The sequence below is a fragment of the Stenotrophomonas sp. YJH_SMC_135 genome, assembly GCF_059372355.1.
Map to the genome: position 1 here is coordinate 671,236 of NZ_JCAFVN010000001.1, position 109,570 is coordinate 780,805.

Here is a 109,570-nt window from a genome sequence, read left to right on the forward strand (position 1 = left end):
ACGGAAGGCAGGCCGGTGATCGTACCGGTCCCGGCCAGCCATCGCGAGCGCCCCAAGGCAATCAGGGCGGATGCCTGCGCGTGGTCGCTGGGTACCAGCGCAGCCTGACCGGATAGCCCAGTTGCACCTGCAGGTGATCGCGCACGGCCGCCGCCGTCGCGCGGTTGGCCGGGGTATCCCGCAGCTCAACCTCCAGTTCCCCGGTCGTGACATCCAGGCTATAGCCGAACAGGTCGGGCAGCTGGGCCAGCAGCCAGTCCCGCTGTGCGTGCAGGCGGCGCTGCATCTCCGCTTCGGTCATCGCGGCGCCGGTGATGTAGCGCACGCGTTGCGGGCCATCCGCCCCTGGATGTGTCTCATCGGCCGCGGGTGCTGGGCCAGTCAGTCGAACGACGACGTTCCAACCTGCCGCGTTGTCCACCCAGATTCCGGCGAGGCGTGCCGCGTGGCGCGCTTTCAAACGTTCCATCAATGCGTGCTGCTGCGCCTCGGCGACCGCCTGACGCGCCGTCTGTTGGCTGACGTCAAAGAACGCCTGCACCTCGGCGACCTTGGCGGCAATGTCGGCGGCGCTGTCGCTGGCCGGGAACGGCGACGGTCGTTCCCGGCCGGGGTCGATGCCCGGGGCAGTGGTCACCTGCAGAAGAGCGGCGATGAGTGCGGGCAGCAGCGCGATGGGCGCGTCCTCCGTGAAGATCCCGGTGTGCGTGGGCCTCAGCGCTCGCCGGCGTAGGGGTCGGCGATGCCGAGCTCGGCCAGGATCTCGCGCTCCAGCTGTTCCATGGCGTCGGCTTCCTTGTCGTCCTCGTGGTCCCAGCCGAGCAGGTGCAGCACGCCGTGCACGGTCAGGTGTGCGTAGTGGGCGTTGAGCGCCTTGCCCTGTTCATCGGCCTCGCGGGCCACCACCGGTGCGCAGATCACCAGGTCGCCCAGCAGCGGAAACTTCACGCCCTTGGGCAGCCCTTCGGGCACTTCGGCCGGGAAGCTGAGCACGTTGGTCGCGTAATCCTTGCCGCGATAATGGCGGTTCAGTGACTGCCCTTCCTTGGCATCGACCACGCGGATGGCCAGGTCGGCTTCGCGGATGCGGCCTTTCAGCGCAGCAGCCACCCACTTGCGGAAGCTGACCGCCGCCGGCAGGCCGGTGCGCGGCAGGGCATAACTGACAGCGACGTCCAGTCGCACGGGACCACGGGTCATGGAGTTGCTCCAGGTTGGATCTGATGCAGGTCACGGCGATCGTAGGCGCTGACGATGCGCGCCACCAGCGGGTGGCGGACTACGTCGCGCGACTCGAAGAAGGTGAAGCTGACGCCCTCGACCTCGCGCAGCACGTCGATGGCATCGCGCAGGCCGGACTTCACGTGCTTGGGGAGATCGGTCTGGGTCAGGTCGCCGGTGACCACGGCGGTGGAACCGTAGCCGAGGCGGGTCAGGAACATCTTCATCTGCTCGATGGTGGTGTTCTGTGCTTCGTCCAGGATCACGAAGGCATCGTTGAGCGTGCGGCCACGCATGTAGGCCAGCGGCGCGATTTCGATGACGTTCTTTTCCAGCAGCTTGACCACCTTCTCCACGCCCATCATCTCGTAGAGGGCGTCGTACAGCGGTCGCAGGTAGGGATCGACCTTCTGGCTCAGGTCACCGGGCAGGAAGCCCAGCTTCTCGCCGGCCTCCACCGCCGGGCGCACCAGGATCAAGCGCTGCACCCGTGATTCGTTCAGCGCTTCGACCGCGCTGGCCACGGCAAGGAAGGTCTTGCCGGTGCCGGCCGGGCCGATGCCGAAGTTGATGTCATGCGTGGCGATCTGGTGCAGGTAGCGGCCCTGGTTGGCACCGCGACCGCGCACCGTGCCGCGCTTGACCTTGATCGCCACCTCCTGCGCTTCGTAGGAGCGTTCGGCGATCTGCTCGACGTTGGCCTGCGCCAGGCGCAGGTGGATGGCGTGGTTGTCGAAGGTGGTTTCGCCGGCTTCGGCGTACAGCGCTTCAACCAGCTTCTGCGCCTCGACGATGGCTTCGTTGGGCCCGCTGATGCGGAACACGAAACCGCGGTTGGCGATCTCCACGCCGAGCTTCAGCTCGATCTGGCGCAGGTGCCCATCGAAGGGGCCGCACAGGTTGGCCAGCCGCTCGGTGTCTTCCGGCGACAGGGTGAAGTCTCGATGTTCGATGCTTTTCATTGCCTTGGGTGGGGCGGAAGCCTTCCACCGCAGTGTATTCAGGGAGGACAAGGGTAGCGCGCGCAGCGGGCGCGCGGCCAGCACGGGGTCGATACATGCTTTTCCACACCCGGTGTGGACGGGGGCTGCGGAAACCTGTGGATAGACCTCTACAGTGCTTGTGCCACAAGCGTCATGAGGGGGTGGTGAAAAAATCGTCACGGACCCGGGCGTGCCGGCACCCGCAGGACGGGCGGACCGGGAGGGAGGGCACGTCGCAGCGCGTGGCCGAGAACTTCCAGGGCACGCCGGCGTTCTTCGTGATCGCAGCGCAGGTTCCGCTGCCAGGCGAGCAACAGGATCCCGTGTTGCCGGTTTTCCACACCGGTTGTGGAATGATGCCGAATCAACCTGTGGATAGGTGGCGCGGAGCCTTGCAGCCAAAGGCTCGCCAACGCATGGTGAAAAAACCGTCAGGGCTGATCGGAATCATTGAGGGTGCACGGGGCGGATGGCACCGTGGCGCCGTCGCAGGAGGGGATGGCATGGGCATCGGCAACGGGATGCGTGGAATCGGATTGGTGGGTATCGGCCTGCTGGCAGGGTGTGGGCAGGCGCCGCCTGCAGCGCTCGGCACGCTGGAGTGGGACCGGATCACGGTGCCGGCGCCGGCGGCCGAAGTGATCGCCACGGTGGAGGTGCGCGAGGGCCAGCAGGTCAAGGCCGGAGCAGTGCTGATGCAGCTCGACCCCGCCCGCGGCGACGCGCAGTTCGCCGCGGCGCAGGCCGACACGGTGCGCGCGCAGGCCCAGCTGGAAGAACTGAAGATCGGTCCGCGCCAGGAACAGATCGCGCAGGCCCAGGCGCAGCTGGCCGCGTTGCGCGCGCAGTCTGCTGAAGCCACGGCCTACTACCGTCGGGTGCAACCGCTGGCACGCCAGCGCCTGATCGCCGCCGCCGAGCTGGACCGTGCACGGGCGGCTGCCGGCAATGCCGAGGCCAGCGTGCGGGCCGCCGAGCAGGTTTGGCTGGAGCGGGTGCACGGCAGTCGCGCGCAGGACATCACCCAGGGCCAGGCGGCCGCCGACGCCGCACAGGCGCAGCAGGTGGTGCAGGGCGTCAACCTGCAGAAGCTGCAGCTGCGCGCACCGCGCGATGGCGTGGTCGATGCCTTGCCCTACCGGCAGGGTGACCAGGCACCGATCGGGGCGCCGCTGGCGGTGATGCTGGTTGGCGAGCGCCCCTATGCACGCGTCTACCTGCCGCAGCCGCTGCGCCTGCAGGTCAAGGTCGGGCAGGCCGCGCAGATACAGCTGGAAGGCGGCAGCACCGTGCTGAAGGGGCACGTGCGCTCAATCCGCAGCGAGCCCTCGTTCACCCCGTACTACGCACTGACCGGTGATGACGTCGAGCGCCTGAGCTATCTGGCCGAGATCGAAGTGGACACGGCCACCGACATGCAGAAGCTTCCGGCCGGACTGCCGGTGCAGGTGCGCTTCTGAACACCGGCGACGACATCGCGGTGCATGCGCAGGGCTTGACCCGCCGCTTCGGCGATCTTCTGGCCGTGGACAATGTCGACCTGACTGTGCCGCGCGGGCGGGTGTACGGCTTCCTGGGGCCGAATGGATCCGGAAAGTCGACCACCATCCGCATGCTGTGCGGCCTGCTGGAACCGAGCGCTGGGCAGATCGAGGTGCTGGGGCTGCAGGTTCCCGAGCAGGCCGAAGCACTGCGCCGGCGCATCGGCTACATGACCCAGCGCTTCTCGTTGTATGAGGACCTGTCGGTGCGCGAGAACCTGGAATTCCTCGCCGCCATCCAGGATCTGCCACGCGCGCAGGCCCGGCAGCGGGTCGACGAACTGTTGCAGCAGTACCGTCTGCTGGACCGGCAGCCGCAGCTGGCCGGAACCCTCAGCGGTGGCCAGAAGCAGCGCCTCGCCCTGGCCGGCGCCGTCGTGCACGCGCCCGAGCTGCTGTTCCTGGACGAGCCGACCAGCGCGGTCGATCCGGAATCGCGCCGTGATTTCTGGGAAGCCCTGTTTGAACTTGCCGACGCCGGTACCACCGTGCTGGTGTCGACCCACTACATGGACGAGGCCGAGCGCTGCCACCGGCTGGCAATCCTGGACCGTGGTGCGCTGGTCGCCGATGGCACGCCGGCTGAGCTGTGCGCACGGCTGGACGGCCGCACGTTGCAGGTCACGTCGTCGCAGCCGCGGCAGGCCAGCCGCGCACTGTCTGAGCTGCCCGGTGTGCTGAGCGTGGCGCAGATCGGCACCCAGCTGCGCGTGCTGTGCAATGAGGGCGCAGCGGACGTCGCAGTGCTGGCCCGTGCACTTGCCAACGCTGACCCGCAGGCCCGCATCCAGACGGTGGCGCCGAACCTGGAAGATGTGTTCGTGGCCGCCACCCGTGGCCGCGGCCGGGAGCCGGCGGCATGAACCTGCGCCGGCTGTGGGCGATCATGCTCAAGGAGCTGCGGCAGCTGCGCCGCGACCGCATCACGCTGGCGATGATCGTTGGCATTCCGGTGATGCAGCTGTTGCTGTTCGGCTATGCGATCAACCTCAACCTGCGTCATCTCGATGCGGGTGTCGCCGATCAGGCCAACAGCGCCGCTTCGCGCGCGCTGGTGCAGGACATGGTGGCCACCGGCGTGATCACGCCGCGCAGCGAAGCCTACACGCCTGCCCAGCTGATGCAGGCGCTGCGCCGTGGCGAGATCAGTGTCGGCATCGTGGTGCCGGCCGACTTCGAGCGTCGCCGCTTCGATGGACGCGAGGCGGTGCAGGTGCTGGTCGATGGCAGTGACACCGTGGTGCAGAGCGCGGCGATCCAGCTGGCGCAGGTGCCGCTGGACACGCGCCCGACCAGCAACACCCGTCCCCTGCGCGAAGGCAGCATCGCCAGTGGTCCGGTCAGCGTGACCAGCTTCTACAACCCGCAGCGGCGCTCGGCGGTGAACATCGTACCGGGCCTGATCGGGGTGATCCTGACCATGACCCTGGTGATGTTCACGGCGGTAGCGGTGGTGCGCGAACGCGAGCGCGGCAACATGGAACTGCTGATCGCCACGCCGGTGTCGCGCAGCGAGCTGATGGTCGGCAAGGTGCTGCCCTATGCGGCCATCGGCCTGCTGCAGACCACGCTGGTGCTGGTGCTTGGCACGTGGCTGTTCGAGGTGCCGATCCGCGGCAGCCTGCTGGACATCTATCTTGCCGCGGTGCTGCTGGTGCTGGCCAACCTGGCGCTGGGCCTGCTGATCTCAACGCGTGCGCGCTCGCAGTTCCAGGCGATGCAGATGACGCTGTTCCTGTTCCTGCCCTCGATCCTGTTGTCGGGCTTCATGTTCCCATTCGCTGGCATGCCATCGCCGGTACAGTGGCTGGCCGAGGTGCTGCCACTGACCCATTTCCTGCGCCTGGTGCGCGGCATCATGCTGCGCGGTGCCTCGCTGTGGGAACTGTGGGCGGATGCGCTGGCGCTGCTGGCCTTCATCGTGGTGATGATGACGCTGGCGATCCTGCGCTTCCGCAAGCGCCTGGATTGAAGGCAGGGGGTCGGATCCCCGCAGGGGCTCCGAACCCAATTTATCGGGCCGGCGGGCCGGAGCCCCTTTGGGGCTCCGACCCGAAGATTCATTCCGCCACCACCCGCGCGCGCAGCGAATTGGTCAGCGCTTCGGTGATCACCACATCCACGAACTGGCCGATCAATCGCGCCGGCGCCGGGAAGTTCACCGAACGCATGTTCTCGGTCTTGCCGGTCAGCTCGTTCGGGTTCTTGCGCGAGGGCCCTTCCACCAGCACGGTCTGCACGGTGCCGACCATCTTTTCGGAGATGCGGGCGGCATGGGCGTTGATGCGTTCCTGCAGGCGCGACAGGCGCGCGTGCTTCTCGGCATCGCTGAGCGTGTCCTCCAGGTCCGCGGCAGGAGTGCCCGGGCGGCGCGAGTAGATGAAGGAGAAACTGTGGTCGAAGCCGATATCCTCGATCAGCTTCATGGTCTTCTCGAAGTCGGCCTCGGTCTCGCCGGGAAAACCCACGATGAAGTCCGAGCTGATCGAGATGTCCGGGCGGACTGCGCGCAGCTTGCGGATCTTCGACTTGAACTCCAGCGCGGTGTAGCCGCGTTTCATCGCCGACAGCACGCGGTCGCTGCCGGCCTGTACCGGCAGGTGCAGGAAGTTGGCCAGCTGTGGCACGTCACGGAACGCATCGATCAGCGAATCGCTGAACTCCAGCGGATGCGAGGTGGTGAAGCGGATGCGGCCAACGCCATCGATCTCGGCGATGGTGCGGATCAGCAGGCCGAGGTCGGCGAACTCACCGTCACCATAGGGCCCGCGATAGGCGTTGACGTTCTGCCCGAGCAGGTTGATCTCGCGCACGCCCTGTGCGGCCAGCTGCGCCACCTCCACCACCACATCCTCGAACGGGCGGCTGACTTCGGTGCCGCGGGTGTAGGGCACCACGCAGAACGAACAGTACTTGGAACAGCCTTCCATGATCGACACGAATGCCGAGGGACCTTCGGCGCGCGGCTCGGGCAGGCGATCGAACTTCTCGATCTCGGGGAAGCTGATGTCGACCTGCGGGCGCTTCTGCTCGCGGCGTGCACGGATCAGCTCCGGCAGGCGGTGCAGGGTCTGCGGGCCGAACACCAGGTCGACGAACGGCGCGCGCTTGATGATCGCTTCGCCTTCCTGCGAGGCGACGCAGCCGCCGACGCCGATGATGACTTCACGGCCCTTGTTCTTCAGGCCCTTCCACACGCCCAGCTGGCTGAACACCTTCTCCTGCGCCTTCTCGCGGATGGAGCAGGTGTTGACCAGGATGACGTCGGCGTCGTCCGGGCTGTCGGTCAGTTCCAGGCCATCGCTGGCGGCAAGCACGTCGGCCATCTTGGCCGAGTCGTACTCGTTCATCTGGCAACCGTGGGTCTTGATGTACAGCTTGCCTTTCACCTGGTCGGGCTTGCGCGGACCAGCGGGCAGGGCAACGAGCGGGGTACCGCCCGGTGTGGTGGGCGGAAAGACGTCTGGCGTCCCGGTCATGGCGCTTAATCCATTCGGGTGGCGGGAAAGCGGGCAATTCTACCCGCATCCCACGCCAGCCGCCGCGCCCGTGCAACCGCGCCCATGCCCAGCGTGGCCATCACTGTAGAGCCGAGCCCGTGCTCGGCTGCCTTTGCAAGGCGGAGGAGCAGCCGAGCGTGGGCTCGGCTCTACAAGGGGGCGCTGCTTACGCCGCCAGTTCCGCATCGATCTGCCGCGAACGGTCGAAGGCGGTCATCGCGCTCATCCGTGCAATGTAATCAGCCGTGGCCGGTGCAGGCTGCACCAGGCCGAAGGCCGTGGTCCAGGCCAGCGCATTGCCCCACAGCACGTCGGCGGCGCTCATCGTCTCGCCGAGCAGGTAGGGGCCCTGCGCCAGCTGGGCCTCGATCACCTGCAGCACGGTCTCGGCGTCGTTATACGGCGACATCAGGCGCGGCGGCGGCTCGCGGTGCATCGCCTTGTCGATCATCGCCGGCTCGAAACAGGCGCCATAGAAGGCCATCCAGCGCAGGTAGGGCCCGCGCAGGGCGTCGCCGATCGGCGGTGCCAGGCCGGCCTCCGGATACAGGTCGGCCAGGTACAGATAGATCGCCACCTGCTCGGTCACCAGCGCACCGTTGTGGACGATCGCCGGCACCTTGCCCATCGGGTTGATGGCCAGGTAGGCCGGGGCCAGGTTGGCGCCCGCCTTCAGGTCCAGCACCTGCATGCGGTAGTCGGCACCCAGTGCTTCGAGCAGGGCCACGGCGCCGCTCGAGCGGGAACGGGCGGCGTGGTACAGGGTGATCTGGCGTGAATTCATGGCATTGCTCCTTGCGGTGGGTGGTGAACTGGAGGCCATCCTGAGGCACTATTGCGGACGACTTCTGTCCTCGATCCTTCATGCGCCGCACCGCCCATCGACTGCTTCGCCTGATCGCCCTGCTGCAGGCCCGCCGCCAGTGGTCCGGGGCTGAACTCGCCGAGCGCATGGGCGTGGACCGGCGCAGCATCCGCCGTGACGTCGAGCGCCTGCGCGAGCTGGGTTATCCGGTCCGGGCCTCGTCCGGGGTTGGCGGCGGCTACCAGCTGGGGGCAGGGGCGCCGGTGCTGCCGATGCTGCTGGACGAGGAGGAGGCGACTACCCTGGCCATCGCCCTGCGCGCGGCCTCTGCGACCGTCGCCGGCATCGACGACACCGCGCGTGGCCTGTTGTCCAAGCTCGATCCGCTGGTGCCGACCCGTCGCCGCCAGCAGGCCGGCGAGGTGCATGCCGCCACCGCCACCCTGTCCGACCTTCCGTCCACCGACGCACGCCTGCTCGGGCGGCTGGCCCAGCACTGCCGGCAGGCGTCACGGCTGGCCTTCGAATACCGCAGTGCCCAGGAAGCGGTGACCCAGCGCGAGGTCGAGGCGCAGCACCTGGTCAACTACGGGCGGCGCTGGTACCTGCTGGCCTGGGACCTGGGCCGGCAGGACTGGCGCACCCTGCGCGTGGACCGGATGGGCGCGGTGCGCGAATGCGCCGAGCCGGGCATGCACCGCCGTACGCCCGCACCGCCAGATGTGATGGTGCGGCAGGCGGTCAGCCAGGCCCCGTTCGCCCTGCAGGCCATCGTCCGCCTGGCCGGCAGCCGCGCCGAGCTGGAATGCCGCATCCCGCCCTGGTGTGGTGTGCTGGAGGACGATGGGCCCGACCATTGCCTGCTGCGCATGGGCGCCGAGAGCCGCGGCATGATGCTGGCGCAGATCCTCAGCCTGGACCGGGTGCCGGTGGCGGTGTGGACCACGCCGCCGGGCCTGCGCGATGAACTGGCACAGCGCCTGGCCGGATTGGGGCAGGTGCTGGCTGTGCCGCCCGTCACAGGCTGAGCCGCGTCGCTTGGCAAGCCCCGGCGAAGCTGGGACACTCGCCGGCATGAAGGGGATACTGGGGACAACGGCGATCATCATCGCTGCGCTGACCGCTGCGCCGGCCAGCGCGGGCACCCTGTTCAAGTGCCAGGGCGCCGACGGGGTCACCAGCTATGTCAGCAAGCGCCTGGCCGGGGCCCGCTGCAGCGCCATCAGCTACAGCCGCGACCTCCGCCCGGCACCGCGCCCGGTGGTGGCCGCGCCGAAGCCGGCGCCGACCACCGTGGCCAGCATCGAGCGCAACCCGGTGGCGGTGGCGGCCAGCGCTGCGGCACCGGCGGCTGCGCCAGCCGCCGTGCCCGCGCCCCCGGTCGCCTCGCGCAGCGGGCGCATGGTCAGCGGCCAGGTCTATTCCTTCATGAAGGACGGCGTGCGCCACTACACCAGTGCGCGCCCGACCCAGGTCGCCAACCTCGGCCCGGTGCGCACCATCCGCTACAGTTTCATGGAGCGCTGCTATGCCTGTGGCGTCAACCCGCGCGTGGACTTCGGTTCGGTGCGGTTGAACACCACCGCGTTCCAGACCGAGATCAGCTCGGCCGCGCGCGAGTTCGGCGTCGACGAAGCCGTGGTGCGCGCCATCATCCACGCCGAGTCGGCCTACAACCCGACCGCGCTCAGCCGCGCCGGCGCGCAGGGCCTGATGCAGCTGATGCCGCCAACCGCGGCCCGTTTCGGAGTCAGCGATTCCTACGATGCCGGGCAGAACATCCGCGGTGGCGTGCAGTATCTTGCGTGGTTGTTGAAGCGTTTCAATGGCGACCTGACCCTGGCCGCGGCTGGCTACAACGCGGGCGAAGGCGCGGTTGACCGCCACGGTGGCGTGCCGCCCTACAGCGAGACCCAGTACTACGTGCGCCGGGTCGGGCAGCTGGCCGAGCGTTACCGCACCGCATTGACGCACCAGTAGTGCCGGCCGCTGGCCGGCAACCTTGGGCAATGGCCGGTACCGACCGGCCACTGGCTGGCAGCCCCGTAATCAATGTTGTTGCAATGCGTTGTGTGGCGCTCGACGGTTCCGCTACACTCGCCCATGATTCAATGCGGCTCTGGCCCCCACCGGATCCGCTGGCAGCCTTAAAGCTACCTAATCAATATCGGAGTGCCGGATGGCCAACGATGGGGTACACGATCCAGTCAACACCGGACGTCGGCGTTTTCTTTCTGCCACCACAGCCGTGGTGGGCGCCGTCGGCGTCGGATTCACCGCTGTTCCTTTCATCAAATCCTGGAACCCCAGTGCCCGTGCCAAGCTTGCCGGCGCACCGGTGGTGGCCGACATCAGCGCCCTGCAGGAAGGCCAACGCCTGATCGTGGAATGGCGTGGCCAGCCGATCTGGATCGTCAAGCGGTCCAAGGCGATCCTCGATGCACTGCACGGGCTCGATGGCCGCCTCAAGGACCCCGAGTCCGGCGAGAAGGACCAGCAGCCGGACTACGTGCTGAAGCAGAACCCCGAGCTGCGCTCGATCAAGCCGGACATTTCCGTGCTGGTCGGCCTGTGCACGCACCTGGGTTGCTCGCCGGAAATGGTCGCCGAGATCCGGCCTGAACCCTATGACCCGCAGTGGAAGGGCGGCTACTTCTGCCCCTGCCACAAGTCGCGCTTCGACATGTCCGGCCGCGTCTTCAAGGACGTGCCGGCGCCGATCAACCTGAAGGTGCCCGCGCACCATTACCAGGACGACAACACCATCATCATCGGTGTCGATCCGCAGGGGGCAGCCTGATGGCCAATATCCTCGCTCGTACCGCCAGCGGCGTGGCCGACTGGGTCAATGCCCGCGCGCCGGGCCTGATGCCGGTCTACCGCAAGCACGTCACCGAGTACTACGCGCCGAAGAACTTCAACATCTGGTACTACTTCGGTTCGCTGGCGCTGCTGGTGCTGGTCAACCAGATCGTCACCGGCATCTTCCTGACGATGCACTACAAGACCAACGCCGCCGAGGCGTTCGGCTCCATCGAATACATCATGCGTGATGTGGAGTGGGGCTGGCTGATCCGCTACATGCACTCCACCGGGGCCTCGCTGTTCTTCATCGTGGTCTACCTGCACATGTTCCGCGGCCTGCTGTACGGCAGTTACCAGAAGCCGCGCGAGCTGGTGTGGATCCTGGGCATGCTGATCTACCTGGTGCTGATGGCCGAAGCCTTCATGGGCTACGTGCTGCCGTGGGGCCAGATGTCGTTCTGGGGCGCCAAGGTGATCATTTCGCTGTTCGGCGCGATACCGGTGATCGGCAACGGCCTGACCGAGTGGATCATGGGCGACTACCTGCCCAGTGACGCCACGCTCAACCGCTTCTTCGCGCTGCACGTCATCGCACTGCCGCTGGTGCTGCTGTTGCTGGTGGTGCTGCACCTGGGCGCGCTGCACGAGGTGGGGTCGAACAACCCCGATGGCGTGGAGATCAAGAAGGGGCCCAAGGGCAACCGCTGGTCGCCGAACGCCCCGGCCGACGGCATTCCGTTCCATCCGTACTACACGCTCAAGGATGGCGTCGGTGCCGGCTTCCTGCTGATCATCGCCGCCTTCATCATCTTCTTCGCCCCCGGTTTCGGCGGCCTGTTCCTGGAGCACGACAACTTCACCGAAGCCAACCGCCTGGTGACCCCGGAACACATCAAGCCGGTCTGGTACTACACGCCGTACTACGCGATGTTGCGCGTGGTGCCGAACAAGCTGGGCGGCGTGCTGGTGATGTTCTCGGCCATCGCGATCCTGTTCCTGGTGCCGTGGCTGGACAAGGCGAAGGTGAAATCGGTGCGCTACCGCGGCTGGATCTCGAAGGTGATGCTGGGCGTGCTGGCGGTGTGCTTCGTGTGGCTGGGCGTGATTGGTTCCGGCCCGGGCACCGACGTGCACGAGACCTACATCGGGCGGGTGTTGACCTTCCTGTACTTCGCGTTCTTCATCACGATGCCGCTATGGACAAGGTTGGACAGGACCAAGCCGGTACCGGAGAGGGTGACCACGCATGACTGAGCGCTGGATGGTCCGGCTGGCCCTGGCGGCCACCCTGATGCTGGGCAGTTTCCTGGCCTCCGCCGCCGAAGGCGGCACCCCGCTGCTGCAGGCCGGCAACGACCTCGGTGACCGCGCCTCGCTGCAGCGCGGCGCGCAGTTGTACATGAACTACTGCTCCGGCTGCCATGCGCTGAAGTACCTGCGCTATTCGCGGATGGCGCAGGACCTGGGCCTGACCGAGGAAGAGGTGATGAACAACCTCAACTTCACCGGCTCGGCGATCGGCGACCCGATCCCGGTGGCGATGCCCAAGGAGAACGCGGAGAAGTGGTTCGGCAAGATGCCGCCCGATCTCAGCCTGATCTCGCGCGTGCGGGGCAGTGACTGGGTCTACACCTATCTCAAGTCGTTCTATCTGGACAGCAGCCGCCCGCTGGGCTGGAACAACGCGCTGTTCGCCAATGCCTCCATGCCCAACCCGCTGTGGGAGATGCAGGGCCTGCAGCATGCGGTGCACGGCAAGGCGGAAGCGCCCGGCATGGACCCGCCGGTGACCGGCCTGAAAATCGAAACGCCCGGGTCGGTCGATGCCGGCCAGTACGATCAGGCCGTTCGGGACATCACCAACTTCCTCGAATACGCCGGTGAACCGGCCGCGCTCAAGCGCCAGCAGCTGGGCGTATGGGTGATCCTGTTCCTGGCCCTGCTGACTTTCCTGCTGTACCTGCTGAAGAAGGAATACTGGAAGGACGTCCACTGATTCTGCCGCCGGCCATCGCCCGGGCCTATTGGCTTTTGTGATGGTCGGTTGCACACTCGGGGTGGAGTCGACCGCTGGCACGGTGCCGGCGGCGCCGATGCGGCAGGCGGTCTCCTGTCGTGGGAGAGCCTTTGATGGCGGCGAGCGTACGCATGCGCAATACACTGACGCTGTTTTCCTCGAACGACGACGTACTGTGCCACCGGGTACGCCTGGTGCTGGCGGCCAAGGGGGTCACCTTCGACTTTGTCCCGGTCGATCCGCAGAACCCGCCTGAAGACCTGATCGATCTCAATCCGTACCACTCGGTGCCGACCCTGGTCGAGCGCGAGCTGGTGCTGTACGCCGCGTCGGTGGTCAGCGAATACCTGGACGAACGCTACCCGCATCCTCCGCTGATGCCGGTCGATCCGCTCTCGCGTGCGCGTATCCGCCTGGCCATGCTGCGCATTGAGCACGACTGGGTACCGCAGGTGCAGGCCATCCAGCTGGGCAACAAGACCCAGGCCGAGGCCGGCCGCAAGCGCCTGAAGGAACTGCTGACCGCCTCGCTGCCGCTGTTCAAGGCCAGCAAGTTCTTCCTCAATCCGGAAATGAGCCTGGCCGACTGTGCAATGGCACCGATCATCTGGCGCCTGCAGTCGCTGGACGTGCCGCTGCCGAAGGACGGCAAGGCGATCGAGGACTATGGCAACCGCATCTTCCGTCACCCGGGTTTCGTCCGCAGCCTGACCGACCAGGAAAAGAAGCTGCGCGATCTGCCGGTCTGATCCAACCTTGCGTAACCCGTCTGCACGCCGACCGGCGTGCAGGCGATCCGCCCCGGCGGGGCGCCGGGCGCGTACACTTCACGCATGACCGAAGACTTCTTCCACATGACCAGCCACCGCCCGTACCTGCTGCGGGCGCTGGTGGAATGGATCAACGACAACCAGCTGACCCCGCACATCCTGGTCGACGCCGGCGTCCCCGGCGTGCAGGTGCCGCCTTCGGCGGTCAAGGATGGCCGGGTCGTGCTCAACATCGCCGAACGCGCTGTCGTGCGGCTGATGATCGACAACGAAATGGTGAGCTTCTCGGCCCGCTTCTCTGGCACCAGCTACCCGGTGCAGGTACCGATCAGCGCCGTGCTGGCGGTCTATGCCCGCGAGACCGGGCAGGGCATGGCGCTGCCGGATGACATTCCGGGCAGCGAGACCGCGCCGACCAGCGACGAGCTGCTGCATGAGGACGGCACGCCACCGGACGATACGCCGCCGGCCAGCCCGCCGCCGAAGGGCCGCCCGAACCTGCGCGTGGTCAAGTAACCATTCCGACGCCGCCCCGATGGGCGGCGTCTTCCTTTGCAGGTTTTACCGGTGGGTGCCGGAATTGTGTGGGTGCCGACCGTTGGTCGGCACACCTTCAGTTCTTACACATCCTCGGCATCCTCCACATCCGGCCGGATCTGGCTGATCCGCGCCGCGCCTGGGCCGGTGAACGAGATCAACTGGTCGCCACGCAGCACCATGCGTCCCACGTGGCGATCGATGCCATCGTAGGAATACTCGAACTTGAAGGTGCGCTCGAAACCGAGCCGTCCATCCTCGCCACGCGACAGTCGCAGGCCGGTGGCATGTACCGCCTGATCCAGCCATTGCACGTCGGCAGCGCGGCAGGCATTGCGGCCCAGCTCGACCGCGCGCTCGGCGGCCGAACGCGCCGCATTCCAGAAGAAATAGATGATTCCGCCGGCAATCAGCAACAACAGCAGGGTGGGCATGGCGTCAGCCGTCAGAGGTCGATCCCGCAAAGATGGCGGCGAACGCGCGCTGGATCAAGCGCTGCACTCACCGCCGTGGCTGCGGTTCGCTGGACATCGGTGATGCGGGCACGTTAGACGGCGCCGTCGCCGGCACCGTCTGCATCGGCGCGGCGGAGGGCGAAGGCATCACCAATGGAGCGGTCGCCGTCAGCTGCAGCAGCGCTGCCCAGTCCTGGCGGTTGAAGCTGCATTCGTCCTCGCGGCCCGGCGTGCAGCTGGGCTCGATGCCGGTGCTGTTGCGTTCGCGCGCCGGCGGCAGCTTGATCAACCCGGTGCGGTCCAGCGGCAGCAGTCGCATCGCCACCGTGTTCATCACGTTGCCGCCCACCAGGTACAGGGTCTGGTCGCCCCCCAGGTTGGCGGCCACCACTACTTCGCAATGTGATTTCCAGTGGCCCACCGAACCGTTGCCCAGTGCCTGCACCAGCCCACTGTAGCTGAGCGTGGTGCTGCGATCGCGCAGGAAGCACAGCAGGTCGCCCGGTGCGGGCTTTGCGGTCGCGGGATCGACCAGCCGGTACGGCACGCCCGAGGGTCCGCCCTGGTACGCGGCACGGATGTAGTCGATGTGGCGTGGCGACGCGTTGAAGCCGGGGACGCCGGACTGCACCATCACCCAGGAAATGAACGCGGCCGACCACGGGTTGTCGATCAGGAAGGTGCGGCAGTCGCTGTCGGTGTAGCGCGTGCCCAGTGGTGCCAGACAGCTGCTGGCGCCGACGATGCTGCCCATCGCGTTGAGCGTGCCGCTGTTGCGCCAGTAGCCGGCCACGCGCTGCCAGGCAATCAGCCCGTTGTCGGCCAGATGTTCGTTCTCGGCCTCGGTGACACTCAGGCTCGCCGCGCGGCCATCGCGATCGATGAAAGGCCGGAACCAGAGCCGGTGTTCATTGCAGGCAGTATTGCGGATGGCCACCGCCAATGGGCTCAGGCCGAAACGCGGTGGCACATCGCAGGCTTCGGCCGCCGCTGCGGATAGGGGTGCCGCGGCCAGCAGCAGACAGGCAGGCAAGAGCATCCGGCGCATGCGCGGCTCCTGTGGGGGATGCCGGCAGCGTCGCAGAGGCGGCCGTAGCCGAGCCGTGAAGGCGCCCCGGGTCGTGTATGAGAACGGGGTCGGATCCCTTTTCCCATGAAAAAGGGATCGGACCCCAAGCCAGGCCTCAGCCCGGCGGTGGGCCGAGCTTCAACGACAGATCGATGGCCTGCACGTGCTTGGTCAGGCCGCCGATGGAGATGCAGTCGACGCCATCCTCGGCGATCGAGCGCAGGCCACCCAGGCCGACGCTGCCGGACACTTCCAGCGGAATGCGGCCGGCCGTGATGCGTACCGCCTCGCGGCGCAGGTCGGGGCTGAAGTCGTCCAGCAGGATGCGTTCGCAACCAGCGTCGAGCGCCTGGCGCAGCTGCGCCAGATCCTCGACCTCGACCACCAGCGGCAGCGCAGGCCACTGCCGGCGTGCGCCCGCCACGGCGTCGGCCAGTGAACCGGCAGCGCGGATGTGGTTTTCCTTCAGCATCACCGTGTCGTACAGGCCGAAACGATGGTTCTCGCCACCGCCGCAGCGCACCGCGTACTTCTGCGCCAGGCGCAGGCCGGGCAGGGTCTTGCGGGTGTCGAGGATGCGCGTGCCGGTACCGGCCACCGCTGCCACGTAACGGGCGGTGGTCGTGGCGGTGCCGGACAACGTCTGCAGGAAATTGAGCGAGGTGCGCTCAGCGCTGACCAGGCTGCGGCTGCGCCCGTGCAGCAGCGCCAGCACGGTGCCTGCGGTGACCGCGTCGCCGTCGGAAACCTGCCATTCGATGCGTACGTCCGGGTCGAGCGCGCGGTGGGTGGCGTCGAACCAGGGGCGGCCGGCGATCACCCCGTCCTGCTTGCACAGCAGGTAGGCGCTGTCGGCCTGGTCGGGCAGCAGGGCGGCGGTGACATCACCGCTGCCCAGGTCCTCGGCCAGTGCACGCGCGACATCGGCGGCGACAACGGCCGCATCCGGCGTCGGCAGCGTGCTCATGCGGTCGGGAAATCGGCGATCTGGGCGGTCGGGATGGCTTCCTCGGCCAGCAGCACCGGGATGCCGTCGTCGACGCGGAAGACCTGCTTGCGGTCGCGGGTGACCAGCGCTTCGCGCAGCGGCTGCGCCAGCGGGTTGCCATCGGCCTTGTTCACCGCGCCGGCGGAAATGGCCTTGTTGAGGGCTTCCAGGCCCTTGCCATCCAGCAGGGACAGGGGCTGGCGGGTGTCCGGCGACACCAGCAGGTCGAGCAGCTTGCGATCCATGGTTCTTCGTCTTGCGTGGAAGATGGCTAGAATACGTCTTTAAGGCAGGTGACGGCCAATGACCCCCAACCCGATCGCGCCGCTTGTCGGCATCGTCATGGGTTCCCGTTCCGACTGGGAAACCATGCAGCACGCCGCCCAGAAGCTTGAAGCCCTGGGTGTTCCGTTCGAAGTGAAGGTGGTGTCCGCGCATCGGACGCCGGATGTGTTGTTCAGTTACGCCGAGCAGGCGGGCCCGCGTGGCCTGCGCGCGATCATCGCCGGTGCCGGCGGGGCCGCCCACCTGCCGGGCATGATCGCCGCTAAGACCGCCGTGCCGGTGCTGGGCGTGCCGGTGCAGTCCAAGGCCCTCAACGGCATGGATTCGCTGCTGTCGATCGTGCAGATGCCGGCCGGTATCCCGGTCGCCACCTTCGCCATCGGCAATGCCGGCGCGTCCAACGCGGCGCTGTTCGCCGCCGCGATGCTGGCCAGCGACCAGCCGGCGATCGGCCAGGCGCTCGACGCCTTCCGTGCACGCCAGACCGAAGACGTGATGGCCCACGACGATCCGCGCCAATGAGCCTGACCGTCGGCATCCTGGGCGGCGGCCAGCTCGCCCGCATGATGGTCCTGGCCGGTGCGCCGCTGGGGCTGCGCTTCGAACTGTATGACCCGGCGGCCGACGCCTGCAGCGGCCCGCTGGCGCCGCTCACCGTCGGTGCCTTCGACGACCGCCAGGCGCTGGCGGACTTCGCTGCCAAGGTCGATGTGGTCACCTTCGATTTCGAGAATGTGCCCGCCGACAGTGCACAGTTCCTGGCCGACCGCGTGCCGGTCTACCCGCCGCCGGCCGCGCTGGCGGTGGCCCAGGACCGGTTGAGCGAGAAGACCCTGTTCCAGCAGCTGGGTATTCCGCTGCCGGCCTTCGCTGATATCCGCAGCCGTGACGAGCTGGCGGCGAAAGCCGTCGAATTCGGCCTGCCGTGCATCCTCAAGACCCGCCGCCTGGGCTACGACGGCAAGGGCCAGTTCCGCCTGCGCAGCGAAGCCGACATTGATGCCGCCTGGGATGCGCTGGGTGCACAGGTCGAGCGCACCGGACTGATCCTGGAGGGCTTCGTGGCCTTCCAGCGCGAGGTCAGCGTGGTGGCCGTGCGTGGCCGCGATGGCAGTTTCGAAGCCTGGCCGATCACCGGCAACTGGCATGTCGACGGCGTGCTGTCGGCCAGCGTGGCCCCGGCCGTGCTGTCCGCCGCCGAGCAGCAGGCAGCCATCGGCTATGCGCGCCGTGTCGCCGAACACCTGCAGTACGTCGGCGTGTTCGCGCTGGAACTGTTCTGCCGCGATGGCGAACTGCTGGCCAACGAGATGGCGCCACGCGTGCACAACTCCGGGCACTGGACCATCGAAGGCAGCGAGACCTCGCAGTTCGAGAACCACCTGCGCGCCGTGCTGGGCCTGCCGCTGGGCAGCACCCGCATGCTCGGCCATGCCTGCATGCTGAACTGGCTGGGCCGGATGCCCGACCCGTTGCCGGTGCTGGCCCAGGCCAGTGGCCACTGGCATGACTATGGCAAGGAGTCGCGCGAAGGCCGCAAGGTCGGCCATGCCACGTTGCGCGATGACGATGCCGCAGCACTGGCCGACGCGTTGGACCAGGTGGGCCTGGAACTGGACCGCCAGGCCCAGGTGGCACCGGCGGTGCACGCGCTGCGCAACCGCTGAGTCCGGTAGTGCCGGCCGCAGGCCGGCAGTGCAACGGTGTGGCGCACCGGTGCAGCCATCGGCGCAACATTCCCGGTGGTAGCGTGGAGCTCCTTTCACAGGAGTCACGACCATGCTCGACTGGAATGCCTACCGCAAGGAACTGAAGGGCCGCATCGGCGAGATCGGCAAGCTCTCGCCGGATACGGTCAAGGGCTACGCCACCCTGGCCAATGCCGGTGCCCAGACCAACCACCTGGATGCCAAGACCCGGGAGCTGATCGCGCTGGCGGTGGCGGTGACCACCCGTTGTGACGGCTGCATCACCGTGCACGTGGACGCGGCGCTGAAGCATGGCGCCAGCCGCGAGGAAATCGCCGAGGCGCTGGGCGTGGCGGTCTCGCTCAACGCCGGCGCCGCGCTGGTGTACTCGGCGCGGGTGATGGATGCGGTGGCCGCGCATGAGAGCGCGTGAAGCCACGCTCTGCTGCCCGGTAGTGCCGGCCGCTGGCCGGCAACCCCGGCATCCTTGTACGTCCAGTGAGTTGCCGGCCAGCGGCCGGCACTACCCGGTGACAGAGCCGCTGCCTCAGCGCAGCTGGCTCTCGGCGAATTCCCAGTTGACCATCTGCCAGAACGCGTCCAGGTAACGCGCGCGGTCATTCTGGTAGTCGGTGTAGTACGCGTGCTCCCACACGTCGCAGCACAGCAGCGGGGTGCTGTCGCCGGTCAGGGGCGTGCCGGCGTTGCGGGTGGCCTGGATGCCCAGCTGGCCGCCCGGGTGCTGCACCAGCCACACCCAGCCCGAGCCGAACAGGCCCAGTGCAGCGCGGTTGAATTCCTCGCGCAGGCGCTGCGCGTCACCGAACTGGCGCTTGACCAGCTCGCCCAGCCGGCCCTGCGGTTCGCCGCCGCCGCGCGGGCGCAGGCACTGCCAGTAGAAGCCGTGGTTCCAGGCCTGGGCGGCCGCATCGAACAGCGTGCCCTGGGCATGGCGCACGATCTCTTCCAGCGACGCCTCCTCCCACTCGGTGCCGAGGGTGCCGGCGTTGACCGCGTCGACATAGGCGCGGTGGTGGCGGCCGTGATGCAGTTCCACGGTCTGCGCGGACAGGTGGGGCTGCAGGGAGCCGGAGAGGTAGGGCAGGGCGGGCAATTCGACGGGCATGTGCAGGTTCGTGGCCAGGGGACGGCGGCAGCCTGTTCCATCCGCTTACAATGGCGGCTACCGTGGGCAGTCTAGCCGACCATCACGGTCGGGTTGTCCGGCGAAGCAAGGAGTGTGGTTGTGGCGGTAATGCAGCAAATCCAGGCCGAGGTCGATCGTTACCCGCTCGTGCTGTTCATGAAGGGCACCCCGCAGTACCCGATGTGCGGCTTTTCCAGCCGCGCCGTGCAGGCGTTGATGGCTGCCGGCGCCGTCACCCTGCGCACCGTCAACGTGCTCGAAGAACCGGAGATCCGCGCCAACCTGCCGCGCTTCTCCAACCTGCCGACCTTCCCGCAGCTGTTCATCAACGGCGAGTTGATCGGCGGCTGCGACATCGTCATGGAACTGTTTGAATCCGGCGAGCTCAAGCGCATCGTCGAAGAGGCGACCCAGGGATGAGTGCCTGGCCGTCGACGTCACCGACTGACGGGGCGCTCGATGGCCGCCCGTTGCAGGACCGCGTGGTGCTGGTTGCCGGTGCCGGCGGCGGGCTGGGCAGTGCGGCGGCGATTGCCGCTGCGGCGGCCGGGGCTACGGTGGTCCTGCTGGGGCGCAAGCCGCGCCGGCTGGACCGGGTTTATGCCCAGGTCCAGGCGGTCGGCCCGGAACCCCTGCTGTACCCGATGGACCTGGAGGGTGCCGGCCCCGATGACTATGCCGAACTGGCCCAGGCCCTGCAGCGTGAGCTGGGGCGGCTGGATGGCCTGCTGGTCTGCGCCGCGCATTTCCCCGGCCTGACCCCGTTCGAGCTGGCCGACCCGGCCAGTTTCGCCCGCGCGGTCCATGTCACCCTGACCGCCCCGGCCTGGCTGGCCCAGGCCTGCCTGCCGCTGCTGCGGCAGCGCGAGGATGCTGCCCTGGTCTTCGCGGTCGATGCCCCCGAACGGGTGGGGCAGGCCTACTGGGGCGGGTATGGCGTGGCCCAGCACGGCCTGCGTGGCCTGATCGGCAGCCTGCACGATGAGCTGGGTCGCAGCCCGGTCCGGGTCAGTGGCCTGTACCCGGGGCCCCTGCGCACGGCACTGCGCGCCCGCGCCTATTCCGTCGATCAGGACCCGGCTGCGCAAGGGCCCGAAGCGGCCGCCGCTGCGGCCGTCATCCTGTTGTCCCCGGCCGGCCATGCCTGGCGGGGGACGATTCTCGATGCCAGCGAGGCAGTTCCCCGCGAGTGAGCCCCGGGGAAAGGCGGAGTGAAGAACCCGTCACGATTGCGTTGCGAACCGGTGCCGTTTGTCGCACAACCGTCACATTGATGGCGTAGCGTGTTAATCTAGTGTTAACCGTTATGGCTGCCTTCAGCCAAGCGGTAGGGAACCCCAGATAACTCTCCGACCAGCCACCCGCAGGGCTGTTTGGATGCGCTTTTTTTTCCGCCATCGCCAACTCGCATCGAGGCTACCGAAAAATGACCCACCCACTCCGGATTTCCAAGCTTACCCTTGGTCTCGTGGCTGCACTTGCTGCCGCTCCCGCCTTCGCCCAGAGCAGCACCTCCGCCGGTGTCGGCGGCCAGGTGATGTCCGCTGCAGGCCAGCCTGTCGCCGGCGCTGAAGTCACCATCACGCACACCGAGTCGGGCACTGTTTCGCGTGCCACCACCGATGCGTCGGGCCGGTACAACGCGCGCGGCCTGCGCGTGGGTGGTCCGTACACCATCACCATCACCAAGTCCGGTGAAGGCACCAAGACCGAGGAAGGTGTCTACCTGAACCTGAACCAGGTCAACACCGTCAACGCCAACCTCGGCGGTGATCTGGCTGCGACCAACCTGGACGCGGTGAACGTTGTTGCCACCGCCGGCGGCCTGGACCTGTTCAGTGCCAACAAGATGGGCACCGGCACCAACGTGACCCGCGAAACGATGGATGCGCTGCCGTCGGCCAGCCGCAACATCCAGGACTACGTCCGCCTGGATCCGCGCATCTCGCAGGTCAGCAAGGCTGACGGCGCGATCTCGGCCGGTGGCCAGAACACCCGTTACAACGCCATCCGCATCGACGGCATCAGCGCCTCCGATCCGTTCGGTCTGGGCTCCAACAACCTGCCGACCGAGCGTCAGCCGGTGTCGATGGACGCCATCCAGGAAATCAACATCGACCTGGCCAACTACGACACCACCATCGCCGGTGGCACCGGCGCGGTGATCAACGCCGTGACCAAGTCGGGTACCAATGAATTCCATGGCACCGTGTACGGTTCGTACCGCGACAAGGACATGGTCCGTTCGCGCCTGGAAGGCGACAAGCAGGACTTCAACGGCTTCGAGGACGAGAAGACCTACGGCATGACCTTCGGCGGCCCGATCGTCAAGGACAAGCTGTTCTTCTTCACCAACTATGAAAAGTACGAGCGCTCGGCTGCCGGCGTCGCCCTGAGCGACACGCCGATCGGCCGTGGCACCATCACCCAGCAGCAGATCACCGATGTCCAGAACTTCCTGGGCAAGCTGGGCTACGACCCGGGCAGCCTGACGGCGCCGAACAGCAAGACCGAGATCGAAGAGTATGCGGTCAAGCTGGACTGGAACATCAACGAGAACCACCGTGCGGCCCTGCGCTACAACAAGATGGAGCAGAACGTCGTTCGCTTCCCGCAGGTCAGCAGCAGCGCCATCTCGCTGAGCAACTTCTGGTACCAGCAGCCGACCCAGTACGAAACCTGGATGGGCGAACTGTTCAGTGACTGGTCCGAGAACTTCTCGACCGAGTTCAAGGTCTCGCACAAGGATTACTCGGCCAACCGCGTCCCGCTGGTCGATATGCCGCAGATCCGCATCAAGTCGGGCAACGATTCACTGTACGTCGGTACCGAACAGAACACCCACGTCAACATCGTCGAGTCGAAGGAACTGAGCGCCTTTGGTGCCGGTACCTGGTACATCGGTGACCACACCGTCAAGTTCGGCTTCGATTACTCGAAGAATGACCTGATGAACTTCTACGGCCGCAACCTCAACGGCGTGTACGAATTCAACAGCGTCAACGACTTCCTGGCGGGCAAGGCTTCGCGTTACCAGCTGCGTGCTCCGCGCGCCGATGGCAGCCGCAGCGACATCCCGGCCGACTTCACCCTGAAGAACACTGGCGTGTTCGTGCAGGACACCTGGGCGATCAACTACAACCTGAACCTGATGTTCGGCGTGCGCATCGACATGCCTGACTTCAGCACCCAGCGCCTGTACAACCCGCGCATCGAGCAGCTGTACGGCTTCAACAACACCAAGCTGGTCGACAAGAACCTGGTGCAGCCGCGCGTCGGCTTCAACTACACCTTCGACAGCGATCGCCCGACCCAGCTGCGTGGTGGCGTGGGCCTGTTCGGCGGCGCCGCCCCGAACGTGTGGCTGGCAGGTGCCTACCAGAACACCGGCCTGAACTACATCGAGTACGACGAGCGCAGCATCCCGGCCGGTGCCTTCACTCCGGACGGCAACAACCCGTACATCCCGGCCGGCGGCCCGGCTTCGGCCCGTCAGAACGTCGACATCATCGCGCCGGGCACCCGCCTGCCGTCGGTGTGGAAGGCCAACCTGGCGTTCGACCATGAGCTGCCGTGGTACGGCATCGTGGCATCGGCCGAAGTGCTGTTCACCAAGGTCAAGGACGGCATCTACTTCGACCGTCTGGATGTGTCGGCGCCGACCGCCTTCGGTCAGGACGGCCGCGCGATCTACTGGAACGATGCTGGACGCAACTCGGCGAACACTCGCATCGATAAGGGTGTCGACTACGGCATCTCCACCGGCACCAAAAATGCAGTTGATCGTTTCAACCGTCCGAAGGACATCGGCGACGTTCTGGTCCTGCGCAACACCGACAAGGGCCGCGGCACCCAGGCCACCTTCTCGCTGGCCAAGCCGCTGACCGAGAACTGGGGCTGGTCGCTGGGTTACACCTACACGAAGTCGACCGAAGTCAGCCCGCTGTCCAGCTCGCAGAACACCTCGAACTGGAACAACACGCTGATCTTCAATGCCAACGAGAACGTGGCCTACAACTCGCGTTATGCGATGAAGGACCGCGTCACCGGCACCCTGGAGTGGAAGCACAACTTCTTCGGTGACAACGCCACCCGCGTCGGCCTGTTCTACGAAGGCCGTTCGGGCCGTCCGTACAGCTACATCTTCTACAACGATGCCAACGGCGACGGTGCTGCCACCAACGACCTGTTCTATGTGCCGAAGGGTCCGGGCGACGTGCTGTTCACCGGCGGTGCCGCGATGGAGAAGCAGTTCTTCGATTGGCTGGCGCAGAACCCGGAACTCGATGCCTACCGTGGCAGCGTGGTCCCGGCCAACCGCCACCGCGCCTCGTGGGTCAACAGCTTCGACGTCCGCGTCAGCCAGGAATTCCCGGGCTTCATGAAGGGTCACAAGGGTGAAGTCGCCCTGGACATCATGAATGTCGGCAACCTGCTGAACAAGAAGTGGGGCCTGATCGACGACTACGGCTTCTACTCGACCCGTCGCGTTGCCAACTACGCAGGTATCGACCCGGCCACCGGCAAGTACGTGTACTCCTTCACCGGTTCGACCGACAACCCGTCGGTGCAGGAAAACAACAACGACAAGGGCAATACCGCCGTGTCGCGTTGGTCGATGCAGCTGACCCTGAAGTACAAGTTCTGATCCGTCAGAATCTGAAGCAGTAGGTGAAAGCGGCCGGGGAAACCCGGCCGTTTTTCTTTTGCGGTAGATAAGAAATTTTTGATGTGCTATAGCTGGAGTGAAGATGGCCATGGACGGTGAAGATGAAAGTCAGATATGGATTGCCTGAGTCGTCAATCATCGGACTGAAGGGCTGTGACTTCGTACTGCCGGATGGGTCGGATCACTCTTCGGGGCGGAGATTTAGAGAGATGTTCGCCCGTGTTCTCTCCTGCCGGTTGCGACACTGTCCCGAGTGCAGCTCGATCACTGGGTCGCATCTTGGATGCAGAAGAGGAGATGCTTACCTGAAGTCTGCCGGGAAGTGCAGCATTCAGGAAATGCATGCGCGTTCGTTGATCTCTATGCATTCCCGATTTGCTGCCGATAGCGCAGGTCGGAGTGACTTCAGAGTTAGGCGCGTATGGGTGGGCGCGGAGGGAGCGCCTCACAGCTTTGTCGCGGCGCAGATAGATGTCCAGTCACACCTTTCGAAGATCTGTGGGCCGATTGCGGAAATGAAACCCGCTCCACGTCTTTATGCACTCCTGCTGGCCATCGATATTCTCCATCCATTTGAAGATGGGAATGGGCGTCTGATGAGGGGGCTTGCTTGCGCTTTTGCTGTTCAGTATCGATGTGATTTTTTCGCATTCCTCGCTGTCTACATCAAGGTCGCGCAGGATGACTTCGTTCATGCCCTTGAAATGGCGGCGGATGACGTTCCATTGGAACTGCATGGTTTCCATGCTCGAGCGGTAGAGAAGTATCAGTGCCTTATGGCTGAGCCGGGTGGATTCGAACGTTGGCTCGATGAGTCCGTGAATAGAAAGGGTGAGTGGATGTGTGGCGATGTTTTTCGTCGTCATTTGGTTGATTGATTTGGACGAGTGCTGATTTCAACTAAGGAGGGTTTACGGTGAAATTGAGTGTAATGATTGCTTCCGTAGTGTTTGGTATGGGGCTGACCGCAGTCGCCGAGAAGGCTAATGCGCTGGATCCTTGGTGCAACCCTAGCTACTGCCCGCCGACTCCGGGTTATCCGGGATCTGGTGAAACATCCAGGGAGGAGGACTACGGTGATACGAACAGGCTTGTTGCTGGTGTGGTGAGCTGTGACTCGCCAGTACAGGAGCGCTACGCTGCGGTCCTGGCTGCATACTTGGCGGATCCGATTTACGCACGGGTTGCCTACTATGAGCAGAGTCCACGTGGAGAATTCCACGCGATGTACACCGGAATCGCGGAGTTGAATGGAAGGTTGGCCTATGAGTCTTGGACCATCACGGACCCATCTTCATCGGTTCCAATTGCCCCCAATCCTGTTCCTGGGTTTGAGTGCCGCAGATAGTTGACTTCGCGTGAGCGATGCGGTCCGCGAAAACGGCCGGGGAAACCCGGCCGTTTTCCGTTCAGGCGAAAGTCCTTGCAGGGCGTGGGGCAACGGCGTAGCATCTGGAAATGTGCGCGGCGTCAACGCCGCCCAGGCGGTCCCGGACAGGCGAACGCGGGCAGCACACATCCAACGGTCGGGCTTCCCGGCCGTTTTGCTTTTTAAGGGGGCGGCAGTACAGTCGGAAACCTTGAAGGAAGCGAAAAATTGGATATGACCACGAACGAAAAATCAGCCCGTGCACTGCCGGTGCAGGATGCGCGGATCTACCCGCGCGGTGGGCTGGATGTGCTGTCGCGGGCCGAGGTCGCACGCCTGCGCGATGCCTCCGCCGGCGGCATGCATGAGCTGCTGCGCCGCTGCGCGCTGGCTGTGCTGACCAGCGGCAGCGCTTCGGACGATCCGCGCGCGGCGCGCGACCTCTACCCTGATTTCGACATCCAGGTGGCGCAGCAGGATCGCGGCGTGCGCATCGACCTGGTCAACGCACCGGCGATGGCCTTCGTCGACGGCGAGATCATCCGCGGTGTCGCCGAACTGCTGTTCGCCGTCGTGCGCGACCTGGCCTACATGGCCATCGAGATGGGTCCGGCCTACGCGGCCGAACTGGAGTCGTCCGAGGGCATCACCAACGCGGTGTTCGGCCTGCTGCGCAACGCGCGCATCCTCAACCCGGGCGATCCGAACCTGGTGGTGTGCTGGGGCGGGCACTCAATCTCGCGCGACGAGTACCTGTACACCAAGCAGGTGGGTTACGAGCTGGGCCTGCGCGGCCTGGACATCTGCACCGGCTGCGGCCCGGGCGCGATGAAGGGCCCGATGAAGGGTGCGACCATCGCCCATGCCAAGCAGCGCCGCACCGTCACGCGCTACATCGGCCTCACCGAGCCGGGCATCATCGCCGCCGAGTCGCCGAACCCGATCGTCAACCACCTGGTGATCATGCCGGACATCGAGAAGCGCCTTGAGGCCTTCGTCCGCATCGGCCACGGCATCATCGTGTTCGCCGGTGGCGTCGGCACTGCCGAAGAGATCCTGTACCTGCTCGGCATCCTGCTGCGCGAGGAGAACAAGGACCTGCCGTTCCCGCTGATCCTTACGGGCCCGACCGTGGCGGCGCCGTACTTCGAGCAGATCGACCGCTTCATCCGCCTGACCCTGGGTGATGAGGCTGCCGAGCGCTACGAGATCATCATCGGTGACCCGGTCGCGGTGGCCAAGAAGATGGCCAACGGCATCAAGCGCGTGCGCGAGCACCGCCTGGCGCAGAAGGACTCGTTCTTCTTCAACTGGTCGATCGAGATCCCGTGGGAGTACCAGCAGCCGTTCGTGCCGACCCACGAGGCGATGGCCGCGCTGGACCTGCACCACGGGCGTGCGCCGCACGCGCTGGCGGCCGATCTGCGCCGGGCGTTCTCGGGCATCGTCGCCGGCAACGTGAAGGAGGACGGCATGCGCCGCATCGAGCAGTTCGGGCCGTTCCAGATCCACGGGGACCCGGACATGATGCAGGCGCTGGATGCGCTGCTGCGCGCCTTCGTCGAGCAGCGCCGGATGAAGATCTCCGGCGAATACCAGCCCTGCTACCAGGTGCTGGCCTGAACCCGGGCCGGCGCGATGGGGATCGCGCCGGCACGGGCAGGGGAGGGCGGGTCGTCAAGCCTTTGACGCCCGTCGCCCCGGATTGACCGTTCATCCTGCCGCCGCTTGCCGGTGGCGGGACGATGGCCCATCGTGGCCACCAACACGCTGGGGAGCGTCCAATGTCTTTGCGCCGGCAAAACGGTTTCACGCTGGTTGAACTGATGGTCACGCTGGCCGTCTTCGTGATCCTGGCGTCGATCGCCTATCCGAGCTTCCGCGGGATGATCCGCTCGAACCGGCTGGCGACCGCCAACAATGAACTGATCGCGCTGGCCAACCTGGCCCGCAGCGAAGGCATCCGCAACAGCAACGGTGGCGGTGTCTGTGGCAGCGCCGATGGCAAGGCCTGTGATGGCGACTGGTCCAAGGGTGTGCTGGCCTGGTCGGACCTGGATGGCGACGGCCAGATGGGCAGCAATGACGTCGCGCTGCGCTTTTCTCAGGGCAATCCGCAGCTGAGCGTAGTCGGCCCACCGGGCGCGGTCATCGCCTTCGACGGGCGCGGCCGGCGCAGGGCGGTCGCTGATCAGACCCTGGTGCTGTCGCCGGATGCGTGCAAGGCCGGTGAATCGAAAAGCACGTTGACGATCAACCAATCCGGCCAGGTCCGGGTGACCAAGGGAGCCTGCTCATGAGCCGCCGCAACCTGGCCCGCCCGCGCTCGTCGCAGGGTGGCTTCAGCCTGATCGAAGTGATGGTGGCGGTGCTGATCCTGGCGTTCGGGCTGCTGGGCTTTGCCTTGCTGCAGACCACCAACGTCCGCTTCGTGCAGAGCGCAAACTACCGCACCCAGGCGACCAACCTGGCCAACGACCTGATCGAGCTGATGCGCGCCCAGCGCACCGATACCCTGGCCGGTGGGGCCTATTCCTCGGCCTCGTTCTCGGCCGGCTCGGTGAAGCCCAGCGGCGTCTGCGCCTGGCCGACCGGCGCTGCCGTGACGCCGAAGACGAACGTGGCGCGATGGCAGTGCGAGGTCGCGCGCACGCTGGGCGAGAAGGCCAGCGCGCAGGTGACCTTCGTGCAGAGCACCGGCCAGGTCACCGTGGCCATCAGCTGGGGTGACCAGCGCTGGGATCCGAAGGATCCCGACAGCCTTACCACCTTCGGCCTGACGACCTTCCTGTGAACGCGCCCATGAGTCCAATTTCGCGAGCCCGAGGCCTGTCGCTGATCGAACTGATGATCGCCATGGTCATCGGCCTGGTCCTGATGCTGGGCGTCACCCAGATCTTCATCGCCTCGCGTGCGGCGTCGCGGCTGTCCGAAGGCGCGGCCCGTACCCAGGAGAACGCGCGCTTCGCGCTGGATTTCCTGCAGCGTGACCTGCGCATGGCCGGCCACTTCGGCTGCGTCAACGACCAGGCCCACGTGGTCAAGAACACCGGCGATGTCGGCTATCACCTGGGCATCAGCTCGGGCAGTGGCGACCCGCAGGATTTCTCGGTTCCGGTGCAGGGGTATGAGGCAGCAGGTACGGCGCCGGGCGCCACGCTGACGCTGGGCCGTGCGTGGAGCGCGGCGCAGTCGGTACCGAAGAGCATCACCAACCTCAAGCCGGCGCCGTTGCCTGGCAGCGACATCCTTGTGCTGCGCCTGATGAGTCCGGAAGGGGCCGTGGTGACCGGCATCTCCGTGGCCGCGGGTGCGACCACGCTGACCGTCTCCAGTGATGGCATGGCCCGACTGAAGGCCAACGCCGCAGGTACGCCGACGGTCTTCGGCATAGCCGACTGCACCCGTGCCGACGTCTTCCCCGCCACCATCAGCGGTTCGACCTTGAAGGTGGACAAGGTCGACCTGAGCAACTATTCGATCAACAACGCGATGACCATGCTGTATCGCGCCGATGGCATGGCGTACTACATCGCGACCAATCCCAATGGCGAGCCGGCGCTTTACCGGGCACGCGCGAATGGCGCCGGCGGCTACGCCGATGGCGAGGAGCTGGTGGAAGGCATCGAGAACATGCAGTTCCTGTACGGACTGGATGCCACCCCGGATATCGCCCTGCCCACGCCGCCGACCGGTCGCATCGTCGACCAGCGCGTGGCCAGTGCGGTCAGTACCGGTACCGATGCCACCGCCGCAGGGCAGTGGCGCCGCGTCGGCATGGTGCAGGTCGGCCTGCTGGCGCGCAGTCCGCAGCGTGCGTCGGCCGAAGCGCCGGGCAGTGCGGCCACGTATCCGGCCATCCTCGGGGTGGGCTTTGCCCCGGCCGATCCTTACGACCAGCGCCATCGTGGCGCCTATGAAGCGTCCGTTGCGCTGCGCAACCGCTTGTTCGGGAACTGACGACCATGCGCACTCATCCTTCCTCCCGACGCCGTCCCTTCGTTGCCCAGGCACGACAGCAGGGTGCCGTTCTCTATGTCGCGCTGATCATGCTGGTGCTGCTGGCCCTGCTGGGCGTGATCGGCATGCAGGTGGCCGGCATGCAGGAACGCATGGCGGCCGGCTACCGGGCGACCAACATGGCGCTCCAGAACGCGGAAGGCGCGGCACGCAGCGCCGAGAACGCCGTGGAGAACATCGCCAACCGCAAGGATGCCGGCGCCAATCCGGCCGTGACCTCCTCCGACATCAACCAGCAGTGCGATGACGGCTTCGACCCCTCGGCCTGGGTCGCGAAAACCAAGCTGGGCAGCAAGCCGGCCATCTATGTCCGTGAGATCCAGGGCTGCATCCAGGGGGAGGGTGCGCTGGACATGGGCAAGTCGGTGGAGAAGCCGACGCCGGTCTACCAGATCACGACCTATGCCGGTGATACCACCAGTGATGCGACGTCGCGTGCGGCGATCGATACCGTATTCAAGCTGTGAGGGTGGGGAGCCCATGAACACTCGCAACCGCAGGATCCTGGCAGGCGTTGGCCTTGCCGTCTTGGCCGCTGGCGGCTATCTGGCGCATACCTTGTTTGCCGCACAGGCGCAGGGCGTGCTGGCACAGGAGCCGATGAACGTGCAGACGCGCGCGACACCGGCGTTCATCATGGCGGTGGACGATTCGGGTTCGATGAACTTCGAACGCATGTTCCCCGGTGGTGACGGCCGCATGCGCTGGAACAGCAACACCAACAGCTTCTTCAACAACGATGGAAGCTTCTTCAGCGTGGGCTCGGCGTGCGCCAGCAACTCGGTGGACTGTTACCTCTACCTGTATCCGCACGCGGAGTTCAACAAGGAATACTCGCCAGGCCGCGCCATTCCGCCGCTGGATATCTACGGCTTCGCGCGTTCGCATGTCTACAACGCCAGTTACTTCAACCCGGCAGTGACCTATCGGCCGTGGACCAATGCCGATGGCACGCTGTGGGCAGATGCCTCCATCACCCAGACCCGCGCCGATCCCCGGTCCGGCCAGCGCGGCTACAACGCCGTGTACAACATGACCGTCAATCGGGCCGACACGTCGGAAAAGTTCCAGTTCGTCAACGGTATGCGGATTCCCGACCTTTCCGGTACCGGCAATGAATACTATGTCGACAGCTGGTGGGATGGTGGATGGAAGACCGCCGCGATCAGCAACACCGGCAATACCACATACTCCATCAGTTATTTTCCGGCGACCTTCTACCTGCCGGCTGCAGCGCCTGCACCGGACGGATACAAGACCGACGACGCCAGTCGCCCGGTGATTACCGGTGCCTGTGGTCCGGGCTGCAACCTGCGTCGCTACCAGATCAAGCCGGGCAATTACTCGAGTCCGGCCGCCTACAACGCCGCGATCCAGAATTTCGCCAACTGGTTCCAGTATCACCGCAACCGCGTGCTGGCCATCGTCGGTTCGTCGACCGCCGCCCTGGTGAGCGTGGATACGATGCGGGTGGGCTACTTCACCATCAACAAGCTCAGCAACGCGACCATGTATGACATGGTCACCAACCGAGCTGACCTCTACAAGCAGATTTATGCGCTGACGGCCAACGGCGGCACGCCCAACCGTCGCGCGGTGGAGTATCTGGTCGACCAGTTCCGTCGTACCGACGCCGATGCCCCCGTGCAGCTGGCCTGCCAGCGTAATGGCGGCATGCTGTTCACCGATGGCTACACCAACTCCGGCAATGCACCGAGCGCGTCCTTCGGTGACGCCGACTCGGTGAACTCGACCCACCTGCCGTCCATTCCGTTCTCCGACGGCTACAGCAATACCATCGCCGACATCGCCGCGGCGGCTTATGCAGGCGCCCGGACCCCCCTGCGCACCGGGACCAGCTTCCCGGCGGGGCAGGTGCCGGTCAGTGACAAGTGCAGCTCCCTGGACAAGAGCAGCCCGGACTGGAAGCGCCTGGACTGCCAGACCGACCTGCACATGAACTTCTACGGCGTGACCCTGGGCGCGCAGGGCAAGATCTACGGCGTCAACCAGGCCGCAACCGCCGATCCGTACAAGACGGCGCCGAACTGGGCCGGCAATGGCAATCCGCTGGACGTCGATGACGGTACCGTCATCGATGAGCTGTGGCATGCGGCCGTCAACAGCCGTGGCGAATTCATCAACGCGCAGACCCCGGCGGACGTCACCGAGGCCATGCGTCGGGTGCTGTCCTCGATCAGTGGTGGTGCGTCGCCTTCAGGCACGATCGGTATCAGTGGTGCGCGCATCGGCACCGGCTCACTGGCGGTCACCCCACGCTATGACATCACCAACAGCGGCACCGACTGGTCGAGCAAGCTGACTGCGGCCAGCGTCAAGGTCAACGCCGACCAGGTCGCGGAGCTCACCGAGGTGTGGGAAGCCTCCAGCCGCCTGACGTCGTCCGGCCGCCGGATCGTGGCCAACAAGCTGGGTTCGCCGGTGGACTTCAACAGTGCCCGTATCAGCCTGCAGGATCTGTGCAGCAAACCCGACGGCAAGTACGCGTCGATGCTGGTCTGCTCCACCGACAAGCTGACGACGATCAAGGCCGATCTGGCCAGTGCCATCAACTATCTCAGTGCCGACAGCTCCACCGAGGTCCGCAACGGCGGCAAGTATCGTGACCGGACCACGCCGCTGGGTGACATCGTCAATTCGGCGCCGGTGGTCAGCTCGCCGCTGGACGACTACGGGTACCGCCAGCTCGGCGGCACCTACGCCAAGAGCTACACCGACTACCTGGCGACCAAGGCCAAGTCCCAGCGGTACATGGTCTATGTTGGTGCCAATGACGGCATGCTGCACGCCTTCGATGGCGGCATGAAGGCCGATGCCAAGCAGGACGGCACCGGCGGCACGGAGAGCTTTGCCTACATCCCGGCCACCGCGCTGGGGCACATGGCCAACCTGCTGTTCCCCTACAAGTCCGATACGGCCGACCAGACCTTCCGCCACCGCTATTACGTCGATGGCCCGATTGCCGTGGCCGATACCTACAATGGCACCGCGTGGCAGACCAGCCTGGTGGGCACCACGGGGGCAGGTGGCCGTTCGGTGTTCGCGCTGGACGTCACCACGCCGGGCAGCTTCGGCACCGGCAACGTGCTGTGGGAAATCAGCGACATCAACGCGTCGCTGAGGGACGAGGTGCGCAACAACATCGGATTCGTGCTGGGCAAGCCGGTGATCGTGCCGGTGAAGAGCGGCACCGGCGTGGCCTGGAAGGCGATCTTCGGCAATGGGTACGGCAGCGCCAATGGCAAGGCGGTGCTGTTCGTGGTCGACATGGCCAGTGGCGACATCCGGATGATCGAAGCCGTCGAGGGTACGTCAGGCGCCGGCATCTCCGGGAGCAACGGACTGGGCAATGTTGTGGTTGTCGATCGCTGGACCGGTACCAACCAGGATGCGCGCGGCCGTGATGGACTGGCCGACACCGTCTATGCCGCCGATCAGCGTGGCGCCGTGTGGAAGTTCGACCTGACCAGCAGTGCGAACACCACGCTGACCGTGCCGATGTTCACCAGCCAGGTTGCCCAGGACTCCTCCACCAAGACCTACCGCCAGCCGATCACCGGTGGCATGACCGCTGCCACCGGTCCTTCGGGCGGCGTGATGCTCTATTTCGGCACCGGCAGCTTCTCCTTCACCAGCGACAAGGATGACAAGGCGCAGCAGGCGCTGTACGCCGTGAACGATCTGTCGGGGAAGACGGTGACCTCGACGGTGACCGCTGCCAACCTGGTTCCGTACACGGCCGCGGCCGCCACTGCAGGCGTTGATGAACGCAAGATCACGGCGGGGACGGCCCCGGCAAATGCCCGGGGCTGGATGATCCAGCTGCCTGCCGGCAATGGCGAGCGTGCGGTGGGCAACCCGATCCTGGTCAGTGGCATCGTCTTCATGCCGACCTACGTGCCCAACATGCAGTCGGTAGGCTGTTCGACCAGCGGTTCGAACTGGCTGTTCGGGCTGTCGTCGATCAGCGGCTTGCCGATGTTGGAGAACGTGCGCTATGGCTCGCCGACCGGCAGCCGGCCCGGGGCAGCGACCGCCGCCATCGCGTTGAAGACCGGAGGAACTGCGCCGGTCCGTGACGTTTCGCTGTCGGTGCTGCCGCGTCCGACGGACAACAAGGCGCCGCCCGGAGGCAGCTCCTGCTGGATGGCCGTCGGCGCGGCGGGCAGCCAGTCGCTGTATCTGCCTTACCCTTGCGGTCGCCAGTCCTGGCGCCAGCTCCAGTAACCCCAGTGCGAGGATCCACGCTCATGCTGCACACTCACATGCCTCGCCGCGCGGCTGGCTTTACGCTGATCGAATTGATGATCGTGGTGATCGTCATCGGCATCCTGGCGGCGATCGCCATTCCGTCCTATCAGGAATACGTGCGCCGATCGCATCGTGCCGTGGTGAAGGCGGACCTGGCTGAGTACGCACAGCGCGCCGAGCGCTACCACACCAGCAACAACTCCTACACCGGCTACGCGCTGCCGACCAAGGTGTCGCCCCGTGATGGCGGTACCGTGCGCTACAACCTGGACTACAAGGGGGATGGCACCAGCTTCACCATCACCGCCACCCCGCAGGGCACGCAGGCCAAGGACAGCTGCGGCACGATGAGCGTGGACCAGGCCAACCGCAAGACGGCCGACGGTGGCGTTGCCAGCTGCTGGTGAAACAGGTGTTGATCTTCCTGTAATCGACCAGTACAATGCGCCTCCCCGCCCGAATAGCTCAGCCGGTTAGAGCACTTGACTGTTAATCAGGGGGTCGTTGGTTCGAGTCCAACTTCGGGCGCCAGACACTGCAAAAGCCGCGAGAAATCGCGGCTTTTGCTTTTCTGCGCAGGCAGTCAGCAGGGCGTATCGCGGTCCACGCGTTCACTTCGCACGCGGCCGCCATTGTTGACGATCAACGCACCGTGCAGCCGGTTGCCCGCGCAGATGCGCAGGGTCAGGTTGGCCCCTGGGCTGCGTCCGTCTGCCTGGAAGAACAGCTGGGGCCGCCCGCTGCTGGCCTGGGCAAGGATCGATATGTCCGAGCGCCCGGTGTGATGGTTCAGGATCGCCTCCGGCGACGTTGGCTCCCCGCGCTGGTCGCCACTGCGGTAGATGATCCAGCCGGCGCTCCAGTCGTCGCTGCAGTGCAGGCCGTCGATACTGCCGCAGAGGCCGATCAGCTCGCGTCTGCGCAATGCCTCGCTGCGCGCGCCGGCCAGGCTGGCGTGCAGGGTCAGTTGTAGTGCATCGGCGCGTTGCCGCAGCAGCAAAGGCTGCAGCGCCGGCCAGGACGCCGCCAGCAGCACCGCCAGCACGGCGATGACCACCAGCAGTTCGGTCAGGTGCACGCCCCGCGCAGAGCGGGGGCCGAGGGGGCAGGGGGCATGGGTCGGGTGCATGCATCCAGCCTCCGCGCCCGGCTGCGCGGCCGCCATCGGGAATCCCCGTGGCGGGCTGCCCGGCCACCCCTCAGCCAGCCGTCACCCCTAGCCCCGTATACTCATCCTTCCCGGGAACTGGCAACACCATGAGCGACAGTTTTGAACTTGTCTCGCCGTATTCGCCGGCGGGCGACCAGCCCGATGCCATCGCGAAGCTGACCAGCAACTTCGAGGCCGGCATCGCCAAGCAGACCCTGCTGGGCGTGACCGGCTCGGGCAAGACCTACACCATCGCCAACGTCATCCAGAACATTCAGAAGCCGACGCTGATCATGGCGCCGAACAAGACGCTGGCGGCGCAGCTGTATGGCGAATTCAAGGCGTTCTTCCCGCACAACGCGGTGGAGTATTTCGTCAGCTATTACGACTACTACCAGCCGGAAGCCTACGTGCCGTCGTCGGACACCTTCATCGAGAAGGACAGTTCGATCAATGAACATATCGAGCAGATGCGGCTGGCCGCGACCAAGACCCTGCTGTCGCGCCCGGACGCGATCGTGGTGGCGACGGTGTCGGCGATCTATGGCCTGGGCGCGCCGGAAGACTACCTGTCGCTGCGCCTGATCCTGTCCAAGGGCGAGCGCATCGACCAGCGCGACCTGATCAACCACCTGACCCAGCTGCAGTACACGCGCAATGAGTACGAACTGCAGCGCGGCACCTTCCGCGTGCGCGGTGAAGTGATCGACGTGTTCCCGGCTGAGTCGGACAGTGAAGCGCTGCGCCTCGAGCTGTTCGATGGCGAGGTCGAGAAGATCACCCTGTTCGATCCGCTGACCGGCGAGACGCTGCGCAACATGCAGCGCTTCACCGTGTATCCGAAGACCCACTATGCGACCACGCGCGAACGCGTGCTGGCGGCGATCGAGACGATCAAGGTGGAGCTGAAGGAGCGGCTGGAGCAGCTGTACGCGCAGAACAAGCTGGTGGAGGCGCAGCGTTTGGCGCAGCGCACCCAGTTCGACCTGGAGATGATGGCCGAGGTCGGTTACTGCAACGGCATCGAGAACTACTCCCGGCACCTGACCGGCAAGGCCGCCGGCGAGCCGCCGCCGACCCTGTTCGACTACCTGCCGGCCGATGCGCTGCTGGTCATCGACGAATCGCATGTGACCATTCCGCAGATCGGCGCCATGTTCAAGGGCGATCGCTCGCGCAAGGAAACCCTGGTCGAGTTCGGCTTCCGCCTGCCGTCGGCGCTGGACAATCGTCCGCTGCGTTTCGAGGAATGGGAGGAGCGTTGCCCGCGCAGCATCTACGTGTCGGCCACGCCGGGTCCGTATGAATACCGCGAGGCCGGAGACGAGATCACCGAACTGGTGGTGCGCCCGACCGGCCTGATCGACCCGGTGGTGGAGATCCGGCCGGTGGGTACCCAGGTCGACGACCTGATGAGCGAGGCCAACGCGCGCATCAAGGCGGGCGACCGCGTGCTGGTCACCACGCTGACCAAGCGCATGGCTGAAAACCTCACTGAATACCTCACCGAGCATGGCATCCGCGTGCGTTACCTGCACTCGGACGTGGACACGGTCGAGCGTGTGGAGATCATCCGCGACCTGCGCCTGGGCAAGTTCGACGTGCTGGTCGGCATCAACCTGCTGCGCGAAGGCCTGGACATGCCCGAGGTATCGCTGGTGGCGATCCTCGATGCCGACAAGGAGGGTTTCCTGCGCTCCACCGGCTCGCTGATCCAGACCATCGGCCGCGCCGCCCGCAACGTGCGCGGCAAGGCGATCCTGTATGCCGACCGGATCACCCGTTCGATGCAGGCGGCGATCGATGAAACCGACCGCCGCCGCGCCAAGCAGGTCGAGTACAACGAAGAACATGGCATCGTGCCGCGTTCGGTGGCGCGCCCGATCGTCGACGTCCTCGAGGGCGCGCGTTCGGACGCCGCGGAGAAGGAAGCCAAGAAGGGCAAGGGCAAGGGCCGGGCGGGCGTGGCCGAAGAGGCGACCGACTATTGTTCGCTGTCGCCGGCGCAGCTGGCTGTCCGTCTCAAGGCGCTGGAACAGCAGATGTACCAGCACGCCAAGGATCTGGAATTCGAGGATGCCGCGCGCGTGCGTGACCAGATCCGCCAGCTGAAGGAAGCCAGCCTGGGCTGAACGCGGCAGTGCAGCATCATCTTCACAAAAGTGTTGCGCTTCCCTGCCGGCATCCGTAATATACGCGGCCTGCACCGACGCAATCGCGGAAATGCAGAAGCAAAACGGGCGGTTAGCTCAGCGGTAGAGCACTACCTTGACATGGTAGGGGTCACAGGTTCGAACCCTGTACCGCCCACCACGAAGTCCTCGCAAAAGGGCTCTCGTGAACTGCAAAGCCCGGCCCTGGCGCCGGGTTTTTACGTAACAAGGCCAGCCTTCGGGCGGCAAGAACAAGATGGGCGGTTAGCTCAGCGGTAGAGCACTACCTTGACATGGTAGGGGTCACAGGTTCGAACCCTGTACCGCCCACCACCTGTTCCCGGCGTTGCCGGTGAAGCGGTGGAAACGATGAAAGCCGGCCCTGGGGCCGGCTTTTTTCGTTCCAGGGGGCAGGACCCCGGCGTTTCCGCGAAGCCACATTCCTGCAGGTTCAGTGGCGTGAAATCAGTGGGTGATGGTGATCGAACGCTGGATCCGCCAGTGGCCATCGACGCGTTCCCACAACTGCACTACACCTGCCCGGGCCAGCGCAGCATGCGGGCTGCCGCCATGGTCGCCTGCCAGTTGCTGGCTGCCCAGGCGCAGCACGCGGTCCTGGCGCAGGTGATAGAGCTGCAGGGGCAGCGCTTCATGCGTGTCCTGCGGTCCTTCGGTGCGCAGGATCTGGCTGCGCAGGGCATCCTCGGTGGGCCCGCTGCCGTCGCCGAACAGGCTGGAGAACAGCAGGACCAGGGCAAGCATCGGCATGGCACGGTGCTCCAGCGGGAAAGTGCGTGCAGGCTGGCATGGCCGGCCGGGCACCGCAGCCGGCCTGCGACGAAGGCGGGGATTGCGCCGCCAAAGGCAGGCAGGCGGCGATGAATCCGGGACGCGCAGGCGTAGACTCGGCGCTACCGCGCAACCGCGCCGTCACTTCAACGAGCTGCCGCATGAGCGATCACGTCCCGGTGTCCAGGCCCAATCCGTTCCTGGAACGCCTGTTCGGCGGCAACATGCTGGAAGGCACGTTCAAGGCAGTGATCTGGGTGGCGATCCTGTGCGCGCTGCTGGCGTGGACCACGCTGCGCTGAGCGACGCTACCGCGTCGGCTTGGCTGCTGATGCAGTGAATACGGTGCCGCGGCAAGGGTGCGGCGGCAGTGTCCGTGCGTGTGCCGTCAGGCGCTGAAGGCCTGGCGCAGGCTGCGCAGGGTTGCCTGGCGGTGTTCCCTGGCCGTCGGCTCGCCCATCTCCAGTTCCTGCAGGCGCAGTCCAACCAGGGTCATCGACAACGCATAGCCGCGTGCCGCGTCGGCAACGCGTGACAGGCCCACTGCACGGCGTGCCAGTGCATTCACATGTTCGAGGTCGGGCATCAGTCCCAGATAGACGCGCTCGGCGCTGTCCAGGTCGGGCGCGCGCAGGATCGCGTGGGCTTCGGTGGCGGAGGAGACGGAGGCCATGGGGGTCCTTGTCCGTAGGGGGCGCTCGCTCAGAACGAGCGCATCAGGGAAACGAAGGCCGACGTCTGCGTGCCACGTCGTGCCATCGGGCTGTCCTTCACTGCATCACCGAACCACTGGTTGGCCACCACGCCGGTGGCGCGCCATTTGGTGCCCAGTGGCGTGCTGACCGCGATCTGCAGGCTCGGCGACGTGGTGCTGCCGGGGCGGTAGGCGGCAAGGCCCGAGCGCAGGGCTTCTTCATCGCTGATGCCGTAGTAGTAGTCGAGCAGCCGTGCACTGGAGTGCACCACGCCCGCCCGCGGCACCCAGGTGAAGCGACCCGCCTGGATCGGGTAGCTGTAATGCAGGCGCGACTCGAAACCGCCGCCATGGCCGGTCACTTCGCGCATCACGCTGGCCTCGACCATGCCCCAGTCGGCGCTGTACTCGCCGTTGATGCCGGCCATGGCCGACATCTGCCGGCTGTGCAGGCGGCGCAGCTGAGCATCGTTCACGTCGTCGGTCTTGAAGCGCAGCGTGTAGGGCGTGACCGCCGCCGACAGGCGCAGTCCCTGGCCCTTGTAGAGGTACATGCCCAGCGAGCCGGGGCTGGCGAAGAAGCGCTCGCCCTGCCAGGCAATGGCCGGTACCACCAGCGGTTTGACGTCGTAGTGCGCGTACGCACCGGAGGTCGCGCCAGCGCTGATGCCGGCCTGTACGCCCGGGTTCTGCTCGGCAGCGTGGGCGAGCAACGGCACGCCGAGGGCAGCGGTGAACAGCAGCGGGCGCAGCAGGGTCGGGGACAGCGAAGGCATCGATCAGCCACGTTGCGGAGGATGGCTGCGCATGGTGAGGGGGCAACATTGTCAGAACATTGCGCCCGCGTGATCGGCACGCATGGGCGCAAAACCCTGGCGCCAGGCACTATGATCGGCAGCGTTTCCGGCAGACGAGTTCCTGATGCGCATCCTCCTGGTCGAAGACGATCCTGATCTGTCCCGCGCCCTGCAATCGGGCCTGGAGCGGCAGGGCGTGGTCGCCGACGTGGTCGGCAGCCTGGCCGAGGCCGCGCTCGCGTTGCGCGAACCGGTGCACCAGCTGCTGCTGCTCGATCGCCAGCTGCCCGATGGCGATGGCGCCGGATTCGTCGCGACGGCGCGTGCGCTGCGGCCGAACCTGGCGGTGATCATGCTGACCGCCAAGGGCACGCTGTCGGACAAGGTCGAAGGCCTGGACGTCGGTGCCGATGACTATCTGGTCAAGCCGGTGGCGATCGAGGAACTGATGGCGCGCATCCGCGCGGTATCGCGCAGGCCTTCGGCGATGGTGACACCGAGCCTGCGGCTGGGGCGGCTCGAGTTCGATTTCGAATCGCTGCAGGCGCAGGTGGAGGGCCAGCCTCTGGCGCTGCCACGTCGGCAGGTACTGGTGCTGCAGGCATTGGCGATGCGGCAGGGGCGCACGGTCACCCGCAGTGCGTTGGAGGCTGCGGTGTATGGTTTCGACGATGAGATCCAGTCCAATGCGCTCGACGCGCACATCTCCAAGCTGCGCAAGGCACTGCAGCAGGCCGGTGCCGGCGTCGAGATCCACGTGATACGGGGCGTCGGCTACCTGCTGGCGGAGGCCTGAGATGGCCCGTCCGATCCGTTCGATCACCCTTGGCCTGGCCTGGCGCCTGTTCCTGGCGCAGGCCTTCACCGTACTGTTCGCGGTGGTCGCGTTGATCCTGACCTGGGGAGACAAGGACTCCTGGGGCATGGACATGTTCGTTGCCGAGGCGGTGGCCAAGGCGGTGCACAGCGAAGACGGCCGCCTGGTGCTGGACCAGGCGCGCTGGGACAAGCTCGATGCCAACGCCGGGGGAAATCTCTGGTTCGCCGCGGTGGATGACAAGGGCATGTGGCTCGAGCGCGGCACCATCCCCGCGATCCACGCGCCGATGCTCGCGCGGCTGCCGACCGTGGGTGCCACCGAGCTGGGTTCGCTGGTACCGCCCTACCTGGACGTGGCGCGGGTGATGATCCGCAACGAGGATGGGCGCCGCATCACCGTGATGGTCGGTGGAGCACCCAAGGGCGGGCTGCTGGACGGTGCGCTGATGGTGCTGCGCCTGATCGGCCTGTGGTTCTTCCTGCCACTGATCGTGGTCACCCTGCTGGTGATGCCGACCGTGATCCACCGTGCCATGCGCGGTGTGCGCCGTTCCGCGCAGCAGGCCAAGGAGCTGGACATCGGCCAGCCCGGTGCGCGGCTGGATGCGCGGCTGGTCTCCACGGAAGTGGCGCCGCTGGTGGAAGCGTTCAACGATGCCATCGACAAGGTGCAGCAGGGCTACGCCGCGCGCGACAAGTTCCTTGCCGACGCAGCGCACGAGCTGCGCGTGCCGATCGCCGTGGTGCAGGCGCGCCTGTCGCAGCTGCCGCAGGGCGAGCTGAAATCGCAGTTGCTGACCGACGTGGCGCGGCTGGGCAATGTTGCCGAGCACCTGCTTGATCTGCAGCGGCTTGACCGCAATGTCGGCGCATTGCAGCGGCTGGACCTGGCCCTGCTGGTGCGTGAGGCAGCCGCGGACCTGGCGCCGTTGGTGGTGGGCGCCGGCTATGGATTCGAAGTGGACGCGCCGGAAGCGCCGGTGTGGATCCACGGTGACAGCCTGGCGCTGGGGCGGGTGATTGCCAATCTGGTACACAACGCGATCGTGCATGGTGGTGGCCGTGGCACCATCTGTGTGCGGTTGGACACGCGCGGGTTGCTGGAAGTCAGCGACCAGGGCGCGGGCATTCCAGTAGGCGACCGCGAGGCGATCTTCGAGCCGTTCCATCGCCTGCGCGCGGCGGGCAGCGGCAGTGGCCTTGGCCTGCACCTGGTGAAGGAGATCGTGCAGCACCATGGCGGCTCGGTCAGTGTCGGTGAGGCCGCGGGCGGCGGCGCAAGCTTCCGGGTCAATTTCCATCGCGGCAGCGCGCGGCGCTGACGCGTTTGCGGGGCAAGTCCCGATAGGCAACTTGCCGCCAGCAGCGGCAGGCTGGCCTCATGGCCATCGAGCGCTCCCCGTCTCCCTTGCTGGGCAGTGGCACCGCTGGGGCGCTGACACTGGGGGCGTTGGGCTGCGTGCAGCTGTCGCAGCTGCCGCCGCTGTGGGTCTGCACGGTGATGATCGTGCTTGGCATGGCCGGGTGGGGCCTGCGATGGCGGGGGCGCCTGCCGGCGGTCATGCTGCTCGGTGCCGGATGGACGTCGATGCACGCGCACTGGGCAATGCAGGACCAGCTGCCACCGGGCCAACCGGCTCGGGATGTAGTGGTCAGTGGCCGGGTCATCGATCTGCCGGATCATCGGGCCGCGCACACCCGCTTCCTGCTGCAGGTCAGCGAGAGCCGCGAACTGCCATCGCTGCGCGGCAAGCGCCTCCAGGTCACCTGGAACGACGGCTGGCAAGGCAGGTCCAGCGCCGCTGCCGAGGGGCGGCGCAGGCAGGTCCTGGCCGGTGCGCAGTGGCAGCTGGCGCTGCGTGTGCGGGCCCCTCGCTCGCGGATCAATCCCGGGGGTTTTGACAGTGAGCGTCATGCGCTGCTGCGTGGCGTAGCCGGCACTGGAACGGTGAGGGCGCCGGCCAGCGCGCGTGAGCTGCAGGCCGGACATGGCCTGCCGGCATGGCGTGAGCGCACCAGCGCCGCCATCGCGCTGCAAGTGGCCCATCCGGCCGCCCGTTTCGTGCAGGCGCTCGCCCTGGGCGACACGCGTGGCCTGTCCGACACCGATTGGGATCAGCTGCGGGCGCTGGGGCTGACCCATCTGGTGGCCATTTCCGGATTTCATGTCGGGGTGGTGGCGGGGCTGGGGGCGTTGCTGTGCCGAGGGCTGTGGTGGCTGTACCCCCTGCTGGCCCGGCATTGGCCACGTCCACAGGCGGCGGCCTGCGCCGCGGCGCTGTCCGCAGCGGGCTATGCGGTGCTGGCCGGTGGTGAGTTGCCGACCGTGCGCACGGCACTGATGATCGGGCTGGTGGCCCTGGCGCGCAGCGGGCGGCGCCCGCTCGGTCTCGTGCAGGGGCTTGCGCTGGCGGCGCTGGCGCTGCTGCTGCCGGCGCCCCTGTCGGTGCTGTCAGCGGGCTTCTGGCTCAGCTTCGGCGGCGTACTGTGGCTGGTGTGGTGCTTGCCGCAGGGACGTCCGCGCGGGGTGGCCGCCAACCTGCGCGGGTTCCTGGCCGCACAAGGGGTGGCCAGCGTCGGCCTGTTGCCGCTGGGCATCGCCTTGTTCGGTGGCACCGCCTGGCTGGGGCCGCTGGTGAACCTGCCGGTCATCCCGTGGTGGACATTGCTGGTGGTGCCCCTGTCGCTGCTGGGCACCGCCCTGCAGGCGCTGCACGACGGCGCTGGGCGCTGGGCGTGGCGCGCGGCGGCGTGGCTGTTCGAGATCAGCTGGCAGGCCCTGCAGCCACTGGCGGCGCACCCGCAGGCGATGTGGTGGCTGGCCGAGGCGCCGGCCTGGGCAGTGCCGGCGGCGCTGCTGGGGGTGTTCTGGTGGCTGCTGCCACGGGGTGCCGGGGGCTGGCTGGCTGGCCTGCTGCTGTGCCTGCCGCTGCTGTGGCCGGCGCGTGAGCGCCCGGCCGAGGGAGAGCTGGAGCTGCTGGTGCATGACGTCGGCCAGGGCACGGCGGTGTTGCTGCGTACTGCGCGGCATGCCCTCTGGTACGACGTGGGGCCGCCGAACGGGGGCGAGGGCAGCGAGCGGATCCTGGTTCCGTCACTGCGGGCCCTGGGCCAGGCCCCGCCCGAGCGGGTGCTGCTCAGCCACGACGATCTCGATCATGCCGGCAACCTGCCGAGCCTGCGTCTTCAGCTGCCGGGGCTGCCATTGCTGGCGCCGCCGGGAAGTACGATCGCCGGGGCCGGCCGTTGCCAGCGCGGCCTGCGCTGGCACTGGGACGGCGTCGATTTCCAGGTGCTGCACCCGGATGCCGACAGCCAGCGGGCCGAAAACGAGGACAGCTGCGTGCTGCGCGTGGCCGGTGCCCATGGCGTGGTCCTGTTGCCGGGGGACATCGGCCGTCCGGCCGAACAGGCGCTGTTGCGGGCGTCTGCGGCGGCGCTGAAGGCGGATGTGGTGCTGGTGCCGCACCATGGCAGCGGCGGCAGTTCCAGCGCGCCCTGGGTGGCGGCGGTGTCAGCCCGGCTGGCACTGGTCTCGGCCGGCCACCAGAACCGTTTCGGCCACCCGCGCCAGGACGTGGTCCGGCGCTGGCAGGCGCAGGGCGCCGAGGTGGTGTCCACTGCGGAGTCCGGGGCGATCCGCGTATGGCTTGGCGCACAAGGGCTGCAGCTGCGTGAACAGCGCATCCATGCATCCCGGTGGTGGGATGCCGCTGGGCGGGCGCGGTCGGCTGCTATCCTATCGCCGATCGAACAAGCGGCCGTTGGGCCGGAGGGTTGAAACGTGTGGGAACTGGTCAAGGCCGGTGGCTGGCCGATGGTGCCGCTGCTGCTGTTGGGCGTACTGGCTTTGGCGATCATCCTGGAGCGTTTCTGGTCCCTGCGGCGAACGGAGGTGCTGCCGCCCGGCCTCGGCCAGGAAGTGCGCAACTGGGCCGCGCGCGGCAAGCTTGACCCGGCGCACCTGCAGACCCTGCGTGCCAACTCGCCGTTGGGCGCGCTGCTGGCGGCCGCGCTGGAAGCCCGCAACCGCCCGCGCGACCAGATCCGCGAGCGCATCGAGGATACCGGCCGTCACCTGGTGCACCGCATGGAGCGGTTCCTCAACGCGCTGGGCACCATCGCTTCGGCCGGCCCGCTGCTGGGCCTGCTCGGCACCGTGATCGGCATGATCCAGATGTTCCTGGGCATCCTCGACCATGGCGTGGGTGATGTGAACCAGCTGGCCGGTGGCATCGGCAAGGCCCTGGTGTGCACCGCCACCGGCATGATCGTGGCCATCCCGGCACTGATGTTCCATCGCTACTTCAAGGGCCGCATCCACGGCTACGTGGTGGAGATGGAACAGGAGGCCAGCGCCCTGCTGGATACGCTCGACGGCCGCCCGGGGGTGATGAACCCGTCCCCGTCGGCGCGCCCGGCCAACGCCGCTGCGGCGAAGGCCTGATCGATGCGTATCGGCAATGACCGATCCCAGGATGAGCCGCATATCGATCTGGTCCCGCTGATCGACGTCATCCTGGTGCTGATCATCTTCTTCGTGGTCACCACCACCTTCGATGCGCGCTCGACGTTGCAGGTGCAGCTGCCCACCGCCAGCCAGCAGCCCAACAACGAGCCGCCGCGTTCGCTCAGCGTGCTGATCAACGCCGAAGGCCGTTATTTCATCAATGACCAGGAAGTGCTGCGCAGCGATGTCGAGTCCGTCAAGCAGACCATCGCCGCCGTCGCCGGCAGTGATCGCAGCCAGCCCGTGCTGCTGCGCGCCGACGCGCGTACTCCCTACCAGGCCGTGGTGACTGCGCAGGACGCGCTCGGTCAGCTCGGTTTCCGTCGTATCGCCATTGCAACTGCGCCAGAGGTGCGTCCATGAGTTCCCATCACGCGCCGGTGTGGCCGATCTACAAACGTCTGCTGGGCTACACCCGCACCTACTGGGTGTTCATGGTGGGCGCGGTCATCGCCATGGTGGTCGAAGCCCTCGCCGGCTACCACTTCACCAAGCTGATGGAGCCGCTGGTCAACGAAGGTTTCGTCGATCCGCAGCCGCGCGCGGCCGTGGTGCTGCCGCTGACCATCCTCGGCCTGTTCCTGATGCGCAGCCTGGCCACCTGGGTCAGCGACTACACGCTGGCCAAGACCGGCCGCAGCGTGGTCCGCGACCTGCGTGAGCAGGTGCTGCAGAAGTACCTGCACCTGCCGTCGTCGCACTTCGATACCGAAGCGACGCCGGTAATGGTCAGCCGCCTCAACTTCGATACGGAACAGGTCACCCAGGCCAGTGCCGACGCGCTGAAGACCGTGGTCGCCGATACCCTCACCATCATCGCGATGCTGGCGGTGATGCTGCAGATGAGCGTCAAGGTGACCCTGGCGATGCTGCTGGTGGTGCCGCTGATCGGCGGCATCGTGTCCTACGTGGGCAAGCGCTACCGTCGCATCAGCCGCGGCATCCAGGACGGCATGGGCACGATGGCGCAGACTGCCGAGCAGTCGCTGGCCGCGCAGCAGGAAGTGAAGGTGCACGGCACCCAGCAGCATGAGATCTCGCGCTACTCGCGCCTGGCCAACCGCATGCTGGCGCTGAACATGAAGGTCGAAGTCACCCGCGCCGCCGCGTCCAGCGTGGTGCAGTTCCTGGCCGCACTGGCGCTGGCGGTGATCGTCTGGGTGTCGACCCGCGAAGCCCTGGCCGGCCGCCTCAATGCCGGCCAGTTCATGGGCCTGATGACCTCGATGATGGCCATCATTCCCTCGCTGCGCCGACTGACCAGCGTACAGACCTCGATTTCGCGCGGCGTCTCCGCCGCCGAGCGCCTGTTCGGCATCCTCGACATGCCGGTGGAGCGTGATGAGGGCCAGCACCGCGTGCAGCGCGTGCGCGGCGAACTGGCGTTCGACCACGTCATGCTGCGCTACCGCGAAGACAGCGGCATTGCCCTGGACGACATCAGTTTCGTTGCCAGGCCGGGCACGGTGACGGCCATCGTCGGCCGTTCCGGCAGCGGCAAGACCAGCCTGATCCGGCTGGTTCCGCGCTTCTACGAGCCCAGTGGCGGCGTCATCACCCTCGATGGCGTGGCCCTGGATGACTATCCGCTGGCCGACCTGCGCCGGCAGGTGGCGATCGTCGGGCAGAAGGTGATGCTGTTCGATGACACCATCGCGGCCAACATCGCCTACGGCATGGAGGCGACCGATGAGCAGATCCGTGCGGCGGCCGAAGCGGCCAATGCCTGGGAGTTCATCGCACGCATGCCGCAGCAGCTGCAGACCCCGGTCGGCGAGAATGGCGCGCTGCTGTCCGGTGGCCAGCGCCAGCGCCTGGCGATTGCCCGCGCGATCCTGCGCGACGCGCCGATCCTGATCCTCGACGAAGCCACTGCGGCGCTGGACAACGAATCCGAGCGCCTGGTGCAGGATGCGCTGCAGCGCCTGATGCCGGAACGCACCACGCTGGTCATCGCGCACCGCCTGTCGACCATCGAGCATGCCGACCAGGTGCTGGTGATGGACCATGGCCGCATCGTTGAACGTGGCACCCACAAGGAGCTGCTCGAACTGGGCGGCCTTTACCAGCATCTGCACAGCATGCAGTTCCGCGAAAGGCAGGACTGATGGCCGGCAAGGGTACCCAGACCCCGGCGTACTGGTACGACGGCAGCCCCGTTCCGTGGACGATGCGCCTGCTGGCGCCGCTGTACGCAGGTGTCACCGCACTGCGCCGGCGCGCCTATCGGCGTGGCTGGCGCAAGCGCCACTCGCTGCCGGTGCCGGTCATCGTGGTCGGCAACATCACCGCCGGTGGTACCGGCAAGACGCCGCTGACCATTGCCCTGGTCGAGCGCCTGCGCGCGGCCGGCTGGAAGCCGGGCGTGGCCAGCCGTGGTTATGGTCGCGAAGACGCCGACAAGCCGCTGTGGGTGCAGGCCGATACGCCAACTGCCAAGGGCGGTGACGAGCCGGTGCTGATCGCCTGGAAGACCGGTGTGCCGGTGCGCGTGGACCGCGACCGTGTCGCCGCCGGCAAGGCGCTGGTCGAGGCCGGCTGCGATGTGATCGTCTGCGACGATGGCCTGCAGCACTACCGCCTGGCGCGCGACATCGAGATCGAAGTGGTCGATGCGCAGCGTCGCTACGGCAATGGCCGGATGATTCCGGCCGGGCCGTTGCGCGAGCCGGTCAGCCGCGCCAGCGAATGCGATTTCCGGGTGGTCAACCTCGGCCAGGCCGATGAGGAAACCGCAGCGCAGGCCTGTGGCTTCGGCCAGTGGCCGATGGCGCTGCACATCGACAGTGCACAGCCGCTGGCCGGTGGCCGCGCTCGTCCGCTGGCGTACTTCAAGGGCCAGCGCGTGCATGCGGTGGCCGGCATTGCCCATCCCCAGCGCTTCTTCGACATGTTGCGCGCGCGCGGGATCGGCGTGGTGCCGCATGCGTTCGCCGACCACCAGGCCTACCAGCCGCAGGACCTGTCCTTCGGCAGCCAGCTGCCGGTACTGATGACCGAGAAGGACGCGGTGAAATGCCGTGCGTTCGGCAACGACTGGCACTACGCGGTTCCGCTGCGCGCCGAGCTGCCCGCGGCGTTCTGGGTGGCGCTGACCGATCGCCTGGACAAGCTGCGGCCGAACTGAGTGGCGCGGCGGCGCTTGCATTCACGCGCTGCTGCCCGCATTCCCGTTGTAACGAGCCTGCCGAGTACCGCCTGCATGACTGAATTCGTCGTCGCCATTCCGGCCCGCTATGCCGCCTCGCGGCTGCCGGGCAAGCCGTTGCGCCCGCTGGGCGGCGAGCCGCTGGTGCTGCATGTGGCGCGCCGCGCGCTGCAGGCCGGTGCCCGTGAAGTCTGGGTAGCGACCGACGATCAGCGCATTGCCGATGCGCTGTCCGGGCTGGCCGAAGTGAAGGTGGCGATGACCGCGACCACGCACGCCTCCGGCACTGATCGCCTGGCCGAATGCGCACGCATTGCCGGCTGGGCCGAGGACACGGTGGTGGTCAACCTGCAGGGCGACGAACCGTTCGCACCGGCGGCCGGTATCCGTGCGGTGGCCGATGCGCTGGTCGCAGGCACTGCGCCGATGTCGACTCTCGCCACGACCGTCGAGGACGCGCACACCCTGTTCGACCCGAACGTGGTGAAGCTGGTGCGCAACGTGCGCAACGAGGCGATGTACTTCAGCCGCGCGCCGATCGCCTGGCACCGCGACGGCTTCGCACGCAGCCGCGACACGCTGCCGGACGGCCACCACTGGCTGCGCCACATCGGCATCTATGGCTATCGCGCCGGCTTCCTGCAGCAGTTCGCGGCGATGCCGCCGGGCCAGCTGGAGCAGGTCGAATCGCTGGAGCAGCTGCGCGTGCTGGAAGCGGGCTATCCGATCAGCGTGGCGATCTCGCCCGAGCCGTTCCCGCCGGGCATCGACACGCCCGAGGACCTGGAGCGCGCCGAGGGGCTGCTGCAGGCGATGGCGCCGCGATGAGGCTGCTGGTCGTCTGCCTCGGCAACATCTGCCGTTCGCCGATGGCCGAAGGCGCGCTGCGCGCACGCCTGGATGCCTCGCCGCTGGCCGGGCAGGTGCAGGTTGATTCGGCTGGCACCGGCGACTGGCATGTGGGCGAGCCGCCGGACCGCCGCGCGATCGCCTGCGCGGCCGGGCACGGCGTGGACATCGGCGGCCTGCGCGCACGCCAGCTGCAGGCCGTGGATTTCGACCGTTTCGACTGGATCCTGTGTGCCGACGAGGCCAACCTGCGTGATGCCGGGCGCCTGGCGTCGGCGGCCCAGCGTGAACGGCTGGCGTTGTACCTGCCCTGGTCGGGCGTTCAGGGGCGGGTAGCCATCCCCGACCCCTACACCGGCGGCAGCGATCATTTCGAACAGGTCTGGTCGCTGGTCGACGATGCTGCAAAACGTGCGGTGGCACGACTGTTGCATGACGCCGACTCCGGCATAATCGGGTCATGAACGTCCAGCCCGTCCCGGACCTGCCCGAGTTCGCCACCTGGCTCAATGCCACCCCCTGCACCCTGACCGAACTGCGCGGCCGGCCGGTCGCGCTGCTGTTCGTCAATGCGGCCTCCGCCTGGAGTGCGCAACGCCTGGCCGAGTTCGGCCAATGGCTGTCGCGCCACCCCGGCAAGCTGCAGCCGCTGGTGCTGCAGGTGCCGCGCTTCGATTTCGAGCGCGACGCCAGTGCCGCACTGAAGCTGCTGCGCCGCCAGGGCCTGGCCATGCCCGTACTGCTCGATGCCGATTGGGATGGCTGGCGCCGCTTCGGCGTTACCGCCTGGCCGACCGTGGTGCTGCTGGACGCGCAGGGTCGCGAGCAGCAGCGGCTGGTCGGGCAGGGAGCACCCGGTGAACTGGAGCGCGCCCTGAACACGCTGTGCCAGGGCGCGCCTTCGGCGCCGCCGCGCGGCGGCAGCGAACTGCATCCGGAACCACGCCAGGCGCTGCGGTTCCCGCTGGGCCTGGCGGTCAGCACCGAACGCCTGTACATCGCCGACAGTGGCCATCACCGCATTCTCGAATGCAGCCATGGCGGCCGCATCCTGCGCCAGTTCGGCCTCGGTACCGCCGATTTCATGGACGGCAACCTGGCCGAAGCGGCGTTCTACCGCCCGCAGGCGCTGGTGCTGGAGCGCGATTCGCTGTACGTCGCCGACACCGGCAACCATGCGGTGCGCCGCATCAACCTGCTGACCGGCATCGTCGACACGCTGTGTGGCAACGGACGTCCCGGTGCGCCGGTGGAAGGTCCGGTGGCGCAGGCGCGGCAGGTCTCGCTGGACCATCCTGTCGGCCTGGCCATCGCCGACAACCAGCTGCACATCGCGATGGCCGGCGACAACCGCATCTGGAGCTACCACCTGGGCCAGCGCAGCCTGCAATGGCGCGCCGGCAGTGGTTCCATCGACGAGCGTGACGGCAGCGGCCACCTGGCTGCCTTTGCCCAACCGACTGCGCTGGCCGTGGTGCAGCAGGTGTTGTACGTCGCCGACGCCCTGGGATCCTCGATCCGTGCACTGCAACTGCGCGGCGACCTGGTGCAGACGCTGGTCGGGCAGGGGCCCTGGCGCTTCGGCAGCGAAGACGGCCCGCGTGCGCAGGCCAGCCTGCAGTATCCGCAGGCGATCGCATTGAGCGCGGACGCTCCGCTGCTGTGGATTGCCGATACCGGCAACGGTCGCCTGCGCACGCTGCGCCTGGGCGGCGGTGAACTGACCACCCAGCCGCTGCCGCGCCGCCTGCATGGCCCGGCCGGATTGGCGGTGGGCGCCGGTGCGGTGTGGATCGCCGAGACTGACGCCCATGCCGTGCTGCGATTCGACCCCGACAGCGGCGTGCTCAGCGAAGTCCCGATCAGCGAATGACCGACGTTCCCGCCCCGGCCTTCGACGGCAAGGCCTTCGCGGCCCAGCTCAGCACCGCCCCTGGCGTGTACCGCATGTACGCCGCCGACGACACCCTGCTGTACGTGGGCAAGGCGCGCGCGCTGCGCAACCGTGTCGGCAGCTATTTCAACGGCAGCCCGAAGAACGCGCGGATCATGTCGATGATCTCGCAGATCACGCGCATGGACGTGACCGTGACGCGCTCGGAAGCCGAGGCGTTGCTGCTGGAAAACCAGTTGATCAAGTCGCTGTCGCCGCGCTACAACGTCTCGCTGCGTGACGACAAGACCTACCCGCATGTGCTGCTGACCCGCGAGGACTGGCCGCGCATCGCACTGCATCGTGGCCCGCGTGCCATTCCTGGGCGCTACTTCGGGCCGTATCCCGGCGTCACCGCCGTGCGCGAGACGCTGAACCTGATGCACAAGCTGTTCAAGCTGCGCAGCTGCGAGGACAGCGTGTTCCGCAACCGCTCGCGGCCGTGCCTGCAATACCAGATCGGGCGTTGCAGCGCGCCGTGCGTGGAGCTGGTCCCGGCGCCGGAGTACGCCGAGTCGGTGCGCCGCGCCGCCCTGTTCCTGGAAGGCAAGAGTGACGAGCTGACCCGCGAACTGGGCGAGCAGATGCAGGCCGCCAGCGAGGCGCTGGAGTTCGAGCAGGCCGCGCGCCTGCGCGACCTGATCTCCTCGCTGCGCAGCATGCAGACCCGCCAGTACGTGGATGGCCGCGCCGCGGACCTCGATGTGCTGGCCGTGGCCATGCAGGGCTCGCAGGCCTGCGTGCTGCTGCTGGCCTTCCGTGATGGTCGCAACCTCGGCACCCGCCCGTTCTTCCCGCGCACCAATGGCGAGGAAAGCCCGGAAGAGGTGCTTGCCGCCTTCGTCTCGCAGTACTACATCGAATTCGAGCCGCCGCGCGAGATCCTGCTGGACCGCGAGATTCCCGACGCCGACCTGCTGGTCGCCGCGCTGTCGGCCTCGGCCGAGCGCAAGGTGCAGCTGAAGTGGAACGTGCGCGGCGAGCGCGCCGGCTATGTGGAACTGGCCAGCCGCAACGCGCAGCTGACCCTGGCCACCGAACTCAACAGCCGCAATGCGCAGCACGCGCGCAGCGATGCGCTGCGCGAGATGCTGGGCCTGGCCGAGCCGGTCAAGCGTGTCGAGTGTTTTGATATCAGCCACACCCTGGGCGAGGCCACCGTGGCCTCGTGCGTGGTGTTCGACGCCGCCGGCCCGGTGCGCGCGCAGTACCGCCGCTTCAACATCAGCGGCATCGAGCCGGGCGACGACTACGCCGCCATGCGCCAGGCCATCGACCGCCGTTTCCGCCGCGCAGTGGAAGAGCAGGGCGTGCTGCCGGACGTGCTGCTGATCGACGGTGGCGCCGGCCAGCTGGCACAGGCGCAAGCCGCACTGGCCGATCTGGGCGTGGAAGGCGTGCTGCTGGTGGGCGTGGCCAAGGGCGTGGAGCGCCGTGCCGGCCACGAAGCGCTGGTGATGCCCGATGGCCGCGAGCTGCGCCCGGGCGCGGCCAGCCCGGCGCTGCAGTTCATCCAGCAGGTGCGCGACGAGGCGCATCGCTTCGCCATCACCGGCCACAGAGGGCGCCGCCAGAAGGCGCGGATGACCAGCAAGCTGGAGGATATCCCCGGCATCGGGCCGCGCCGCCGCGCCAGCCTGCTCAAGCATTTCGGTGGCCTGGTGGGCCTGAAAGCCGCTGGCGAAGCCGAGATCGCCAAGGTGGAAGGCATCAATGACGCCCTCGCGGCACGTATCTACGCTAACCTGCACGGGTTGGCCACGCCTGATGCGGCCGAGTAGAGAGAGAAGCACGCAAGCATGAAGTTGACCCTGCCCACCTGGCTGACGTTGTTGCGGATCGTGATGATCCCGGTGCTGGTGCTGGTGTTCTACCTGCCCTACACCTGGACCAACTTCGCTTCGGCGGCGATCTTCGGCCTGGCCGCGATCACCGACTGGCTCGATGGCTGGATCGCACGCCGTTACCAGCTGGAGTCGGCCTTCGGCGCCTTCCTCGACCCGGTCGCGGACAAGCTGATGGTGGCAGTGGCGCTGTTCCTGATCGTGCAGGGCCACCCGACGCCGTGGATGGCGTTCTGGGCGGCGGTCATCGTCGGCCGTGAGATCGCGGTATCGGCGCTGCGCGAATGGATGGCCGAGCTGGGCCAGCGCGCGAAGGTGCGCGTGGCGATGATCGGCAAGGTCAAGACCACCGCGCAGATGGTCGCGCTGCTGTGCCTGCTGTACTCGGTGGCCCCGAACGTGCCGGTGGAAGACATCTGGATGGGCTGGCCGGTGTTCCACATCGGCGACTGGACTCTGGCCATTGCCGCCGTGCTGACCCTGTGGTCGGGCCTGCAGTACCTGCACGCCGCGTGGCCGAGCCTGCGCGATGACGAGCGTGCGGCTCGCGAGCGTGCGCGGCAGAAGAAGCTGGGCAACTGAGCCCGGGGTCTGAGCCCCGGGGTCGGATCCCTTTCCGAAGGAAAGGGCTCTGACGCCATCGATGCGCCTATCCCCGCATGGCGTGGACCTACTGGAAATGCTGCGTCCACGGATGGTGCGGATCCATCGGTTTGCGGGGATGCCGTGGTAGATCCACGCCATGCATGGATACGCGGTGCAAGGCGCCTCGCAGGCCCCGGAAAAACCGCTTGACGCCATCCTTGGAACAGGTAGAATTTCGCCTCCCAAGCGGGAATAGCTCAGTTGGTAGAGCGCAACCTTGCCAAGGTTGAGGTCGCGAGTTCGAGTCTCGTTTCCCGCTCCAAGTTATGATCTACGGACTTCCACTGACGTCTGTAAGTCGTTGAAAAGAGGAGCTTCGGCTCCTTTTTTCATTCCAGCGAAAGCCACGGAAATCCACTGACAGCCAGCGTTTTTGAGGCCAAAAACAAGGCCAAAGAATGCGGGTGGTGCCGGTTCCGGGTTGTTGCTGGGGTTGGATCGGGATGACAAGCAGCATCGGGCCTAAGTCCAAGACTTAGGAGCTTGATGATGACACTCTCTGATCTGACCGTGCGGCAAGCCAAGGCCGCCGAGAAAACGTACAGCATCCCCGACACCGATGGCCTCGGCCTGGTGGTCGCCCCCACCGGCGGCAAGTCGTGGCATTTGCGCTATTACTGGCTCGGCAAGCAAAAGCGCATCTCCCTGGGGAACTACCCCGAGATCGGTTTGCGCGAAGCGCGCACCTTGCGCGACGAAGCCCGGGCGCTTCTGGCAAAGGGCATCAACCCCCATACCGATCGCAAACAGAAGCGACACGCGGTCAAGCTTGCGGCCGACTACACCTTCAAGGCCGTCTTCGATGCGTGGGTCGAGCATCGCCGCAAGGAAATCAAGGAGGGCAGGAACAGCACGCTGTCGCAGATCCTGCGGATCTTCAACAAGGACGTGCTGCCCAGCCTCAAGCAGATGTCGATCTACGACATTCGCCGGCCCCAACTCCTGGGCGTCCTGGCGAGGATCGAGGAGCGCAAGGCGTTCACCACTGCCGAGAAGGTCCGCACCTGGCTGGGGCAGTTGTTCCGCTATGCCCTCGTCATCGTGGAGGGGCTGGAAGCCAATCCGGCCTCCGACCTGGACGTGGTGGCCGAGCCCAAGCCCCCGGTGAACCACAACCCCTACCTGCATCTTCGGGAGCTTCCCGAGTTCCTGCACAAGCTCAGGCTCTACAACCCTCGTGGTTGGCAGACCCAACTCGGCATCCGGCTGCTGTTCCTGACCGGCGTGCGTACCGGCGAGCTGCGGCTGGCGACCCCGGACCAGTTCGATCTCGACCGTGGCCTGTGGATCATCCCGCCGCAGATTGTCAAACAACTCCAGGACGAGATGCGCAAGGCCGGCAAGCGCCCGCAGGACGTTCCGCCCTACATCGTGCCGTTGTCCGTGCAGGCCATCGAGATCGTGCGCTACCTGTTGGGTGTGATGAAGCCGGCCCAGGTCCATCTGCTCACGCACCGCAGCGAACTCAAGAAGCGCATCAGCGAGAACACCCTCAACGCGGCCTTGAAACGAATGGGCTACGAGGATCAACTGACCGGGCACGGCATCCGCGGAACCATCTCGACGGCGCTCAACGAGATCGGCTATCCCAAGATTTGGGTGGACGCGCAGCTTTCGCACTCGGACCCGAACAAGGTGAGTTCGGCCTACAACCACGCCAAGTATGTTGAGCCGCGCCGTCGGATGATGCAGGACTGGGCGGATCGCCTCGACTTACTCGAACAGGGCCAGGTCGAAGCGGCCAGCGCCCACCTCACCATCCATATCGAGGGCGTGCCAGCCATCGCAGGGGAGGACAACCCCGACGCCATCGTTGCAGGCACTTCTGCGGCTTCGGCTCCGCCCGTGGTGGTCACCCCCATTGTCGTGACGCCAAACGACGCGGGAATCACCTTCCAGCGGCTGTCGCAGGTGCCACCGCCCCCGACGCGTGCGCCGGCGCCGGCGCCGGAAGTATCCGCCATCCAGCGCGAGCGCGAGGAAATGCTCGCCATCTACGAATCGCCGAGCAGTTTGCCGGTTCCGCTGTTCGGTAAGCTGGCCGGAAAGTCCAAGGACCAGATAAACCGCGAGCTGAAGGCGGGCAAACTGCTGTCCATCAGCTTGGGCAATCGCGGGCAACGTGTGCCCGACTGGCAACTGGTGCCGCTCAAGCACAAACTGGCCCAGGTGCTCATGAACCAGTGTCCGCACGCGGATTCGTGGGACTTGTACCGGATGCTGACCCGCGTACACCCGGATCTGGGTGATCGCGCGGCCATCGACATCGTGACACCCGGAAATTTGGGCATGGTCGTGCGGGTCATCGCGGGCACCCAGCAGCAGCCAAACAGGCCCGGACCTGATTCGTCTGCGCAAGGTATTCCAGAGGAGATTCGCCAGCGCATTCAACGGTTGCTAAATGATGCGGCAATGCTCGAAAGTGCCTGACGCTGGCCGACGGCCAAAGATGGATGCTTTGGCCGTCGGAAGTGAGCTACAGGATGCGGGCCTTTGCAGTCCGCAGCGCATACGGCGCGGCGCGATGAGGCGTGCGGCCATCCTGAAGGCCATAGCCTTCTGAGCGCCTACAACCGGACTGAGTCAGCCCCTACGTCGTCCCAGAATGTAGTGGTCGTATTAGTGAGCGCGCCGCAGTAATTACCGAGAAGTAATGGGGTAAGGCATCGGGACTGCATCACTGGTCCTCGGGGACGGCAGAGACCCACTTGGTTGCTCCGCGTATCGGACCAGCGCGTACGTCGGCAGGAAATCTATCCGCGCCATGAATTCAGTGATGGTGAAGCAATGTTGGCGGCGGGTCTGGCCGGCTGCGGCATCATGCAGATGCCGACATGGCTGGTGGCCGAAGATATACGGCAGGGGCGCTTGATCCCCTTGCTGCCGGACTGGGCAGGTGGTGAGATGCCTATCCATGCAGTGTGGCCGCAATCGCGTTACCTGCAGCCCAAGGTTCGGGCTGTCATAGAAATGCTGACGATTCTGTCTGAACGGCCGGGGTCAGGTTTTGTTCCCTGATATGGCTCGTCACTGCCAAGCGGTTAGTCGTGCCTCCGCGCCTTCGGCCAGTTCTTACGCTGGCTAAAGCGCATGTGTCGAATGGTTATTCGCTCGGGTGCCGATAGGCCGCACCGGAAACGGCAGGGCCTTGGTTATGAGACCCTGCCGCGTTGCAACGTTAGCGCGGCTTACGCATCAGCATGTAGGCAGCCGGAATCACGAAGAGCGACAGCAACGGAGCGGTCACCATCCCTCCAAGCATCGGGGCTGCGATGCGGCTCATGACCTCCGAGCCCGTACCGCTGCTCCAGACAATGGGTACCAGGCCCGCCAGGATGACGGCGACGGTCATCGCCTTGGGCCGCACGCGCAGCACGGCACCCTCCCGGATCGCATCGAGCAGTTCTTCTCGCGTCGGGTCGCGTCCATCGGGGCAACGTTCCGCCAAGGCCTGCTTCAGATAGATGAGCATCACCACGCCGAACTCCGCCGCCACACCTGCCAGCGCGATGAATCCCACGCCGGTGGCGATGGACAGGTTGTAGTTCAGCAGGTACAGGAACCAGATGCCCCCCGTGAGCGCGAAGGGCAAGGTCGCCATGATCAAGCCCGCTTCGTCCACACGCGCGAAGGTCAGGTACAACAGAACGAAGATGATCAACAGGGTGGCAGGCACCACAACCTTCAGGCGTGCATTGGCCCGCTCCATGTATTCGAACTGCCCGGAGTAGGTGATGCTCACACCCGGCTCCAGCTTGACCTGCTGCCCGATGGCATCGCGCAGTTCGTTGGCCACCGAGGCTAGATCACGGCCGCGCACATCGACATAGACCCAACCGGAGGGCCGTGCGTTCTCGCTCTTGAGCATGGGCGGCCCATCGGTGATCGCGATGCGTGCCACGGTCCCCAACGTGATCTGCTGACCCATCGGCGTGAAGATGGGTAGTTCTGCCAGCCGTTGTGGTGAATCACGCCATTCTCGCGCGTAGCGCAGATTGATCGGAAAGCGGGCAAGCCCCTCGACCGTTTCCGAGACGTTTTCGCCACCCACCGCGCCGGCGATGACGGCCTGGACATCGGCGATGTTCAGGCCGTAGCGACCGGCGGCTACGCGGTCGATCTGAACATCCACGTAGCGCCCGCCCGTCAAGCGCTCCGCGAGGGATGACGTCACGCCGGGAATGCCCTTGGCGACCTGCTCGACCTCTGCAGCGATGCGATCGATCACGCCCAGGTCGTTGCCGGTCACCTTCACCCCGATCGGGCTCTTGATGCCGGTAGCCAGCATGTCGATGCGATTGCGGATAGGGGGAATCCAGATATTGGACAGGCCCGGGATCTTCACGGCACGATCCAGCTCTTCCACGAGCTTCTCGGGCGTCATGCCTGGACGCCATTGTTCCCTGGGCTTGAGCTTCACCGTGGTCTCGAACATCTCAAGGGGCGCCGGATCGGTCGCAGTTTCGGCCCGTCCTGCCTTGCCGAACACCTTGTCCACTTCAGGTACGGTCTTGATCATGCGGTTGCTCAGCTGCAGCAACTCCGTGGCGCGCTGCGCCGAGAGTCCCGGCAGGGCCGAGGGCATGTAGAGCAGGTCCCCTTCGTCCAACCTCGGCAGAAACTCACCGCCGAGCCGCGCCAAGGGCCAGGCCGTGGTCGCCAAGGCCAGCACGGCGATCAGCAGCGTCGCCTTAGGCCGGCGCAGTACCCACTCCAGTGCTGGCCGGTAGGCTGCAATCAGGATGCGGGTGATGGGGTTCTTCTGCTCATCCGGGATACGCCCGCGAATCCAGTAGCCCATGAGTACGGGAATCAGCGTCACTGACAGCCCTGCGGCCGCGGCCATCGCGTAGGTCTTGGTGAACGCCAGCGGGCCGAACAGCCGGCCTTCCTGCGCTTCTAGGGTGAAGACCGGGATGAACGAGAGCGTGATGATGAGCAGCGAGAAGAAGAGCGCAGGACCGACTTCCTCTGCGGCCTGTGTGATCACGTCCCACCGTTCCTTGCCCTGCAGTCGTTGATCCGGGTGCGCGTGCTGCCAAGCCTCCAGCTTCTTGTGGGCGTTCTCGATCATCACCACCGCTGCATCCACCATCGCCCCCACGGCGATGGCAATCCCCCCCAGCGACATGATGTTGGCGTTGATGCCCTGGTAGCGCATGACCAGGAACGCCGTCATCACGCCCAGAGGTAGCGAGATGATGGCCACCAGCGCAGAACGAAGATGCCAAAGGAACAGTGCGCAGACCAGCGCCACCACCAGAAACTCTTCGCCCAGCTTGGTCGTGAGATTGCGAATGGCCCGCTCGATCAGCGCGCTGCGGTCGTAGCTGGTGACGATCTCGACGCCCGGCGGCAGGCTGCCCTGCAGCTCCGCGAGCTTGGCCTTGACGGCAGCGATCGTCTCCTGGGCATTCTTGCCGGAGCGCAGCACCACCACGCCGCCGGCGACCTCGCCTTCTCCGTCGAGTTCGGCAATGCCACGCCGCATCTCCGGGCCTATCTGGAGCGTCGCCACATCCCCCAGCCGCACCGGCACACCGCCGCGTGCCGTCAAGGGGATCTCCCGGAACTCGTCCAGGGTCTTGAGGTATCCGCTCGCGCGGACCATGTACTCCGCGCCTGACAATTCCAGGACGGAGCCGCCGGTCTCCTGGTTGGCCCCCATCAGGGCATCGCGGACTTGAGCCTGACTGAGGCCATAGGACGCCAACTTGATCGGGTCGAGCACGACCTGGTACTGCTTGACCATGCCCCCCACCGATGCCACTTCGGCCACGTTGGGCAGGCTCTTGAGTTCGAACTTCAGGAACCAGTCCTGCAACGCACGCAGTTGCGCCAGATCGTTCTTGCCCGTGCGATCCACGAGCGCGTACTGGAAGATCCAGCCGACGCCTGTGGCGTCCGGACCCAGGGCCGGCTTCGCCGTGGCGGGCAATCGGCCCTGGACCTGGTTCAGGTATTCCAGTACCCGTGAGCGGGCCCAGTACAGGTCGGTTCCGTCCTCGAACAAGACATAGACGAACGAGTCGCCAAAGAACGAGAAGCCGCGCACGGTCTTGGCCCCTGGCACCGACAGCATGGTGGTGGCCAACGGGTAGGTGACCTGGTTCTCGACGATCTGCGGCGCCTGTCCTGGGTAGTTGGTGCGAATGATGACCTGCACGTCTGACAAGTCCGGCAGCGCATCCACGGGCGTGCTGCGAACGCCCCACACGCCCCATGCCGTGAGCATGGCGGTGGCCAGCAGCACCAGGAAGCGATTGGCCACCGACCATCGAATCAGTTTGGCGATCATGGCTGCACCTTTTCGATGGCGGTGATCACGTAGTCCTCACCTTGCTTGGAGAAGGTGAATCGCACCTGCTGCCGAACCGAAAGACCCGCGGCGAGCTGCGGGCTGCTCAGCTTGAAGCCCATGGTCATGGCCGGCCATTGGAGGGCTGGCACGGCCTCGTGCGCCAGCGTCAGCTCGGTGGGCGACATCTCCTCGATCACGCCGCGCACCACGAAAGCGTTGGTGGCCGCGGCCGGTGGCGACGAGGTGCCGTGCCCGTTGTGCGGCGATGCAGGCGCGGACGCCGCGGCACCTGCAGGCAGCACGCCCCGCAGGCTGGCTTCCGAATCGATCAGGAACTGCGCCGAGGCCACCACCTGCTGTCCCGCCGCGAGCCCGCCGTTGACCACCAGTTGATCGCCTACCTCCGCGCCCACCTGGACCTCCACGGGATGGAACTTGCCGGGTCCATCGACCACATAGGCCAGTGCGCGCTTGCCGGTGCGGATGACCGCCTCGCTGGGAACAAGCAGCGCGGGCTGTTCGTTGCCTTTGAGCGCGATCTGGCCGGACATGCCGGCCTTCAGGCGCTGGCCGGGATTGGCCATTTCAAGCCGCACTCGCACCGTACGGGTGTCGCGGTTGGCTTCGGGCAGGATGCTCACGATGCGCGCCTGGAGCACTTCACCGGGAAACGCCGCCAGCCGGACCTGCGCCGTTTGGCCGACCTGCAATGGCCCGCTTTGTGCTTCGGGGACAGCCGCTTCGATCCACACCGTGGCCAAGCCATTCACCCGGGCCAGGCTTTCCCCGGCGGAAACCGTCATGCCCTGACGCACCATCAGTTCGGCCACCAAGCCGCCTTGAGGTGTTGTGACCGTGTACAGCCCCTTGGGCTCGCCTGTGCGCTCCACCTGGGCGATCAGGGCTTGCGGCATGCCGAGCAGCAGCAGCCGTTGGCGGGCAGCTGCGGTCAACGGTGCGTCGCCCATCGCGCGAACCGAGAGAAACTCGCGCTGTGCGGCGATCCACTCCGGCAGCAATAGGTCAGGCAGCGGTGCCCCTGCTGCGATCACGTCGCCCGCAGCCCGTGCGTAGACACGCTCGACGAAGCCAGCGGTCCGCGCCTGCACGATGCTGACGTCGCGGTCGTTGAGCAGCACGGTGCCCACGACGTTCACATCTGCGCCGATCTTGCCTTGCACGACTTCGGTTGTACGCAGGCCCAGGGCTTGCACCGCTTGCGCCGACACGCTCAGGCCCGTGCTGTCCTGAGTGTCTTCATCTGCGTACTTCGGCATCAACGCCATGTCCATGTAGGGCGATTTGCCGGGCTTGTCGAACTTCTGGGCCGGCACCATCGGGTCGTACCAATACAGCACCTTGCGCTCGGTCGGAGCACTTGCAATGGTGGCAGCGGGGGAGCCGCTGAGGTGGCCGGCGCGCCATTGGGCGACGCTCCATCCAACGGCAATACCGGCAGCAATCAGCGTCAAGCCGGCAAGGATGTTTCTCGAAGAGGTGTTCATGGCGAGGGTCTCCACTCAGTCCGCGATCAGGCTGTTCAGTCGGGCGACGAGGCTGTCGCGCTGCGCTCCGAGGTCGATCAGACGCATGCGCGTCTCCAGTACCTGGGCGCGTGCACTGAGCACAGCGCTCAGGTCCCCCTTGGCGGATCGGTAGTTGCTCAACGCAAGCGCCGCTCGGTTCCGTACCAGCTGCAAGCCTGCGGTCTGCAGGCGGTCGATCTGGCTGTTCAACGCTTGGAGTTCGGCGGCGCTGTCGTCCAGCTCCTGCAAATGACGCCGCGCCACGTCTTCGCGTTCGGCGTCCAGACGCTCCAACTCGTGCCGTTTTGCCTCGATCATGGGCACTTGGCGTCGATCCTTCTGCCATGGCAGATCGAATGTCACCTGGAATGACACCATGTCGCCCCATCGGCGATCCCGCCGGCTATAGGCAATCTCCCAGGCCCAATCGCCGCGGGTCTCTGATTGGGCTTCGCGGGACTCGGCCCGGGCCATGCTTTGCATCGCCGGATAGAGTTCAAGCTCCGCGTGATTCGCCAGTTCTGTGCGCAGTTGCGCGACGGGGTGAGTGAGCGGGCCTGGATCGCCTTGCAGTGCTTCGTCGGCCCTGGAGCCCACCCAGCGCCGCAATGCGGCCCTGGCCTTGGCCCGGTCCCGCTGTAGATCGTCACGGCGGTCCGTGAGTGTCAGCGCCTCCTGTTGCGCGACCAACAGGTCGCCAGTCTGGGCCGTGCCGCCGGCGACGCGAGCGGGGAGACTGTCTTGCAGGCGCTGGTTCTCCGCGAGCAGTTCCGTCAGCAGTATCTCCCGTTGCTCCACCGCCTGCGCGGCGATCCACGCCAGGCTGAGTTCCTGGCGGATCTGCAATCGCTGCAAAACCAGCGCCGCGCGCTCTCGATCCACACGCGCCTGCGCACTGGCGACCTGGGCGTCGCGCTTGGCCCTGTTGGGCACTTCCTGCATGAGCGCCAGGCGCTGCATCGTCATGGATTCGCGCGTCATGCTCCAGCGATCCATGCCGCTGATGGGATAGTTTTCGATGCCGAGCGAGAGCTTGGGGTCGGGCAGCGAGCCTGCTGCCTTCTGCACGGATTCGGCGACGTTGACCTGCAACTGCTGCGCGCTTATGCGCGGGCTCTGCTGCTCCGCGATAAGGCGTGCCTCAGCAAAATCGAGGGCGTAGGCCACAGGCGAAACAAGCGCACTGCCTGCCAACGCGATGCTGATAGCTTTCAGACGATGCAATCGCATCGAGGCCGGCGTTGTGCCTCGGCCGTACGCTGACGGGCGCCCCTCGGGAAGGTCTGATCAAAGCGCTCTGATGCTTGGATTTCAGCGTCAAGGCGCCAAGTCGACCTCGATATGATGGATTTTGCGCCGTTTCTGACGCTTTTCGACGGCTTTCCCCGTCCAACAGACGGATTTACCCCGTCGGCAGCAACAGACGTCGCCGCGCCATCCACAGATTCGACAGCGCGAACAGCGTCAACACCTGCGCCGTGTTCTTCGCCAACCCGCGATAGCGCACCTTGGTGTAACCGAACTGCCGCTTCACCACTCGGAACGGATGCTCCACCTTCGCCCGCAGGCTGGCCTTGAAGTGCTCCCAGCGTTCGGCGTATTTGCGATCACGCTTGTTCTTCATCGCACGAAGCTTCGACGGCTTCTCCGCGATCCAGAACGCAGCCTCCACGCCTTGCAGCTCCTCGCGCTTGTCCGCGCCCGTGTAGCCGCTGTCGCCGCAGATTGTGTCTTCCTTGCCGTGCAGCAGCTTGTGCACCTGCGTCACGTCGTTGACGTTCGCCGCCGTGCACTCCACGTGGTGCACCAGGCCCGACTCCTCGTCCACGCCAATGTGCGCCTTCATCCCGAAGTGCCACTGGTTGCCCTTCTTCGTCTGGTGCATCTCCGGATCGCGCTTGCCGTCCCTGTTCTTGGTCGAACTCGGCGCCGCGATGATCGTGGCGTCCACGATCGTGCCGGCCTTCAAGCTCTGGCCCTTGCGCGCCAGGTGCGCGTTCACGCGCTCCAGGAGCTGCGGCGCCAGATCATGCGTCTCCAGCAGCCGGCGGAAGCTGAAGATCGTGGTCTCGTCCGGAATGTTGTCCAGCCCGCTGAGGCGGGCGAAGCGGCGCATCACCGCCGTGTCGTACAGCGCCTCTTCCATGGCCGGGTCACTGAGCGCGTACCACTGCTGCAGGAAGTGGATGCGCAGCATCGTCGCCAGCGCGTACGGCTGCCGGCCACGCTGGCCCATCTTCGGGTAGTGCGGTGCGATCAGCGCCAGCAATGCGTTCCACGGCACAACCTGCTCCATCTCCGCCAGGAAGATCTCGCGTCGCGTCTTCTTCCGCTTGCCCGTGTGTTCCGCGTCCCCGAAGCTCAGCTGCATCGTCGTCATCCGTCGAACCTTGCGCTATTGTCGCCGAGGAATTGTTCAGAGCATCCCTCGGGGGCGCCAAAAAAGGGAGTAAACATGGTTGTCCTCGGAATTGGTGTTCACGAAATCACGTGGTCTGCCGCATCGGTGCGCGGCGAGCACGGACACATAAATCAATTCCGCAGGACTTGGAACGTGAGGTAGATCGGCGGAAAGCCCGCGCGGGGATTGGGAGGAATGTAGGTAACGTGCCGCCTGAGGGCTACCCGGTCGAGAACCAACCCGGGCAGCGAGTTGGCGAGCCACATCACGTGCGCCGCGAGAAACTGAATGTCCAGCCCCTGCCATGAAAGCGCCGACTCCCGATCGCCACTGCAATGAGCGTGGCACAACTGTGGCGCTTCGCTGTCCATGGAATCAGGCATGCCGGTGCAATCCGACATTGGCAACTTGTCAGCCTGCTGCATCGAGATCGTGGCACGCATTTGCGTGGTTTCCACAGATGCCCTCGGGTCTGGCTTGGGACAGACGTACATCGCCATCGCAACCTGCGAGAAAAGCAAGGTTACGACTAGGCCGCTGGTAATCCAGCGGCTCCATCTTGCGAGAAGGCGCCTTAAGCCGATCATGTGGACATACTATTGGAAGTTGTGGGGAGTTGAATTGATCAAGGTCAGTTTCCAGGATGAATTGATGCGTCTGGACGGCGCCTTGGCCCGAACCGGCATCCACTGCAAATCCACCGGCAAGGGCGGGCACCGCACGTGGCTGTCATGCTTTACGCGCCTCGGCAACTCGCAAGGCTCTAAGCTCAAATCGATCAGCTACAAGATTCGTCTGTCCCGAGAGTCGCTGCAGGTGCGTAATGACCTCGTAGGGGCCATCGGCTATTGGACGCGTGCAGATTCCGCACTGGCTAGCGGTTTCGATGCGTGATCGCGAAGAAATCCCTACGCCATATCCAGCTGCGACCCAGAGCAACAACATCTCAAAAGAACTGACATGCTGGACATTCGGCCTTTCCGTTGATGACATGGAGGACAGGTACTGGTCCAGCGAAGGAGAATATTCGGCCTTCCATCGAAACACGGAGTGCTCCTTAAGTTCGTCTATTCTGATTGACTGCTGCCGGAGCAGTGGGTATCCCAGCGGCGTGGCAAGAGCTGTCGCCTCAAACCAAAGAGAAAGACTCTTCAGCGAAGAATCGCTCACCTGCTTCAGAGAAAGGCCGACGTCGAAGCGCCGTTTGTAGAGGCCTGTAATGAGATCGCTCGTCGTAACCTCATTAAATTCCATAAAAACTTCGGGCTCCTCCGCGCGCTGCAGGGCAAGCAATGCAGCTAGGTTCGAAGAGGCCACACCAGGCGCTATGGCGAGCCTGAGCTGTGGGCGTGGGCTGGTGGCGTCGTGCATGAGAGGCCCCAAGAAGCGATAAGACAAGGATGGAAAGTCTTCATGATAGCTAGTTTGAGTTAAACTTAACGTGGTTAAATTGTCGGGACTGTTCGACGCTTCCAAGGATGGAGAAGCGAACTGTCCGACGAGGCCGTCCCCCAGGCACTACCACTTTCGACGCCGAGCCAGCGTTGGCATTCGGAGCGGCCGTTCGTGTCGCCCGCCTGACGCAAGGTATTGCTCAGGAAGAACTGGCTGCGAAAGCAGGGATCGAGCGATCGCACATGGGCAAAATAGAGCGTGGGGAGCACATGCCCACTCTCGCTCTGATCTTAAGAATCGCCGCCGGACTCAAGCTTAGTGCTGCGGAACTCGTCAGCGCAGCCGAACGCAATCTTCGTGCTGCGGCGCACGATTCAGATGGGCATTGACGCTTTAGTCATCCGGAGGTCCTCGCAGACGTTCCATGAAGCGATCCAGCGAAACCGATGAGTTGCTGCTTTCTGGCCGAAGCAGATAGGTTGTGATTACCGCCGTGTCCTGCGCCAGAGGGCGAATCACCACGTCCGGCCTCTGGCTGATGGGAATCTTGGTCGCTGTCATGAAACCAATCCCATAGCCTGCGCCGACCAGCGTTAGCATCATGTCCAGCGACGACACTTCTTCGACAACGTTGAGCCTGTGTTCCAGAACCTGTAGCAGCCGATTTAGTTCTCGGCAGTAGCCTTCGCAGGCCAGTTTGTCGCACAGAACCAGTGGGTGACCCTGAAGTTCGTTGAGCGGAACTTGCTTGTGCGCAAGAAGCGAGTGCCGCGCTGGCACGGCGATCACAATCGGGTCTCGCCAGATCGGTTCAGCCACGATGCCTTCGCCAACATCCGCCGCGTGTGCAAATCCGATCGTGAAGTCGCCAGACCGTAGGCCCCGTATCTGCTCGGTCAGCGGTACCTCGGAGAGACGTATCTCGACCTCGGGCTCTTCCGCGCGGCAACGAGCTAGGAACGCCGATAGTCGTGGGTCCATCGCACCATCGGAAATTGCAATGCGCAGGCTGCCCCTCAGGCCCGCGGCAATGGCTCTGGCATTCTCACGCGCTTGCTCCAGGACAGTGAAGAGTCGGCGGGTGTCCTGCAAGAATGCCGCCCCCGCCACGGTCAGCCGTGTACCCCTGCGGTCGCGGTCAAACAGCGTGACCCCAAGCTCATCTTCCAATTCCTTGATCGCGCGAGACAAGGGGGGTTGCTCTATATGCAGCCTCTCGGCCGCCCGCGTGAAATGCAACTCCTCTGCCAAGACGACAAAGCATCGTAGATGACGCAACTCCATAAATCGGGCTCCTCGCAGGTTCTCATTCGCGCAAGATGTCCCGTGGACGAATCACGGTGGATGTGGAGGCTGGATCCATTCCAGGGAAGTTGATGCGCTTGACATCGCAAAAACTGGCATCTTGAGCGCTCGTGGTTGCTCGTGACGCGTCCCAATCGCGCGCGCCCAATCGGGGCGCGCGTCTCTGTCACACTGTGCAGAAGCTTTGAAAAGCACCGCACACCCGCGGCGTCATCCGCCGTGCTCTTTTTGTAGCAGCGAGCCGAGGCGAGCGACTTCATTGCTGGTGATCGCGATGTTGCGCCCATCCTTCGTCGACACCGAAGCCCCGACATTGAGATAGACGGCGCGCCCGAAGCGGCTTTCCTGTGCCATCTTTCCGTCCTTGAAGATGTACAGCGTTCCCCCGTCAGCCAAGGGAACCATCTCCTTGGCTGCTTGGGCTGCTGCATGACCGGCGAAGGCTGGCACGGAGAGAGCGCTCAACAGGGCGGCAATGACAATTTGCGATTTCATGATCGACTCCTTTGTAAAAACGACGACAACTTGCGCCGCGTCGTTAAATGTAGAAGCAGGCGGTCTACAGAGGGCTTACCCGTGCATTACATTCAATTCATGCGCTGTCATCTGCCGCCCATGAAGGATTAGGTTCCAGTGGGAGACAAGATGCCAAGCCATGCAACGCTCGCCAGAACCAAAACGGCCAAGGTTGCCTCCGTGAACAGACTCTGCCTAAGCTTGATGACTGCCTGTGCGCGATTGCCTGCCTTCAAAGCTGCCTCCAGGCTCGGGCTCAACCGATACCGATTGGCAGCAGCCAACGCCAGCATGCCTGCGAAAAGCAGGAGCTTTACCATCAGCAGCCGGCCATACAGCGTCGAGATGAGCGGATCAAACGATGGTCCGGCGATCAACAGGTAATTGAGAGTTCCACTCACGACGAGTGCAGCCACGATCGCTGTACCTATGCGAGCAAAGCCATTCGACGTCCGACTGAGGACCGCTACCGGGTCTTGCGCGACATCCCGCTTGTGGGATGCCAGCATCAAGAACGCCAACAATGCGCCCACCCAAGCGCCCGCTGCCCAGAGGTGGGTGATATCCGACGCAAGATGGATGTAGCCGCGAACGCCGTCGTCCATGGCGCCGTGGCCTGCCCACGCAAGGGTCGCCAGCGCCACGCCGGTGGAGAGCGCCATCACTGCAAATCGCAAGGTAGCGTTCAATTTCAACATTGCGACGAGCACACACACCAACAGCGCGAGGATGCGAATGCACCAGGCGATGCCCATGTGCGTGCCCGTAATGAGCATGTCGAAAACGTGCGTTGACAGCTCCGCGTAGCTTTGGGCGCCGGACATGGCCTTGGCCATGACCGTCATGCCCCACATCGACAGGGCAATGCCGATGGCAGCGGATGCGCCAATGAGGACGCGATAGCGGCGCGAGATCGTCGAGGATCGCTCGTCGTTGCCCAAAGCATAGAGTCCGAACATGGCGACGCCAAACGCCGCCGCCAGGTCCAGATAAAGCGCCAGGCGCAGGACGATGGTCAACCAATCCCCGGCCATGGGCTTACTTCACCTTGAAGGTGACGTTACCCGTGATCGGATGCGTGTCCGAGGAGACGGCACGCCATTCGACGCGATAGTCGCCGGGCTGGAGCGCCTGTGCTGGCGTGATGACCATGGTCTTGCCGTCGCCGGCACCCGCGACGCTGGCGTTGATCTTCATCGGGCCATGGCTCGCCATTCCCGGCATGCCAGTCATGACAAGGCTCGCGGCGGAGAACTGCGGCACCAGCGTTTCGGAGAACTTCAGCTCGATGGTGGCTGGCGCGGAAACCTGCGACTTGTCGGCTGGCGTTGAAGACACCAGCGAAGGATGCGCGAATGCGGCGGTGGCGAACAGACCAGCAGCGATCGGCGCGACGAGCTTGGCGATGAAATGTGAACGGGTCATAGAGATTTCTACCTTGATGTGTGAGGAGTGGTTTAAGAGCGGCTAACACAACCCTGTCATCGTCAAGCGCCTGATCTGCGTTTGACGGTGCATGGGTCGAAACAAGAACAAGGAAATCAGCGCGGCGCTGTTCAAGAAGATCGAGCCGCTGCTGCCGGTGTTCGTGCCCTCAGCCAAGGGCGGTCGCCCGCGGGTCAGTGACGAGATGGCGCTCAACGGCATCCTGTTCGTGCTGCGTACGGGCATCCCTTGGGAGGAACTGCCGCAGGAGCTGGGCTTTGGCAGCGGCATGACATGTTGGCGGCGTCTGCGCCAATGGCAGGAAGCCGGGGTGTGGCACCGCCTGCATCTGCTACTGCTTGCTGAACTGCACAGCGCTGGCAAGCTGGACTTCAGCCGGGCCAACCTGGACGCTGCCAGCGTCCCCAGCCCCCGGGGGGCTCGCACACGGGCCCCAACCCGACCGACAGGGGCAAACTCGGCAGCAAGCGCCACCTCATCACGGACCGCCAGGGCATCCCGCTGATGTTCTGCGTCACCGGTGCTAACCGGCACGACTCGGTGGTCTTCGAGCAACTGGTCGATGCCTTGCCGGATGTGCGAGGAAAGCGCGGCAGGCCGCGCCGCTGGCCGGGCAAGCTGCATGCGGACAAGGGCTACGACTTTGCGCGCTGCCGGGCGCACCTCAGGCGCCGGGGCATCGTCGATCGCATCGCCCGCCGGGGCATTGAACGCAACGATCGATTGGGCCGCCATCGTTGGGTCGTGGAACGCACGCATGCCTGGCTGGCCGCCTTCGGCAAGCTGCGTGTGCGTTTCGAGCGAAGCGTTCATACCCACGTGGCCTTGCTATCCCTGGCATGCAGCGTCATTTGCGTGCGGTCCTTGATGTGGTTGTGTTAGCCGCTCTAAGAACGAAGTGCCGAGATAAGGCTTGCACCTTCGCAACGGCGTGGAACGAAAGAAACGGTTCGCTGGGCGATAGCAGGCTCCTGTAGGTTCAGAAAGAAAATCCGGTCACAGTCGGCTCGCTCTCAGGCGCAAGGCGTTGCCAACGACCGACGCCGAACTCAGGCTCATCGCCAATGCTGCGATCAGCGGCGACAGCAGCCAGCCCGTGAGGGGATAGAGAACCCCGGCGGCGATGGGGATGCCCAGCGCGTTGTAGAGGAAGGCGAACATGAGGTTCTGCTTCATGTTGCGCACGGTACTCACCGAGAGCGTGCGAGCGACAGCGATGCCACGCAGGTCGCCCTTGACCAGCGTGACCTGGGCGCTGTTCATCGCCACGTCGGTCCCCGTTCCCATGGCGATGCCCACGTCTGCCTTCGCCAAGGCCGGCGCGTCGTTGATGCCGTCTCCGGCCATGGCGACGATGCGTCCTTCTTTCTGCAGCCGCTCGATCAACATGAGCTTGTCCGCCGGCTTGACCTCACCATGCACCTCGTCGATGCCTAGGCGTGCACCGACGGCTTTGGCGGTGGTCTGCCCGTCCCCGGTGGCCATGATGACCCGCAGGCCCGCAGCCTTCAACGCGGCCAGGGCCTCGGGGGTGCTGCCCTTGACCGGATCGGATACGGCGAGCAAGCCCGCGAGCTGCCCGTCCACAGCCAAGTACATGACGCTTGCCCCTTCGCCGCGCAGAGCTTCGGCCTGGGGTACGAGCGGTTCCACCGATACGCCAGACTGTTCCATCAGCACTGTGTTGCCCAACGCGAGTTGCCGGTGCTCAACCTTTCCGCGCACGCCGATGCCGGTTCCCGATTCAAAGCTCTGAGGCTTCACGAGTTGGAGGCCCTGGGCACGCGCGGCCTGCACGATGGCGTCGGCCAGGGGGTGTTCACTGCCCTGGTCCAGGCTGGCCGCAAGACGCAGCACCTCATCGTTCGTAAAGCCGGGTGCTGCGACGACCTGATCGAAAGCAGGTCGGCCTTCGGTCAGGGTTCCTGTCTTGTCGATGACGAGGGTATCGACCTTGCGAAGATTCTCGATCGCCGCGGCATCGCGGAATAGCACGCCCTGCGTGGCGCCACGGCCCGTTGCGACCATGATCGACATCGGCGTGGCCAGACCCAGCGCGCACGGGCAGGCGATGATCAGAACGGCCACCGCATTGATGAGTCCATAGACCCAGGTGGGCTGCGGCCCGAAGAATCCCCATACAAAGAGCGTCGTGACCGCAATGGCAACGACGGCCATCACGAAGTAGCCGGCAACGACATCGGCCATGCGTTGCATCGGCGCCTTGGAACGCTGCGCCTGGGCGACCATCTGGACGATCTGCGACAGAACGGTGTCCGAGCCGATCCGCTCCGAACGCATGACCAGCGCGCCGCTGGTGTTGAGTGTGGCCCCGATGACCTTGTCGCCCGCGCGCTTGCTTACGGGCAGCGGTTCGCCGGTCAGCATGGATTCGTCAATCGAGCTGCTGCCCTCGTGCACGATGCCATCCACCGGCACCTTCTCGCCGGGTCGGATGCGCAGCAGATCGCCGACGTGCACATGGCTGAGCGGCACGTCTTCCTCGCTGCCGTCCGCATTGATGCGCCGCGCGGTCTTGGGCGCCAGCCCCAGCAGCGACTTGATGGCCGCCGAAGTCTGGGAGCGCGCCTTGAGTTCCAGCACCTGGCCGAGCAGTGTCAGCGAGATGATGACGGCGGCGGCCTCGAAATACACGCCGACCCGTCCCATGGACATGAAGGAAGCTGGAAACACTTCCGGCGCAACGGTTGCCACGACGCTGTAGATGAATGCCGCACCCGTTCCCAGGCCGATCAGTGTCCACATGTTCGGGCTGCGGTTGACCACGGACAGCCAGCCGCGGGAGAAGAAGGGCCAGCCGGCCCACAGCACGATCGGCAACGACAGCACCAACTCGACCCAGCTCTGTGTAGCCATGTCCATCAGGTGTAGCCGCTCGCCCAGCATCGCCAGCGCCAGGACCACGAGCGTCAACGGCAAGGTCCACCAGAAGCGACGCGAGAAGTCACGCAACTCCGGGTTGTCGTCGTCGAGGTCGGGCAGCAGAGGCTCCAGCGTCATCCCGCACTTGGGGCAGATTCCCGGATGATCCTGGCGGATCTCCGGGTGCATCGGGCAGGTGTAGATTGTTCCGGGTGCGGTTGGCGATGCCGCCGGGGCCGGTGAAATCGCGGTGCTGGCATGGTGATGCGGTGCATGGCCGCTGCCTGTGCCTATGCCCGCGCCACCGCTGGCATATCGCGCCGGATCGGCGTCGAATTTGGCCTTGCATCCGGTGCTGCAAAACAGGTACGTGTTCCCCAAGTGCGTGGAGCGGTGCTCCGACGCCGCCGTGACCGCCATCCCACACACCGGATCTCGTGTCGAGGCATCGGGCTGCGAGTGGCTTGAGGGCCCGCCCGCATCGTCACTTCCAGCATGGCTGGCGTGATGGTGGTGGGTATGCGTGCCGGACGTTGTGGCACCCGCCGCCATGCCTGCGTGCTCATGTCCTGAAGACTTGCTGGGTGAATTCATAGTGACAAGTGCCCTCCGCCGTTAACCGTTGGTGTCTGGTGATCGCAGCAGGCCGCACGCGCGCAAGGAGACAAGCGCGGCGTCGCGTGCTCGCACGGTGCGAGTGCCTCGACTCATTGCTTCTGCTCCTTGGAGGCTGCGGCACCTTCCTCACCCTGACGCGCGGCATGATCGTGTCCGCCGTGGCCGTGACCACGGTGCATGAACAGGTGCATCAGCGGACAAGCCGCCAGCAGCAGGAAGGGGAGATAGCCGGCAACATGTGCCGTGTGCTCCTTGAGCAGGAAATACGCGGCGACAGCGGCGATGATGAGGAACGCCACGCCGTAGCGCGATCGCCAGAACCGGGGACGATCGCTGGGGGTATGTGTGTGCTGATGCTGCATGGCATATCTCCACGGAGAAGGGTTGATGGATGGTCAGCGATGCGACTGATAGACCGTGCTGCTACCGTTTTTCCCGATCAGCAGCACGTCGTAGGCGTCCTTGCGTCCACCATAGGCCGGACCATCCATGCCGGGCGAACCGACCGGCATGCCGGGCGCCGCAAGGCCGATGGCCTGCGGGGCTTCGCGCAGCAAGCGTTGAATGTCCGAGGCAGGCACATGACCCTCGATGGCATAGCTGCCGATCTGCGCCGTGTGGCACGAACCGTACTTCTGCGGGATGCCCAGCCGCGTGCGCGCTGCCGTGTTCCCGGTGTCGAGAACCTGCACATCGAAGCCTGCGCCTTGCAGGTGTGAGACCCAGTCCTTGCAGCATCCGCAGCTCGGGTCCTTCCAGACCTTGGCAATCGGTCGGCTCTGCGCCAGGCTCGGTCCTGCGAGTGCCATCACCAACAAGCCAGCGATCAATGCCTGGCGTCTCGGCACTTTGCCCTGGCTTCTGTCGTAGTGCATGTTCATAGATTGCCTCTCATCAGATGATCAAACCCGCTAGGTTCTAGAACCAGAATCGCACGCCAGCCACCCAGCGCGTCTGCTGCGCGCGGCCGCCTTCGGCACGCACATAGTCCGCGGTGCGTCCGAAGCTGCCCGCCCGTTCCACGCCGATATAGGGGGCGAACTGGCGACTGAATTCATAGCGCAGGCGCAAGCCAGCAGACGCTTCGGCCAAGCCCTTGCCGATACCGCGTTCCGGGTCGTCCTTGCCATAGAACTGCAACTCGGCGCGAGGCTCCAGAATCAGTCGCTGGGTCAGCAGCAGCTCGTAGCTGCCTTCGACACGCAGCGCCGTACGTCCGCCACTTCCCACGTAGCCCGTCGCCTCCAGCTCGAACCAGTAGGGGGCGAGGCCCTGGATGCCGAAAGCCAACCATTGACGGCTCGGGCCTTCGCCGTTATCCACCCGAATGCCGAGCTGGGTGTCCCAGTACGGTGCGACGGCGTGCCCCCAGAGAAGCTCGGTACGCGATTCTTCGAGCTTTCCTTTGGCGATATCGCCTTCGGCCTTCACGACGGCCTTGTTGTAGGTCGTCCCATACCACGCCTGGAGGTCGTAGGCCGTGGAATCGTCCCCTTTGCGCGTGAAGCGGCGTTCCAGGGTTTCGCCGCGCAACGAGAAGAACCTGTGTTCGTCGGCCAGCATCAGCCGCGGCACACCGGGTACGGCGTAGTCGCCCGATCCCAATGTCAGGCCATTGGAGTAGCCATGCGGATCGCGGGCGTCAGGAGGCGCCGACCCGCCCTGCATCTGCATGTTGCCGTGATCCATGGCCGGGGCCGCGGTCGAGCCGCTCGCCGACGCCGCGTGACCCGCGTGCGGGTCGGCGGCAGGAGCCACGGTCTGAGTGGATGGCGCGGCCGTTTGAGAGTCGGCCTGGCCGTGCGCAGCATGGTCGTTCTGTGCTTGTGCCTGTGCGGCGACGCTTACCAGGGCCAGTAGCGTCGTGGCCAGTGCGCGAGTGGGGAGTGCTTTGGACATTCTTGGTCTTCCTTGTGCGCTGGGTTCAAGACACCACGACTTCGCGGAACATGCCGGCATCCATGTGGAACATCAGGTGGCAGTGCCACGCCCAGCGGCCGAGCGCGTCGGCTGTCACCAGGAAGCTGATGCGTTGTGCCGGCTGCACCGGCAGGGTGTGGCGGCGCGCAAGGAAGCGACCGTCGGGGCTTTCCAGCTCGCTCCACATGCCGTGCAGGTGCATGGGATGGGTCATCATGGTGTCGTTGTGCAGAATGACCCGCAGCCGCTCGCCGTGTTTGAAGTGCACCGGCGTGGACTTTCCGAACTCCAGCCCGTCCAGGGACCATGCGTAGCGTTCCATGTTGCCCGTGAGGTGCAATTCGACCTCCCGGCCAGGGCCTCTCTTGTCCAGCGGCCCCGACGGGGTATGCAGATCCGCGAGGGTCAACACGCGCCGACCGTTGTTGCGCAGTCCAATGCCGGGGTCATCGAGGTTGGTGCGCGCCATGTCAACGCGCATGTCCGTGCTGGCACCATACTCGGTGCGAGCGTGGCGGGCAGTAGTGCTGGGCACGGCCAGTCCCCCCGCAGCCGCGGCGTGTTGGCTGTGATCCATCGCCATGCCACCGTGGTTCATGCCAGCCATCGTCCCATGATCCATCCCGGACATCGAACCCGAGCCCATCCCGGTCATCCCGGTCATCCCGGTCATGCCCGTCATGCCCGTCATGCCCGTCATCCCGGTCATCTCCATGGCCTGGCCGGACCCGCCATGGTCCATGCCCCCCATCATGCCGCCCATCATGTCGTTCATGGTCAGCCATTCGACCGGATCGAGGGCAGGCACGGGAGCTTGAAGACCTTCACGCACGGCCAGCGTGGCACGCGCGTAGCCTGTCCGGTCCATCGCCTGGGCGAAGATCGTGTAAGCGTCATCCCGTGGCTGGACGATCACATCGACGGTTTCGCCCGGACCGAATCGGAACTCATCGACCGTCACCGGCTCCACGTCAACACCATCGACGTGCACCACCGTGAGTTTCAGTCCGGGAATGCGTACGTCGTAGAAGGTGTTGCCCGCACCGTTGACCATGCGCAGCCGCACGCGCTCCCCCGGTCGGAACAACGCCGTCCAATTGCCGGCGGGGGTGACGCCGTTGGCCAGATAGGTCAGCGTGGCGGCGGACAGATCGGCGAGATCCGTCGGATTCATCCGCATCTCGTTCCACATCTTGCGCTTGTCGATCGCAGCGGCCATGCCGTCGCGCGAGGCGTCCCGGAAGAAGTCGAAGACGGTAGGTTGGTTGTAGTTGTAGTAGTCGCTTTGGGACTTGAGCTTGGTGAACACCCGCATCGGGTCTTCGTCGGTCCAATCCGAGAACAGCAGCACGTGGTCACGGTCGGCGCGGATGGTCTCGGCGCCAGCGGGGTCGATGATGATCGCCCCGTACATGCCCGTGAGTTCCTGGAAGCCGGAGTGCGAGTGGTACCAGTAGGAGCCGCTTTGCTGAACCTTGAAGCGGTACGTGAAGGTCTCGCCGGGAGCGATGCCTTTGAAGCTAATGCCCGGCACGCCATCCATCTGATACGGCAGGATGATCCCGTGCCAGTGGATGGATGTGGCTTCACGCAGCTTGTTGGTCACACGGATTGTGACGGTGTCACCCTCGCGCCAACGCAATGTCGGTGCCGGCAGCGAGCCGTTGATGGTCGTAGCCACGCCTGGCTTGCCCGTGAAGTTCACGGGCGATTCGGCGATCACCAAGTCGAACTCGGTGCCTTTTAGCACAGGGGCGGCACCGCGCGTCGCGGAGCCTTGCTGGGCAAATGCCTTGAACGCCGGCGTGGACAGCCCAGCGAGAACGCCGCCGGCGGCTAACCCTTGGACGAAACGCCGACGAGAAAGGCCCTGTGGGGGCACGATAAAAAAGGGTGAACGAGGCGGCATGGCCTGAAATCCTCCATAGATGACTCGGAAGTCGTTCTAAACGCCACCCCATCCTGAGCGGCACAGTTCGACGCAATGCAGGTCATGCTATGGGTTGGGCACTTTCCACCGAATGACCCTTGAATTACATTCATGTAATGTTCGTGTCATGTTCGTGGAAGCTGGCAACCAGTAAATTGCTGATTGAAGTGGATGAATGCGTACATCGTGAGCGGCTATTTTTCTGCGCCGCAGCGATTTCATGGGACATGCGATGAAACTGCTGGTCGTTGAAGACGAGAACAAGACGGCGGATTACGTCCGCCAAGGTCTCATGGAGGCGGGATTCGTAGTGGATCTGGCGCGCAACGGATTGGACGGACACCACCTGGCCATGGGCGAGACATACGATCTGGTGGTCTTGGATGTCATGCTGCCGGATGTCGATGGCTGGCGCATCGTGCGTGCCCTTCGAGATGCCGGTAAACAGGTCCCTGTACTCTTTCTGACGGCGCGTGGCGGTGTGGACGACCGTGTCAAGGGATTGGAACTGGGAGCGGACGACTACCTCGTCAAGCCATTCGCCTTCTCTGAGTTGCTGGCGCGGGTGCGGACGCTGCTGCGACGCGGAAGCGCTCCGAGCCAGCCTGATCGCATCCAGGTTGCCGATTTGGTACTGGACTTGGCGCGCCGACGTGCAACGCGCGCTGGCCAACGCATCAATCTCACCAGCAAGGAGTTCGCGTTGCTTGAGCTCCTGGCCCGTCGCCAGGGGGAAGTCCTTCCACGTTCTCTGATCGCGTCGCAGGTATGGGACATGAATTTCGACAGCGACAGCAACGTCATCGATGTAGCCATCCGCCGCCTACGCGCGAAGATAGACGATGCGTTCAATCCGAAGCTCATCCACACCGTGCGTGGAATGGGATACACGCTCGATGCGCCCGATGATGCCCCTGCGCCATAAGCCGCGGCAAAGCCGTCCAGCGTCGCTTGCATTGAGGGTCACGGCCCTGGTTGGTATCGCCACGACCTTGGTGTTTCTTGTGTTCAACTGGGTCATTCTCCGGTCGTTGGAGCACCACTTTGCTCAACAGGATGCCCACGAACTGGAGGCAGTGACAGCCGCTTTGGCTCAGCCCTTGCACCAGCTTGCAAGTGACATCGCAAGCGACGAACTGAAGCAACACTTGGCCAACGCAGTCGCAGGACATCATGGGATGACGTACGGCGTCTACGATGGGTCTGGCAATAGCATCTATGCCACGCCCGGTCCTGACCTGTCGAAACTTGACAGTAACAAAAAGTTGGTGAACCGCATCACCGCTGACGATTTGATCGTGTGGCACGAGGATCAGAGGTCATATCGAGGTGTGGTGGTACAACTGCCTGCTGACGATTCAGCGGCGTCCGGCTACCGCATCGTCGCCGCCATGGACATCGGCTTTCATCTCGACTTCCTGGCGGAGTTCAAGCGCATGCTTTGGTGGGCAACCGGCTTGGTCATGTGTCTGGCGCTCGGTGTGGCTTGGCTGGCGGTGCAGTGGGGCCATCTGCCGATTCGCAAGGTCAATGAAGAGATTCGGGCGATTCGCTCTTCAAAGCTGGATGTGAGGTTGGATCCTCGGGATGTGCCGATCGAACTGGCGGAACTGGTATTTGCCTTCAACGATATGTTGGCGAGAATCGAGGAAGGCTTCACCCGGCTATCACACTTTTCCGCAGACATAGCGCACGAGTTGCGCACGCCCGTCACCAACCTGGTCACGCAGACTCACGTAGCGCTTGGCCAGCCGCGCAGCAACGAGGAATACAGAGAAATCCTCTATTCAAATTTGGAAGAGTTTGATCGGATGGGACGCATGATTGGAGACATGCTGTTTCTTGCCCAAACGGAAAATGATCCCCGCAACTTGCGCTTGTCTACAATTGATCTGTCCGAATTGGTGCGGAGTCTGTTCGACTATTTCGAGGCGCTGGCAGAAGATAGCGGCATTACGCTTGGCGTTAAAGGGGCGATCGGCAGCATAGCGGCGGATCGGGAAATGCTCACCCGGGCGCTGAACAATCTTCTCTCGAACGCAATTCGACACACTCCTCGCGGGAAGAGCATCACGGTCTTGCTCTCGCAGGATGAGCAGTGGACAACGATCAGTGTGGTCAATCCCGGTGAGAAAATTCCTGAGCCCGATCTACCAAAGCTCTTCAATCGATTCTACCGAGTTGATCCGGCACGGCAACGAAATACGGCGGGCGCCGGTCTTGGCCTTGCCATCGTGAAATCGATTGCGGAGGCGCATGGTGGTTCTGTTGCCGTGACCTCCAGCGAGCTTGTCACAAGATTTGACTTGGCACTGCCCCATCTGCGGCAGTAGTCCGGGTGAGCTTCGGTGCCGGATAGCCGCATTCGGAGATGCAATGGCGCAGATCCTTGACCCTGAGGCATCGCTCGTCGAGATGAATCGTTGCGCTTCCCGCAACATAGTTGGCATCCGCATTATGGACGCCGTGAAGATACAGCAGCTTGCGGCGCACTCCCTCACCGCTCAGGCTCGATACAAGCCCTCCGACTTCAACGTTGATCGACTTCATGAATGCTCTTTCCTGTTAGCTGTATTTGTGGTGTCAAGGAGCGAATCGGCCCGAGTCCAGACAGTCCTGCGAGAACTCGAAGACAATCTCCCGGTCGGGAGCGATGACCTTATGCTTCTTGCCGGCGTAGTGCAGCCCAGAGACGGGAGAGGCGCTGCCTTGTTCCATCATCGCTGCGCTCATCGGGCCTTTGGCTCTGTCTGAATAAAGGTGCGCTTTGGCGGCAATAGACTGCCCCGGCGAAATTGAGGAGGTCATGTTGACGCCCCTTGCTTTCCTGAAGTCTGTTCGCAGTGTCTGGTCTCACCCAACAGGGATAGATAGGGATTGCTCGGAGGCGTTTCCGAGAAAAGCAGGCTCGGATCTTCCAGAAGGTATCCATGCAGACGGCGGGATTTTCTAGGCCCGGTTACTTCACAGGTCCAGATGTTCAGGCCGTTCGGTTGCTTGCGATGCAGCTGCAGCCTCTCGAAGCGCTTTTGTATCCACTGCCAGTCTTGCTGGCTCTCCTGCTTGGCCAGCGCGCTGACTTGCGGATGCTCCTGCGCATAGCGCTGGAATACGCCGGGGCTGACCAGGTAGGCGGTGCCGCTCGCGGTATGCACGAGCGCTTTCGCGTCGTTGATGATGAGCCGGCGGGAAGCGATGCCTTGTTTCAGCCACGCCATGAAGTGCTCTCCGGATGGCGCTGTCGTGGGCTTGGGCGCTGGGGACGAACGCTGAGGTGCGGTCAAGGTCGTCGCTTCAGTACGCGCGGCAGACACCGGCTCCGAAGGTGCTTCAGCGTCCTGCCGGGTTGCGGGTGAATTCACCATGCCCACCATCGAAAGCATGTCTTCCATGGCGTCGGGCAGCGGTTCACCTTTCGCTGGACGAGAGGGGTTACCTCCCTCCCATGGCGGAACCTCTTGGCCCTCCGAGGCTGACTGCGCTCCGGCCGGCGGAGTAGTGGCTGACACATCGGGCCCTTTGTCCGTGGCCGCCGCGTCGATCGCCACTGTGCCGGCGAACAGCGCCGGCCTCTCGCTTGGCTCCCAGATCAGCGCGGGCCCGAGGCGCAACAGCGTGAACGAGTGACACCAGCCGGTGGAACTGGTCACGGTCGCGCGCCAGATCGCCTTGCCGTCGGGCGTCGGCTGCAACATGCCGTGATCCTGGAGGACGTTGAACACCGCGGTGTTGTTCGCAGGAATGCCGTCAACGCCTTGGGACAGCAGGTGCGCACGCAGTTTGTCCGATACCGTCTTGCTCACCAGCCACAGCGCGTCCTCGGTGAGCCAGCCATCGGAGGCTTCCGGCTGGTTCAGCTTCAACTGTTCCTTGAGCAGGTAGCGCAGCCCGTCGAGCAGCTTGCGTTGCAGCGCGTGCTTGGGAGCGGCCATGGCGCGCGCCGGATCGCCGCCCAGTTCCTGGGCCACGGAAGCGCGGTCGGCCTGCACGACCAGTTCGCCCAGCACACCGGCGTGCTCGTACTGGCCGGCCAGGACGTAGAGCAGCGGTCCCCACAGGTCGGGATAGCCACTGAGCCAGTCCAGGAGTTGGGTGTCCAACAGTTGGCGGTAGAGCAAGCCCGTCGCCGCGCTGTGCAGGTGGTATTCGCGATCGTCGCGGTAGCGGAAGCGGTACGGCTGGTGCAGCGGACCGTACCACGGGTGCCACAGCGAGCCATCGGCCAGTTCGACGTGCAGATCGACGGCGATCTTGCCGATGTCGTGCAACAACGCGGCATAGGCGACTGCAGCAGTCCAGGCCTCAGCCTGCGCAGCCTGGTCCTCGGGGCTTGCGCCGATGGGAAGCAGATGGGACTGCCGCAGCTTCAGACTGTAGGCGACGATTTCCAGGCCATGGTCCAGCATGCCGCCGGGGTAAGCGTGATGATGCGCCTCGGAAGCCGGGAAAGCCTGGACCAGCTCGGCGTAGCGTTCCAGTGGCGCCCGGTACAAGGTGGCGAACTGCTTACGTGAGAGCGACGTGCGCTGCCAGATGTGCTCCAGCAGCTTCTGCCGGCGCGGGGTGGCCAGCAGCGATGCGGCCGACTCGGGCCGCATCAACCCTTTCGGGAGGTCGGTGACCGATGGTGGCGTCGGAGCAGCAGCAACCGCGGGCCGTTTTCGCTGGAACAGAGAGAGCATGCGGGTGTCCTGTCGCGGGCCGAGCGGGGAGGCCTTTTTGCCTTTTCGGGATAGAGCCTTTCCCCTTGCACCCCATTCCCTTGCCATTTCGACCCTTTACAGCCTTTGGGTATAGGGCGACGGGTGCTGACCGTCCACCGCCAATGCGGGTTGCAGCAGGGCCGGATTGATGCAGGAAGGCTGGCTGTTCACGCCCTACGATGGGCCGATTCTTGGACTCGGAGAACGCCGTGAGGCTTCACGTTGACAAAGTAAGGAAATTTCCTTACCATGCGGGTATCGCAATCAGGAGAGCCGCCATGCCTGCCATCCACGAAGTTGCCACGCTGACCTCCAAAGGCCAGATCACGCTGCCCAAGCCCATCCGGCAGGCGCTCGGCGTCGATGCCGGTGGCAAGCTCGCGTTCGATCTGCGGGGCAGCGAAGTCGTCGTCACCCGCGTCGATGCCGAGCATGAGGACCCCGCCATCGGCGCATTCCTGAGCCTGCTGGCCCGCGACATCGAAGCTGGCCGGAACGTCCAGGGCCTGCCCGAGGATCTGGCCCGCGCCATGCTGGAGCATGCTGGCCACGGTCTGGACCTGGACGAGGAGATCGACGGGAAAGTGGAACTCTGATGCAACGGCATGGCTGGACGCTGCTCTTCCACGACTGCGTGATCGAGCAGTTGCAGAAACTGCATGCGACCGCGAGGCGCGCGCAGGAGAACGACCCGACGGGCTTCGAGTCCAATGCCAACGTCAAGCTCTTCCGGGCCTTGAGCCAGTTGATCTTGGATGTGGTGCCAGGCGATCCGGCACGCGACGAGTACCGCCAGGGCAACACCTTGGGACCTGCCCACCGCCACTGGCGAAGGGCCAAGATCGGACGGCGGTTCCGGCTGTTCTTCCGGTATGACTCGAAGGCGAAGGTCATCGTGTACGCCTGGGTCAACGATGAACAGACCCTGCGGTCTTCGGGTAGCAAATCGGACCCGTATGTCGTGTTCGAGAAGATGCTCGGGCGCGGGAACCCACCAGACGACTGGCATGCGCTGATACAGGCAAGCAAGCAGGATTGGAGCAAACTGGAATAGGCATCGCTCAATAGCAGGAGACGACCATGAACACCACGACACGCATCCGTACCGCAGAACGACTCGGCCGCACCTTGGGTCGCGGATGGCGTGCCTACGTGCGCGGCGAACGCCGGGCATCGAGCTGGTTGGTGTCAAAGGGGGGGGCGGCGGCCGGTGCCACCGCGCTCGTGTGGGTGGTCAAGCTGGTTGCGCTCGGGGTGCTGCTGTACACCACCTTCTGGCTGGCGGTGTTGCTACTGCTGGGCGTTGCGGCGGTATGGATGGCTGGCAATTCGGCTAGAGATGAAGACCGCTGGACGCAACAGGATGAATTGCGCAATGGCGAGGCGGGCTTTGGCCTGTATTCTTCCAATGGCCAGCGGCTCGACCCTCACGACCCGAACGATCCGTTCGATGACTGAGGTTTGGCCTGTTTGTCACAGAACCTTGCCGGCTACCTTGTTTACACCTGACCCGGCGCTATCACGCGCTTCCTTGGAGCCGACAGCAAGGTTCTGAGCAATCACCCCAGCCTTAACTCCGACCCACCCCAAAGCAGCGACCCAAAACGTCGGCAGGACCAGAAACATCGTGCCTGTGACGAACATCAGGAGCATGTCGCCGAAGGCGTTGTTCAGCCCCACCAGCGGGTCGAAGTTGGTGTGCGGCCGGTTCCAGCCGAACCCCCAGCCATAAAGTGCGTCCAGGATCGTCGAATCGATCCAGCGCGCAAGCTGAAACCAGAAATCCGTGAAGAACAGCGCGAACTGCACGACGCTGACCGTGACGACCGTCTTCAAGTCATAGGTGCCCACGACCAGCACGAGCGGGATGCAGATTACCAATGCCATCTTGAGCAAGGCGAGCACCATCGGCAGCGCCTGCCGCACGACGTCCATCGCGGGAAACGAGGCAATCGCGCCAACTGCCATTCCAACGTCTCCCGTAGCCCGCGTCACGATGTTTGGCAAGGTCTTGTCGATCTGGCCGCCGTAGTCGGTATAGACGCTGCCTTGGTTCAGCTTCTGCTGCCGCGGTGACGCGATCGCGCGGATCACCGAATTGTCCACCTCGGCCCGGCTCAGGAAGCCAGCCCAGCCCGCCAGGCGATTGAGCAGGCTCGGGTCCACCTGTCCCAGCAGCCGTGCCCGCAGGCCATTGCTGCCATCAGCCCACCATTGCCTGCAGGTCGGGTAGCCACCGCCACTGGATACCTGGGCCAGCCCAGCGTCGCGGTTGCTGTCATAGGGCCAGTCATCGCGCGGCGTGCTGGAGCGATACGTGTCGTAGTACCCGTTCGTGTCGGTGAAGAACCGCGATCCGATCCAGGTCACGTCGTGCATCTGCTGCTCATCAAGTTGAGGGCGCTGCATGAACAATTTGGCCCGTGCAGGCCCATAGCAATCCCGAGAGAAATCCGCTACTTCCTGAGCCAGCACCGGATCATCGATGCGCGTGGCGTCGATCTCCATGCGCATCTGCCGCAGGTCCGTGCCGCACGGGATTGCCGCCACCGAAGCGCCCGTGACGGCGCGCGAGAGCGCGTGCATGAACGCCCACCACACCGGCACCTTCGCCGACTGGTTGTTGATGGTGCTGAAGGACTGCGACCAGCCGGTATCCGCGGGCTGCGCCACGCTGACCTGGCACTGGGCCGAGCGCGAGCTGTCGTACTGGATGGTGTTTAGGTCCACGTCGATGAACGGAATGCCGGCGAACATCACCACCACGATGGCGACGAAGACCCGGTTCTCGATGCGGGCGGCGCTCAGCACGCCTTTATTGCCCTCGTCGGCGCCTTCAGCACGAGCTTTCAACCACTCCTGCACGACGATGGCGACGAAAGGCAGCGCGAATACCCCGCTGGATACGAGGGCCGCCCAGATGCCGTTGTTGACGATCCAGGAAACGAGTGTGAGGTAGTACTCCAGGTAGTCGGTCGTGAAAAGCGTCATGGCCTCGATCCCCTCAAGCGGCCTGCATCAACAAGCTGGCTTCCAGCACGACGATGGCGACGACGCCCGCGATCTCGCTGCGCATCAGGCGGCGCCGTGCCTGCCCATCTGCCCCGTCCTGGTCTTCGCGCGCCAGCAGCCGGCGGCGCATCCAGAGCCACCCGTAAACCGTGGCCCCGTACAGACACAGCCGCCACACGAAGAAGTAGCCCGATGCGGCCGCGAGCCACCGCTCCCATCCGGCCACGCTGCCGACCAGGTAGATGCCGGCGATGTTGGCACCCACCGCAGCGGCGACGAGCACCACCGCCCACAGCAGCGCCGTCGCCGCGCGCCGGCTGAAGAGCCAGCGCAAGGGGCGCCAGGCCATGCGCTCCGCGTTCATGGCCTGGCTCCGGGATTGCCCTTCTGCAACTGGTCAAGGCGGTCGGGTACCGGATCGCCCTCGTAGATGCCGCGCGAGCCGGCCGCCCGCGTGCCGTGGCGCTGGATGATGGCCATCGGCGAGTTGTTCGCCAGTTCGCGCCGCAGCTCCAATTCCGTCTTCAGGTTGCGGATCTCCCGGTCGAGCGTGTCGCTCTCATGGTTCACGGCCTGCACCGCAAGTTCGTTGGCTGCGACGTTGGGCTCCTTCTTGCCCGTGAGCAGCGTGCGTTGGAGCAGGAGCGCCTTCTCCAGCACCGATGACAGCGCCACTTCGGACGCGAGGCGCCGCGCCAGCAGGTCCTGGTCCGGCTCGTCGCGCAGCGCCTCGATCACGCCGCGGGTGATCGGCAGCGACGTGCTGCCGGCCTCGCGCAAGTTCTCGAAGGTGGTATTACGCGTGCCGGAAACCAGCTCCTGCAAGACCTCCAGCTTGGCTTCGTACTCCTCCTGGATCAGCGGCGTCAGCCCGACGCCGGGCACCGTCTCGGTCTTAGTGCAGGAGTCGCACGTGCGCTGCACCTGCTCTCCGAGGGCGCGCGTGGCCCATTCGGTCGCCTGCTGCGGCGACGTCCAGGTCTGGCAGGACAGGCTCGCGCAACTGGTGGACGCGATGGAGGAGGTGTCCGTCACGCCGCGACCGTTGACCAGGTTGTAGCCCGCGCGGGTGACGTCGCCGACCACCCGGATGGCGGACTGGCCCGCGCCACCGGCATTGCTGCCGCCCACCCAGGGCACGCCGTCGTTGCCGCGGCGCGTCTCGGCCTGCTCGACGGCCGATACGGCATCGTTGCTGCCAACCGCGTCACGCAGGGCCATGCCTTCGGCCATCTGGCTCCAGCCAAGCTGGCCACCCGCCGTCTCGGCCATCTTCTCCGCCATGGCGCGGCACGTCAGCTTGGAGCGGTCGAAGTCCAGCCGCGCCTGCAGCACGCCGTTAGTCAGCAGGTTGTACAGGCCCGGATCGGCGCGCTGAATGATCAGCGCCGGCAGCGATGCAACCGCGCTGGTCGCGCTCTGGATCACGTTGCTCATGATCTGCTGAAAGCCGTTCGTGATGCCGTTAAGCTGATTGCGCAGCGTGGTCTGGATGCTCATGTCGCCGCAGATCAGGTTGCTGTTCCACCCCACGCCGACCCCGATGGAACGCATGCCGGCCGCGCGGCCCATGGACACCGCACTGCCACCGCCGATCGAGTACATGACGTCATCGCCGAGGACGGGGCCGCTGTTCTGGTATCCGACCTGCGCCCACGCCATGCCGCAGACCAGAGCGAGCGTGCCGGCCAGCGCCGTCGGGCGCAGCAGGCGGCACGCCTTGGCGGAAAGGTTCATCGGTTCAGGACGCTTCATCGTGGCACCTCAGAGGAAATCGACGCTGCCCAGGAACACCTGACCGCGGCGTTCGCAGCACGCATAGGGACGCCACAGCGCCCAGGCGTAGTCGCCTTGCTGGGCCTGGGTCAGCGTGCCGCTGTGCGGGAACACCACGCAGGTGTTGGACAGGCGCGGCGTCAGCTCCTGCCACTTGCCCGTAGAGGCATCACCCTCCATCAGCTCGCCGGCCGGCCAGTAGCCGTCGCGGGCGTTGGCAAGCAGCGGCTGGTACACGTGGATCTGCCCGCGGCGCGTGACGACATCGCCCGCGCGCTGGGCCACCACAGCCCCGGATTTTTGGTCGTCGGTCTGGTGCAGGAAGCCGCCGCGCGGATAGACGTTGCCCCAGAGATTCATCGTGGTGCGCGCACCGACCTCGCGCATGCCCGGAATCAACGCCTCCGGGTAGGCCATTTCAGGCACGTTGTAGCGCCAAGCCAGCGTGTCCAGCGTGCTGAGTAGATACGGCATGAAGGCCGTGCCCGCGCCTTGGCAGAAATAGCCCGACGACGATGCGAACTGGTTGAATACCTCGCCGCCAGGATGGCCGATGACATCGCTGTTCTTGAATTTGGCGAGGTTGTTTTCGTGGTCTTCGTTCGTGGTCCCATCCCCACCTGCCTGTGCGGATGGGTTGGGCGTGCTCATCGCCTGCACTTCGACCCAGGGGTTCTCCCCGGTGTTGCTGTAGCTGGAGACGACCGCATCGGGCACGTAGTGCCGGACCTTGGTGGACGTGCGCACCGTGCAGCCCGTCCAGGTGCAGTAGAGCCAGTAGCAGATGCCCACCACCCGGTATTCCAGGCAGTCCGGCGACATGACGGAGGACACGATGGTGGCGGTGTTCAGGGCGTAGCTGCCGGTGGCGCTGACCAACAGCAGCGAGGCCACGGCGACGCGCAGGCGGCGCAGCAAGTCGAATGGGCGATGGGTCACGGCTGCGTCCTCCGGTACTGCTCGATGCGGGACACCGCCCGGGCCACGTCCGGCTCGCCATAGACCACATAGCGTTGATCTACCACGACGGCCGGGATGGCGGCGACGCCCAGGCTCCATGCATCGGCGACGCCCTGGTAGGCGGTGCCGATGCGGCGCTGAAGATCGGTGCCGCCTTGGTTCAGTCGTTGCCGGACGATGGCTGCTGCCCGCTCGGGGTCGGCCGGCAGATCCGCGGAAAGCTCGGCCTCGATCCGGGGCGCTTCGTCCAACTCGATCAGCCGCTCGCCGCCGGCGGTCTTGACCGGGTGGCGGCTGTCGGTGACGACCACCACGTCGGCGGCGAAGGTGGCCGGGCTGAACACGGCCAGAGATGCCGGCAGCGCCACGGCCAGGCCAAGGGTTCGCCAGCCTGGTGCGAACCGGGTAAAAGCTGCTGGCATGTCATGCGCCCCGGAAGTTGATCAGGGCCATAGTCAAACGCCGAACCCCACGCGGCCCCAACAAACAATGCGCATCGCGGCCACCCCGCATACCTGCTTGCGTCGCTGCGAAGAAAAAGCGGAGGCCGAAGCCTCCGCGCTGATCAACGAAGCAGTGCAACCTTTACAGCAGGCCGGACTCCGCAAAGGAGAACGGGGCACCCTGGCCGACGATGATGTGGTCCAGTACCCGCACATCGATGAGCGCCAGCGCGACCTGCAGTTGCTGGGTCAGCATGCGATCCGCGCTCGACGGTTCGGAGATGCCCGAGGGGTGCTGGTGGCTGAAGACCACCGCGGCGGCATTCAACTCCAGCACACGCTGCGCGACGACACGCGGATAGACCGATGTCGAGTTGATCGTGCCCCTGAACAACGGCTCGTAGGCCAGCACCTGGTGCATGCTGTCCAGGAACACAGCGGCGAATATCTCATTGGGCTCAGCGACCAGTTTCAGACGCAGGTAGTCCCGCACAGCGGCCGGTCGGCTGAGGCACGGTCCAGCTTTGAAGATCCGTCTCTCCAGCAGCACGATGGCTTGCTGGATGATCCAGTCCTCGTGTTGGGTAGCGATGGCGGAAAGCGACTCCAGGTAGGAGTCATTGACGACGAAAGACATGGCGAACCTCCAGACGGTGAGATCGGAGGGCGCGCGCCCTGGGAGGGCAAGCCCTCCTGGGGAACGAACAAGGTGCATCCATCACCGCGGTAGCGGTGATCGTTCGCGGCCAGGACGCGAGGCGAACGGGTTGCGGTCAGCGCAGCGGACTGCGCCGTAGCCTTGAAGACCGGGGCTACCTGGGCATGTCGCCGACGACGTCGGCAGGCATTTCCGATGTGGGTGTGGTGGCGGGATCGCCGGCGGCGAGCATGTCCATGGCTGACAGCAAGGCATCGCCCTCGATCGGACCCTGCAGCAGGATCGCCTTGCCGCTTTCGCGATCGTGCAGCCGCAGCGACGGCGTGGCGGTCACGCCGCTGTTCGTGGCTTCCGCAGTTTGGGTACGAATCGCCGCGTCGGGCCGCTCGCTCGCGATGCACTGCTCGATGGCTGGCGTCAGGTCGGGGTAGCGCAGGTCCTCGGGCAAGCCCTGGCCGTCGCTGCGCGTGTGGGCATATACCCACTCGACGGCTTGCCAGAAGGTGGCATGCCCGCCGGCTTCGCCGGCGCATTCCGCCAGACGCGCTTCGGCAGAAGCGGCCGGTTCATGTGCGGCCAACGGCAGGTGGTGCCATTGCAAGGCCACGTCGGCATTGCCGGCCACCCAACGTTTGAGCACAGGGAAATAGGACCGGCAGAACGGGCATTCGAGGTCCGCGTACAGCGTCAGTGTGAAACGACCTTCCGGATTGCCCATCTGCCACGGAGGCCCTGCCACCTGTGTCTCGCTGACTGGCGCCGAAGTCTGAGGTGTGGACCCGCCTGGCGAACGGGACACGAGCCAGATCAGCAGCAGCGCAACCAGCACTGCAGCCAACGCCCACGGCCAGCGGGTCCCCCAGCGCCGACGGCGGAACGCCTGCACCTGCATCGGGATGGAAGGATGTTTGTGTTCCATGGCGTTCTCCGGCTTACGACAGTTCCAAGGCGGGCGACTCGATGCCGCGTGCCTGGTCGATCTTCTCGGCCACCTTGAAGGCGGCTTCCAGCTCGGTGCAGCCGTATTGCTGCATGAGCTGGTAGCGCTCGGCCTTCTCCTCGGGTTCGGTCTGCGCAAGCGCGAGGTAAAGGCTCGGCGGCACCGCGCGGAACAACACTTCCATCGACTTCGACAGGATCACGCCCTCGGTGAATTTCCCCCCCTCCTTGCGCGCAGAAAGCATCAGCGCTTTCTGCGCTGGTGAGAGTTCACGGAAGCGTGCAATCTTCTCGACCTCATCGGGCGGCATCGACAGGCAGATCCACCACTCAATCATGTTGAGCATGGGCTCTGCGGCACGCGGCAGGTCGTCGATGTTCTGGGTCGCCAGCCAGAACCAGGCGCCCAATTTGCGCCACATCTTGGTAATTTTCACGACGTAGGGCGCGAGCAACGGGTTCTTCGTGATGATGTGGCCTTCGTCGGTCACATTGATGATCGGACGACCCAGGTACTGGTCGCGCTCGGCGATGTTGTTCACCGTGCTGATCAGGCTGATGTAGGCGATGGAGAGCTGCGCGTTGTAGCCCTCGCGGGCATAGGTCGCCAGATCCACCAGCGTGATGTCGGCCTCGGGCCACGGCGTGCCATCGCGGTCGAACATCTCGCCATCGGTGCCTTGGCAGAACATGTCCATCGCGTCCGCCATCTCCAGCAGCCGCATGCGCCGCATCTCGGGAAGCGTCGAGTCCTGACCGCGGGCGCGCAGCGCGTTGCGCACGTCGCGAGTGAGCACCGTGCGCTTCTCAGCCACGCAGTGTTCGGCGGCGTCGAGGATGCACTGGCGGATCAGCGAACGGTCGGCCCGCGTCATCCGGGCTTCCTCCTTGTCCTCGCCGCCGGTGATCATCAGCCGTGCCGTGATCTCCAACTCGCCCAACACGTCACGCTGTTCGTCTGCCTCCATGACCGAGGCATCCGGTGGCAGGTCTTCGTCCAACGCATCGGCATCGAGCGTCTGCACGTCGCTGGGTGTTTCGATCAGCCGGCGGGCATCCGCGAACGGTGCCAGGCTGATGCCCGATCCGGGGGCCAGCTTGACCCGGTTCACCGTCAGGCCCAGGCGCCTGGCGAAGTCGCTGAACAGCCCGAAGCTGTTGCCGGCTTCCACGATGAAGAGGCGCGGCCGGTAGATGGCCGTGACCTGGTTCAGCAGGTTGTTGAGCGTGGCGCTCTTGCCCGAGCCGGTGGGGCCGAACAGGAATAGATGGGCATTCATCTGCCTGTCTAAGCGGTTCAGCGGATCAAACGTGATCGGCCCGCCACCGCGGTTGAAGAACGTGTTGCCCGGATGGCCCGTACCCTGGCTGCGACCCCACGCCGGCGAGAGATTCGCCACATGCTGGGCGAACATCAGTTGGGTGAACCAGTTTCGCCGATCCTGCGCGGGGTTGTAGCAGCACGGTAGCCAGCGCAGATAGCTGTTGAGCGGCGCGACTTCATCGTCCTCGCGAACGGGCTGCAACCCCGCGTTGAGCATCACGTTGGCGAGGTCCAGACCGCGCCGGTCAAGCTCGGCTTCGTCGCGTCCGCGCAGATAGAAGGCCAGCGTGCCGCGGTAGAGTTTGTGCGCGCTGCCGATGAGCGAGCGCGCCTCCTGCACGTCCTTGAGCGTCTGCTCCGATGCCAGTGTTTCGCCGACTGCCTTCTTCGCCAGGTGGTTCAGGTGCGATTCGAGAATGTCCTGGGGCGTCGCCACCATGGTCAGACACATCGTCGTGTCCTCGGGCATCTGATCGAACAGCGTGTTGATCGCATCGCCCTTGCGGGTTTCGCCAGTCAGGTGTCCCGTTCCGGGCGGCATGCGCAGCCGGTCAGTGACCAACACACGGTGCGGTATGCCGTCGAAGTGCCAGGTGCCATGCTCCACGTCCGAGCGTGGCTGGCTGAAGAAAAGCCGCTGGCTAAAATCCCGCCCGCTCGCCAGTTCGATCTCGCCAGCCTCGGTGTCGGCGGGGTAGCGCGCGAACGCATAGAAGCGCTCCCGGTCCTCGACCCCAGGCCCGAGCAGCGTCGGACGCGGGTTGAACCAGCGCAGCAGCCAGTCATGGACGTCTGCCGCACCCAGGCGGCGAGCCTGGATGCCGGCGTTCGCCAGCCCGCCGCACAGGCGGTCGCAGACGATGTTCAGCATCTGCTCGGGTGTCTGGCCCCGGCGGTTTGCCTGGCCCTGTCCTTGTCCGGTCACGCGGCGATAGACGACCATGCGCACACGCCTCGTCTGGCCGCGCCAGCGCAAGCGTGTGACCACCGTGTCCTGGAACAAGCCACCGGGCTTGGCCACCGCGCGCAGATGGTGGGCAAAGAACCGCAGGTAGAACTCCGTGAACACCGTGCCACGGGCGCGCGGCTGCACGTAGTCGCGCAACGTCTGCATGTACTGGTCGAAGCTCGGTTCGTCCTGGGCGTAGAGCTGCAACACCCAGGGGTTCTCGTCCAGTTCATCGAAGCTGTCCTGGAGCGCGTTTTCTAAGGCGTCGCGGGCGTGCGCGAGCCAGCCGGGTTCCCGGCCCTCGGTCCCCAGCGGCACCAGCTCGAAGAAGGCGGCCACCGATTGGCCGTCCTCCAGGAGCATCGATTTCGACTCGGGCAAGAACTCCACCCAGGGCAGCAGTTCCACGAAGGACGGTGCGACGTCGTACAGCGCCTGCTCGTCGGCCTCCGTCGCCGGCTTGCGGCCCCGGACTGCCGAGCCGGGTTCGGGGATGCCGACCTGCCGCAAGGCCTCGACGTGGCGCTGCCAGCCGTCCGGCTGCTCATCATCACCAGCGCCGGATGCGGCCAGCTTCGGCGCGGCCGGCTTAGGCCAGGGAAGTTTCCACCGCATCAGTAGGCCTCCACGCGCTCGCCTGGCATGGCGTACTGGATGCGCTGGTTGAGCGGGAAGACCGTCGTGTAGCCCGGCACCGGCACGGGGTCCGTGCCCGCCAGGTGCGGATACACGTACATGACGAGATCGGGATTGGGCAGACGCTGGAACTGGCGGTGGACCTCATTGCGCGCGGTGCGCGTGTAGCGCATCTGCTCGACGGGTGCGACCTGCACGTCGGCGTCGGTCAGGGGCCGACGCAGGCTCTGGCGCGCATCGAGCAGCTGGCGGCCGGCGTTCCGTCCGGCTGCGCCACCGCCGTCGCCGGCCTCCTGCTGCCAGATGTCCATCATCGTGCGGTCACCGTGGGTCAGCAGCTTTTCCTTGCTGGTGGCGCAGCCGCCAAGCACCGCGACGGCGAGGGCCAGTGCCAGGCCACGGGCCAGGTTAGTCAAGTTCGAGTGCATGGCTTTCTCCTGCGCGGTGATCGACCTTGCGGCCTTCGGGATCGAAGTCGATGGCGAGCGGCTTTTCGAGGTGGACGGCAACCTTGGCGCCGGGCTGGACATAGACGGCGGCGAACGCCTGGCCGTACAACTTGTTGACCCAGGCCGACATGTCCCGCACGCCGCCCGCCAGAATCTGGCCGACCGCTTCCTGGCCGGTGATGCCCACGGTGCCGATGGAGCCGTCCGAGCCGACATAGGACATGCGGCCGCTGTCGCTCTCGATGAGTGAGGCCACACCGGCGCCGGCCGCGGTGATCAGGGCCTGCGAGCCGAGGTATTGCTGGGCGTTGCTGCGCCGCTCGCCGCTGACGCAAGGAATGCCGTGGGGATCGCTGATCCAGCCCAAGCCATCGCGCTGTTGGTTGTTCTGCTGGTTGCCCTCGCGGTCTTCGGGGATCGTGCGAATCGTGCCGTCGTGGAAGACGAACGTGATGCTGCGCACCTGGCCGCGCACGCACGAGAGCGTCCAGTCGCCCGAAGCGGTGCCGCTGAACACGGCGCCGGCCACGTCGGGAATGTCGATGCCATTGGCGGTCAGGTTGTCCGGCCCGACCAGAACTTTGAACGGATAGGGATCGTTGACCGTGCCGTCGATCGGCACGCGGCCGATCAGCGCTGTCATGGCGACCGAACCCATGAGCGTGGAGTTGGTCGGCACGGTGTAGACCGGCTTGGCACTCTTGACCCCGGCGGCGCGGGCGCCCGCGTTGGCCACGGTTTCCGCAGTGGTTTCGAGCGTGCTCTGCGCCGGGCCGAAGCTCGTGGGGAAGCTCATGCCGCCGCTCGCGCCACGCCCCCCGTTGCGCCCCTCGGCGGGCTTTGCGTCGTCCGGCTCGACCCACCGCACGCCGCCCTCCATGCCTGCCTCGTCGCCGCCCTGCAGCCCCAGGCCCACGGGCAGGTCCGCATGGCCGCCGCCGCGCCCGCCGATGCTGTCCAGACGCCGCTGCAGGTCGGCGAGCAGCCCTTCGGTCTGCTGGCGCGCGCTGGCCGCCTGCTCTTGGTCGCGGCGCAGGTTGGACCGCTCGGATTCGAGCGCCGAGTTGATGCGCTGGTCGATGGAGTTCTCGCGCTGGCGCAGTCGCTGGTTCTCTTCACGCTGCGACTTGTTGTCCGAGAGCGCGGTCTGAAGCTCGGTGCGCAACTGCTTCACTTGGGCAACGAGCGTCGCCACGGTGTCGCGCGGGGTGTCGCCTTCGATGCCCAGCGCCTTCATTTCATCGGGCGTGAGCTGGGCGCCGTTGTCCGCCGCGGGTGGCGCCGTGCTGCCTCCACCCGAGAACAGCCGGATACCGACGAACAGCACCAGGATGGCAACAGGGATCATCAGCCACTTGAGCAGGCCGTTACTGCGCATGGCGGGCCTCCTTGGTGTTCTCGTCGCCGTCCGGCTGCGGCAGATGCACGGCCGGGTCGAAGCGGTGAATCGCCGGCAGCAGCGACTGCGCGAGACCGCGGCCGCGCGTGACCAGGTACAGGACGGTCGTGTCCTCGGGCGTGCCGCGCGGGCCCAGCGCCTCGTGCTGGAAGGTGGCGGTGAGGAAATCGCCTTGCAGCACGCGCGGGTCGAGCGTGATCCAGCCGCCGCTGCCGTTGGTTAGGCGCACGGCAGTGACCCACTGGTCCTCCAGGCGCCACGACGCGAGTGCGACCGCGCGCACGGGCAGCGTTGGCATCAGTGTGTCCAGGTCGAGGTCGCGGGGCAGGTTGACCCGCATGACGCCCGGAAGCGGCTCGACGGTGCGCAGCGGTGCGTAGAGGTTCTGCGCGGCGAAGCGCGTCAGCACGACAGGGACCGGAGTTTCGCGCCGCGCGGTCCGCGCACCTGCTTGGCCCTGGGCGCGTGCCGGGGCCTCGGCACTGTCGGCCTGCTCGCCATAGCGTCCCGGTGCGCTGTCACCCTCGACGATGCGCACCGGCTCCAGCTCGGCTTCCCCGTCCTTGGGTGGTTCGGCTGCGATGTCCAGCAGGATCAGCGCGCCCGTGTCGGCGTCCTGCAGTTGCAACCGCGTGGGCTCGATCGGCTCGCTGGCGCGCAGGTACACCGCGCCCCCCGCACTCTGCACGCGCAGGCGTTCGCCCACGCCCGCGGGCACGCCCACGCGCACGTTGCGGTCGATGAACACGATGCGTTCCTGACCGACCTTCAGCGGCACTGCCAGTGGCATGCGTTCCCAGCGCAGGATTTCCACTGCATGGGCGACGGGTGCCGCGGCCACGGCCAGTAGCCCCAGCAGCGCGAGTACAGGGTGCTTCATGGGGTGTTTCCTCCTTGAGGCGCTTGCGGAGACAGGCCACTCGGCGCCGGGCGCGTCGGCTCCGGTGCACTGATGCGCTGGGGCGCGCCGTCGTAGCAGTCCAGCGCCAGGCCGAACGGGTTACGGGCGGGATCGACGTCCACCCGCGTGACCTTGATCGGATAGCGCACCAGGGCGCGCTTGACCTGCTCGGCGCCGTAGTACTCGTCCGCCGTGATGTCCAGCGTCACCACCCAGTCGCGATCGGACACGGTGCGCACGCGCGCCGTGGGGTCGTCGCCATAGCCGCGGCCGGGAATCTCGTAGATGCCGCGCACGCGCTGACGCAGCTCGCCCGTGGAGCGGCGGTAGTCATAGTCCGCCCGCAGGAAGGCCTGGCAGGACGGGGTGAGGTACGGCGAGAGCGTGTGGAGGTTGCGCGAGTAGTCTTCCTCGCCATTGGTTGGCCAGCGGTTCAGCGTCTGGAACACGTAGAACGTGAACGCATAGACCGATTCGGGCGGCACTTCCCACCACTTGCGGGTACTGCCAGAGCGCAGGTCGGGCGGGACGTGGATGGTCAGGTCGCGCGGCGCGCTCCACCAGCCGCCGCCCATGACCAGGGCGACGACGACCAGCGCGCCCGCGGCCAGCCGCAAGGTCTTGATGTGCGCCTGCAGGTGGGTGATCTCGTTTTTGAAGCGGCTCATCGCATGCTCCTGCGGGTGGACCAGAAGCCCGAGCGCGAGATCAGCACATGGCCACCCACCCAGCCGGCCATCAGCGGATGGCGCGTGGCGATGCGCCATTGCAGTTGCCGATACAGCCAGGTGTCGGGACGCCCACGCTTGAGGCGCCGCAGGATGCCGCCGCCGATGAAGACGCCGAGCGCCACGCCCAGGACGACGAAGGTCGGCGCCAGCGCGATCGTGCGGAACACCCAGGACAGCGGCGCGCCGACCAGCAGGCCGGCGGCACCGGACAGGCCGCAGCAAATCCAGAGTTCGTCAGCGGTGAGGCCGCGCACCACAACGGGATGGCGGTTGAGCCGGTGCGGAAGGAAGGTGACCGTTCCGTCCGCACGGACGTGCTGCTGCTCGGACATACCGGCCTCGCTTACAGGATGCCGGTGGCTTCGGTGAGCAGCCAGATGCCGATCACAAGCAGCACGGCGCCGATAGCGACCGTGAGGCCGAACTGGCCCCACGTCTTGCGGCCGGTGTGGATCTCCGCGTAGGTCCCGTAGGCGTGGTAGCAGACGCCGATGAACATCGACGCCACCACCAGCAGGGCCACGAGCATGATGATGTCGTAGCCGTAGTTGCGGATCGTCTCCATGATGCCGTTGCCGGTGCCGCGCGTGGGGTTCTCCAATTGCGGCAGACCTTGCGCGAACGACAGCGCCGGCAGCGCGGCGGCGCCCAGGGCCACGGCGGCGCGCTGGGCAAAACGGGAAGTGAGGTTGCGGTTGTGCATGGTCGGGCCTTTCAGGTCAGGACAGAAGGAAGAAACTCAGGACGAGGTACATCGCGACGAAGCGGATGCAGACGCCGAGGAACTGGCGCTGGTTGAGGCGGCTCTCGGACCACCCCACGTAGGCCGTTCGGATGGCCCAGACGCCCCACACGAGCAGGACCGCGAACACGACGCCGACCAGAACGGTCGCCATCGCGGAAGGCGCGATACCGCTGTTGGCTTGAAATGCCGAGACCTGGGCGCCGTTCATTGCTTGCCCTCCGCAGTCGTCGCCGGCAGCGGCTCGGTCGCCCGTTCGGTGCGGTATTCGCCGGCCAGTTCGGAGGGGGCGCGCGGTTGAGCGCGCGATGGCGTCAGGTGAAATTGGATGCCGGCGCGCACGCGCGCCAAGTCAGCCTGGAGCCGCGGGTAATCGAAGTGGTAGCGCTCGCCCGGTGTGATGGGGGTATGCGCGGCGCTGTCCGCGACGGTGCGTTCCAGCGCGTCGAGCTGGCGCAGCGCGGCGACCAACTCCTGGCGCTGCGCCGGGGACTCGGCCAAGGCCATCGGGGACCGGCCCAGCACGAGGGCCGTCACGAGAAAAGTGGGCACGCCGCGATGCGCGGCGCGCAGCCAGATCGAAGCCAACATCGCGCCATTCCTGTGTGATCAGCAATGGGTTGATCGTGGAGATCAGGGCTGTTTCAGGCCGCAAACAATAGGAACCCGGAAGCGACCGGATTGATGGCCTAGAGGTACTTTTTGAAGCTGCCCGCGGTCAGGCTCACGGCCAGTCCCAGCAAGGCTGCGCTGGGCAGCAGGATCAGCAGCGGATGCACCGAGATCGGCAGCGCGAGGTAGGTGATCCAGGGCAGCACGGCCAGCGGCATCAGGCTCGCTTTCGCGCGGTGGTAGATGAAGCCGGATTCCCGGCCCGCGCCGAACCGCCGCACGTCCCGCCGCACCAGGCCGTCGATCAGGCCGACGAATGCCGCAGTGAGGATCAGCGGCAGCGTGAGCACCAGGACCAGCAGGCGCACGAGGAACGTGAGCGTCGTGAAGGCCGCGGCGATCAGGTAGCTCTCGGCCCAGACATAGGCCTGGCTGATGTAATAGCGGAAGTTGCGCGTCGGCTCGCGGCTGGGCGCACGGGCGCGCTCGGCGGTCTGGCTCATGCGCTCCAGCAACCCCGAGCGCACGAACACCCACCCGTACCCGGTATCCACCAGCTCGTGCGCCGTGCGCCCGGGCTCCTGCACCACCACGCTGCGCGTGAAGTGGTTCGACAGGTGCCCGAGTTCGTACTGCAGCATCTGCTGGGAGTGGCGCCAGCCCTGGTCCTTCCAGAACAGGTGCATGCCGACGCACTCCACCACGATCGAGAACAGCAGCGAACCGATCAGCACCCCGAGCAGCCTGAACGGCAAGGTGATGGTGCCGACGATCAGCCCCTGGCGCTGGTTCTGCTCCCGCTGCGCGGTCGAGGCGGCATCCTTCATGGTGCGGCCTCGCCGGTGCTGTCGTCGGCGCCGGTGGCCACCGCGTCAGGCTCGGCCGGAGCGGCGTCATCCAGCAGGTCGTCGGGCAAGGCAGCCTCCTGCAAGGCTGGGGAACTGGTGAACTCCCACCATTGCGTGGCCTCGCTGTAGCTCTGACGCATGTACCCAGCCAGTTGCTGCAAGTCCGCCGGCATCACTTCATCGGGGTCAGGCGCTGGCAGTGGCATCCGGACCTTCCAGAGCTGACCACCCTGCAGCAGCGCGAAGCATTGGCCTTTGGGCAGGCCGACGACGTGGGATGGCTCGATCATCGGCACGCTCGACATGCTGATGCGGTCTTGCGTGTTGCTGGTGAAGTCCGTCGTCCCGCGGATGTCCGAGGCATCGGTCGCGCCGGAGACGATGGTGGTGGTATAGACCTCCACCTTGGGCAATTGACGGGTCAACAATTCCGCGGTGGCGGTTTCCCGAACCCGCAGCATGAACAGGTTGTTGAAGTTGCCGATCACCTGGCCGGCCTTCGCGCGGTTGCCGATGCGGGCCTCGATGTCCGAGAGCGTCTGCGTATACGCGGTCACCTGCAGCCCGGCACCGCCGCCCTTGTTGATAAGGGGGATGAACTCGTCGCCCATCAGTTCGTTGAACTCGTCGGCATGGACGTTGATGGGAATGCGCGTGCCAGCCGAGGCACCCGGCAGGCCGTCGTCGATCCCGTGCTTGTAGATGTGCCCGGCTACCGACACCAGGTCGGAGAACATGGAGTTGCCGACCGCCGCGGCGACTTCAGCATCCGACAGCGCATCCAGGCCGACATAGACCACGGCGCGCTTCCTGATGACTTGCATCCAGTCGAAGATCGGGCGCGCGTCAGACAGGTCGGAGTAATTCGGCGCCAGGAGTTGGGCGATCTTGCCGCTGGTGAGCTTTTCCAGCAGCGGCAGCAGCGATGCAACGATCTTGTCGAAGTAGGTCTTGTCGTAGCGCACCGCCGAGCGCAGGCCATCGAGCACAGGGTCGTAGTTGCGCGCCTGGGAGAGGTATTGCTCCAGCGCCACCACACGCTTCTCGCGCCCGATCATGTTCCTTGGGATGTTCTTCTCGTTGAGCTTGGCCTCGATCTGGACGATCACCTCCCAGGTCTTGGGCTCGGTCTTGGCGAAGTAGTGTTGGGCGTACTCCATGAACAGCGCGTCGATGTTGATTACGTGCCGCTGGATCAGCATGTAGTCCGGGCGCTGCCCCAGTTCCACCAATGCGCGCGCAATGATGTTGACGAAGCGCCATGCGAACTCGCGGAACGCTGCACTGTTGCCCTCGCCGGAGAGTTGCCCGGCAATGCGCGTGGCGACTTCACTGATGCGTCCGAAGCGCCCCACCGCGTTGTAGCGTGCAGAGAACTCGGGCCAGCCGAGGTGAAAGACGTAGAACTCGCCCTCGCGACCCGCTCGCTTGGCTTCGACGTACATGCGTTTCAAGAGATCCGCGTCGCCCTTGGGGTCGATGACGATCACGACCTCATGCTCACCGTCTGCATTCGTGCGACGGATGTCCTGGGTGACGAACAACTCGGCCAGCCGCGTCTTCCCCACGCGCGTGGTGCCCAGCACCAGCGAATGGCCGACGCGCTCACCCAGTGGCAGGCTGACGTCGACCTCGTCGGGTTCGATGCCGTGCAATCGCGGCAGGCCGCCTACCGGTGGCAGTGGCCGCACGGGGTTGAATGACACATCCCAGCCCGTGAGCCGTACGAGGCGAGACAGTGGAAACGGTGCGAACTCCAGCCGCTCCTCCAGGCGTCGCGCCAGCCGGTATGCCGGTGTTGGCTCGACGTAGCGGCGAAATTCCGGCCGGTACGTCTGCATCAGCCTGTGGGTGTGCTTCTGTTCCCACAGGAAACCGCGCCCCACGAACAGGCGCTGCTGGCTGACCGGCACGTCCCTGCTCGTCATCACGTAGCGCGGCAGGCGCCGGATGTTGCGGCGGTAGCGCAGGATCACCCGCGCATCGCGGTAGCGGATCGCGCCATAGGCGCCGAACGCCAGTGCGGCACCGACGCCCATGGCTGGGCTCAGCGCGAGCGACCACGGGGCCACCAGGGACAGAAACGCGGCGCCCGCACATGCCGCGACGGTGTATAGCTCCACCGCTGGGCGCAACAGGACTTCGACGGGCTGTTTCCCCGACATGGCCTCATTGCTCGATGCCGGTCGCCGTGATCAGCGCCGGGTAGTGCCGCAGGCCCAGGCGTTCGGCCAGATCATCGCCGGCCACGGGGGCCATCGGCACGCCAGGCGCCAGTGCGCGCAACCGCGCCAAAGCCTGCGCGGTCTCGACATTGACCACCAGGCCGACCGCGCCGCGGTCGTGCAGCGACGCCGCGTGACGGCGCAGCCAGGCTTGCGAGGTCTCATCGTCGCCGATGACCACGAAAGGCCGCAGGCCCGGTGCCTCGATCACGCGCCGCGCGACGAAGCCGGGCATCAGCTTCGCGCTGCGTACCGGCAGCATCGCTGCCTCGTCAGCGGGGGTGGCGGGAATCTGCGGCGTCGGAATGGGAGGCCGCAACGCGCTGTTGGCGCGTGGCTGCAGGTTAAGCGCTTCGTAGTACGGCAGCGCCGACGCGCCGCCGCGGTCCTCGACCACGATCAGCGGTTCGGCGGCATGCGCGACCAACGGCAGCGCCGCCAGCAGCGCGAGCAGGCCCCGCAGGGTCCAGAGCGGTTTCGTCATGGGGTCGACTCCTGACGCACGGCTCGCGCCGTGGCGATTGAGTGCGTGCCCTGCACGCGGGCGAGGTGTCGGGATACGCTGCGTCGATAGCGGGCGGCAGGCTCACCGCCCGCGGGCCGGTGGTAGCGGCCCATGGCCAGCAGCCAGTCTTCACCGGGGGTGTACTGCTCCTTGAGGATCTCGGCGGCGCTGGCGAGATTGCGGTACGGGTCCAACAAGTCGCAGGCATGGGTGTAGCGGTGCGGGTGGTAGCCCAGGTTGATCTGGCCCAGGCCCGCGTCGATGCGCGTGGGTGGCGTAGATCGCATCGCCTGCTGCAAACCGGCGCAGGCATCGGCACGGGTGGCGAAGCGCCGCGACTGGCCGGCGACATTCAGGGTCCACGGCCATGGGACGATGCGTCCATTGCGTCGCATGCCGCTCTCCTGCAAGGCCACGGCGTAGAGCACCGTCGAGGGAATGCCCGCGCGCTGTGCGGCAAGCTGGTAGGCCGGTGGCGGAACCTCCTGGGCATGGGCGGCGCAGGCGAACAGGCCCGCAGTGAGCGCCAGTGCGCGCAGCAGCGCCGTTACGGCTGGCGTTGCCATTGGCCGTTCACTTCGCGCACAACCGCAGGCAAATCGCCGGGCAGGCTCAGCGACAGCCAGCGGCCGCCGTCGTGGTTGAGCGTGATGCCGCCGCTGCGCACCCGGGCCGGGTCGATCTGGGCGCGCTTGGCCCAGTCGCGGATGCGCGCATCGTCCTGGCGGCTGCCGACCATGTAAAGGTCGAACTCGGCACCCGAGGATTGCAGGCGTTGGACGAGTTGCCCGCAAGCCGCGCAGCCGTCCTTGATGAACACTGCCGTGCGACCGCTGCCCCGCGCAGCGGCGGCGCCTGGCCTCTCGTCAGACAGGTTCACCCGCTGCATGCCGGGGTTCAGGCGCTGCCAGGCCTCGTCGTAGGCGCGCTGGTACGCGAGCAGCTTCTCCACGCGGCGCGCTTCGACTTGCACCTGCAGCTCTGCGTAGCGCCGCCGTTCTTCGTCGGTGCGCGCCTCGTTGCCCAGGGCGGACAGCGGGTCCAGATTTGGCGAGTAGATGCCCAGCGGCCCATCCATCAAGTCGCGATAGCGCGCCCATTCCTGCGGTTGCAGGCCCCATTCGCCTGCCACCCGGTCGTCCAGGATGCGGGCGGCCAGCGGGCGCTCCTGGCTCTGCGCATTGCGGGCGGGGGTCGTGGCGGACTGCTGCGCCCAGGCGGGCAACTGCATGGAGCCCAGCAGGAACGCGTACAGGATGATCGACGGCTTCATGTGGTGGGCTCCGGTCAAGGAATCGCCACGCGACGGGTCTGGTCGCCGGCCTGGAACACCGCGGCATTGCCCTCGATCGCCTGCAGGCGCCACGGACCCAGCGCATCACCCGGCAGCAGCACCTGGAGCTGATCGGGCGTGAAATCTCCGGCACTCGGGGCGACGGACACGCTGCGCTGACCCGCGCGCAGCTCAGCGCCGACGACACGAAATGGCAGCGGCGGCGGTTCGGACTTGGCGGTGGCCGGTTGGCTCGGGGTGCGCCGCTGGGTAGGCGCCGCTGCACGCGCAGTCGCTTGGCGCACCTTGATCTGCTCGACTTCGGTACGCAGCGCCTGAACGTCCTCGGCGGTGGCATAGCCACCCAGCGCCTGTTCGGCTTGAACGATGCGCGCCTCCATTGCCTGCCGAGCGTCTTGCAGGCCTGCGGCGGTGGCGGCTGCGGGCTGCTGCTGCAAGGCCCGCGTGGTCTCGGCCAGCCCGGTCACCTGGGCTTCGAGGCGCTGCAACCGGACATCGAGCTGCTGCTGGTCGGCCTGATCGGTCATCGTCTGGTGGCCCAGGATCGCGAAGACACTGAGACCCAGCAGCCAAAGCCAGAGCAGGCTTTGCAACACCACGGCGGCGGTCGGGCGCCGGAGCGGCTGTGCCGCGTTCATGGCTGGCCTCCCGCAAAGGGGAACGTCTGCACGGCCTCGGCAGCAGGCGGCTCGGACACCGGCTCGGCACCGGTGTCGCGACCAGGCCGCTCGAAGCAGACCTGCCGCGTCCGGTCATCGGCGTGCAGTTCCCAAGCCGGACCGGCCAGGGTGAGCAGTGCATCGCGCAAGGTCATGGGGCCGAGATGCAAGTGCGCCGCCGGCAGCGGCAGCGCGTACAGCTCGATCACCGCATGCGGGGTCTCGCAAAGCTGGTAGCCGCTGCGTTTGAGCACATGCCGCAGCCCGTCGCCGACCGTGGCGCGGACCTCCTCGGGCATGGACACGTCGATGGTCTGCACCAGCAGATCGCGCTGCGCCGCCATCGGCGCCAGCTCCACCAGGGTGTAGCGGCCATAGCGCACGACGGGAATGAACTCGGGCGGTGCAGCCTCGGGCGCGGGTGGGACGTCCTCGACGGTGCTGGCGGCCAGCGGCGGTGGCGTGGTCGCGCAGCCGCTGGCCAAGGCTGCGGCCAGGAGGCTGGTACCGACCAGACACCGGGATACATGGATTGCAGGCATGGCATCGGCTCTTCTGTTGCGATGCCGATACCTTGGCTGCGCGCGGCTGCGCGGTCAGTCAGAAATGCGAACTGGGGGGTGCCCGCTTTTGCAGTCCAACACATAGCGCAACCCGCAAATCCAACTGTGGTTTGCACATTAATTCTATAAATGTTGTATTATCGAATCATGAAAGAGGATCAAGCCATTTCCGCCTTAAACGCCCTGGCTCACACCCAGCGCCTGCGCGTGTTCCGCGCCTTGGTCGTTGCTGGCCCGGGCGGACTGACGCCGAGCACGCTAGCTGACCAGCTCGACGTGGCCCGCAACACCTTGTCCTTCCACTTGAAGGAACTGGCCCATGCTGGCCTCGTCAGCATCGAGCAGCAGGGCCGCAACCTGATTTATCGCGCCGAGTACGGCCGCATGGACGGTCTGATCGGTTACCTGACCGAGCATTGCTGCCAAGGTGGCGTATGCGAGGTTTCTCCATCCAAGACCTGCTGCTGACCATGACCGATACCACTTACAACGCCTTGTTCATCTGTACGGGCAATTCGGCCCGCTCCATCCTCGCCGAAGGCATCCTCAACGACATGGGCCAAGGGCGGTTTCACGCCTGGTCGGCAGGTAGCCATCCGAAAGGCGAAGTTCACCCGCTGGCACTCGCCACGCTGGAGCGGCTGCACCTTCCGACAACGGGCTACCGCAGCAAGAGCTGGGACGAGTTCGTGAAGCCCGATGCGCCGGTGTTCGATTTCATCTTCACCGTCTGCGACAACGCAGCCGGCGAGGCGTGTCCGCTGTGGCCGGGCAAGCCGGTGTCGGCGCATTGGGGCGTGCCTGACCCGGCAGCCGTGGAAGGCACCCTGGAACGACAAAGCAAGGCGTTCTTCGATACCGCCATGACGCTGCGCCGACGTATCGAGTTGTTCCTGTCGCTTCCGATCAAGAGTCTCGATGCCATGTCGTTGCAGCGTGAACTGCGCGACATCGGCCGCCAGTGAGGCCCGCCCGATGAGCGCAACCGATACTGCCGGCCCCGCGCCAGCAAACTCCGCCATGAGCGGCTTTGAGCGTTACCTGACGCTATGGGTGGCGGTGTGCATCATCGCGGGGATCGCTCTGGGCCAGTTCGCGCCCGCCGCATTCCAGGCCATCGGCCGCATGGAGATTGCCAAGGTCAACCTGCCGGTCGGCCTGCTGATCTGGGTAATGATCATCCCCATGCTGCTGAAGGTGGACTTCGCCGCGCTTGGCCAGGTGCGCCAGCATTGGCGGGGCATGGGGGTCACGCTGTTCATCAATTGGGCCGTCAAGCCGTTCTCAATGGCGTTGCTGGCGTGGATCTTCATCCGCCACGTCTTTGCCGACTGGCTGCCCGCCGATCAGCTCGACAGCTATATCGCCGGCCTGATCCTGCTGGCTGCTGCACCGTGTACCGCAATGGTTTTCGTTTGGAGTCGGCTGACTGGCGGTGATCCGGTATTTACGCTGTCGCAAGTGGCCTTGAACGACACCATCATGGTGTTCGCCTTCGCACCCATCGTCGGCCTGCTGCTGGGCCTGTCGTCGATCACGGTGCCGTGGGACACCTTGCTGGTGTCGGTGGGTTTGTACATCGTCATTCCGGTCATCCTGGCCCAGCTCTGGCGCCGGGCGCTGCTGCGCAAGGGGCAGGCCGTGTTCGACAGGGCACTGGAACGCATCGGCCCATTGTCCATCGCCGCGCTGTTGCTGACGCTGGTGCTGCTGTTCGCCTTCCAGGGCGAGGCCATCATCCGGCAGCCGCTGGTGATCGCCATGCTGGCGGTGCCGATCCTGATCCAGGTGTTCTTCAATTCCGGTCTGGCGTACTGGCTCAACCGCCAGGTGGGCGAAAAGCACTGCGTCGCTGGGCCATCCGCGTTGATTGGTGCCAGCAACTTCTTCGAGCTGGCCGTGGCCGCCGCCATCAGCCTGTTCGGCTTCCATTCCGGCGCAGCACTCGCAACAGTGGTCGGCGTGCTCATCGAGGTGCCGGTCATGCTGCTGGTGGTGCGCGTGGTCAATCGCTCACGCGGCTGGTACGAACGCCGCGCGACCACTTCGTAACCTCCAAGAGGCATCCATGAGCACCATCACGATCTACCACAACCCAGCCTGCGGCACCTCGCGCAACGTGCTGGGCCTGATCCGCAACAGCGGCGAGGAACCGACCATCATCGAGTACCTGAAAACGCCGCCCGACCGCGACACGCTCCAGGCGCTGATCGCGGCGATGGGCGTGCCGGTGCGAGACGTGCTGCGCGAGAAAGGCACGCCCTATGCCGACCTCGACCTGGGCAACCCGAAGTGGAGCGACGACGACCTGATCGGCTTCATGCTCCAGCATCCCATCCTCATCAACCGGCCTATCGTGGTCACGCCGCTAGGCACGCGCCTGTGCCGGCCTTCGGAAGCCGTGCTCGACCTGCTGCCGCAGCCGCAGCGCGGCGCGTTCAACAAGGAAGACGGCGAGCCGGTGGTCGATCAGGACGGCCGCCGTGTCTGAATCTCGTCTCGACCTGCCGAACATCGACACGGCGCTGTTCCAGCAACCGGACACCGAACATCTGTTCGCGCCGGCACGGGCCACGCACGCGCCGCGCTTCCTGCTGCTCTATGGTTCGCTGCGCGAACGCTCGTTCAGCCGCCTCGCAGCCGAAGAAGCCGCACGCATCTTGCGGGCGCTGGGCGGCGAGACCCGATTGTTCAATCCGTCCGGGCTGCCTCTGGTGGACGATGCGCCGGCCGATCACCCGAAGGTCAAGGAACTGCACGAACTGGTGCAATGGGCCGAGGGCATGGTGTGGAGTTCGCCGGAGCGCCACGGCGCGATGACCGGCCTGATGAAGACCCAAATCGACTGGATTCCGCTGTCGGTCGGCGCGGTGCGCCCGACCCAGGGCAAGACGCTGGCGGTGATGCAGGTATCGGGCGGCTCGCAGTCGTTCAACGCCGTCAACCAGATGCGCGTGCTGGGCCGCTGGATGCGGATGCTGACCATCCCGAACCAGTCCTCGGTCGCCAAGGCGTACCAGGAGTTCGACGAGGCCGGACGCATGAAGCCCTCGGCCTACTACGACCGCGTGGTGGACGTGATGGAAGAACTGATGAAGTTCACGCTGCTCACGCGCGACGTGGCGCCGTATCTGGTGGATCGTTACAGCGAGCGCAAGGAAAGCGCTGAATCACTGTCCAGGCGTGTACGGCAAGGTGCAATTTGACGCTGCGAGGCGCTGAAAAAAGAGCCGACGACCTCTCGGTCGTCGGCATTGCGTGAAGTTCAGGCGGCGACCAGTTGCCGGGCCAGTGCGACCTCGACGGAATCACCATCCTGGTTCAGGACATCCAGCCCCGATTCGGGCACGTCGCCCGAGGTGGACTGCGAGACCATGATCTTCTTGGCCATCAGTTCCAGGCAGGTCATCTGCGAAGAACCGGCGTAGCCGAGGTAGATCACGCGCACCGGCAACTTCTGCCCGATGCGCCAGGAGCGGCGTGCCGCCTGCTGGAGCGAGTACACGTTGTAGCCCGACTGCATGAACACGATCGTCGGAAACTCCAGCAAGTCCAATCCCGTCTTGACCAGCTCGGGATTGGTGATGAGCACGTCGATGCCACGATCCAGTTGCTCAGCGATCCAGTCTTCGCGGCGGCTGGCATCCACGCTTGCGCGCAGCACCGCCACCTTGAAGCCTTCTTGCTCCAGCAGCACCTTCAGGCGCGACGTGGTGTCCCGCGTGCCGGTATAGACCGTGTAGGCCAGAACCTTGCGGCCCTGCGCCTTCTCCGCTTTGCAGATGTCGATCAGCTCACGCTCCTTGGGGCTGATCTCGAACTCGTTGAACTGAGCCGGGACAAACGCCAAGGTGTTGCGCGTGCGCGGATGCACCACGGTCTCCGACCGGAAGCAGCAATCCGGCCAGGCCAGCAGCACGTTGAGGACCACACCCAGCAAGGTCGTATCGCGTCGCGCCAGAGCCTGTTTCAGCTCCGCGGTCAGCCGACCCGCCAGATCGCGGTAGGCCGCGGCTTGCGCCGTGTCCATCGCGACTTCACGGAACTCCTCGTCATACGGCGGCAGGACGTTGCCACCGATGTCCTTGAGCTTGAGAAAGATCGTGAACGGCAGGATGCAGCGCAGCACGCCCTTGGGGCCAAACCCCGGGGCCTTGACCGTGCGCACCGATACCTTGGTGCCCTTGGCCGTCTTGTGCGCCGTGCCGGTGCTCTCGGAGTAGATGTCCTTCAACACCCCGTGATCGCGCATGAACGCCATCGCAGCCGAGGTCATGCTGCCGCTCGTGGTCGGGCGGTAGCCGTCTTCGATCATCCGCCCCGGAAGGGCTCGGAACAGCAGGTGGAACAGGTCGTCCCCGTAGCCGCCCATCAACGTGCCGGTCAGCAGCAAGGTCTTGCGAGCCTTCGCCGCCAGCACGCCCATGGCCTGGCCCTGGGCACTGCCCCCGTTCTTGTACTCATGTGCCTCATCGGCGATGAGCAGGTCGAACGTGCCTTGCGGCAGGTAGCGTTTGATGAACTCGGACGGCTGATAGCCGCCCTCGCCAAAGCCGAACTCCATGTTGGCCATCGCACGTTCCATGCGCGTGGCCTGACGGTCGGAAAACACCAGCTCGCCGTTGCCATCCATGAGGTTGATGAACTCATGGATGTTGTCGCCGAGCATCGACGCCAGGAACCCGTCACCGAACTTTTGCATCAGCTTCTGCGCGGTGACCTCTCCGATGGTCGGTATGCGCTTTAAGGCTTTGAGCACGGCCGAGGACTGGTCGCTGCCGGACAGACTGCGCGGGCGGATCAGTGTCCACAGGGGCGCGGCGCAGTGGCCGCACTTCCTGCGGCACTCCTCGGCTTGGAGCGCGATCGGGTTGACCGGCTCGCCGTCGAGGTCGGTGATGACCGTGCCGCAGTCCGGGCAGGCCGCCACGTCGCCGTGGCGGGTGCGCCGCGTGGTGAAGACAGGCTTCCAGTGAAAGCCCATGCGCATCCTGACGCGCCCCAGGACGAAGAACTCCTGGCCCGTGGGCTGCACGCCCAACTGCTCGCGCAGCTTGATGAGCTTGACGAGCGTATCCGGCCCGTTGAGTACCCACACCTTGGCACCGGCCACCGTCTCCTGGATCTCGCGCCGCCACTTGTAAACCAGGTGGGGCGGCGACAGCACCAGAGTGCGGCGATAGCCTTCGGCGTTGAGCACGGCGGCCGTGGCAATGCCGACGGTCGTCTTGCCGCAGCCCATCTCGCCATTGACGATCGCAGCACGTTCGCCACGGTCGATCAGCAGCTCGGCGGCGGCGTGGACGACTTCGGCCTGGGCTGGGAACAGCTTGCGCTTGAGGCTGGCGACCACCAGTTGCCGGTGCGCCTGCGGTTGGCCGGTATAGACCGGCGGATTAGCGCTGTTGAGGGCGTCGAGTAGTTCGTCGCCGAACTCGCCGACAAAATCCTGAAGGCTCAGGGTCAGAGGGGAAGATTCCGCGTCGAGCAGTTCGCCCTGTACGGGCGCGGATTCAGCGGCAGTGGTTTCGAGATCGAGGGACATGGTGATGCTCCAAAGAAAAATGGGGCATGCACCACCCCCAGCGGGGCAATGGCATGCCCCGTGGTGGGAAGAGAATCGACGCGTGGCTGAGGGTGGTTGAAGGTGCTGGCCTGGGCGGCCCGCAGGTGAACCGTGCTCAGTCTTCGGACGGAAGCACGATGACGGTTGCGCAGCGCTGCGAATCGGTGACGATGCGAATGGCGAGCCCCGGATGGATCACGTAGTGCGATTCCAGCGACGCGCCCGATTGAAGCGCGCTGCTGTTCGTCTGCCATTGCTGGATGTTGACGTCGCCCCAGTCGCCACGGGTGTGGCGCCTGAAGTACGGGATCGGGTCCAGGCGACCCGCGCGGACCAGGCGGTCTACACCTCTGCTGAAGATGAGCGCCCCGATGGGGAACGCCAGCCGCTGGCAGTAGGTTTCGATGCGATGCGATGCCATGGGCTCCTCCTTGATGAGTCATTGAGCCACGACACCCCTGCCGGAGTGAAGTGGCTCCGTCAGGTGGATGAGGATGACGATGTGGGGCCTCAGATCAGGTCCCGCTCTTCGGGAAGCTGGACCACCGTGGTCTGGTGGTCCTCGCTGGTCTTGACGATCAGCGCCAGGTCCGGCGTGATCCTGAACTGCGAGATCATTAGGTTGTCCTGTTGGATCGCCACGTCGTTGGCTTGGCGTGTGGCCTCATCGATCTCGCCCCAGTCCCCGCGCACATGGCGCTGGACATAGGCCAAGGGGTCGATCAGGCCTCGCCGGGCCAGCCAATGCACCTTCTCGCTCAACTTCAACGTACTCGGTGCGAACAACGGTTGCTTGTGCGGCGCAGGCCGCTTGAACGGATTGGGGATCATGGTGTTTCTCCTTCGAGTTGGTACAGCAGGACGGCAGCGCGTCCGGTGGATCAGCGAATGGTCAACACCTCGCCCCGTGTCGCGGAGCCAGGTGTCATGTCCCACGCGCGGATGACGGGAACGAACTTGTCGGTGAGGATGCGGGTCTCGGCGATGGAGCCGTCTTCGCGTTCGGTGAACTCCCGCTGGAGCGTCTTGTCCTTGTGGGTGTCACCTTTGACGACGAGCACGCGCCCGGTCTTGGAGCGCACAACCCCCGAGATCGCACCCGCGGCCAGAGCCAGGGCGAGATGCCAGCGGGACAAGGCCCGCGCCGGTGGACGCAGCGATTGCTGCGCAGCCCCCAGGTGCGTGTCCTGCGATGGCCACAAGCCTTGCAGCCTGCCAACCTCATCGGCGAACTGCTCGGGCTCCATCGTCACGCGGAAGAAATGCTCTGGCTCGGCCGGGCTGGCGGGGACGATGTACGGCAGGAACGGCCACTCGCTCGGCAGTTCCTCGGCTTCGACTTCGCCTTGCCCTACCTGCAACAGCAGATTGCGCACGGCCTTGACGCCATCGGGCACCTGCTCGCGCTGGCGCACCCGGCGTCCGAAGATCACCACCTGCTTGAACTGCGTCTCCACCGCTCGGTAGATGCGCAGGTCCGTGTAGTGGCGCGTCAGCCAGCCGACCAACTCCGCGTCGAGCACGTAGCCGGGGACGATGAAAACCAGCACGCCGCCGTATTGCAGCAGCGAGAGCGTGCGCTGGTAGAACAGCTTTTCAAGGCGGGCACGGCCCTGGCCCTGATAGCCGATGTTGCCGTTGACGTCCTTGGACAGGTCCCCATACGGCGGGTTGAGCCAGAGCAGCCCGAAGGACTGCTTGGAGACCATCGTGTCCATCAGGTCCGCGTGCAGGCAGTGATCGACCAGGCCGCGGGCATGGCGCGCCCGCTCCGCGTCGAACTCGACGGCGAACGCCTTTGCCTGCTCGCGCCCGAGGGCATGGGCGGCTTCGGCGATCGCCACGCCTTCGCCGGCGCAGGGATCGAGGATGCACATCGGCCCGTCGCTGGGCATCAGTGCGTTGAGCGCTCTTTCGAGCGTGGGTTCGTCGGTCGGGAAATATCCGTTCTTGACGAAATTGC

110 protein-coding genes, 4 tRNA genes and 1 pseudogene (1 of these 115 cut by a window edge) are annotated in these 109,570 nt (G+C 65.5%); 56 read left to right on the forward strand and 59 right to left on the reverse strand.

The window, feature by feature from the left end; genetic code table 11:
- Positions 1–61 precede the first annotated feature (61 nt).
- The 3 genes from AC5P98_RS03275 to AC5P98_RS03285 form a co-directional block, all read right to left on the reverse strand.
- Positions 62–637, reverse strand: coding sequence for a hypothetical protein (locus AC5P98_RS03275; RefSeq protein ID WP_014646572.1), 576 nt, complete (start codon positions 635–637; stop codon positions 62–64).
- Positions 638–714: 77 nt separating this feature from the next.
- Positions 715–1,200 (reverse strand): rRNA maturation RNase YbeY, encoded by a 486-nt coding sequence (ybeY, locus tag AC5P98_RS03280; RefSeq protein WP_014036587.1) that lies wholly within the window; start codon positions 1,198–1,200, stop codon positions 715–717.
- Positions 1,197–2,183, reverse strand: coding sequence for a PhoH family protein (locus AC5P98_RS03285; RefSeq protein WP_032960924.1), 987 nt, complete (start codon positions 2,181–2,183; stop codon positions 1,197–1,199). The genes ybeY and AC5P98_RS03285 overlap by 4 nt, the downstream gene beginning before the upstream one ends.
- A 524-nt stretch (positions 2,184–2,707) precedes the next feature.
- Here AC5P98_RS03285 and AC5P98_RS03290 point away from each other — a divergent pair.
- Genes AC5P98_RS03290 through AC5P98_RS03300 form a run of 3 tightly spaced genes read left to right on the forward strand, consistent with a single transcriptional unit; the run spans position 2,708 to position 5,717 of the window.
- Positions 2,708–3,664, forward strand: coding sequence for an HlyD family secretion protein (locus AC5P98_RS03290; protein WP_049408071.1), 957 nt, complete (start codon positions 2,708–2,710; stop codon positions 3,662–3,664).
- Positions 3,665–3,684: 20 nt separating this feature from the next.
- On the forward strand, positions 3,685–4,608 hold the full coding sequence (locus tag AC5P98_RS03295) for an ABC transporter ATP-binding protein (protein WP_049408069.1): 924 nt from the start codon (positions 3,685–3,687) through the stop codon (positions 4,606–4,608).
- Positions 4,605–5,717, forward strand: coding sequence for an ABC transporter permease (locus AC5P98_RS03300; protein ID WP_049408067.1), 1,113 nt, complete (start codon positions 4,605–4,607; stop codon positions 5,715–5,717). Before AC5P98_RS03295 ends, AC5P98_RS03300 begins: the two co-directional genes overlap by 4 nt.
- A gap of 88 nt (positions 5,718–5,805) precedes the next feature.
- Here the strand turns inward: AC5P98_RS03300 and miaB are convergent, their stop codons facing one another.
- Together miaB and AC5P98_RS03310 are read right to left on the reverse strand one after the other, a co-directional pair.
- Entirely contained in the window at positions 5,806–7,224 is a 1,419-nt protein-coding gene (gene miaB / locus AC5P98_RS03305) for a tRNA (N6-isopentenyl adenosine(37)-C2)-methylthiotransferase MiaB (protein ID WP_049408065.1), read from the reverse strand.
- 187 nt (positions 7,225–7,411) lie between these two features.
- The gene (locus tag AC5P98_RS03310) at positions 7,412–8,029 is read right to left on the reverse strand and encodes a glutathione S-transferase family protein (RefSeq protein ID WP_014646578.1); all 618 of its coding nucleotides are present in this window, start codon (positions 8,027–8,029) and stop codon (positions 7,412–7,414) included.
- 80 nt (positions 8,030–8,109) lie between these two features.
- On the opposite strand from AC5P98_RS03310, the gene AC5P98_RS03315 reads away from it, so the two are divergent.
- The 7 genes from AC5P98_RS03315 to AC5P98_RS03345 all read left to right on the forward strand — a co-directional run bounded on the left by AC5P98_RS03315 (position 8,110) and on the right by AC5P98_RS03345 (position 14,158).
- Complete coding sequence (locus AC5P98_RS03315) at positions 8,110–9,078, forward strand: helix-turn-helix transcriptional regulator (protein WP_049408062.1); 969 nt, start codon at positions 8,110–8,112, stop codon at positions 9,076–9,078.
- A 46-nt stretch (positions 9,079–9,124) separates the two neighbouring features.
- On the forward strand, positions 9,125–10,030 hold the full coding sequence (locus AC5P98_RS03320) for a lytic transglycosylase domain-containing protein (protein ID WP_014646580.1): 906 nt from the start codon (positions 9,125–9,127) through the stop codon (positions 10,028–10,030).
- Between the two features lie 199 nt (positions 10,031–10,229).
- Positions 10,230–10,850, forward strand: a complete 621-nt coding sequence (gene petA, locus AC5P98_RS03325; RefSeq protein ID WP_004151998.1) for a ubiquinol-cytochrome c reductase iron-sulfur subunit — start codon at positions 10,230–10,232, stop codon at positions 10,848–10,850.
- Positions 10,850–12,109, forward strand: a complete 1,260-nt coding sequence (locus AC5P98_RS03330) for a cytochrome b (RefSeq protein ID WP_014646581.1) — start codon at positions 10,850–10,852, stop codon at positions 12,107–12,109. The genes petA and AC5P98_RS03330 overlap by 1 nt, the downstream gene beginning before the upstream one ends.
- Positions 12,102–12,851, forward strand: a complete 750-nt coding sequence (locus AC5P98_RS03335) for a cytochrome c1 (protein ID WP_032960911.1) — start codon at positions 12,102–12,104, stop codon at positions 12,849–12,851. Before AC5P98_RS03330 ends, AC5P98_RS03335 begins: the two co-directional genes overlap by 8 nt.
- Positions 12,852–12,985: 134 nt before the next feature.
- Positions 12,986–13,621, forward strand: coding sequence for a glutathione S-transferase N-terminal domain-containing protein (locus AC5P98_RS03340; protein WP_005408842.1), 636 nt, complete (start codon positions 12,986–12,988; stop codon positions 13,619–13,621).
- 84 nt (positions 13,622–13,705) lie between these two features.
- The gene (locus AC5P98_RS03345) at positions 13,706–14,158 is read left to right on the forward strand and encodes a ClpXP protease specificity-enhancing factor (protein ID WP_014646584.1); all 453 of its coding nucleotides are present in this window, start codon (positions 13,706–13,708) and stop codon (positions 14,156–14,158) included.
- 104 nt (positions 14,159–14,262) lie between these two features.
- Here the strand turns inward: AC5P98_RS03345 and AC5P98_RS03350 are convergent, their stop codons facing one another.
- From AC5P98_RS03350 to AC5P98_RS03365, 4 genes are all read right to left on the reverse strand, one after another.
- Positions 14,263–14,613: a DUF3301 domain-containing protein gene (locus tag AC5P98_RS03350; protein ID WP_005415950.1), complete on the reverse strand. Its 351-nt coding sequence runs from the start codon at positions 14,611–14,613 to the stop codon at positions 14,263–14,265.
- A gap of 67 nt (positions 14,614–14,680) precedes the next feature.
- Positions 14,681–15,682 carry a DUF2272 domain-containing protein gene (locus AC5P98_RS03355; protein ID WP_049408060.1) on the reverse strand — a complete coding sequence of 334 codons (1,002 nt, stop codon included), beginning with the start codon at positions 15,680–15,682 and terminating at the stop codon, positions 14,681–14,683.
- A 136-nt stretch (positions 15,683–15,818) separates the two neighbouring features.
- A complete protein-coding gene (nadC, locus tag AC5P98_RS03360) occupies positions 15,819–16,670 on the reverse strand; it encodes a carboxylating nicotinate-nucleotide diphosphorylase (protein WP_014646586.1) in 852 nt (283 codons plus the stop codon).
- The gene (locus tag AC5P98_RS03365) at positions 16,667–16,936 is read right to left on the reverse strand and encodes a Trm112 family protein (protein ID WP_014036599.1); all 270 of its coding nucleotides are present in this window, start codon (positions 16,934–16,936) and stop codon (positions 16,667–16,669) included. Before AC5P98_RS03365 ends, nadC begins: the two co-directional genes overlap by 4 nt.
- Before the next feature lie 58 nt (positions 16,937–16,994).
- Here AC5P98_RS03365 and purE point away from each other — a divergent pair, with 58 nt between their 5' ends.
- The 3 genes from purE to AC5P98_RS03380 all read left to right on the forward strand — a co-directional run bounded on the left by purE (position 16,995) and on the right by AC5P98_RS03380 (position 19,097).
- Positions 16,995–17,498, forward strand: a complete 504-nt coding sequence (gene purE / locus AC5P98_RS03370) for a 5-(carboxyamino)imidazole ribonucleotide mutase (protein ID WP_005412808.1) — start codon at positions 16,995–16,997, stop codon at positions 17,496–17,498.
- A complete protein-coding gene (locus tag AC5P98_RS03375; RefSeq protein ID WP_032960908.1) occupies positions 17,495–18,643 on the forward strand; it encodes a 5-(carboxyamino)imidazole ribonucleotide synthase in 1,149 nt (382 codons plus the stop codon). The genes purE and AC5P98_RS03375 overlap by 4 nt, the downstream gene beginning before the upstream one ends.
- Positions 18,644–18,755: 112 nt before the next feature.
- Positions 18,756–19,097 carry a carboxymuconolactone decarboxylase family protein gene (locus AC5P98_RS03380; protein WP_004152082.1) on the forward strand — a complete coding sequence of 114 codons (342 nt, stop codon included), beginning with the start codon at positions 18,756–18,758 and terminating at the stop codon, positions 19,095–19,097.
- Positions 19,098–19,211: 114 nt separating this feature from the next.
- Here AC5P98_RS03380 and AC5P98_RS03385 read toward each other — a convergent pair whose 3' ends face one another.
- Positions 19,212–19,790, reverse strand: coding sequence for a superoxide dismutase (locus AC5P98_RS03385; protein ID WP_049408054.1), 579 nt, complete (start codon positions 19,788–19,790; stop codon positions 19,212–19,214).
- Positions 19,791–19,910: 120 nt separating this feature from the next.
- Here AC5P98_RS03385 and grxD point away from each other — a divergent pair, with 120 nt between their 5' ends.
- The 12 genes from grxD (at position 19,911) to AC5P98_RS03445 (ending at position 34,672) form a co-directional block, all read left to right on the forward strand.
- Complete coding sequence (gene grxD, locus AC5P98_RS03390; RefSeq protein ID WP_005415957.1) at positions 19,911–20,231, forward strand: Grx4 family monothiol glutaredoxin; 321 nt, start codon at positions 19,911–19,913, stop codon at positions 20,229–20,231.
- Positions 20,228–21,004, forward strand: coding sequence for an SDR family NAD(P)-dependent oxidoreductase (locus AC5P98_RS03395; protein ID WP_049419100.1), 777 nt, complete (start codon positions 20,228–20,230; stop codon positions 21,002–21,004). The genes grxD and AC5P98_RS03395 overlap by 4 nt, the downstream gene beginning before the upstream one ends.
- Positions 21,005–21,237: 233 nt before the next feature.
- The gene (locus AC5P98_RS03400) at positions 21,238–24,459 is read left to right on the forward strand and encodes a TonB-dependent receptor (RefSeq protein ID WP_495229850.1); all 3,222 of its coding nucleotides are present in this window, start codon (positions 21,238–21,240) and stop codon (positions 24,457–24,459) included.
- Positions 24,460–24,842: 383 nt separating this feature from the next.
- Complete coding sequence (locus tag AC5P98_RS03405; RefSeq protein WP_425603906.1) at positions 24,843–25,358, forward strand: Fic family protein; 516 nt, start codon at positions 24,843–24,845, stop codon at positions 25,356–25,358.
- A 725-nt stretch (positions 25,359–26,083) separates the two neighbouring features.
- Positions 26,084–27,472 carry a nucleotide 5'-monophosphate nucleosidase PpnN gene (gene ppnN, locus AC5P98_RS03410; protein WP_014036604.1) on the forward strand — a complete coding sequence of 463 codons (1,389 nt, stop codon included), beginning with the start codon at positions 26,084–26,086 and terminating at the stop codon, positions 27,470–27,472.
- A gap of 161 nt (positions 27,473–27,633) precedes the next feature.
- Entirely contained in the window at positions 27,634–28,149 is a 516-nt protein-coding gene (locus tag AC5P98_RS03415; RefSeq protein WP_041863227.1) for a pilus assembly FimT family protein, read from the forward strand.
- Positions 28,146–28,643, forward strand: coding sequence for a type IV pilus modification protein PilV (gene pilV, locus AC5P98_RS03420; RefSeq protein WP_046429810.1), 498 nt, complete (start codon positions 28,146–28,148; stop codon positions 28,641–28,643). The genes AC5P98_RS03415 and pilV overlap by 4 nt, the downstream gene beginning before the upstream one ends.
- A gap of 8 nt (positions 28,644–28,651) precedes the next feature.
- Positions 28,652–29,809 carry a PilW family protein gene (locus tag AC5P98_RS03425; protein ID WP_049407947.1) on the forward strand — a complete coding sequence of 386 codons (1,158 nt, stop codon included), beginning with the start codon at positions 28,652–28,654 and terminating at the stop codon, positions 29,807–29,809.
- Positions 29,810–29,814: 5 nt separating this feature from the next.
- The gene (locus tag AC5P98_RS03430) at positions 29,815–30,336 is read left to right on the forward strand and encodes a pilus assembly PilX family protein (RefSeq protein WP_049407949.1); all 522 of its coding nucleotides are present in this window, start codon (positions 29,815–29,817) and stop codon (positions 30,334–30,336) included.
- 13 nt (positions 30,337–30,349) lie between these two features.
- Entirely contained in the window at positions 30,350–34,117 is a 3,768-nt protein-coding gene (locus AC5P98_RS03435) for a pilus assembly protein (RefSeq protein WP_049407951.1), read from the forward strand.
- 23 nt (positions 34,118–34,140) lie between these two features.
- The gene (locus tag AC5P98_RS03440; RefSeq protein ID WP_014646597.1) at positions 34,141–34,548 is read left to right on the forward strand and encodes a type IV pilin protein; all 408 of its coding nucleotides are present in this window, start codon (positions 34,141–34,143) and stop codon (positions 34,546–34,548) included.
- 47 nt (positions 34,549–34,595) lie between these two features.
- Positions 34,596–34,672 (forward strand) — tRNA-Asn (locus AC5P98_RS03445).
- A 52-nt stretch (positions 34,673–34,724) separates the two neighbouring features.
- Here the strand turns inward: AC5P98_RS03445 and AC5P98_RS03450 are convergent.
- Positions 34,725–35,270 (reverse strand): GspH/FimT family pseudopilin, encoded by a 546-nt coding sequence (locus AC5P98_RS03450; RefSeq protein ID WP_049405077.1) that lies wholly within the window; start codon positions 35,268–35,270, stop codon positions 34,725–34,727.
- Between the two features lie 128 nt (positions 35,271–35,398).
- Between AC5P98_RS03450 and uvrB the strand changes: the two genes are divergently transcribed.
- The 3 genes from uvrB to AC5P98_RS03465 all read left to right on the forward strand — a co-directional run bounded on the left by uvrB (position 35,399) and on the right by AC5P98_RS03465 (position 37,777).
- Positions 35,399–37,423 (forward strand): excinuclease ABC subunit UvrB, encoded by a 2,025-nt coding sequence (gene uvrB / locus AC5P98_RS03455; RefSeq protein ID WP_495229851.1) that lies wholly within the window; start codon positions 35,399–35,401, stop codon positions 37,421–37,423.
- Between the two features lie 106 nt (positions 37,424–37,529).
- A tRNA-Val gene (locus AC5P98_RS03460) sits at positions 37,530–37,604 on the forward strand.
- Positions 37,605–37,702: 98 nt separating this feature from the next.
- A tRNA-Val gene (locus AC5P98_RS03465) sits at positions 37,703–37,777 on the forward strand.
- Positions 37,778–37,909: 132 nt separating this feature from the next.
- On the opposite strand, the gene AC5P98_RS03470 is transcribed toward AC5P98_RS03465, so the two are convergent.
- Positions 37,910–38,212, reverse strand: coding sequence for a hypothetical protein (locus AC5P98_RS03470; RefSeq protein WP_049406347.1), 303 nt, complete (start codon positions 38,210–38,212; stop codon positions 37,910–37,912).
- A gap of 182 nt (positions 38,213–38,394) precedes the next feature.
- Between AC5P98_RS03470 and AC5P98_RS03475 the strand changes: the two genes are divergently transcribed.
- Positions 38,395–38,535 carry a hypothetical protein gene (locus AC5P98_RS03475; RefSeq protein WP_162838510.1) on the forward strand — a complete coding sequence of 47 codons (141 nt, stop codon included), beginning with the start codon at positions 38,395–38,397 and terminating at the stop codon, positions 38,533–38,535.
- A gap of 86 nt (positions 38,536–38,621) precedes the next feature.
- Here AC5P98_RS03475 and AC5P98_RS03480 read toward each other — a convergent pair whose 3' ends face one another.
- Positions 38,622–38,906: a hypothetical protein gene (locus tag AC5P98_RS03480; protein ID WP_014646601.1), complete on the reverse strand. Its 285-nt coding sequence runs from the start codon at positions 38,904–38,906 to the stop codon at positions 38,622–38,624.
- 29 nt (positions 38,907–38,935) lie between these two features.
- Positions 38,936–39,703 (reverse strand): MipA/OmpV family protein, encoded by a 768-nt coding sequence (locus AC5P98_RS03485; RefSeq protein WP_032960877.1) that lies wholly within the window; start codon positions 39,701–39,703, stop codon positions 38,936–38,938.
- Positions 39,704–39,848: 145 nt separating this feature from the next.
- Here AC5P98_RS03485 and AC5P98_RS03490 point away from each other — a divergent pair, with 145 nt between their 5' ends.
- From AC5P98_RS03490 to AC5P98_RS03560, 15 genes and pseudogenes are all read left to right on the forward strand, one after another.
- Entirely contained in the window at positions 39,849–40,520 is a 672-nt protein-coding gene (locus AC5P98_RS03490; RefSeq protein WP_005415973.1) for a response regulator transcription factor, read from the forward strand.
- Between the two features lies 1 nt (position 40,521).
- Positions 40,522–41,865, forward strand: a complete 1,344-nt coding sequence (locus AC5P98_RS03495; protein ID WP_014646603.1) for a sensor histidine kinase — start codon at positions 40,522–40,524, stop codon at positions 41,863–41,865.
- 59 nt (positions 41,866–41,924) lie between these two features.
- Positions 41,925–44,324, forward strand: coding sequence for a DNA internalization-related competence protein ComEC/Rec2 (locus AC5P98_RS03500; protein WP_049406352.1), 2,400 nt, complete (start codon positions 41,925–41,927; stop codon positions 44,322–44,324).
- 3 nt (positions 44,325–44,327) lie between these two features.
- Positions 44,328–44,990: a MotA/TolQ/ExbB proton channel family protein gene (locus AC5P98_RS03505; RefSeq protein WP_014646605.1), complete on the forward strand. Its 663-nt coding sequence runs from the start codon at positions 44,328–44,330 to the stop codon at positions 44,988–44,990.
- Between the two features lie 3 nt (positions 44,991–44,993).
- A complete protein-coding gene (locus tag AC5P98_RS03510; RefSeq protein WP_014036620.1) occupies positions 44,994–45,416 on the forward strand; it encodes an ExbD/TolR family protein in 423 nt (140 codons plus the stop codon).
- Positions 45,413–47,161, forward strand: a complete 1,749-nt coding sequence (gene msbA / locus AC5P98_RS03515) for a lipid A export permease/ATP-binding protein MsbA (RefSeq protein ID WP_014646606.1) — start codon at positions 45,413–45,415, stop codon at positions 47,159–47,161. Before AC5P98_RS03510 ends, msbA begins: the two co-directional genes overlap by 4 nt.
- Positions 47,161–48,180: a tetraacyldisaccharide 4'-kinase gene (gene lpxK, locus AC5P98_RS03520; protein WP_049406353.1), complete on the forward strand. Its 1,020-nt coding sequence runs from the start codon at positions 47,161–47,163 to the stop codon at positions 48,178–48,180. The genes msbA and lpxK overlap by 1 nt, the downstream gene beginning before the upstream one ends.
- Before the next feature lie 75 nt (positions 48,181–48,255).
- Positions 48,256–49,029 carry a 3-deoxy-manno-octulosonate cytidylyltransferase gene (gene kdsB / locus AC5P98_RS03525; protein WP_049406355.1) on the forward strand — a complete coding sequence of 258 codons (774 nt, stop codon included), beginning with the start codon at positions 48,256–48,258 and terminating at the stop codon, positions 49,027–49,029.
- A complete protein-coding gene (locus tag AC5P98_RS03530) occupies positions 49,026–49,514 on the forward strand; it encodes a low molecular weight protein-tyrosine-phosphatase (protein WP_049406358.1) in 489 nt (162 codons plus the stop codon). The genes kdsB and AC5P98_RS03530 overlap by 4 nt, the downstream gene beginning before the upstream one ends.
- A complete protein-coding gene (locus AC5P98_RS03535; RefSeq protein ID WP_049406360.1) occupies positions 49,511–50,923 on the forward strand; it encodes a nhl repeat protein in 1,413 nt (470 codons plus the stop codon). The genes AC5P98_RS03530 and AC5P98_RS03535 overlap by 4 nt, the downstream gene beginning before the upstream one ends.
- Positions 50,920–52,764 carry an excinuclease ABC subunit UvrC gene (uvrC, locus tag AC5P98_RS03540; RefSeq protein WP_032959320.1) on the forward strand — a complete coding sequence of 615 codons (1,845 nt, stop codon included), beginning with the start codon at positions 50,920–50,922 and terminating at the stop codon, positions 52,762–52,764. Before AC5P98_RS03535 ends, uvrC begins: the two co-directional genes overlap by 4 nt.
- 18 nt (positions 52,765–52,782) lie before the next feature.
- Positions 52,783–53,409, forward strand: coding sequence for a CDP-diacylglycerol--glycerol-3-phosphate 3-phosphatidyltransferase (gene pgsA, locus AC5P98_RS03545; protein WP_012510614.1), 627 nt, complete (start codon positions 52,783–52,785; stop codon positions 53,407–53,409).
- Between the two features lie 249 nt (positions 53,410–53,658).
- Positions 53,659–53,734 (forward strand) — tRNA-Gly (locus tag AC5P98_RS03550).
- 224 nt (positions 53,735–53,958) lie between these two features.
- Positions 53,959–55,902, forward strand: coding sequence for a tyrosine-type recombinase/integrase (locus AC5P98_RS03555; RefSeq protein WP_034012210.1), 1,944 nt, complete (start codon positions 53,959–53,961; stop codon positions 55,900–55,902).
- 243 nt (positions 55,903–56,145) lie between these two features.
- Positions 56,146–56,490: pseudogene (locus AC5P98_RS03560) on the forward strand (LysR substrate-binding domain-containing protein); the annotation flags it as partial.
- A 160-nt stretch (positions 56,491–56,650) separates the two neighbouring features.
- Here AC5P98_RS03560 and AC5P98_RS03565 read toward each other — a convergent pair.
- From AC5P98_RS03565 to AC5P98_RS03590, 6 genes are all read right to left on the reverse strand, one after another.
- Entirely contained in the window at positions 56,651–59,770 is a 3,120-nt protein-coding gene (locus AC5P98_RS03565; protein ID WP_016445091.1) for an efflux RND transporter permease subunit, read from the reverse strand.
- Positions 59,767–61,278 (reverse strand): efflux RND transporter periplasmic adaptor subunit, encoded by a 1,512-nt coding sequence (locus tag AC5P98_RS03570; protein WP_013391832.1) that lies wholly within the window; start codon positions 61,276–61,278, stop codon positions 59,767–59,769. Before AC5P98_RS03570 ends, AC5P98_RS03565 begins: the two co-directional genes overlap by 4 nt.
- Positions 61,279–61,293: 15 nt before the next feature.
- On the reverse strand, positions 61,294–62,529 hold the full coding sequence (locus tag AC5P98_RS03575) for a TolC family protein (protein WP_013391831.1): 1,236 nt from the start codon (positions 62,527–62,529) through the stop codon (positions 61,294–61,296).
- A 172-nt stretch (positions 62,530–62,701) separates the two neighbouring features.
- Positions 62,702–63,670 carry an IS5 family transposase gene (locus tag AC5P98_RS03580; protein WP_016445093.1) on the reverse strand — a complete coding sequence of 323 codons (969 nt, stop codon included), beginning with the start codon at positions 63,668–63,670 and terminating at the stop codon, positions 62,702–62,704.
- Between the two features lie 161 nt (positions 63,671–63,831).
- On the reverse strand, positions 63,832–64,143 hold the full coding sequence (locus AC5P98_RS03585; RefSeq protein ID WP_006226245.1) for a hypothetical protein: 312 nt from the start codon (positions 64,141–64,143) through the stop codon (positions 63,832–63,834).
- A 286-nt stretch (positions 64,144–64,429) separates the two neighbouring features.
- Positions 64,430–65,071 (reverse strand): LysR substrate-binding domain-containing protein, encoded by a 642-nt coding sequence (locus AC5P98_RS03590; RefSeq protein WP_013391828.1) that lies wholly within the window; start codon positions 65,069–65,071, stop codon positions 64,430–64,432.
- Between the two features lie 107 nt (positions 65,072–65,178).
- Between AC5P98_RS03590 and AC5P98_RS03595 the strand changes: the two genes are divergently transcribed.
- The gene (locus tag AC5P98_RS03595; protein WP_013391827.1) at positions 65,179–65,484 is read left to right on the forward strand and encodes a helix-turn-helix domain-containing protein; all 306 of its coding nucleotides are present in this window, start codon (positions 65,179–65,181) and stop codon (positions 65,482–65,484) included.
- 4 nt (positions 65,485–65,488) lie between these two features.
- On the opposite strand, the gene AC5P98_RS03600 is transcribed toward AC5P98_RS03595, so the two are convergent.
- The 4 genes from AC5P98_RS03600 to copC all read right to left on the reverse strand — a co-directional run bounded on the left by AC5P98_RS03600 (position 65,489) and on the right by copC (position 68,341).
- On the reverse strand, positions 65,489–66,379 hold the full coding sequence (locus AC5P98_RS03600; RefSeq protein WP_013391826.1) for a LysR family transcriptional regulator: 891 nt from the start codon (positions 66,377–66,379) through the stop codon (positions 65,489–65,491).
- Positions 66,380–66,610: 231 nt separating this feature from the next.
- A complete protein-coding gene (locus AC5P98_RS03605) occupies positions 66,611–66,895 on the reverse strand; it encodes a CopK family periplasmic copper-binding protein (protein WP_003090336.1) in 285 nt (94 codons plus the stop codon).
- 128 nt (positions 66,896–67,023) lie between these two features.
- The gene (copD, locus tag AC5P98_RS03610) at positions 67,024–67,950 is read right to left on the reverse strand and encodes a copper homeostasis membrane protein CopD (protein ID WP_016445094.1); all 927 of its coding nucleotides are present in this window, start codon (positions 67,948–67,950) and stop codon (positions 67,024–67,026) included.
- 4 nt (positions 67,951–67,954) lie between these two features.
- Complete coding sequence (copC, locus tag AC5P98_RS03615) at positions 67,955–68,341, reverse strand: copper homeostasis periplasmic binding protein CopC (protein ID WP_008063308.1); 387 nt, start codon at positions 68,339–68,341, stop codon at positions 67,955–67,957.
- Positions 68,342–68,432: 91 nt separating this feature from the next.
- Between copC and AC5P98_RS03620 the strand changes: the two genes are divergently transcribed.
- Positions 68,433–69,244, forward strand: a protein-coding gene (locus AC5P98_RS03620) for an IS5 family transposase (protein ID WP_495229852.1) whose coding sequence is annotated in 2 segments (ribosomal slippage) — positions 68,433–68,766 and positions 68,766–69,244 — 813 coding nt in all. Because the reading frame shifts where the segments join, the coding sequence is not laid out codon by codon here.
- A 114-nt stretch (positions 69,245–69,358) separates the two neighbouring features.
- Here the strand turns inward: AC5P98_RS03620 and AC5P98_RS03625 are convergent.
- The 5 genes from AC5P98_RS03625 to AC5P98_RS03645 all read right to left on the reverse strand — a co-directional run bounded on the left by AC5P98_RS03625 (position 69,359) and on the right by AC5P98_RS03645 (position 75,692).
- Positions 69,359–71,797 carry a heavy metal translocating P-type ATPase gene (locus tag AC5P98_RS03625; RefSeq protein ID WP_425460460.1) on the reverse strand — a complete coding sequence of 813 codons (2,439 nt, stop codon included), beginning with the start codon at positions 71,795–71,797 and terminating at the stop codon, positions 69,359–69,361.
- A 155-nt stretch (positions 71,798–71,952) separates the two neighbouring features.
- A complete protein-coding gene (locus AC5P98_RS03630; RefSeq protein WP_013391823.1) occupies positions 71,953–72,225 on the reverse strand; it encodes a DUF2933 domain-containing protein in 273 nt (90 codons plus the stop codon).
- A gap of 33 nt (positions 72,226–72,258) precedes the next feature.
- Entirely contained in the window at positions 72,259–72,744 is a 486-nt protein-coding gene (locus tag AC5P98_RS03635; RefSeq protein ID WP_013391822.1) for a DUF411 domain-containing protein, read from the reverse strand.
- A gap of 37 nt (positions 72,745–72,781) precedes the next feature.
- Positions 72,782–73,762, reverse strand: a complete 981-nt coding sequence (locus AC5P98_RS03640) for a copper resistance protein B (protein ID WP_013391821.1) — start codon at positions 73,760–73,762, stop codon at positions 72,782–72,784.
- A 25-nt stretch (positions 73,763–73,787) separates the two neighbouring features.
- A complete protein-coding gene (locus tag AC5P98_RS03645; protein ID WP_495229853.1) occupies positions 73,788–75,692 on the reverse strand; it encodes a copper resistance system multicopper oxidase in 1,905 nt (634 codons plus the stop codon).
- Positions 75,693–75,945: 253 nt separating this feature from the next.
- On the opposite strand from AC5P98_RS03645, the gene AC5P98_RS03650 reads away from it, so the two are divergent.
- Positions 75,946–76,638, forward strand: a complete 693-nt coding sequence (locus AC5P98_RS03650; RefSeq protein ID WP_003097513.1) for a heavy metal response regulator transcription factor — start codon at positions 75,946–75,948, stop codon at positions 76,636–76,638.
- A complete protein-coding gene (locus AC5P98_RS03655; RefSeq protein WP_013391818.1) occupies positions 76,610–78,046 on the forward strand; it encodes a heavy metal sensor histidine kinase in 1,437 nt (478 codons plus the stop codon). The genes AC5P98_RS03650 and AC5P98_RS03655 overlap by 29 nt, the downstream gene beginning before the upstream one ends.
- Here the strand turns inward: AC5P98_RS03655 and AC5P98_RS03660 are convergent.
- The 3 genes from AC5P98_RS03660 to mobH are packed head-to-tail and all read right to left on the reverse strand — an operon-like array spanning position 78,006 to position 80,395.
- Entirely contained in the window at positions 78,006–78,263 is a 258-nt protein-coding gene (locus AC5P98_RS03660; RefSeq protein WP_013391817.1) for a heavy-metal-associated domain-containing protein, read from the reverse strand. The two genes, AC5P98_RS03655 and AC5P98_RS03660, sit on opposite strands and share 41 nt — an antisense overlap.
- 33 nt (positions 78,264–78,296) lie before the next feature.
- A complete protein-coding gene (locus AC5P98_RS03665) occupies positions 78,297–78,521 on the reverse strand; it encodes a hypothetical protein (protein ID WP_034012201.1) in 225 nt (74 codons plus the stop codon).
- On the reverse strand, positions 78,518–80,395 hold the full coding sequence (gene mobH, locus AC5P98_RS03670) for a MobH family relaxase (RefSeq protein WP_016445100.1): 1,878 nt from the start codon (positions 80,393–80,395) through the stop codon (positions 78,518–78,520). The genes AC5P98_RS03665 and mobH overlap by 4 nt, the downstream gene beginning before the upstream one ends.
- A gap of 299 nt (positions 80,396–80,694) precedes the next feature.
- Between mobH and AC5P98_RS03675 the strand changes: the two genes are divergently transcribed.
- Genes AC5P98_RS03675 through AC5P98_RS03685 form a run of 3 tightly spaced genes read left to right on the forward strand, consistent with a single transcriptional unit; the run spans position 80,695 to position 81,874 of the window.
- Positions 80,695–81,012, forward strand: a complete 318-nt coding sequence (locus tag AC5P98_RS03675) for a type II toxin-antitoxin system PrlF family antitoxin (RefSeq protein ID WP_013391814.1) — start codon at positions 80,695–80,697, stop codon at positions 81,010–81,012.
- Entirely contained in the window at positions 81,012–81,470 is a 459-nt protein-coding gene (locus tag AC5P98_RS03680; protein WP_013391813.1) for a type II toxin-antitoxin system YhaV family toxin, read from the forward strand. The genes AC5P98_RS03675 and AC5P98_RS03680 overlap by 1 nt, the downstream gene beginning before the upstream one ends.
- 26 nt (positions 81,471–81,496) lie before the next feature.
- The gene (locus AC5P98_RS03685; protein WP_013391812.1) at positions 81,497–81,874 is read left to right on the forward strand and encodes a DUF3742 family protein; all 378 of its coding nucleotides are present in this window, start codon (positions 81,497–81,499) and stop codon (positions 81,872–81,874) included.
- Positions 81,875–81,889: 15 nt separating this feature from the next.
- Here AC5P98_RS03685 and AC5P98_RS03690 read toward each other — a convergent pair whose 3' ends face one another.
- The 23 genes from AC5P98_RS03690 to pilL2 form a co-directional block, all read right to left on the reverse strand.
- The gene (locus tag AC5P98_RS03690) at positions 81,890–83,407 is read right to left on the reverse strand and encodes a conjugal transfer protein TraG N-terminal domain-containing protein (RefSeq protein WP_013391811.1); all 1,518 of its coding nucleotides are present in this window, start codon (positions 83,405–83,407) and stop codon (positions 81,890–81,892) included.
- A 13-nt stretch (positions 83,408–83,420) separates the two neighbouring features.
- Positions 83,421–83,792 (reverse strand): hypothetical protein, encoded by a 372-nt coding sequence (locus AC5P98_RS03695; protein ID WP_013391810.1) that lies wholly within the window; start codon positions 83,790–83,792, stop codon positions 83,421–83,423.
- Complete coding sequence (locus tag AC5P98_RS03700) at positions 83,789–85,183, reverse strand: integrating conjugative element protein (protein WP_013391809.1); 1,395 nt, start codon at positions 85,181–85,183, stop codon at positions 83,789–83,791. Before AC5P98_RS03700 ends, AC5P98_RS03695 begins: the two co-directional genes overlap by 4 nt.
- Positions 85,184–85,192: 9 nt before the next feature.
- Positions 85,193–86,143: a TIGR03756 family integrating conjugative element protein gene (locus AC5P98_RS03705; protein ID WP_003116802.1), complete on the reverse strand. Its 951-nt coding sequence runs from the start codon at positions 86,141–86,143 to the stop codon at positions 85,193–85,195.
- Positions 86,140–86,586: a TIGR03757 family integrating conjugative element protein gene (locus tag AC5P98_RS03710; protein ID WP_003116803.1), complete on the reverse strand. Its 447-nt coding sequence runs from the start codon at positions 86,584–86,586 to the stop codon at positions 86,140–86,142. Before AC5P98_RS03710 ends, AC5P98_RS03705 begins: the two co-directional genes overlap by 4 nt.
- A gap of 163 nt (positions 86,587–86,749) precedes the next feature.
- Positions 86,750–87,244 (reverse strand): JAB domain-containing protein, encoded by a 495-nt coding sequence (locus AC5P98_RS03715; protein ID WP_003116804.1) that lies wholly within the window; start codon positions 87,242–87,244, stop codon positions 86,750–86,752.
- Positions 87,245–87,419: 175 nt separating this feature from the next.
- Positions 87,420–88,184 carry a DsbA family protein gene (locus tag AC5P98_RS03720; RefSeq protein ID WP_003116805.1) on the reverse strand — a complete coding sequence of 255 codons (765 nt, stop codon included), beginning with the start codon at positions 88,182–88,184 and terminating at the stop codon, positions 87,420–87,422.
- Positions 88,185–88,197: 13 nt separating this feature from the next.
- The gene (locus tag AC5P98_RS03725) at positions 88,198–91,092 is read right to left on the reverse strand and encodes a conjugative transfer ATPase (protein WP_013391807.1); all 2,895 of its coding nucleotides are present in this window, start codon (positions 91,090–91,092) and stop codon (positions 88,198–88,200) included.
- Complete coding sequence (locus tag AC5P98_RS03730; protein ID WP_003116807.1) at positions 91,092–91,541, reverse strand: TIGR03751 family conjugal transfer lipoprotein; 450 nt, start codon at positions 91,539–91,541, stop codon at positions 91,092–91,094. Before AC5P98_RS03730 ends, AC5P98_RS03725 begins: the two co-directional genes overlap by 1 nt.
- Entirely contained in the window at positions 91,522–92,940 is a 1,419-nt protein-coding gene (locus tag AC5P98_RS03735) for a TIGR03752 family integrating conjugative element protein (RefSeq protein ID WP_003116808.1), read from the reverse strand. The genes AC5P98_RS03730 and AC5P98_RS03735 overlap by 20 nt, the downstream gene beginning before the upstream one ends.
- Positions 92,930–93,841 (reverse strand): TIGR03749 family integrating conjugative element protein, encoded by a 912-nt coding sequence (locus AC5P98_RS03740; protein ID WP_003116809.1) that lies wholly within the window; start codon positions 93,839–93,841, stop codon positions 92,930–92,932. The genes AC5P98_RS03735 and AC5P98_RS03740 overlap by 11 nt, the downstream gene beginning before the upstream one ends.
- Positions 93,838–94,530 (reverse strand): PFL_4703 family integrating conjugative element protein, encoded by a 693-nt coding sequence (locus tag AC5P98_RS03745; RefSeq protein WP_003116810.1) that lies wholly within the window; start codon positions 94,528–94,530, stop codon positions 93,838–93,840. Before AC5P98_RS03745 ends, AC5P98_RS03740 begins: the two co-directional genes overlap by 4 nt.
- On the reverse strand, positions 94,527–94,925 hold the full coding sequence (locus AC5P98_RS03750; RefSeq protein ID WP_003050133.1) for a TIGR03750 family conjugal transfer protein: 399 nt from the start codon (positions 94,923–94,925) through the stop codon (positions 94,527–94,529). Before AC5P98_RS03750 ends, AC5P98_RS03745 begins: the two co-directional genes overlap by 4 nt.
- An 11-nt stretch (positions 94,926–94,936) precedes the next feature.
- The gene (locus tag AC5P98_RS03755) at positions 94,937–95,296 is read right to left on the reverse strand and encodes a TIGR03745 family integrating conjugative element membrane protein (protein WP_003090173.1); all 360 of its coding nucleotides are present in this window, start codon (positions 95,294–95,296) and stop codon (positions 94,937–94,939) included.
- Positions 95,297–95,312: 16 nt separating this feature from the next.
- Positions 95,313–95,546, reverse strand: a complete 234-nt coding sequence (locus AC5P98_RS03760) for a TIGR03758 family integrating conjugative element protein (RefSeq protein ID WP_003050225.1) — start codon at positions 95,544–95,546, stop codon at positions 95,313–95,315.
- Complete coding sequence (locus tag AC5P98_RS03765; protein WP_013391806.1) at positions 95,543–95,926, reverse strand: integrative conjugative element protein, RAQPRD family; 384 nt, start codon at positions 95,924–95,926, stop codon at positions 95,543–95,545. The genes AC5P98_RS03760 and AC5P98_RS03765 overlap by 4 nt, the downstream gene beginning before the upstream one ends.
- Before the next feature lie 98 nt (positions 95,927–96,024).
- Positions 96,025–96,774: a TIGR03747 family integrating conjugative element membrane protein gene (locus AC5P98_RS03770; protein WP_013391805.1), complete on the reverse strand. Its 750-nt coding sequence runs from the start codon at positions 96,772–96,774 to the stop codon at positions 96,025–96,027.
- Entirely contained in the window at positions 96,771–98,960 is a 2,190-nt protein-coding gene (traD, locus tag AC5P98_RS03775) for a type IV conjugative transfer system coupling protein TraD (RefSeq protein WP_013391804.1), read from the reverse strand. Before traD ends, AC5P98_RS03770 begins: the two co-directional genes overlap by 4 nt.
- A gap of 4 nt (positions 98,961–98,964) precedes the next feature.
- Complete coding sequence (locus tag AC5P98_RS03780) at positions 98,965–99,504, reverse strand: integrating conjugative element protein (protein WP_013391803.1); 540 nt, start codon at positions 99,502–99,504, stop codon at positions 98,965–98,967.
- Entirely contained in the window at positions 99,501–100,091 is a 591-nt protein-coding gene (locus AC5P98_RS03785; protein ID WP_013391802.1) for a transglycosylase SLT domain-containing protein, read from the reverse strand. The genes AC5P98_RS03780 and AC5P98_RS03785 overlap by 4 nt, the downstream gene beginning before the upstream one ends.
- Positions 100,073–100,798, reverse strand: a complete 726-nt coding sequence (locus AC5P98_RS03790; protein ID WP_495229854.1) for a TIGR03759 family integrating conjugative element protein — start codon at positions 100,796–100,798, stop codon at positions 100,073–100,075. The genes AC5P98_RS03785 and AC5P98_RS03790 overlap by 19 nt, the downstream gene beginning before the upstream one ends.
- Positions 100,799–100,812: 14 nt before the next feature.
- Positions 100,813–101,457, reverse strand: coding sequence for a hypothetical protein (locus tag AC5P98_RS03795; protein WP_013391800.1), 645 nt, complete (start codon positions 101,455–101,457; stop codon positions 100,813–100,815).
- Entirely contained in the window at positions 101,454–102,020 is a 567-nt protein-coding gene (pilL2, locus tag AC5P98_RS03800) for a PFGI-1 class ICE element type IV pilus protein PilL2 (protein ID WP_013391799.1), read from the reverse strand. Before pilL2 ends, AC5P98_RS03795 begins: the two co-directional genes overlap by 4 nt.
- Positions 102,021–102,188: 168 nt before the next feature.
- On the opposite strand from pilL2, the gene AC5P98_RS03805 reads away from it, so the two are divergent.
- From AC5P98_RS03805 to arsH, 5 genes are read left to right on the forward strand one after another with little or no spacing between them, the layout of a single operon-like run.
- Positions 102,189–102,509 (forward strand): ArsR/SmtB family transcription factor, encoded by a 321-nt coding sequence (locus AC5P98_RS03805; RefSeq protein ID WP_016445103.1) that lies wholly within the window; start codon positions 102,189–102,191, stop codon positions 102,507–102,509.
- Positions 102,476–103,006, forward strand: a complete 531-nt coding sequence (locus AC5P98_RS03810) for an arsenate reductase ArsC (protein ID WP_016445104.1) — start codon at positions 102,476–102,478, stop codon at positions 103,004–103,006. Before AC5P98_RS03805 ends, AC5P98_RS03810 begins: the two co-directional genes overlap by 34 nt.
- 55 nt (positions 103,007–103,061) lie before the next feature.
- On the forward strand, positions 103,062–104,093 hold the full coding sequence (arsB, locus tag AC5P98_RS03815; RefSeq protein ID WP_425483440.1) for an ACR3 family arsenite efflux transporter: 1,032 nt from the start codon (positions 103,062–103,064) through the stop codon (positions 104,091–104,093).
- A gap of 16 nt (positions 104,094–104,109) precedes the next feature.
- Positions 104,110–104,532, forward strand: coding sequence for an arsenate reductase (glutaredoxin) (gene arsC / locus AC5P98_RS03820; RefSeq protein ID WP_013391795.1), 423 nt, complete (start codon positions 104,110–104,112; stop codon positions 104,530–104,532).
- Entirely contained in the window at positions 104,525–105,247 is a 723-nt protein-coding gene (gene arsH, locus AC5P98_RS03825) for an arsenical resistance protein ArsH (RefSeq protein WP_013391794.1), read from the forward strand. The genes arsC and arsH overlap by 8 nt, the downstream gene beginning before the upstream one ends.
- A gap of 59 nt (positions 105,248–105,306) precedes the next feature.
- On the opposite strand, the gene AC5P98_RS03830 is transcribed toward arsH, so the two are convergent.
- The 4 genes from AC5P98_RS03830 to AC5P98_RS03845 form a co-directional block, all read right to left on the reverse strand.
- Positions 105,307–107,586 (reverse strand): helicase-related protein, encoded by a 2,280-nt coding sequence (locus AC5P98_RS03830; RefSeq protein ID WP_013391793.1) that lies wholly within the window; start codon positions 107,584–107,586, stop codon positions 105,307–105,309.
- A 136-nt stretch (positions 107,587–107,722) separates the two neighbouring features.
- Positions 107,723–108,028 (reverse strand): hypothetical protein, encoded by a 306-nt coding sequence (locus AC5P98_RS03835; protein ID WP_003116817.1) that lies wholly within the window; start codon positions 108,026–108,028, stop codon positions 107,723–107,725.
- An 89-nt stretch (positions 108,029–108,117) separates the two neighbouring features.
- Positions 108,118–108,438, reverse strand: a complete 321-nt coding sequence (locus AC5P98_RS03840) for a hypothetical protein (protein WP_003116818.1) — start codon at positions 108,436–108,438, stop codon at positions 108,118–108,120.
- Positions 108,439–108,488: 50 nt separating this feature from the next.
- Positions 108,489–109,570, reverse strand: partial view of a DUF6094 domain-containing protein gene (locus AC5P98_RS03845; protein WP_223224654.1) — the 3' portion only. It continues 52 nt past the right edge of the window; 1,082 of the gene's 1,134 nt are visible here — the last part of the coding sequence; its start codon lies off the right edge, out of view; the stop codon is at positions 108,489–108,491.

What these genes read in the sequence shown, in the direction of transcription:
- ppnN (WP_014036604.1), top strand. Translation starts at nt 26,084, where the DNA reads ATGACCACGAACGAAAAATCAGCCCGTGCACTGCCGGTGCAGGATGCG.
- AC5P98_RS03535 (WP_049406360.1), top strand. Translation starts at nt 49,511, where the DNA reads ATGAACGTCCAGCCCGTCCCGGACCTGCCCGAGTTCGCCACCTGGCTC.
- AC5P98_RS03690 (WP_013391811.1), bottom strand. Translation starts at nt 83,407, where the DNA reads ATGACGCTTTTCACGACCGACTACCTGGAGTACTACCTCACACTCGTT.
- AC5P98_RS03630 (WP_013391823.1), bottom strand. Translation starts at nt 72,225, where the DNA reads ATGCAGCATCAGCACACACATACCCCCAGCGATCGTCCCCGGTTCTGG.
- AC5P98_RS03480 (WP_014646601.1), bottom strand. Translation starts at nt 38,906, where the DNA reads ATGGCCTCCGTCTCCTCCGCCACCGAAGCCCACGCGATCCTGCGCGCG.
- copD (WP_016445094.1), bottom strand. Translation starts at nt 67,950, where the DNA reads ATGGCCGGGGATTGGTTGACCATCGTCCTGCGCCTGGCGCTTTATCTG.
- AC5P98_RS03810 (WP_016445104.1), top strand. Translation starts at nt 102,476, where the DNA reads ATGCGAGGTTTCTCCATCCAAGACCTGCTGCTGACCATGACCGATACC.
- purE (WP_005412808.1), top strand. Translation starts at nt 16,995, where the DNA reads ATGACCCCCAACCCGATCGCGCCGCTTGTCGGCATCGTCATGGGTTCC.
- AC5P98_RS03640 (WP_013391821.1), bottom strand. Translation starts at nt 73,762, where the DNA reads ATGTCCAAAGCACTCCCCACTCGCGCACTGGCCACGACGCTACTGGCC.
- AC5P98_RS03485 (WP_032960877.1), bottom strand. Translation starts at nt 39,703, where the DNA reads ATGCCTTCGCTGTCCCCGACCCTGCTGCGCCCGCTGCTGTTCACCGCT.
- AC5P98_RS03665 (WP_034012201.1), bottom strand. Translation starts at nt 78,521, where the DNA reads ATGACCTCCTCAATTTCGCCGGGGCAGTCTATTGCCGCCAAAGCGCAC.
- AC5P98_RS03530 (WP_049406358.1), top strand. Translation starts at nt 49,026, where the DNA reads ATGAGGCTGCTGGTCGTCTGCCTCGGCAACATCTGCCGTTCGCCGATG.
- AC5P98_RS03330 (WP_014646581.1), top strand. Translation starts at nt 10,850, where the DNA reads ATGGCCAATATCCTCGCTCGTACCGCCAGCGGCGTGGCCGACTGGGTC.
- AC5P98_RS03715 (WP_003116804.1), bottom strand. Translation starts at nt 87,244, where the DNA reads ATGTCTTTCGTCGTCAATGACTCCTACCTGGAGTCGCTTTCCGCCATC.
- AC5P98_RS03835 (WP_003116817.1), bottom strand. Translation starts at nt 108,028, where the DNA reads ATGGCATCGCATCGCATCGAAACCTACTGCCAGCGGCTGGCGTTCCCC.
- AC5P98_RS03395 (WP_049419100.1), top strand. Translation starts at nt 20,228, where the DNA reads ATGAGTGCCTGGCCGTCGACGTCACCGACTGACGGGGCGCTCGATGGC.
- lpxK (WP_049406353.1), top strand. Translation starts at nt 47,161, where the DNA reads ATGGCCGGCAAGGGTACCCAGACCCCGGCGTACTGGTACGACGGCAGC.
- AC5P98_RS03770 (WP_013391805.1), bottom strand. Translation starts at nt 96,774, where the DNA reads ATGAAGGATGCCGCCTCGACCGCGCAGCGGGAGCAGAACCAGCGCCAG.
- AC5P98_RS03340 (WP_005408842.1), top strand. Translation starts at nt 12,986, where the DNA reads ATGGCGGCGAGCGTACGCATGCGCAATACACTGACGCTGTTTTCCTCG.
- AC5P98_RS03570 (WP_013391832.1), bottom strand. Translation starts at nt 61,278, where the DNA reads ATGAACACCTCTTCGAGAAACATCCTTGCCGGCTTGACGCTGATTGCT.
- AC5P98_RS03475 (WP_162838510.1), top strand. Translation starts at nt 38,395, where the DNA reads ATGAGCGATCACGTCCCGGTGTCCAGGCCCAATCCGTTCCTGGAACGC.
- AC5P98_RS03575 (WP_013391831.1), bottom strand. Translation starts at nt 62,529, where the DNA reads ATGCGATTGCATCGTCTGAAAGCTATCAGCATCGCGTTGGCAGGCAGT.
- uvrB (WP_495229851.1), top strand. Translation starts at nt 35,399, where the DNA reads ATGAGCGACAGTTTTGAACTTGTCTCGCCGTATTCGCCGGCGGGCGAC.
- AC5P98_RS03645 (WP_495229853.1), bottom strand. Translation starts at nt 75,692, where the DNA reads ATGCCGCCTCGTTCACCCTTTTTTATCGTGCCCCCACAGGGCCTTTCT.
- AC5P98_RS03300 (WP_049408067.1), top strand. Translation starts at nt 4,605, where the DNA reads ATGAACCTGCGCCGGCTGTGGGCGATCATGCTCAAGGAGCTGCGGCAG.
- AC5P98_RS03440 (WP_014646597.1), top strand. Translation starts at nt 34,141, where the DNA reads ATGCTGCACACTCACATGCCTCGCCGCGCGGCTGGCTTTACGCTGATC.
- AC5P98_RS03660 (WP_013391817.1), bottom strand. Translation starts at nt 78,263, where the DNA reads ATGAAGTCGATCAACGTTGAAGTCGGAGGGCTTGTATCGAGCCTGAGC.
- AC5P98_RS03675 (WP_013391814.1), top strand. Translation starts at nt 80,695, where the DNA reads ATGCCTGCCATCCACGAAGTTGCCACGCTGACCTCCAAAGGCCAGATC.
- AC5P98_RS03840 (WP_003116818.1), bottom strand. Translation starts at nt 108,438, where the DNA reads ATGATCCCCAATCCGTTCAAGCGGCCTGCGCCGCACAAGCAACCGTTG.
- AC5P98_RS03725 (WP_013391807.1), bottom strand. Translation starts at nt 91,092, where the DNA reads ATGCGGTGGAAACTTCCCTGGCCTAAGCCGGCCGCGCCGAAGCTGGCC.
- AC5P98_RS03765 (WP_013391806.1), bottom strand. Translation starts at nt 95,926, where the DNA reads ATGTTGGCTTCGATCTGGCTGCGCGCCGCGCATCGCGGCGTGCCCACT.
- AC5P98_RS03285 (WP_032960924.1), bottom strand. Translation starts at nt 2,183, where the DNA reads ATGAAAAGCATCGAACATCGAGACTTCACCCTGTCGCCGGAAGACACC.
- AC5P98_RS03730 (WP_003116807.1), bottom strand. Translation starts at nt 91,541, where the DNA reads ATGCACTCGAACTTGACTAACCTGGCCCGTGGCCTGGCACTGGCCCTC.
- AC5P98_RS03635 (WP_013391822.1), bottom strand. Translation starts at nt 72,744, where the DNA reads ATGAACATGCACTACGACAGAAGCCAGGGCAAAGTGCCGAGACGCCAG.
- AC5P98_RS03595 (WP_013391827.1), top strand. Translation starts at nt 65,179, where the DNA reads ATGGAGAAGCGAACTGTCCGACGAGGCCGTCCCCCAGGCACTACCACT.
- AC5P98_RS03720 (WP_003116805.1), bottom strand. Translation starts at nt 88,184, where the DNA reads ATGGAACACAAACATCCTTCCATCCCGATGCAGGTGCAGGCGTTCCGC.
- AC5P98_RS03435 (WP_049407951.1), top strand. Translation starts at nt 30,350, where the DNA reads ATGAACACTCGCAACCGCAGGATCCTGGCAGGCGTTGGCCTTGCCGTC.
- AC5P98_RS03735 (WP_003116808.1), bottom strand. Translation starts at nt 92,940, where the DNA reads ATGCGCAGTAACGGCCTGCTCAAGTGGCTGATGATCCCTGTTGCCATC.
- AC5P98_RS03335 (WP_032960911.1), top strand. Translation starts at nt 12,102, where the DNA reads ATGACTGAGCGCTGGATGGTCCGGCTGGCCCTGGCGGCCACCCTGATG.
- AC5P98_RS03290 (WP_049408071.1), top strand. Translation starts at nt 2,708, where the DNA reads ATGGGCATCGGCAACGGGATGCGTGGAATCGGATTGGTGGGTATCGGC.
- AC5P98_RS03785 (WP_013391802.1), bottom strand. Translation starts at nt 100,091, where the DNA reads ATGGCAACGCCAGCCGTAACGGCGCTGCTGCGCGCACTGGCGCTCACT.
- AC5P98_RS03655 (WP_013391818.1), top strand. Translation starts at nt 76,610, where the DNA reads ATGCGCCCGATGATGCCCCTGCGCCATAAGCCGCGGCAAAGCCGTCCA.
- AC5P98_RS03740 (WP_003116809.1), bottom strand. Translation starts at nt 93,841, where the DNA reads ATGAAGCACCCTGTACTCGCGCTGCTGGGGCTACTGGCCGTGGCCGCG.
- AC5P98_RS03710 (WP_003116803.1), bottom strand. Translation starts at nt 86,586, where the DNA reads ATGCCAGCAGCTTTTACCCGGTTCGCACCAGGCTGGCGAACCCTTGGC.
- mobH (WP_016445100.1), bottom strand. Translation starts at nt 80,395, where the DNA reads ATGCTCTCTCTGTTCCAGCGAAAACGGCCCGCGGTTGCTGCTGCTCCG.
- AC5P98_RS03425 (WP_049407947.1), top strand. Translation starts at nt 28,652, where the DNA reads ATGAGTCCAATTTCGCGAGCCCGAGGCCTGTCGCTGATCGAACTGATG.
- pilV (WP_046429810.1), top strand. Translation starts at nt 28,146, where the DNA reads ATGAGCCGCCGCAACCTGGCCCGCCCGCGCTCGTCGCAGGGTGGCTTC.
- AC5P98_RS03490 (WP_005415973.1), top strand. Translation starts at nt 39,849, where the DNA reads ATGCGCATCCTCCTGGTCGAAGACGATCCTGATCTGTCCCGCGCCCTG.
- AC5P98_RS03310 (WP_014646578.1), bottom strand. Translation starts at nt 8,029, where the DNA reads ATGAATTCACGCCAGATCACCCTGTACCACGCCGCCCGTTCCCGCTCG.
- copC (WP_008063308.1), bottom strand. Translation starts at nt 68,341, where the DNA reads ATGACCCGTTCACATTTCATCGCCAAGCTCGTCGCGCCGATCGCTGCT.
- AC5P98_RS03365 (WP_014036599.1), bottom strand. Translation starts at nt 16,936, where the DNA reads ATGGATCGCAAGCTGCTCGACCTGCTGGTGTCGCCGGACACCCGCCAG.
- uvrC (WP_032959320.1), top strand. Translation starts at nt 50,920, where the DNA reads ATGACCGACGTTCCCGCCCCGGCCTTCGACGGCAAGGCCTTCGCGGCC.
- AC5P98_RS03315 (WP_049408062.1), top strand. Translation starts at nt 8,110, where the DNA reads ATGCGCCGCACCGCCCATCGACTGCTTCGCCTGATCGCCCTGCTGCAG.
- pilL2 (WP_013391799.1), bottom strand. Translation starts at nt 102,020, where the DNA reads ATGCCTGCAATCCATGTATCCCGGTGTCTGGTCGGTACCAGCCTCCTG.
- AC5P98_RS03700 (WP_013391809.1), bottom strand. Translation starts at nt 85,183, where the DNA reads ATGAAGCGTCCTGAACCGATGAACCTTTCCGCCAAGGCGTGCCGCCTG.
- AC5P98_RS03600 (WP_013391826.1), bottom strand. Translation starts at nt 66,379, where the DNA reads ATGGAGTTGCGTCATCTACGATGCTTTGTCGTCTTGGCAGAGGAGTTG.
- miaB (WP_049408065.1), bottom strand. Translation starts at nt 7,224, where the DNA reads ATGACCGGGACGCCAGACGTCTTTCCGCCCACCACACCGGGCGGTACC.
- AC5P98_RS03350 (WP_005415950.1), bottom strand. Translation starts at nt 14,613, where the DNA reads ATGCCCACCCTGCTGTTGTTGCTGATTGCCGGCGGAATCATCTATTTC.
- AC5P98_RS03695 (WP_013391810.1), bottom strand. Translation starts at nt 83,792, where the DNA reads ATGAACGCGGAGCGCATGGCCTGGCGCCCCTTGCGCTGGCTCTTCAGC.
- AC5P98_RS03745 (WP_003116810.1), bottom strand. Translation starts at nt 94,530, where the DNA reads ATGAGCCGCTTCAAAAACGAGATCACCCACCTGCAGGCGCACATCAAG.
- AC5P98_RS03495 (WP_014646603.1), top strand. Translation starts at nt 40,522, where the DNA reads ATGGCCCGTCCGATCCGTTCGATCACCCTTGGCCTGGCCTGGCGCCTG.
- msbA (WP_014646606.1), top strand. Translation starts at nt 45,413, where the DNA reads ATGAGTTCCCATCACGCGCCGGTGTGGCCGATCTACAAACGTCTGCTG.
- AC5P98_RS03590 (WP_013391828.1), bottom strand. Translation starts at nt 65,071, where the DNA reads ATGCACGACGCCACCAGCCCACGCCCACAGCTCAGGCTCGCCATAGCG.
- AC5P98_RS03345 (WP_014646584.1), top strand. Translation starts at nt 13,706, where the DNA reads ATGACCGAAGACTTCTTCCACATGACCAGCCACCGCCCGTACCTGCTG.
- AC5P98_RS03500 (WP_049406352.1), top strand. Translation starts at nt 41,925, where the DNA reads ATGGCCATCGAGCGCTCCCCGTCTCCCTTGCTGGGCAGTGGCACCGCT.
- ybeY (WP_014036587.1), bottom strand. Translation starts at nt 1,200, where the DNA reads ATGACCCGTGGTCCCGTGCGACTGGACGTCGCTGTCAGTTATGCCCTG.
- AC5P98_RS03400 (WP_495229850.1), top strand. Translation starts at nt 21,238, where the DNA reads ATGACCCACCCACTCCGGATTTCCAAGCTTACCCTTGGTCTCGTGGCT.
- AC5P98_RS03470 (WP_049406347.1), bottom strand. Translation starts at nt 38,212, where the DNA reads ATGCCGATGCTTGCCCTGGTCCTGCTGTTCTCCAGCCTGTTCGGCGAC.
- AC5P98_RS03320 (WP_014646580.1), top strand. Translation starts at nt 9,125, where the DNA reads ATGAAGGGGATACTGGGGACAACGGCGATCATCATCGCTGCGCTGACC.
- AC5P98_RS03555 (WP_034012210.1), top strand. Translation starts at nt 53,959, where the DNA reads ATGATGACACTCTCTGATCTGACCGTGCGGCAAGCCAAGGCCGCCGAG.
- AC5P98_RS03415 (WP_041863227.1), top strand. Translation starts at nt 27,634, where the DNA reads ATGTCTTTGCGCCGGCAAAACGGTTTCACGCTGGTTGAACTGATGGTC.
- AC5P98_RS03430 (WP_049407949.1), top strand. Translation starts at nt 29,815, where the DNA reads ATGCGCACTCATCCTTCCTCCCGACGCCGTCCCTTCGTTGCCCAGGCA.
- AC5P98_RS03510 (WP_014036620.1), top strand. Translation starts at nt 44,994, where the DNA reads ATGCGTATCGGCAATGACCGATCCCAGGATGAGCCGCATATCGATCTG.
- nadC (WP_014646586.1), bottom strand. Translation starts at nt 16,670, where the DNA reads ATGAGCACGCTGCCGACGCCGGATGCGGCCGTTGTCGCCGCCGATGTC.
- AC5P98_RS03580 (WP_016445093.1), bottom strand. Translation starts at nt 63,670, where the DNA reads ATGCAGCTGAGCTTCGGGGACGCGGAACACACGGGCAAGCGGAAGAAG.
- AC5P98_RS03680 (WP_013391813.1), top strand. Translation starts at nt 81,012, where the DNA reads ATGCAACGGCATGGCTGGACGCTGCTCTTCCACGACTGCGTGATCGAG.
- AC5P98_RS03405 (WP_425603906.1), top strand. Translation starts at nt 24,843, where the DNA reads ATGCATTCCCGATTTGCTGCCGATAGCGCAGGTCGGAGTGACTTCAGA.
- AC5P98_RS03625 (WP_425460460.1), bottom strand. Translation starts at nt 71,797, where the DNA reads ATGGCGGCGGGTGCCACAACGTCCGGCACGCATACCCACCACCATCAC.
- AC5P98_RS03585 (WP_006226245.1), bottom strand. Translation starts at nt 64,143, where the DNA reads ATGCGTGCCACGATCTCGATGCAGCAGGCTGACAAGTTGCCAATGTCG.
- AC5P98_RS03605 (WP_003090336.1), bottom strand. Translation starts at nt 66,895, where the DNA reads ATGAAATCGCAAATTGTCATTGCCGCCCTGTTGAGCGCTCTCTCCGTG.
- AC5P98_RS03795 (WP_013391800.1), bottom strand. Translation starts at nt 101,457, where the DNA reads ATGAACGCGGCACAGCCGCTCCGGCGCCCGACCGCCGCCGTGGTGTTG.
- AC5P98_RS03750 (WP_003050133.1), bottom strand. Translation starts at nt 94,925, where the DNA reads ATGTCCGAGCAGCAGCACGTCCGTGCGGACGGAACGGTCACCTTCCTT.
- AC5P98_RS03450 (WP_049405077.1), bottom strand. Translation starts at nt 35,270, where the DNA reads ATGCACCCGACCCATGCCCCCTGCCCCCTCGGCCCCCGCTCTGCGCGG.
- AC5P98_RS03375 (WP_032960908.1), top strand. Translation starts at nt 17,495, where the DNA reads ATGAGCCTGACCGTCGGCATCCTGGGCGGCGGCCAGCTCGCCCGCATG.
- AC5P98_RS03805 (WP_016445103.1), top strand. Translation starts at nt 102,189, where the DNA reads ATGAAAGAGGATCAAGCCATTTCCGCCTTAAACGCCCTGGCTCACACC.
- AC5P98_RS03780 (WP_013391803.1), bottom strand. Translation starts at nt 99,504, where the DNA reads ATGACGAAACCGCTCTGGACCCTGCGGGGCCTGCTCGCGCTGCTGGCG.
- AC5P98_RS03565 (WP_016445091.1), bottom strand. Translation starts at nt 59,770, where the DNA reads ATGATCGCCAAACTGATTCGATGGTCGGTGGCCAATCGCTTCCTGGTG.
- arsC (WP_013391795.1), top strand. Translation starts at nt 104,110, where the DNA reads ATGAGCACCATCACGATCTACCACAACCCAGCCTGCGGCACCTCGCGC.
- traD (WP_013391804.1), bottom strand. Translation starts at nt 98,960, where the DNA reads ATGTCGGGGAAACAGCCCGTCGAAGTCCTGTTGCGCCCAGCGGTGGAG.
- AC5P98_RS03355 (WP_049408060.1), bottom strand. Translation starts at nt 15,682, where the DNA reads ATGCGCCGGATGCTCTTGCCTGCCTGTCTGCTGCTGGCCGCGGCACCC.
- AC5P98_RS03790 (WP_495229854.1), bottom strand. Translation starts at nt 100,798, where the DNA reads ATGAAGCCGTCGATCATCCTGTACGCGTTCCTGCTGGGCTCCATGCAG.
- AC5P98_RS03830 (WP_013391793.1), bottom strand. Translation starts at nt 107,586, where the DNA reads ATGTCCCTCGATCTCGAAACCACTGCCGCTGAATCCGCGCCCGTACAG.
- arsB (WP_425483440.1), top strand. Translation starts at nt 103,062, where the DNA reads ATGAGCGGCTTTGAGCGTTACCTGACGCTATGGGTGGCGGTGTGCATC.
- pgsA (WP_012510614.1), top strand. Translation starts at nt 52,783, where the DNA reads ATGAAGTTGACCCTGCCCACCTGGCTGACGTTGTTGCGGATCGTGATG.
- kdsB (WP_049406355.1), top strand. Translation starts at nt 48,256, where the DNA reads ATGACTGAATTCGTCGTCGCCATTCCGGCCCGCTATGCCGCCTCGCGG.
- petA (WP_004151998.1), top strand. Translation starts at nt 10,230, where the DNA reads ATGGCCAACGATGGGGTACACGATCCAGTCAACACCGGACGTCGGCGT.
- AC5P98_RS03760 (WP_003050225.1), bottom strand. Translation starts at nt 95,546, where the DNA reads ATGAACGGCGCCCAGGTCTCGGCATTTCAAGCCAACAGCGGTATCGCG.
- AC5P98_RS03385 (WP_049408054.1), bottom strand. Translation starts at nt 19,790, where the DNA reads ATGCCCGTCGAATTGCCCGCCCTGCCCTACCTCTCCGGCTCCCTGCAG.
- AC5P98_RS03380 (WP_004152082.1), top strand. Translation starts at nt 18,756, where the DNA reads ATGCTCGACTGGAATGCCTACCGCAAGGAACTGAAGGGCCGCATCGGC.
- AC5P98_RS03685 (WP_013391812.1), top strand. Translation starts at nt 81,497, where the DNA reads ATGAACACCACGACACGCATCCGTACCGCAGAACGACTCGGCCGCACC.
- AC5P98_RS03755 (WP_003090173.1), bottom strand. Translation starts at nt 95,296, where the DNA reads ATGCACAACCGCAACCTCACTTCCCGTTTTGCCCAGCGCGCCGCCGTG.
- AC5P98_RS03650 (WP_003097513.1), top strand. Translation starts at nt 75,946, where the DNA reads ATGAAACTGCTGGTCGTTGAAGACGAGAACAAGACGGCGGATTACGTC.